This is a genomic window from Billgrantia tianxiuensis (genome assembly GCF_009834345.1).
GTDB classification, from domain to species: Bacteria; Pseudomonadota; Gammaproteobacteria; order Pseudomonadales; family Halomonadaceae; genus Halomonas; species Halomonas tianxiuensis.
Genome location: NZ_CP035042.1, coordinates 4612528 through 4725962, shown reverse-complemented (window position 1 = coordinate 4725962; position 113435 = coordinate 4612528). Strand labels below are relative to the sequence as shown.

Annotated in this window: 100 protein-coding genes, 7 tRNA genes, 3 rRNA genes and 8 pseudogenes (2 of these 118 only partly in view); 66 read left to right on the top strand and 52 right to left on the bottom strand. The window is 64.3% G+C overall.

The window, feature by feature from the left end; all coding sequences use genetic code 11:
- Together carB and greA are read left to right on the top strand one after the other, a co-directional pair.
- Positions 1-2013, top strand: the 3' portion of a protein-coding gene (gene carB, locus EKK97_RS22150; RefSeq protein ID WP_159555271.1) for a carbamoyl-phosphate synthase large subunit. Its footprint begins 1218 nt before the window's first position; only the last 2013 of its 3231 coding nucleotides appear in the window; its start codon lies off the left edge, out of view; the stop codon is at positions 2011-2013.
- Positions 2010-2486 carry a transcription elongation factor GreA gene (gene greA, locus EKK97_RS22145; RefSeq protein ID WP_159555269.1) on the top strand — a complete coding sequence of 159 codons (477 nt, stop codon included), beginning with the start codon at positions 2010-2012 and terminating at the stop codon, positions 2484-2486. The genes carB and greA overlap by 4 nt, the downstream gene beginning before the upstream one ends.
- A gap of 138 nt (positions 2487-2624) precedes the next feature.
- Here greA and yhbY read toward each other — a convergent pair whose 3' ends face one another.
- The gene (yhbY, locus tag EKK97_RS22140; protein WP_159555266.1) at positions 2625-2951 is read right to left on the bottom strand and encodes a ribosome assembly RNA-binding protein YhbY; all 327 of its coding nucleotides are present in this window, start codon (positions 2949-2951) and stop codon (positions 2625-2627) included.
- A gap of 165 nt (positions 2952-3116) precedes the next feature.
- On the opposite strand from yhbY, the gene rlmE reads away from it, so the two are divergent.
- The 15 genes and pseudogenes from rlmE (at position 3117) to pnp (ending at position 18634) form a co-directional block, all read left to right on the top strand.
- A complete protein-coding gene (rlmE, locus tag EKK97_RS22135) occupies positions 3117-3806 on the top strand; it encodes a 23S rRNA (uridine(2552)-2'-O)-methyltransferase RlmE (RefSeq protein WP_159555264.1) in 690 nt (229 codons plus the stop codon).
- A 227-nt stretch (positions 3807-4033) separates the two neighbouring features.
- On the top strand, positions 4034-6046 hold the full coding sequence (gene ftsH, locus EKK97_RS22130; protein WP_159555262.1) for an ATP-dependent zinc metalloprotease FtsH: 2013 nt from the start codon (positions 4034-4036) through the stop codon (positions 6044-6046).
- Between the two features lie 87 nt (positions 6047-6133).
- A complete protein-coding gene (gene folP / locus EKK97_RS22125) occupies positions 6134-7000 on the top strand; it encodes a dihydropteroate synthase (protein ID WP_159555260.1) in 867 nt (288 codons plus the stop codon).
- A complete protein-coding gene (gene glmM, locus EKK97_RS22120; protein ID WP_159555258.1) occupies positions 6993-8342 on the top strand; it encodes a phosphoglucosamine mutase in 1350 nt (449 codons plus the stop codon). The genes folP and glmM overlap by 8 nt, the downstream gene beginning before the upstream one ends.
- 72 nt (positions 8343-8414) lie before the next feature.
- Positions 8415-9164, top strand: a complete 750-nt coding sequence (tpiA, locus tag EKK97_RS22115) for a triose-phosphate isomerase (RefSeq protein WP_159555256.1) — start codon at positions 8415-8417, stop codon at positions 9162-9164.
- A 4-nt stretch (positions 9165-9168) separates the two neighbouring features.
- Complete coding sequence (secG, locus tag EKK97_RS22110) at positions 9169-9528, top strand: preprotein translocase subunit SecG (RefSeq protein ID WP_159555254.1); 360 nt, start codon at positions 9169-9171, stop codon at positions 9526-9528.
- 24 nt (positions 9529-9552) lie between these two features.
- Positions 9553-9639, top strand: a tRNA-Leu gene (locus EKK97_RS22105).
- A gap of 132 nt (positions 9640-9771) precedes the next feature.
- A tRNA-Met gene (locus EKK97_RS22100) sits at positions 9772-9848 on the top strand.
- Between the two features lie 212 nt (positions 9849-10060).
- Positions 10061-10522, top strand: a complete 462-nt coding sequence (rimP, locus tag EKK97_RS22095; protein ID WP_159555252.1) for a ribosome maturation factor RimP — start codon at positions 10061-10063, stop codon at positions 10520-10522.
- 53 nt (positions 10523-10575) lie between these two features.
- The gene (nusA, locus tag EKK97_RS22090) at positions 10576-12069 is read left to right on the top strand and encodes a transcription termination factor NusA (RefSeq protein WP_159555250.1); all 1494 of its coding nucleotides are present in this window, start codon (positions 10576-10578) and stop codon (positions 12067-12069) included.
- 27 nt (positions 12070-12096) lie between these two features.
- Positions 12097-14619 carry a translation initiation factor IF-2 gene (infB, locus tag EKK97_RS22085; protein ID WP_159555248.1) on the top strand — a complete coding sequence of 841 codons (2523 nt, stop codon included), beginning with the start codon at positions 12097-12099 and terminating at the stop codon, positions 14617-14619.
- 18 nt (positions 14620-14637) lie between these two features.
- Positions 14638-15036 (top strand): annotated as a pseudogene (gene rbfA, locus EKK97_RS22080) (30S ribosome-binding factor RbfA); the annotation flags it as partial.
- A gap of 10 nt (positions 15037-15046) precedes the next feature.
- Positions 15047-15964 (top strand): tRNA pseudouridine(55) synthase TruB, encoded by a 918-nt coding sequence (truB, locus tag EKK97_RS22075; protein ID WP_159555246.1) that lies wholly within the window; start codon positions 15047-15049, stop codon positions 15962-15964.
- Positions 15965-16066: 102 nt separating this feature from the next.
- On the top strand, positions 16067-16336 hold the full coding sequence (rpsO, locus tag EKK97_RS22070) for a 30S ribosomal protein S15 (RefSeq protein ID WP_086510454.1): 270 nt from the start codon (positions 16067-16069) through the stop codon (positions 16334-16336).
- Between the two features lie 165 nt (positions 16337-16501).
- On the top strand, positions 16502-18634 hold the full coding sequence (pnp, locus tag EKK97_RS22065; protein WP_159555244.1) for a polyribonucleotide nucleotidyltransferase: 2133 nt from the start codon (positions 16502-16504) through the stop codon (positions 18632-18634).
- Between the two features lie 195 nt (positions 18635-18829).
- Here pnp and EKK97_RS22060 read toward each other — a convergent pair whose 3' ends face one another.
- The 11 genes and pseudogenes from EKK97_RS22060 to dksA form a co-directional block, all read right to left on the bottom strand.
- A complete protein-coding gene (locus tag EKK97_RS22060) occupies positions 18830-20005 on the bottom strand; it encodes an acetyl-CoA C-acetyltransferase (protein WP_159555242.1) in 1176 nt (391 codons plus the stop codon).
- Positions 20006-20122: 117 nt separating this feature from the next.
- Positions 20123-20503, bottom strand: coding sequence for an aspartate 1-decarboxylase (gene panD / locus EKK97_RS22055; RefSeq protein WP_159555240.1), 381 nt, complete (start codon positions 20501-20503; stop codon positions 20123-20125).
- Between the two features lie 32 nt (positions 20504-20535).
- Positions 20536-21383 (bottom strand): annotated as a pseudogene (gene panC, locus EKK97_RS22050) (pantoate--beta-alanine ligase).
- A gap of 30 nt (positions 21384-21413) precedes the next feature.
- Complete coding sequence (gene panB, locus EKK97_RS22045) at positions 21414-22205, bottom strand: 3-methyl-2-oxobutanoate hydroxymethyltransferase (RefSeq protein ID WP_159555238.1); 792 nt, start codon at positions 22203-22205, stop codon at positions 21414-21416.
- 110 nt (positions 22206-22315) lie between these two features.
- Positions 22316-22819 carry a 2-amino-4-hydroxy-6-hydroxymethyldihydropteridine diphosphokinase gene (gene folK / locus EKK97_RS22040; RefSeq protein ID WP_159555236.1) on the bottom strand — a complete coding sequence of 168 codons (504 nt, stop codon included), beginning with the start codon at positions 22817-22819 and terminating at the stop codon, positions 22316-22318.
- A pseudogene (pcnB, locus tag EKK97_RS22035) lies at positions 22816-24212 on the bottom strand (polynucleotide adenylyltransferase PcnB). The gene folK and the pseudogene pcnB overlap by 4 nt, the downstream one beginning before the upstream one ends.
- 866 nt (positions 24213-25078) lie before the next feature.
- Positions 25079-26473, bottom strand: a complete 1395-nt coding sequence (locus tag EKK97_RS22030) for a sigma-54-dependent transcriptional regulator (RefSeq protein ID WP_159555234.1) — start codon at positions 26471-26473, stop codon at positions 25079-25081.
- Positions 26451-29408, bottom strand: coding sequence for an ATP-binding protein (locus EKK97_RS22025; protein WP_159555232.1), 2958 nt, complete (start codon positions 29406-29408; stop codon positions 26451-26453). Before EKK97_RS22025 ends, EKK97_RS22030 begins: the two co-directional genes overlap by 23 nt.
- The gene (locus tag EKK97_RS24075; protein WP_197448823.1) at positions 29398-29574 is read right to left on the bottom strand and encodes a hypothetical protein; all 177 of its coding nucleotides are present in this window, start codon (positions 29572-29574) and stop codon (positions 29398-29400) included. Before EKK97_RS24075 ends, EKK97_RS22025 begins: the two co-directional genes overlap by 11 nt.
- A 9-nt stretch (positions 29575-29583) precedes the next feature.
- Positions 29584-30462, bottom strand: a complete 879-nt coding sequence (gene gluQRS / locus EKK97_RS22020; protein WP_159555230.1) for a tRNA glutamyl-Q(34) synthetase GluQRS — start codon at positions 30460-30462, stop codon at positions 29584-29586.
- Between the two features lie 87 nt (positions 30463-30549).
- Positions 30550-30987: an RNA polymerase-binding protein DksA gene (gene dksA, locus EKK97_RS22015; protein WP_111415238.1), complete on the bottom strand. Its 438-nt coding sequence runs from the start codon at positions 30985-30987 to the stop codon at positions 30550-30552.
- A 227-nt stretch (positions 30988-31214) separates the two neighbouring features.
- Between dksA and EKK97_RS22010 the strand changes: the two genes are divergently transcribed.
- Positions 31215-32375 (top strand): aminotransferase class I/II-fold pyridoxal phosphate-dependent enzyme, encoded by a 1161-nt coding sequence (locus EKK97_RS22010; protein WP_159555228.1) that lies wholly within the window; start codon positions 31215-31217, stop codon positions 32373-32375.
- Positions 32376-32383: 8 nt separating this feature from the next.
- Positions 32384-33142, top strand: coding sequence for a DNA/RNA nuclease SfsA (sfsA, locus tag EKK97_RS22005; RefSeq protein ID WP_159555226.1), 759 nt, complete (start codon positions 32384-32386; stop codon positions 33140-33142).
- Here the strand turns inward: sfsA and EKK97_RS22000 are convergent.
- From EKK97_RS22000 to EKK97_RS21970, 7 genes are read right to left on the bottom strand one after another with little or no spacing between them, the layout of a single operon-like run.
- Positions 33101-33430: a Rieske (2Fe-2S) protein gene (locus EKK97_RS22000; protein ID WP_159555224.1), complete on the bottom strand. Its 330-nt coding sequence runs from the start codon at positions 33428-33430 to the stop codon at positions 33101-33103. The two genes, sfsA and EKK97_RS22000, sit on opposite strands and share 42 nt — an antisense overlap.
- Positions 33431-33432: 2 nt before the next feature.
- Positions 33433-33891, bottom strand: coding sequence for a DUF4426 domain-containing protein (locus EKK97_RS21995; protein WP_159555222.1), 459 nt, complete (start codon positions 33889-33891; stop codon positions 33433-33435).
- A 40-nt stretch (positions 33892-33931) separates the two neighbouring features.
- Complete coding sequence (metW, locus tag EKK97_RS21990; protein WP_159555905.1) at positions 33932-34534, bottom strand: methionine biosynthesis protein MetW; 603 nt, start codon at positions 34532-34534, stop codon at positions 33932-33934.
- A complete protein-coding gene (metX, locus tag EKK97_RS21985) occupies positions 34534-35691 on the bottom strand; it encodes a homoserine O-succinyltransferase MetX (RefSeq protein ID WP_159555220.1) in 1158 nt (385 codons plus the stop codon). The genes metW and metX overlap by 1 nt, the downstream gene beginning before the upstream one ends.
- 49 nt (positions 35692-35740) lie before the next feature.
- Complete coding sequence (locus EKK97_RS21980; RefSeq protein WP_159555218.1) at positions 35741-36331, bottom strand: YggT family protein; 591 nt, start codon at positions 36329-36331, stop codon at positions 35741-35743.
- A gap of 56 nt (positions 36332-36387) precedes the next feature.
- Positions 36388-37212: a pyrroline-5-carboxylate reductase gene (proC, locus tag EKK97_RS21975; protein WP_159555216.1), complete on the bottom strand. Its 825-nt coding sequence runs from the start codon at positions 37210-37212 to the stop codon at positions 36388-36390.
- 58 nt (positions 37213-37270) lie between these two features.
- Entirely contained in the window at positions 37271-37981 is a 711-nt protein-coding gene (locus tag EKK97_RS21970; RefSeq protein ID WP_159555904.1) for a YggS family pyridoxal phosphate-dependent enzyme, read from the bottom strand.
- A 77-nt stretch (positions 37982-38058) separates the two neighbouring features.
- Between EKK97_RS21970 and EKK97_RS21965 the strand changes: the two genes are divergently transcribed.
- A complete protein-coding gene (locus tag EKK97_RS21965) occupies positions 38059-39093 on the top strand; it encodes a type IV pilus twitching motility protein PilT (RefSeq protein ID WP_159555214.1) in 1035 nt (344 codons plus the stop codon).
- A 122-nt stretch (positions 39094-39215) separates the two neighbouring features.
- On the opposite strand, the gene EKK97_RS21960 is transcribed toward EKK97_RS21965, so the two are convergent.
- Positions 39216-40346, bottom strand: a complete 1131-nt coding sequence (locus tag EKK97_RS21960; RefSeq protein ID WP_159555212.1) for an anhydro-N-acetylmuramic acid kinase — start codon at positions 40344-40346, stop codon at positions 39216-39218.
- 115 nt (positions 40347-40461) lie between these two features.
- On the opposite strand from EKK97_RS21960, the gene tyrS reads away from it, so the two are divergent.
- The 6 genes from tyrS to rrf all read left to right on the top strand — a co-directional run bounded on the left by tyrS (position 40462) and on the right by rrf (position 47728).
- Entirely contained in the window at positions 40462-41661 is a 1200-nt protein-coding gene (gene tyrS, locus EKK97_RS21955) for a tyrosine--tRNA ligase (RefSeq protein WP_086510431.1), read from the top strand.
- Between the two features lie 764 nt (positions 41662-42425).
- A 16S ribosomal RNA gene (locus EKK97_RS21950) occupies positions 42426-43965 on the top strand.
- A 209-nt stretch (positions 43966-44174) separates the two neighbouring features.
- Positions 44175-44251 (top strand) — tRNA-Ile (locus EKK97_RS21945).
- Positions 44252-44366: 115 nt separating this feature from the next.
- Positions 44367-44442, top strand: a tRNA-Ala gene (locus EKK97_RS21940).
- Between the two features lie 201 nt (positions 44443-44643).
- Positions 44644-47531, top strand: a 23S ribosomal RNA gene (locus EKK97_RS21935).
- Positions 47532-47612: 81 nt separating this feature from the next.
- Positions 47613-47728: ribosomal RNA gene (gene rrf / locus EKK97_RS21930) — 5S ribosomal RNA — on the top strand.
- Together the 16S, 23S and 5S rRNA genes with 2 tRNA genes alongside form the textbook arrangement of a ribosomal RNA operon.
- A gap of 241 nt (positions 47729-47969) precedes the next feature.
- Here the strand turns inward: rrf and gloA2 are convergent.
- Together gloA2 and hisC are read right to left on the bottom strand one after the other, a co-directional pair.
- Positions 47970-48374, bottom strand: coding sequence for an SMU1112c/YaeR family gloxylase I-like metalloprotein (gene gloA2 / locus EKK97_RS21925; protein ID WP_159555210.1), 405 nt, complete (start codon positions 48372-48374; stop codon positions 47970-47972).
- A 52-nt stretch (positions 48375-48426) separates the two neighbouring features.
- Entirely contained in the window at positions 48427-49482 is a 1056-nt protein-coding gene (gene hisC / locus EKK97_RS21920; RefSeq protein WP_159555208.1) for a histidinol-phosphate transaminase, read from the bottom strand.
- 115 nt (positions 49483-49597) lie between these two features.
- On the opposite strand from hisC, the gene EKK97_RS21915 reads away from it, so the two are divergent.
- The 5 genes from EKK97_RS21915 to mnmH all read left to right on the top strand — a co-directional run bounded on the left by EKK97_RS21915 (position 49598) and on the right by mnmH (position 54738).
- Positions 49598-50494, top strand: coding sequence for an AEC family transporter (locus tag EKK97_RS21915; RefSeq protein ID WP_159555206.1), 897 nt, complete (start codon positions 49598-49600; stop codon positions 50492-50494).
- A 105-nt stretch (positions 50495-50599) separates the two neighbouring features.
- Complete coding sequence (locus EKK97_RS21910) at positions 50600-51049, top strand: copper resistance protein NlpE N-terminal domain-containing protein (RefSeq protein WP_159555204.1); 450 nt, start codon at positions 50600-50602, stop codon at positions 51047-51049.
- 102 nt (positions 51050-51151) lie between these two features.
- Positions 51152-52528 carry a DNA repair protein RadA gene (gene radA / locus EKK97_RS21905; RefSeq protein ID WP_159555202.1) on the top strand — a complete coding sequence of 459 codons (1377 nt, stop codon included), beginning with the start codon at positions 51152-51154 and terminating at the stop codon, positions 52526-52528.
- 54 nt (positions 52529-52582) lie between these two features.
- The gene (selD, locus tag EKK97_RS21900; protein ID WP_159555200.1) at positions 52583-53620 is read left to right on the top strand and encodes a selenide, water dikinase SelD; all 1038 of its coding nucleotides are present in this window, start codon (positions 52583-52585) and stop codon (positions 53618-53620) included.
- The gene (gene mnmH / locus EKK97_RS21895; protein ID WP_159555198.1) at positions 53617-54738 is read left to right on the top strand and encodes a tRNA 2-selenouridine(34) synthase MnmH; all 1122 of its coding nucleotides are present in this window, start codon (positions 53617-53619) and stop codon (positions 54736-54738) included. Before selD ends, mnmH begins: the two co-directional genes overlap by 4 nt.
- A gap of 7 nt (positions 54739-54745) precedes the next feature.
- Here mnmH and EKK97_RS21890 read toward each other — a convergent pair whose 3' ends face one another.
- Positions 54746-55441, bottom strand: a complete 696-nt coding sequence (locus EKK97_RS21890) for a type 1 glutamine amidotransferase (RefSeq protein ID WP_159555196.1) — start codon at positions 55439-55441, stop codon at positions 54746-54748.
- A gap of 51 nt (positions 55442-55492) precedes the next feature.
- Here EKK97_RS21890 and EKK97_RS21885 point away from each other — a divergent pair.
- Positions 55493-55785, top strand: a pseudogene (locus EKK97_RS21885) (MGMT family protein).
- Positions 55786-55838: 53 nt separating this feature from the next.
- A complete protein-coding gene (locus EKK97_RS21880; RefSeq protein ID WP_159555194.1) occupies positions 55839-56429 on the top strand; it encodes a YjaG family protein in 591 nt (196 codons plus the stop codon).
- Positions 56430-56462: 33 nt separating this feature from the next.
- On the opposite strand, the gene EKK97_RS21875 is transcribed toward EKK97_RS21880, so the two are convergent.
- Genes EKK97_RS21875 through hisB form a run of 5 tightly spaced genes read right to left on the bottom strand, consistent with a single transcriptional unit; the run spans position 56463 to position 59874 of the window.
- Entirely contained in the window at positions 56463-56990 is a 528-nt protein-coding gene (locus tag EKK97_RS21875) for a hypothetical protein (RefSeq protein ID WP_234287147.1), read from the bottom strand.
- A gap of 22 nt (positions 56991-57012) precedes the next feature.
- The gene (gene hisF, locus EKK97_RS21870; RefSeq protein WP_159555192.1) at positions 57013-57786 is read right to left on the bottom strand and encodes an imidazole glycerol phosphate synthase subunit HisF; all 774 of its coding nucleotides are present in this window, start codon (positions 57784-57786) and stop codon (positions 57013-57015) included.
- Between the two features lies 1 nt (position 57787).
- A complete protein-coding gene (gene hisA, locus EKK97_RS21865) occupies positions 57788-58552 on the bottom strand; it encodes a 1-(5-phosphoribosyl)-5-[(5-phosphoribosylamino)methylideneamino]imidazole-4-carboxamide isomerase (RefSeq protein ID WP_159555190.1) in 765 nt (254 codons plus the stop codon).
- A 56-nt stretch (positions 58553-58608) separates the two neighbouring features.
- A complete protein-coding gene (hisH, locus tag EKK97_RS21860; protein ID WP_159555188.1) occupies positions 58609-59250 on the bottom strand; it encodes an imidazole glycerol phosphate synthase subunit HisH in 642 nt (213 codons plus the stop codon).
- A 30-nt stretch (positions 59251-59280) separates the two neighbouring features.
- The gene (gene hisB, locus EKK97_RS21855; protein ID WP_159555902.1) at positions 59281-59874 is read right to left on the bottom strand and encodes an imidazoleglycerol-phosphate dehydratase HisB; all 594 of its coding nucleotides are present in this window, start codon (positions 59872-59874) and stop codon (positions 59281-59283) included.
- A 187-nt stretch (positions 59875-60061) separates the two neighbouring features.
- Here hisB and EKK97_RS21850 point away from each other — a divergent pair, with 187 nt between their 5' ends.
- The 7 genes from EKK97_RS21850 to EKK97_RS21820 all read left to right on the top strand — a co-directional run bounded on the left by EKK97_RS21850 (position 60062) and on the right by EKK97_RS21820 (position 64707).
- Entirely contained in the window at positions 60062-60514 is a 453-nt protein-coding gene (locus EKK97_RS21850; protein ID WP_159555186.1) for an acetyl-CoA sensor PanZ family protein, read from the top strand.
- Positions 60514-62862: an AsmA family protein gene (locus tag EKK97_RS21845; RefSeq protein WP_159555184.1), complete on the top strand. Its 2349-nt coding sequence runs from the start codon at positions 60514-60516 to the stop codon at positions 62860-62862. Before EKK97_RS21850 ends, EKK97_RS21845 begins: the two co-directional genes overlap by 1 nt.
- A 77-nt stretch (positions 62863-62939) precedes the next feature.
- Positions 62940-64031, top strand: a complete 1092-nt coding sequence (mutY, locus tag EKK97_RS21840) for an A/G-specific adenine glycosylase (RefSeq protein ID WP_159555182.1) — start codon at positions 62940-62942, stop codon at positions 64029-64031.
- Between the two features lie 30 nt (positions 64032-64061).
- Positions 64062-64334 carry an oxidative damage protection protein gene (locus EKK97_RS21835; RefSeq protein ID WP_159555180.1) on the top strand — a complete coding sequence of 91 codons (273 nt, stop codon included), beginning with the start codon at positions 64062-64064 and terminating at the stop codon, positions 64332-64334.
- Between the two features lie 92 nt (positions 64335-64426).
- Positions 64427-64502 (top strand) — tRNA-Phe (locus EKK97_RS21830).
- A gap of 6 nt (positions 64503-64508) precedes the next feature.
- Positions 64509-64583: transfer RNA gene (locus EKK97_RS21825), tRNA-Gln, on the top strand.
- A gap of 48 nt (positions 64584-64631) precedes the next feature.
- A tRNA-Thr gene (locus EKK97_RS21820) sits at positions 64632-64707 on the top strand.
- A gap of 168 nt (positions 64708-64875) precedes the next feature.
- Here the strand turns inward: EKK97_RS21820 and EKK97_RS21815 are convergent.
- Entirely contained in the window at positions 64876-65421 is a 546-nt protein-coding gene (locus tag EKK97_RS21815) for a YqhA family protein (protein ID WP_159555178.1), read from the bottom strand.
- A gap of 224 nt (positions 65422-65645) precedes the next feature.
- Between EKK97_RS21815 and thpD the strand changes: the two genes are divergently transcribed.
- Positions 65646-66638, top strand: a complete 993-nt coding sequence (gene thpD, locus EKK97_RS21810) for an ectoine hydroxylase (protein ID WP_159555176.1) — start codon at positions 65646-65648, stop codon at positions 66636-66638.
- A 110-nt stretch (positions 66639-66748) separates the two neighbouring features.
- Positions 66749-67414 carry a fumarylacetoacetate hydrolase family protein gene (locus tag EKK97_RS21805; protein WP_159555174.1) on the top strand — a complete coding sequence of 222 codons (666 nt, stop codon included), beginning with the start codon at positions 66749-66751 and terminating at the stop codon, positions 67412-67414.
- Between the two features lie 120 nt (positions 67415-67534).
- On the opposite strand, the gene speA is transcribed toward EKK97_RS21805, so the two are convergent.
- The 3 genes from speA to EKK97_RS21790 all read right to left on the bottom strand — a co-directional run bounded on the left by speA (position 67535) and on the right by EKK97_RS21790 (position 70821).
- Positions 67535-69445 (bottom strand): biosynthetic arginine decarboxylase, encoded by a 1911-nt coding sequence (gene speA, locus EKK97_RS21800; RefSeq protein WP_234287146.1) that lies wholly within the window; start codon positions 69443-69445, stop codon positions 67535-67537.
- A gap of 8 nt (positions 69446-69453) precedes the next feature.
- Positions 69454-70416, bottom strand: coding sequence for a homoserine kinase (locus EKK97_RS21795; protein WP_159555170.1), 963 nt, complete (start codon positions 70414-70416; stop codon positions 69454-69456).
- Between the two features lie 108 nt (positions 70417-70524).
- Positions 70525-70821: a DUF2782 domain-containing protein gene (locus EKK97_RS21790; RefSeq protein ID WP_159555168.1), complete on the bottom strand. Its 297-nt coding sequence runs from the start codon at positions 70819-70821 to the stop codon at positions 70525-70527.
- Between the two features lie 183 nt (positions 70822-71004).
- Between EKK97_RS21790 and polA the strand changes: the two genes are divergently transcribed.
- Positions 71005-73788, top strand: coding sequence for a DNA polymerase I (gene polA / locus EKK97_RS21785; RefSeq protein ID WP_159555166.1), 2784 nt, complete (start codon positions 71005-71007; stop codon positions 73786-73788).
- 209 nt (positions 73789-73997) lie between these two features.
- Here the strand turns inward: polA and EKK97_RS21780 are convergent, their stop codons facing one another.
- A complete protein-coding gene (locus tag EKK97_RS21780) occupies positions 73998-75026 on the bottom strand; it encodes a Fe(3+) ABC transporter substrate-binding protein (RefSeq protein ID WP_159555164.1) in 1029 nt (342 codons plus the stop codon).
- 276 nt (positions 75027-75302) lie between these two features.
- On the opposite strand from EKK97_RS21780, the gene EKK97_RS21775 reads away from it, so the two are divergent.
- Positions 75303-76400, top strand: coding sequence for an ABC transporter ATP-binding protein (locus tag EKK97_RS21775; RefSeq protein ID WP_340162906.1), 1098 nt, complete (start codon positions 75303-75305; stop codon positions 76398-76400).
- On the opposite strand, the pseudogene EKK97_RS21770 reads toward EKK97_RS21775, so the two are convergent.
- The 7 genes and pseudogenes from EKK97_RS21770 to EKK97_RS21740 all read right to left on the bottom strand — a co-directional run bounded on the left by EKK97_RS21770 (position 76386) and on the right by EKK97_RS21740 (position 84591).
- Positions 76386-78061 (bottom strand): annotated as a pseudogene (locus EKK97_RS21770) (ABC transporter permease). The gene EKK97_RS21775 and the pseudogene EKK97_RS21770 overlap by 15 nt on opposite strands.
- A 171-nt stretch (positions 78062-78232) precedes the next feature.
- Positions 78233-79565 (bottom strand): annotated as a pseudogene (locus EKK97_RS21765) (TRAP transporter large permease).
- A gap of 4 nt (positions 79566-79569) precedes the next feature.
- A pseudogene (locus EKK97_RS21760) lies at positions 79570-80061 on the bottom strand (TRAP transporter small permease subunit); the annotation flags it as partial.
- A gap of 67 nt (positions 80062-80128) precedes the next feature.
- Positions 80129-81232: a TRAP transporter substrate-binding protein DctP gene (gene dctP, locus EKK97_RS21755; RefSeq protein ID WP_159555160.1), complete on the bottom strand. Its 1104-nt coding sequence runs from the start codon at positions 81230-81232 to the stop codon at positions 80129-80131.
- Positions 81233-81599: 367 nt separating this feature from the next.
- Positions 81600-82970, bottom strand: coding sequence for a TRAP transporter large permease (locus EKK97_RS21750; RefSeq protein ID WP_159555158.1), 1371 nt, complete (start codon positions 82968-82970; stop codon positions 81600-81602).
- Positions 82971-83115: 145 nt separating this feature from the next.
- Positions 83116-83439 (bottom strand): annotated as a pseudogene (locus tag EKK97_RS25170) (TRAP transporter small permease subunit); the annotation flags it as partial.
- Positions 83440-83658: 219 nt separating this feature from the next.
- Positions 83659-84591, bottom strand: a complete 933-nt coding sequence (locus tag EKK97_RS21740) for a TRAP transporter substrate-binding protein (protein WP_236551319.1) — start codon at positions 84589-84591, stop codon at positions 83659-83661.
- Positions 84592-85073: 482 nt separating this feature from the next.
- Between EKK97_RS21740 and EKK97_RS21735 the strand changes: the two genes are divergently transcribed.
- Both EKK97_RS21735 and EKK97_RS21730 read left to right on the top strand, forming a co-directional pair.
- Positions 85074-87170, top strand: coding sequence for a tRNA(Met) cytidine acetyltransferase TmcA (locus tag EKK97_RS21735; protein ID WP_159555156.1), 2097 nt, complete (start codon positions 85074-85076; stop codon positions 87168-87170).
- A gap of 63 nt (positions 87171-87233) precedes the next feature.
- Entirely contained in the window at positions 87234-88712 is a 1479-nt protein-coding gene (locus tag EKK97_RS21730) for an aminoacyl-histidine dipeptidase (protein ID WP_159555154.1), read from the top strand.
- A gap of 51 nt (positions 88713-88763) precedes the next feature.
- On the opposite strand, the gene EKK97_RS21725 is transcribed toward EKK97_RS21730, so the two are convergent.
- From EKK97_RS21725 to EKK97_RS21715, 3 genes are all read right to left on the bottom strand, one after another.
- Positions 88764-89327: a type 1 glutamine amidotransferase domain-containing protein gene (locus EKK97_RS21725; protein ID WP_159555152.1), complete on the bottom strand. Its 564-nt coding sequence runs from the start codon at positions 89325-89327 to the stop codon at positions 88764-88766.
- Positions 89328-89457: 130 nt separating this feature from the next.
- Entirely contained in the window at positions 89458-89778 is a 321-nt protein-coding gene (locus EKK97_RS21720; RefSeq protein ID WP_159555150.1) for a hypothetical protein, read from the bottom strand.
- A gap of 169 nt (positions 89779-89947) precedes the next feature.
- Positions 89948-90421 (bottom strand): Dps family protein, encoded by a 474-nt coding sequence (locus EKK97_RS21715; protein ID WP_159555148.1) that lies wholly within the window; start codon positions 90419-90421, stop codon positions 89948-89950.
- A gap of 276 nt (positions 90422-90697) precedes the next feature.
- Between EKK97_RS21715 and EKK97_RS21710 the strand changes: the two genes are divergently transcribed.
- Genes EKK97_RS21710 through EKK97_RS21690 form a run of 5 tightly spaced genes read left to right on the top strand, consistent with a single transcriptional unit; the run spans position 90698 to position 93360 of the window.
- Positions 90698-91027: a hypothetical protein gene (locus EKK97_RS21710; RefSeq protein ID WP_159555146.1), complete on the top strand. Its 330-nt coding sequence runs from the start codon at positions 90698-90700 to the stop codon at positions 91025-91027.
- Positions 91024-91248, top strand: a complete 225-nt coding sequence (locus EKK97_RS21705) for a hypothetical protein (protein ID WP_159555144.1) — start codon at positions 91024-91026, stop codon at positions 91246-91248. The genes EKK97_RS21710 and EKK97_RS21705 overlap by 4 nt, the downstream gene beginning before the upstream one ends.
- Positions 91245-91607 (top strand): hypothetical protein, encoded by a 363-nt coding sequence (locus EKK97_RS21700; RefSeq protein ID WP_159555142.1) that lies wholly within the window; start codon positions 91245-91247, stop codon positions 91605-91607. Before EKK97_RS21705 ends, EKK97_RS21700 begins: the two co-directional genes overlap by 4 nt.
- A 35-nt stretch (positions 91608-91642) precedes the next feature.
- Positions 91643-92320, top strand: a complete 678-nt coding sequence (locus EKK97_RS21695; protein WP_159555140.1) for a DUF1007 family protein — start codon at positions 91643-91645, stop codon at positions 92318-92320.
- 11 nt (positions 92321-92331) lie between these two features.
- Positions 92332-93360 (top strand): nickel/cobalt transporter, encoded by a 1029-nt coding sequence (locus EKK97_RS21690; RefSeq protein ID WP_159555138.1) that lies wholly within the window; start codon positions 92332-92334, stop codon positions 93358-93360.
- 8 nt (positions 93361-93368) lie between these two features.
- On the opposite strand, the gene EKK97_RS21685 is transcribed toward EKK97_RS21690, so the two are convergent.
- On the bottom strand, positions 93369-93794 hold the full coding sequence (locus EKK97_RS21685; protein ID WP_159555136.1) for an HIT domain-containing protein: 426 nt from the start codon (positions 93792-93794) through the stop codon (positions 93369-93371).
- Positions 93795-93939: 145 nt separating this feature from the next.
- Between EKK97_RS21685 and EKK97_RS21680 the strand changes: the two genes are divergently transcribed.
- From EKK97_RS21680 to EKK97_RS21670, 3 genes are all read left to right on the top strand, one after another.
- Complete coding sequence (locus EKK97_RS21680) at positions 93940-94077, top strand: entericidin A/B family lipoprotein (RefSeq protein WP_159555134.1); 138 nt, start codon at positions 93940-93942, stop codon at positions 94075-94077.
- A 96-nt stretch (positions 94078-94173) separates the two neighbouring features.
- A complete protein-coding gene (locus EKK97_RS21675) occupies positions 94174-94305 on the top strand; it encodes an entericidin A/B family lipoprotein (protein WP_159555132.1) in 132 nt (43 codons plus the stop codon).
- Positions 94306-94496: 191 nt separating this feature from the next.
- Entirely contained in the window at positions 94497-94763 is a 267-nt protein-coding gene (locus EKK97_RS21670; RefSeq protein ID WP_159555130.1) for an I78 family peptidase inhibitor, read from the top strand.
- A gap of 50 nt (positions 94764-94813) precedes the next feature.
- Here EKK97_RS21670 and EKK97_RS21665 read toward each other — a convergent pair whose 3' ends face one another.
- The 7 genes from EKK97_RS21665 to EKK97_RS21635 form a co-directional block, all read right to left on the bottom strand.
- Positions 94814-95332: an acyl-CoA thioesterase gene (locus EKK97_RS21665; protein ID WP_159555128.1), complete on the bottom strand. Its 519-nt coding sequence runs from the start codon at positions 95330-95332 to the stop codon at positions 94814-94816.
- A gap of 28 nt (positions 95333-95360) precedes the next feature.
- Positions 95361-95744: a DUF1622 domain-containing protein gene (locus tag EKK97_RS21660; protein WP_159555126.1), complete on the bottom strand. Its 384-nt coding sequence runs from the start codon at positions 95742-95744 to the stop codon at positions 95361-95363.
- Between the two features lie 78 nt (positions 95745-95822).
- Positions 95823-97133 carry a short-chain fatty acid transporter gene (locus tag EKK97_RS21655; protein ID WP_159555124.1) on the bottom strand — a complete coding sequence of 437 codons (1311 nt, stop codon included), beginning with the start codon at positions 97131-97133 and terminating at the stop codon, positions 95823-95825.
- A gap of 90 nt (positions 97134-97223) precedes the next feature.
- Positions 97224-98609: an MATE family efflux transporter gene (locus EKK97_RS21650; RefSeq protein ID WP_234287138.1), complete on the bottom strand. Its 1386-nt coding sequence runs from the start codon at positions 98607-98609 to the stop codon at positions 97224-97226.
- Between the two features lie 155 nt (positions 98610-98764).
- Positions 98765-99013: a YfhL family 4Fe-4S dicluster ferredoxin gene (locus EKK97_RS21645; RefSeq protein WP_159555120.1), complete on the bottom strand. Its 249-nt coding sequence runs from the start codon at positions 99011-99013 to the stop codon at positions 98765-98767.
- A gap of 79 nt (positions 99014-99092) precedes the next feature.
- The gene (coaD, locus tag EKK97_RS21640) at positions 99093-99572 is read right to left on the bottom strand and encodes a pantetheine-phosphate adenylyltransferase (RefSeq protein ID WP_159555118.1); all 480 of its coding nucleotides are present in this window, start codon (positions 99570-99572) and stop codon (positions 99093-99095) included.
- An 84-nt stretch (positions 99573-99656) separates the two neighbouring features.
- Positions 99657-101534, bottom strand: coding sequence for a beta-ketoacyl synthase (locus EKK97_RS21635; RefSeq protein ID WP_159555901.1), 1878 nt, complete (start codon positions 101532-101534; stop codon positions 99657-99659).
- 319 nt (positions 101535-101853) lie between these two features.
- Between EKK97_RS21635 and trmB the strand changes: the two genes are divergently transcribed.
- From trmB to aroQ, 6 genes are all read left to right on the top strand, one after another.
- Complete coding sequence (gene trmB, locus EKK97_RS21630) at positions 101854-102567, top strand: tRNA (guanine(46)-N(7))-methyltransferase TrmB (RefSeq protein ID WP_159555116.1); 714 nt, start codon at positions 101854-101856, stop codon at positions 102565-102567.
- Complete coding sequence (locus EKK97_RS21625; protein ID WP_201297153.1) at positions 102564-102896, top strand: DMT family transporter; 333 nt, start codon at positions 102564-102566, stop codon at positions 102894-102896. The genes trmB and EKK97_RS21625 overlap by 4 nt, the downstream gene beginning before the upstream one ends.
- A gap of 136 nt (positions 102897-103032) precedes the next feature.
- Entirely contained in the window at positions 103033-104394 is a 1362-nt protein-coding gene (gene dacB, locus EKK97_RS21620) for a D-alanyl-D-alanine carboxypeptidase/D-alanyl-D-alanine endopeptidase (RefSeq protein ID WP_236551472.1), read from the top strand.
- 40 nt (positions 104395-104434) lie between these two features.
- The gene (locus EKK97_RS21615; protein ID WP_159555110.1) at positions 104435-104806 is read left to right on the top strand and encodes a diacylglycerol kinase; all 372 of its coding nucleotides are present in this window, start codon (positions 104435-104437) and stop codon (positions 104804-104806) included.
- Between the two features lie 74 nt (positions 104807-104880).
- Entirely contained in the window at positions 104881-107862 is a 2982-nt protein-coding gene (gene glnE, locus EKK97_RS21610; RefSeq protein WP_159555108.1) for a bifunctional [glutamate--ammonia ligase]-adenylyl-L-tyrosine phosphorylase/[glutamate--ammonia-ligase] adenylyltransferase, read from the top strand.
- Positions 107863-107944: 82 nt separating this feature from the next.
- Positions 107945-108388 carry a type II 3-dehydroquinate dehydratase gene (gene aroQ / locus EKK97_RS21605; RefSeq protein WP_159555106.1) on the top strand — a complete coding sequence of 148 codons (444 nt, stop codon included), beginning with the start codon at positions 107945-107947 and terminating at the stop codon, positions 108386-108388.
- A 47-nt stretch (positions 108389-108435) separates the two neighbouring features.
- On the opposite strand, the gene EKK97_RS21600 is transcribed toward aroQ, so the two are convergent.
- Positions 108436-108945 (bottom strand): DUF4142 domain-containing protein, encoded by a 510-nt coding sequence (locus tag EKK97_RS21600; RefSeq protein ID WP_159555104.1) that lies wholly within the window; start codon positions 108943-108945, stop codon positions 108436-108438.
- Positions 108946-109002: 57 nt separating this feature from the next.
- Here EKK97_RS21600 and napE point away from each other — a divergent pair, with 57 nt between their 5' ends.
- From napE to EKK97_RS21570, 6 genes are all read left to right on the top strand, one after another.
- Entirely contained in the window at positions 109003-109257 is a 255-nt protein-coding gene (gene napE, locus EKK97_RS21595) for a periplasmic nitrate reductase, NapE protein (protein WP_346731425.1), read from the top strand.
- Positions 109258-109374: 117 nt separating this feature from the next.
- Positions 109375-109878: a ferredoxin-type protein NapF gene (gene napF, locus EKK97_RS21590; protein WP_159555100.1), complete on the top strand. Its 504-nt coding sequence runs from the start codon at positions 109375-109377 to the stop codon at positions 109876-109878.
- Between the two features lie 18 nt (positions 109879-109896).
- Positions 109897-110187, top strand: coding sequence for a chaperone NapD (locus tag EKK97_RS21585; RefSeq protein ID WP_159555098.1), 291 nt, complete (start codon positions 109897-109899; stop codon positions 110185-110187).
- Positions 110168-112663 carry a nitrate reductase catalytic subunit NapA gene (gene napA, locus EKK97_RS21580; protein ID WP_159555096.1) on the top strand — a complete coding sequence of 832 codons (2496 nt, stop codon included), beginning with the start codon at positions 110168-110170 and terminating at the stop codon, positions 112661-112663. The genes EKK97_RS21585 and napA overlap by 20 nt, the downstream gene beginning before the upstream one ends.
- Positions 112664-112779: 116 nt before the next feature.
- Entirely contained in the window at positions 112780-113142 is a 363-nt protein-coding gene (locus EKK97_RS21575) for a nitrate reductase cytochrome c-type subunit (RefSeq protein WP_236551318.1), read from the top strand.
- Between the two features lie 9 nt (positions 113143-113151).
- Positions 113152-113435, top strand: partial view of a NapC/NirT family cytochrome c gene (locus EKK97_RS21570; protein ID WP_159555092.1) — the 5' end (the start) only. Its footprint extends 319 nt past the window's final position; the window shows 284 of its 603 coding nt (coding positions 1-284); it begins with the start codon at positions 113152-113154; its stop codon lies off the right edge, out of view.

Below are 113435 nucleotides of genomic sequence, written 5' to 3'. Positions count from 1 at the left end.
GACGGCCTCGACCCCAAGGTGAGCGAGTTCACCGAGGAGGCCATGCAGCACATCAAGGGTGAGCTGCAGGCCGCCGGCGCCGACCGCATCTTCTACGTCGCCGATGCCATGCGTGCCGGCATGAGCGTGGAGGATATCTTTGCCCTGACCAAGATCGATCCCTGGTTCCTCGTCCAGTTGGAGGACCTGGTACGCATCGAGCACGACGTGGCCAAGCGCTCGCTCTCCGAGCTCAGCGCCCAGGAGCTGTTTGGCCTCAAGCGCAAGGGCTTCTCCGACGCACGCCTGGCCAAGCTGCTCGGCGTATCCGAGAAGGAGTTCCGCAAGACCCGCCAGAAGGCCGGGATTCGTCCGGTCTACAAGCGCGTCGACACCTGTGCCGCCGAATTCGCCTCGGACACCGCCTACATGTACTCCACCTACGAGGAGGAGTGCGAGGCCGAGGTCAGCAGCCGTCAGAAGATCATGGTGCTGGGCGGCGGGCCCAACCGTATCGGCCAGGGCATCGAGTTCGACTACTGCTGCGTCCATGCCGCCTTCGCCATGCGCGACGACGGCTATGAGACCATCATGGTCAACTGCAACCCGGAAACCGTCTCTACCGACTACGACACCTCCGACCGTCTCTACTTCGAGCCGGTGACCCTGGAGGACGTGCTGGAGATCGCCGACAAGGAGCAGCCAGTCGGCGTGATCGTGCAGTTCGGCGGCCAGACCCCGCTGAAACTGGCCCGCGAGCTCGAGGCCGCCGGCGTGCCGATCATCGGCACCACCCCCGACGCCATCGACCGCGCCGAGGACCGCGAGCGCTTCCAGCAGATGATCGACAAGCTGGGCCTCAAGCAGCCGCCCAATGCCACCGCGCGCAGCTTCGACGAGGCCTTCGTCAAGGCCGAGGCGATCGGCTACCCGCTGGTGGTGCGCCCGAGCTACGTACTCGGCGGCCGCGCCATGGAGATCGTCTACTCGGCCGACGAGCTGGAGAACTACATGACCCACGCGGTCAAGGTCTCCAACGACTCGCCGGTACTGCTCGACCACTTTCTCAACGCCGCCATCGAGATCGACATCGACGCCGTTTCCGACGGCCACGAAGTGGTGATCGGCGGCATCATGCAGCACATCGAGCAGGCCGGCGTGCACTCCGGCGACTCCGCCTGCGCGCTGCCGCCCTACTCACTGCCCGCCGAGGTGCAGGACGAGATGCGCGATCAGGTCAAGCGCATGGCCATCGAGCTCGGCGTGGTGGGCCTGATGAACGTGCAGCTGGCGTGGCAGGACGGCGAGATCTACGTCATCGAGGTCAACCCGCGCGCCTCGCGCACCGCGCCCTTCGTCTCCAAGTGCATCGGCACCTCGCTGGCCCAGGTCGCCGCGCGCTGCATGGCCGGCAAGACCCTCGCCGAGCAGGGCTTCACTCGTGAGATCGTGCCGCACTTCTACAGCGTCAAGGAAGCGGTGTTCCCCTTCAACAAGTTCCCCGGCGTCGACCCGATCCTGTCGCCGGAGATGAAGTCCACCGGTGAGGTGATGGGCTCGGGCGATACCTTCGCCGAAGCCTTCTACAAGGCGCAGTTGGGCGCCGGCGAGGCAATTCCCAAGCTCGAAGGCGAGCGCAAGGCGTTCCTCTCGGTGCGCGAACCGGACAAGGCGGGAGTTATCGAGATCGCTCGTTCTCTGCTAGGATTGGGATTCACCCTTTGCGCGACCCGCGGCACCGCCGCCGCCCTCGAAGCCGCCGGCCTCGAGGTGGAGGTCGTCAACAAGGTTTACGAAGGTCGTCCGCATATCGTCGATCTGCTCAAGAACGACGACATCGCCTATATCGTCAATACCACCGAGGGTCGCCAGGCGATCAACGACTCCTCGGTGATCCGTCGTACCGCGCTGGCCCGCAAGGTACCCTATGCCACCACCCTGGCAGGGGCGAGTGCCGTTTGCATGGCGTTGGAGTATGGCAATGCGATCACGGTGCGGCGGCTACAGGAACTGCATGCAGGAGCAACGCAATGAACAAGGTCCCGATGACCGTTGCCGGCGAGGCACGCCTGCGCAAGGAGCTCGAGGAGCTCAAGGGCGAGGCGCGTCCCAAGGTGATCGCGGCAATCGCTGAAGCCCGTGAGCACGGCGATCTCAAGGAGAACGCCGAATACCACGCGGCTCGCGAGCAGCAAGGTTTCATCGAAGGGCGTATTCAGGAGATCGAGAGCAAGCTCTCCAATGCCCAGGTGATCGACGTGACCAAGCTGCCGCAGACCGGCAAGGTGATCTTCGGCGTCACTGTCGAGCTGATCAATCTCGGCAACGACGAGGAGGTGAGCTACCAGATCGTCGGCGAGGACGAAGCCGACATCAAGGCCGGCAAGATCTCGGTCACCTCACCCATCGCCCGCGCCCTGATCGGCAAGGAGGAGGGCGACGTGGTAGTGGTCAGCACGCCGGGTGGCGAGGTCGAATACGAGATATCCAGCGTCGAGCATCGCTGAGCTACGAGCTACGAGCTACGAGCTACGAGCTACGAGCTACGAGCTACGAGCCAGAAAAAGCCCGCGACAGTTTGTCGCGGGCTTTTGCGAAGTTGCTCGCGGCCCGGAGCCCGGGGCTCGCCGCTGGCGCGTCAGCGCCTAGTGGCGCCCGTGGTGATTCTCGAAGCGCTTGACGTTGGATAGCTTGGGGTTGGCCTGAGGGTTCCTGCGATAGAGCAGCGCCATCTTGCCGATGGTCTGCACGCGCTCGGCGCCACTGGCGGCCAGCAGCTCCTCGAGCATCGCGGCGCGATCGTCGCGCTCGGCCAAGGCCAGCTTCACCTTGATCAGTTCGTGATCGGCGAGCGCCCGCTCGAGTTCGGCCAGCACGCCCTCGGAGACGCCGTTCTCCGAAACCGTCACCACCGGGTTCAGGTGGTGGCCGATGCTGCGAAATGCTTTCTTTTGTGCCTGTGACAAGCTCATGGTATCTTGCGTCTTCCCGGTTGCGCGTAACCTGTCATGGTACGGTGAAATGCGCGCTGGCGAAAGCATGGCAGGCCTGGGTCAAGGCCTTGGCCAGCTCCGCGTCATACCGAACCCGGCCTGTGCTTCCAGCCGGCGGTTCGGAATCTTCAGTCAAGGTGATCTGTGGCTCGATCCACTTCCTCGTCCCACGGCGGTGCGTCCGATACGTCACGTCGGCAGCGCGGCGGCAAGCATGGCGCCAGCAAGAGTTCGGCCTCGTGGCTCAAGGAGCACTTCGATGATCGCTTCGTCCAGCAGAGCTGGCAGGATGGCTATCGCAGTCGCGCCAGCTACAAGCTGCTTGCGCTTGATGAAAAGGACCGGCTGTTCAAGCCCGGCATGAGCGTGATCGATCTGGGCGCGGCCCCCGGCGGCTGGAGTCAGGTGGCAGCCGACCGTGTAGGACCGGAAGGGCTGGTCATCGCCTCCGATATCCTCGAGATGGATGCCTTGGCCGGCGTCGAGTTCATCCAGGGCGATTTCACCGAAGAGGCCGTGCTAGAGGCGATTCTCGCTGCCCTCGATGGACGCCCGGTGGACCTTGTGATGTCCGACATGGCCCCCAACATGAGTGGTATGAGCGCCATCGACCAGCCCCAGGCGATGTATCTGGTGGAGCTGGCGCTGGACCTGGCGCGCCAGACGCTGCGACCCGGTGGACGCTTCCTGGCCAAGGTGTTCCAGGGCGAAGGTTTCGATGCCTACCTGAAGGAGCTGCGCAGCAGCTTCACCAAGGTGGTGACGCGCAAGCCGGAGGCCTCCCGCGCCCGTTCGCGAGAAGTCTACCTGCTGGCGGAAGGATTTCGCGGCTGAGCCGACAAGATGGCTCGACGCTTCCCGACCAGCCACGGCTGGTCCGATAGAGACAGACTAACGGCGCAATGGCCGGACAGCACGGCCCAACTGTGTCACAGTGTGGGTCAGGAAGGCTGGGCGGCCGGCGGAACATGCCAGGCCCGCCTGTGGTCAATACTGTGGTTCCTTGTGGTCTACAGTGCCAGGCGTTACGGCCGAGAGATGCTTGCAATGAGGGTGGTCCCTTGAACGATATGGCGAAGAACCTGATCCTGTGGTTGGTCATCGCGGCGGTGTTGCTGACGGTGTTCAACAACTTCTCTGTCGATGGCACGCCGCAGACGATGAACTATTCCCAGTTCGTCCAGCAGGTGCAGAACCAGCAGATCCGCAGTGTGACCATCGATGGTTACACGATCACCGGCGAGCGTGCCGATGGATCGCAGTTCCAGACCATCCGGCCGGCGGCGGAAGACCCCAAGTTGATGGACGACCTGCTCTCCAACAACGTCACCGTGATTGGCCGTGAGCCGCAGCAGCAGAGCCTATGGACCCGGCTGCTGATTGCCAGCTTCCCGATCCTGCTGATTCTCGCCATCTTCATGTTCTTCATGCGTCAGATGCAGGGGGGCGCCGGTGGCAAGGGCGGCCCCATGAGTTTCGGAAAGTCCAAGGCCAAGCTGCTCTCCCAGGACCAGATCAAGACCACCTTCGCCGACGTAGCCGGCTGCGACGAGGCCAAGGAGGAGGTCGAGGAGCTGGTCGACTTCCTGCGCGATCCCTCCAAGTTCCAGCGCCTGGGCGGCACCATCCCGCGCGGCGTGCTGATGGTAGGCCCGCCGGGCACCGGCAAGACGCTGCTGGCGAAATCCATCGCCGGCGAGGCCAAGGTGCCGTTCTTCTCGATCTCAGGCTCCGACTTCGTCGAGATGTTCGTCGGCGTGGGTGCCTCCCGCGTGCGCGACATGTTCGAGCAGGCCAAGAAACAGGCGCCCTGCATCATCTTCATCGACGAGATCGACGCCGTGGGCCGCTCGCGCGGCGCCGGCATGGGTGGCGGCAACGACGAGCGCGAGCAGACGCTGAACCAGCTGCTGGTGGAGATGGACGGCTTCGAGGCCAATGAAGGCATCATCGTCATTGCCGCCACCAACCGTCCCGACGTGCTCGACCCGGCGCTGCTGCGTCCGGGCCGCTTCGACCGCCAGGTGGTGGTGCCGCTGCCCGACATCCGCGGCCGCGAGCACATCCTCAACGTGCACCTGCGCAAGGTGCCGCTGGCCGACGACGTCAAGCCGTCGCTGATCGCCCGCGGTACGCCGGGTTTCTCCGGTGCCGACCTGGCCAACCTGGTCAACGAGGCTGCGCTGTTCGCCGCGCGGCGCAACAAGCGCCTGGTGGGCATGGAGGAGCTGGAGCTGGCCAAGGACAAGATCATGATGGGCGCCGAGCGCCGTTCCATGGTCATGACCGACAAGGAGAAGCTCAACACCGCCTATCACGAGTCGGGTCACGCCATCATCGGCCTGGTGATGCCGGAGCACGACCCGGTCTACAAGGTCACCATCATTCCGCGCGGCCGCGCCCTGGGCGTGACCATGTTCCTGCCCGAGCAGGATCGCTACAGTCTGTCGCGCCAGCAGATCATCAGTCAGATCTGCTCGCTGTTCGGCGGACGTATCGCCGAAGAGATGACGCTGGGGCCGAACGGGGTTACCACCGGTGCCTCCAACGACATCAAGCGTGCCACCGAGTTGGCTCACAACATGGTCGCCAAGTGGGGGCTCTCCGAGGAGATGGGGCCGATCATGTACGACGAGGACGAGTCGCACCAGTTCCTCGGCGGCCCGGGGCAGGGCGGCGGCAAGCTGAAGTCCGGCGAGACCACCACCCGGCTCGACAAGGAAGTGCGCAAGATCATCGATGAGTGCTATGCCAAGGCGAAGCAGATCCTCGAGGAGAATCGCGACAAGCTCGATGCCATGGCCGAGGCGCTGATGCAATACGAGACCATCGATGCCGACCAGCTCAAGGACATCATGGAGGGCCGCAAGCCACGCCCGCCCAAGGACTGGGAGGATGGCGATTCCGGCAGCGGTGCGCCGATCACCGGCGAGGCCGAGCCGAAGGCCGAGGAAGAGTCTGCGCCGCAGCCTACCGACGGCGGCGATAGTGGCGACGGCCACGGTGATGAAGACGAGGACGAGGAGCCTCGCCGTCGTCCCTCCGACCCGCTGGGCGGCCCCGCCGGGTCGTGATGACCGCAGCAAGCCATCAGGCGCCCCAACGGGGCGCCTTTGCCGTGAGACAAGCACGACCCAGGCCTGCGCCACAGGATTCATGACATGACAGATACACCCTCACCGACCTGGCTGCCGTGTGGGCGGCACCGCCTCGATCTCTCCTATCCCCGTGTCATGGGGATTCTCAATGTCACCCCCGATTCCTTCTCTGACGGTGGCCATCATATAGCCGTCGACGACGCCCTGCGCCACGCCGAACGCATGCTGGCGGAAGGGGCGGCGATCATCGACGTAGGCGGCGAATCGACCCGCCCCGGATCGCAGCCGGTCACCACCCAGCAGGAGCTGGACCGAGTGGCGCCGGTGGTCGAGCGCCTGGTATGCGAGCTTGACGCGCTGGTCTCGGTGGACACCAGCAACCCCGATGTGATGCGCCAGGCCGCGGCGCTAGGCGCCGGCATGATCAACGACGTGCGCGCCCTGCAGCGGGAAGGTGCTCTGGAGGCGGCGCTCGGTACGGGGTTGCCGGTGTGCCTGATGCACATGCAGGGCGAGCCGCAGGACATGCAGCAAGCGCCCCGCTATGATGAGCCCATCGAGGAAGCGGTGCATGGCTTTCTGGCCGCCCGTGTGGCGGCCTGCGAGGCGGCCGGCCTGCGCCGTGAACGCCTGCTGATCGATCCCGGTTTCGGCTTCGGCAAGACCGTCGAGCACAACCTGCGGCTGCTCAAGCGCATGGAACGGCTGGCAGAGCTCGAGCTGCCGCTGCTGGTGGGTCTGTCGCGCAAGAGCCTGATCGGCAAGGTGCTGGGCCGGCCGGTGGAGGAGCGCCTATCCGGTGGACTGGCGCTGGCGTCGCTGGCGGTCGAGCGTGGTGCCCGAATCCTTCGCGTTCATGATGTCGGCCCGGTCATGGATGCGGTGAACATGACCTGGGCCGTGCTAAGGGAAGGCTGCGAGCATGACTAGAAAATACTTCGGTACGGATGGCATACGCGGAACGGTCGGGGAGTACCCCATCACGCCGGACTTCATGCTCAAGCTGGGCTGGGCCATGGGCCGGGTTCTGGCCCGCGAGTCGGGGCGCGCCCGGGTGCTGATCGGCAAGGACACACGCATATCGGGCTACATGTTCGAGTCGGCCCTCGAGGCAGGGCTCTCCGCCGCCGGTGTCGATGTCGCGCTGCTCGGCCCGATGCCTACCCCGGCCATTGCCTATCTCACGCGGACCTTCCGCGCCGACGCTGGCATCGTCATCTCGGCTTCGCACAACCCCTTTGCCGACAATGGCATCAAGTTCTTCTCCACCGAGGGAACCAAGCTCGCGGATGCGCTCGAGGAGCGGATCGAGGCGATGCTCGACGAGCCGCTAACCACAGTGGCGGCGGGCAAGCTGGGCAAGGCGATGCGTATCGATGACGCCGCCGGCCGCTACATCGAGTTCTGCAAGTCGACGATCCCCAACCGGGTCAGCCTGCATGGGCTGCGCATGGTGCTGGATTGCGCCCACGGCGCTACCTACCACATCGCGCCCAGCGTCTTCCGCGAGCTGGGCGCCGAGGTCAGCCTGGTCGGGGCCAGCCCAGATGGCCTCAACATCAATCGTGAAGTGGGCTCGACTTCGCCAGCGACGCTGCGCGCCGCAGTGATCCAGCAAGGCGCCGACCTGGGTATCGCCTTCGACGGCGACGGCGACCGGGTGCTGATGGTGGATGCCGATGGCCGCGAGATCGACGGCGACGACATTCTCTACCTGATCGCCCGCGACCGGCATGAGCGCGGCCAACTGGTCGGCGGCGTGGTCGGCACCCTGATGACCAACTTCGGCCTGGCCATGGCGCTCGAGCAGATGGACATTCCCTTCGAGCGCGTCAAGGTGGGCGATCGCTACGTGGTCGAGCGCCTGTTGGAGAATGGCTGGCAGCTGGGTGGCGAGTCCTCCGGTCATATCGTCTGTGCCGACGTGCAGAGTACTGGCGACGGCATCGTCTCGGCGCTGCAGGTGCTGGCGATCATGGTCAACGAAGGCAAGCCGTTGCAGGCCCTGCTTGCAGGGCTGGAAAAGGTGCCCCAGGCACTGGTCAACGTGCGCCTGACACCGGGCAGCGACGCCAAGGCGCTGATGGAGAGCCCGGCGGTCAAGGACGCCGTGGCTGCCGTGGAAGCTGAGCTGGGCGACGAAGGGCGCGTGCTGCTGCGCCCCTCGGGCACCGAGCCGCTGATCCGGGTGATGGTCGAGGGGCGGGCGCACCTCGACGTCGAGGCCCTGGCCGGCCGTCTTGCCGCCCAGGTCGAGGGTGAGCTGGGTTGACATCCGCGACAGCGGTTGTCTTGACCTGGCGCCTCCTATACCATTTCGCTCCACTTTGACGGAGGACGCAGCATGCGAACGCCGCTGATCGCCGGGAACTGGAAAATGAACGGTTCGGCCGCGCTGGTCGAAGAGTTCGGGCATGCCTTTGCCGAGGCGAGGCTGCCGGCATCGCTGGACGTGGCCGTCCTGCCGCCCTTTCCTTATCTGGACGCTGCGCGGCGGGCCTTCGAGGGGACGCCGCTGCGCCTGGGCGCCCAGACCCTGAATCCGCTGCACTCCGGCGCGCATACCGGCGAAGTGAGCGGACGCATGCTCAGGGAGTTCGGCGTCGAGTATGCCTTGGCGGGCCACTCGGAGCGACGCCAGCTCTACCGGGAAGGAGACGAGGCCGTGCTCGACCGGCTGCTGGCCGCGCTGAACGTTGGCATCACGCCGATCCTTTGCGTGGGCGAGACCCTGGAAGAGCGCGATGCCGGCCAGACCATGGACGTGGTGCTGCGTCAGGTGGGTTACGTGATGGCGCGCCTGGAGCCCGACCAGCGCTCGCGTGTCGTCATCGCCTACGAGCCGGTGTGGGCCATCGGTACGGGGCGCACGGCCACGCCGCAGCAGGCCCAGGAGGTCATGGCCGGTATCCGGCAGTATCAGGCCGGCTTCGACCGTGAGCTTGCGGCAGGCCTACGCCTGCTGTACGGCGGCAGCATGAATGCCAGCAACGCGGCTGAGCTGTTGGCCCAGCCAGACATCGACGGCGGCCTGGTGGGCGGCGCTTCGCTCAAGGTCGACGATTTCCTAGCCATTTGTCAGTCAGCAGGTTGAATCCATGCAAGTTGCCATTCTCATGATTCATGTGGCGATCGCCATCGCCCTGGTCGTTCTTATCCTGCTGCAGCAGGGCAAGGGCGCCGAAGCCGGTGCCGCCTTCGGCGGCGGCGCCTCTCAGACCGTGTTCGGCTCGCGCGGCACCGGCGGTTTCCTGTCGCGTACCACGGCGGTGCTGGCGGCAGCCTTCTTTGCCACCTCGCTGACCCTGGCCTACTTTGCCAGCCAGGCGGGTCAGGCACCGGAGGCGGGCATTCCCGATGCGCGACTGATCGAGCAGCAGCGCGGTCTGCCGACCCTTGACGACGATGCCCGCGATGTGGATAATACCGCGCCAGTGCTGGAGGAAAGCGACGACTGAGTCGCGGTTCCGGCAATCAAGCAAGCCGAAGTGGTGGAATTGGTAGACACGCTATCTTGAGGGGGTAGTGACCTTACGGTCGTGCGGGTTCAAGTCCCGCCTTCGGCACCATCTGAAAGGCTGCGATCACATGCGATCGCGAGTCGTCAGAAGCAGGATTGGCACCAGGAAGATGGTAGGCAGGGCTTCGCGGTCGCCTTGACTCGAGCCGGCATCGCGCCTACAATCGCCGACCTGGAATGTTGCGGGGTGGAGCAGTCTGGTAGCTCGTCGGGCTCATAACCCGAAGGTCATCGGTTCAAATCCGGTCCCCGCTACCATTTTCCGGTCATGCTATCCGCAGGATGCATGGCGTCGGAAATGGTACTACAGGTTTCTTGTGAAAGGCCCCTTCCTGCGAAGGGGCTTTTTGTTAGCAGCATACTGTCGGCCCTTGGTCGGCAGCGCTGTCCGGGCAACGCCAATCAGCCACCTAGCTTTCCTGTTCACTCCCGGCCAGGTGCCTGATGCAACGGCTGTAGGAGCTTTCTCTGTGGCACTCAAGGACGCTGCGCTGCATGCGCTGATCGAACCGGTGGTCACCGCCATGGGATTCGAGCTCTGGGGGATCGACTATCGTCCCCAGGGCAAGCACTCCCGGTTGGTGATCTACATTGATCATGCCGACGGTGTGAGCGTGGATCACTGCGCCGACGTCAGTCGCCAGGTCAGTGCCGTGCTCGACGTGGAAGACCCCATTCCGGGTGAGTATCGCCTGGAGGTGTCGTCGCCGGGCATGGATCGTCCGCTCTTCACCCTCGATCAGTTCGCACGCTTCGCTGGACACCAGGTGGCCTTGAAGCTGCGTGTCCCGTTCGATGGGCGGCGCAAGTTCCAAGGGCTGCTGGCTGGCGTCGAAGAAGACGAAGTGCTGCTGCGGCTCGACGGTGAAGAGTACTGTTTTCCTATCGAAAGCATTGACCAGGCGCGGGTGGTACCCCAATTCGAAGACTGAAGTCGCCGGCCAAGGTTGGTGCACAAGAACAGGTTTTCTGGCGAGGCATAGGCATGAGTAAAGAAATTCTGACGGTCGTCGACGCGATCTCCAACGAGAAGGGCGTGCCCCGTAATGTCATCTTCGAAGCCGTCGAAGCTGCGCTGGCCAGCGCATCGCGCAAGCGCTTCGAGGGTCGCGAGGTCAGCGTGCGGGTGCATATCGACCGCACCACCGGCGACTACGAGACCTTCCGCCGCTGGGAGGTGGTGGAAGACGATGAGTTCGAGAATCCCGACGCCGAGATCAAGGAGTCCTTCGCCGCGCGCCGCGAGCCGCCGCTCAAGCTGGGCGACGTGGTCGAGGAGCAGATCGAGAACGCCGCCTTTGGCCGCATCGCTGCCCAGACCGCCAAGCAGGTCATCGTGCAGAAGGTGCGCGAGGCCGAGCGCGCCGAGGTAGTTCGCCAGTATGCCGAGCGCGAGGGCGAGCTGGTCGCCGGCATCGTCAAGAAGACCACTCGCGATGGTCTGATCATCGACCTGGGCGACAACGCCGAGGCGTTCCTGCCGCGCAGCGAGATGATTCCCGGCGAGCGCTACCGCATGAATGACCGCGTTCGCGCCCTGCTGGTCAAGGTCGACGCCGAGGCGCGCGGCGCCCAGCTGATTCTGTCGCGTACCTGCCCGGAACTGATCATCGAGCTGTTCAAGATCGAGGTGCCGGAGATCGCCGAGCAGCTCATCGAGATCAAGGGCGCGGCGCGCGACCCTGGCTCGCGAGCCAAGATCGCGGTCAAGACCAATGACCGGCGCATCGATCCGGTTGGCGCCTGCGTCGGCATGCGTGGTTCCCGCGTACAGGCGGTATCGAGCGAGCTGCAGAACGAGCGGGTCGACATCATCCTGTGGGACGACAATCCGGCCCAACTCGTCATCAACGCCATGGCGCCGGCCGACGTCGCTTCGATCCTGGTCGACGAGGATGCGCATGCCATGGACGTGGCCGTGGCCGAGGACAACCTGGCCCAGGCCATTGGCCGCAGCGGTCAGAACGTGCGTCTGGCTTCGGAACTCACCGGCTGGCGCATCAATGTCATGACCGAGGGCGAGGCGGAGGACAAGCGCGAGCAGGAGATCGATAGCCTGGTCGAGCACTTCATCCAGCACCTCGATATCGAAGATGACCTTGCTCGCCTGCTGGTGGAGGAGGGTTTCACCACGCTGGAGGAAATCGCCTACGTGCCCCTCGAGGAGATCCTCGAGATCGAGGAGCTCGATGAAGAACTGGTAGAAGAACTGCGTGCTCGTGCCAAGGATGAACTGCTGACGCTGGCCATCGCCTCCGAGGAGGAGCTGGATGGTGCGCAGCCGGCCGACGACCTGCTGCAAATGGACGGCATGGAGCGTCACCTGGCCTTCATCCTGGCGAGCCGGGGCATCGTCACCATGGAGGACCTCGCCGAGCAGTCCGTCGACGATTTGATGGACATCGAGGACATGGACGAGGAGCGCGCTGCAGCACTGATCATGACTGCCCGTGCGCCCTGGTTCGAGAACGAACAGTAAACGGGTCACGGGCTGAGGAGGGTCGAGATGTCGGAAATGACCGTTAAAGATTTTGCAGCGAAGGTGGGGCGCGATGTGCCCCGTCTGCTGGAACAGATGAAAGAAGCCGGGCTCGAGCACAAGTCCGAAAGCGATGCCGTGTCCGAGGAGGACAAGCGCAAGCTGCTCGACTACCTGACCAAGAGCCACGGCGGTGGCGGTGCCGGAGCGCGCAACCGCATCACGCTGACGCGCAAGACCAAGAGCCGGATCAAGACCGGTGAGCGTGGCAAGACCATCGAAGTGCAGGTGCGCAAGAAGCGTACCTACGTCAAGCGTGCCGAAGAGGAAGAGGCGCCCAAGCCGGAGCCGATGGAAGAGACTGGGCCGCGCCAGCTCGTCGGCGACATGGCTGAGGCCGAAGCTGCCCGCGAGGCACGCGAAGCGGAAGAGGCCAAGGCGCGTGCCGAGCAGGCCGAGCGCGAGGAGGCCGCCAAGGCCGAGGCGGCCAAGACTGCTGCCGAGCCTGAAATCCCCGTGCCCGAACTCGAGGAGGAGCCCGAGGAAGTCGCGGCCGAGCCGGAGCCGCCCGCGCCGCCCAAGGAGGGCCGTACCGATCGCCGTACTGCGCCGCCCAAGAAGGCCTCGGCCAAGAAGGGGCGTCATGACCGCGACGACGACGACCGTGACGATCGCGAGGAGCGTCGCCGTGGTGGCGGCGGCAAGAAGGTCAAGCGCGCCGAGCGCCGCGGCGGCCGCCGTGGCTCCAGCCAATCCGGTGGCGGCAAGCATGGCTTCCAGAAGCCGACCCAGCCGATCGTGCGCGAGGTTTCGATCCCCGAGTCGATCAGCGTCGCCGACCTGGCCGACAAGATGTCGATCAAGGCCAACGAAGTCATCAAGACCATGTTCACCATGGGTGCGGCGGTGACCATCAACCAGACCATCGATCAGGACACCGCTGCCATCGTGGTCGAAGAGATGGGCCACAAGCCCAAGCTGATCAAGGACGACGCGCTGGAAACCGAGATGCTCGAAGGCATCTCCTACGAGGGCGAGGAGATCACCCGTTCACCGGTGGTCACGGTGATGGGCCACGTCGACCACGGCAAAACCTCGCTGCTCGATTACATCCGTAAGGCCAAGGTAGCTACCGGCGAGGCTGGCGGCATCACCCAGCACATCGGCGCCTACCACGTCGAGGACGAGCACGGCGGCGTGACCTTCCTCGATACCCCGGGTCACGCGGCGTTTACCGCCATGCGTGCGCGCGGTGCCAAAGCGACCGACGTGGTCATCCTGGTGGTGGCGGCCGACGACGGCGTCATGCCCCAGACCATCGAGGCGATCGAACACTCCAAGGCGGCCGACGTGCCCATGGTGGTGGCGGTCAACAAGATCGACAAGCCGGCGGCCGATCCGGACCGGGTCAAGAACGAACTGTCCCAGCACGGCGTCATCTCCGAGGAGTGGGGCGGCGACACCCAGTTCGTGCATGTCTCGGCCAAGACCGGCGAAGGCATCGAGGATCTGCTGGAAGCGATCCAACTGGTCTCCGAGGTGCTCGAGCTCAAGGCCGTGCCGGAAGCGCCTGGCAAGGGCGTGGTGGTCGAATCGCGCCTCGACAGAGGCCGCGGCCCGGTGGCCACCGTGCTGGTCCAGAACGGTACCCTGAAGAAGGGCGATATCGTGCTGGCCGGCCTGCACTACGGCCGTGTGCGCGCACTGACAAACGAGCTCGGCCAGCAGGTCGACGAGGCGGGCCCCGCCATGCCGGTGGAGATTCAGGGTCTCGACGGCACGCCGGACGCCGGTGACGACTTCATGGTCGTGGCCGACGAGAAGAAGGCCCGTGAGGTCGCCAACTTCCGTCAGGGCAAATACCGCGAGGTGCGCCTGGCACGTCAGCAGAAGGCCAAGCTGGAGAACATGTTCAGCCAGATGGGCCAGGACGAGGTGGCCAAGGTCAACATCGTGCTCAAGGCCGACGTGCAGGGCTCACTGGAAGCGATCAAGGGCGCCCTCGAGGAGCTCTCCACCGACGAAGTGCAGGTGGCCGTGGTCTCCTCCGGCGTGGGTGGCATCACCGGAACCGACGCCAACCTGGCGCTGGCCTCGGAGGCCATTGTGGTCGGCTTCAACGTGCGTGCCGACGCCGCGGCCCGTGAGATCATCGAGCGCGAAGGCCTGGACCTGCGCTACTACAGCGTCATCTACCAGCTGATCGACGAGGTCAAGCAGGCCATGAGCGGCATGCTGGCACCGGAGTGGAAGGAAGAGATCGTCGGCGTGGCCGAGGTTCGCGACGTCTTCCGCGCACCGAAGATCGGCGCCGTGGCCGGCTGTATGGTGGTCGAGGGCACTGTCTTCCGTAACAAGAAGATCCGCGTGCTGCGCGACAACGTCGTCATCTACGAGGGCGAGCTCGAGTCGCTTCGCCGCTTCAAGGACGACGTGCAGGAAGTGCGCAGCGGCATGGAATGCGGTATCGGCGTCAAGAACTACAACGACGTTCAGGTCGGCGACAAGATCGAGGTCTTCGATCAGGTCAAGGTCGAGCGGACGCTGTAACCGCAGCGGGAGTGAAGCATGCGCGAATTCAAGCGTACCGACCGGGTCGGCGACCAACTGCAGAAGGAGCTGGCCGTGCTGATCCAGCGCGAGGTCAAGGACCCGCGCCTGGGCATGGTCACCGTCAGCGGGGTCACGGTGAGCCGTGATCTCGGCTACGCCGACGTTTATGTGACCCTGCTCGGCGAGGACAGCCCCGAGCGCATCAAGGAGAACCTCAAGGTGCTCCGGCAGGCGGGAGGTTTTCTGCGCAGCCAGATCGCCCGGCGCATCAAGCTGCGTCACGTGCCGGAACTGCGCTTCCACTATGACGAGAGCGTGGTGCGTGGCCAGCGGCTCTCCTCGCTGATCGACGAAGCGGTCGAGAGCGACCGTGCTCGCCACGCCGACGACGAGCACGAGTCGGGCGACGGGGAGAGCGCGACTGATGGCGCGCCGCCGCCGTGGCCTGCCGATCAATGGCGTGCTGCTGCTCGACAAGCCCAAGGGTGCGTCGAGCAACCATGCCCTGCAGCGGGTACGACGCCTGCTGCAGGCGCAGAAGGCGGGCCATACCGGCACGCTGGACCCGATGGCCACCGGGCTGTTGCCAGTGTGCCTAGGCGAGGCGACCAAGTTCTCGGCGCACCTGCTCGAGGCCGACAAGGTCTATCGTACCCGGGTGCAGCTCGGCGCGGTGACCGACACCGGCGACGCCGAGGGCGAGGTGGTCGAGCGCTGCGAGGTGCCGTCGCTGACGGTGGCGGGCATCGAACGCGTGCTTGAGCGCTTTCGCGGCGTGATCGAGCAGGTACCGCCGATGTACTCCGCGCTCAAGCACCAGGGACGCAAGCTTTACGAACTGGCCCGCGAGGGCAAGAGCGTCGAGCGTGCAGTGCGGCGCGTGACGGTGTATGATGCCCGGCTGCTCGCCTTCGAAGGCGACGCCTTCGAACTTGAGGTGCGAGTGAGCAAGGGCACCTACATCCGCACTCTGGCCGAGGACATCGGCCGGGCACTCGGCTGTGGGGCTCACATTACCGCTCTGCGGCGGCTCGCCACCGGCCCCTTCGACAGTGAAGGCATGCTGCCGCTGGAGGCACTGGAGGCGCTGTCGGGCCAGGATGAACGCGAGGCGGCGTTGCTGCCGGTCGACGTGCTGGTGGCGCATCTGCCCAAGCTTGAGGTCGACGAGCGCGCCAGGCAGCGGCTCATGCACGGCCAGGCGGCCAGCGTCGATGCTGCCGGCGAGAAGACCGGCAAGCTGACGAGGCTCTACTGCGACGAGACCTTTCTCGGGCTCGGCGTGGTGACGGGGCCACAGGAGGTGGCACCGAAACGGCTGCTCAATACGGCAGCCGAGTGAGGGGCGGCGCGAGCCTGTCCCCCAAGGAGAGACGCCCGAGACTGCAAATATGCGTGGTCTCACACATTCACGTTTCAGGCATATTGCTTACTGGAGATACAGATGGCACTTACCGCTGAACAGAAGGCCGAGATCGTCAAGGAATTCGGCCGTGGCGACAACGACACCGGTTCCCCCGAGGTTCAGGTGGCCCTGCTGAGCGCCAACATCGACGGCCTGCAGGACCACTTCAAGACCAACAAGCAGGATCACCACTCTCGTCGTGGCCTGATCCGCATGGTCAACCAGCGCCGCAAGCTGCTGGACTACCTGAAGCGCAAGGACCTGGCGCGCTATCAGGCGCTGATCCAGCGCCTCGGTCTCCGTCGTTAAACGACGCGAAGCTGGAAACGAAGCGGGCAGCCCCATGGGGCTGCCCGTTTTGCGTTTTCAGGGGCAAAAGCGGCGGTATAGGTGGCTCTCACGCGCGTCAACCCCTAAAATGGTCGCCGAGTCAAAACGACCCATACATGTAGAGAAAAGTTGAAGGAAGTCGCCGTGAATCCGGTCAAGAAAACGTTTCAATACGGTCGCAGCACCGTCACCCTGGAAACCGGGCGCATCGCCCGCCAAGCCACCGGTGCCGTCATGGTCACCATGGACGAAACCGTGGTGCTGTGCACCGTGGTGGCCCGCAAGGACACCAAGCCAGGGCAGGACTTCTTCCCGCTCTCCGTGCACTATCAGGAGAAGACCTACGCGGTCGGCAAGATTCCCGGTGGCTTCTTCAAGCGCGAGGGGCGTCCCACCGAGAAGGAGACCCTTACCTCGCGGCTGATCGACCGCCCGATCCGTCCGCTGTTCCCCAAGGGTTTCATGAACGAGGTGCAGGTCATCTGTACGGTGCTCTCCACCGATCGCAACCATGACCCGGATATTGCCGCCATGCTTGGCACCTCCGCGGCGCTGGCGATCTCCGGCGTGCCGTTCAACGGCCCCATCGGTGCCGCGCGCGTCGGTTTCAACGAGGAGAAGGGCTACTTCCTCAACCCCACCGTGGAAGAGCTCACCACCTCCGAGCTGGACATGGTCGTGGCCGGTACCGAGAAGGCCGTGCTGATGGTCGAGTCCGAGGCCCAGGAGCTGCTTGAGGACGAGATGCTGGGTGCCGTGCTCTACGGCCACCAGGAAATGCAGACGGCCATTCGTGCAATCAACGAGCTGGCCGCCGAGGCCGGCAAGCCCAAGTGGGACTGGCAGCCCGCGCCCGAGAACACCGCGCTCAAGCAGGCGCTGGCGACGGCCTTCGAAGCCAAGGTCGGCGAAGCCTATCGCGTCACCGACAAGATGGCGCGTCAGGATGCGCTCGCTGCGCTCAAGGAGCAGGCAGTGGAGCAGCTGGCCGGTGAGGAAGAGGGCCAGTTCGATGCCGAAGAGGTCAAGGGTGCCTTCGCCAGCCTCGAGAAGCGTGTGGTGCGTTCACGCGTGATCAAGGGCGAGCCGCGCATCGACGGCCGCGACCAGAAGACCGTGCGGCCGCTGGCCATCGAGGTGGGCAGCCTGCCCAAGACCCACGGTTCGGCGATCTTCACCCGTGGCGAGACCCAGGCGATCGTGATCGCCACCCTGGGCACCCTGCGCGATGCCCAGCTGATCGAATCGCTGGAAGGCGAACGCAAGGATCGTTTCCTGCTGCACTACAACTTCCCGCCCTACAGTGTGGGCGAGGCCGGCTTCATGGGCGGTCCCAAGCGTCGTGAGATCGGCCATGGCCGCCTGGCACGCCGTGGCGTGCAGGCGATGCTGCCGGAAGAGGCGGATTTCCCCTATACCATCCGCGTGGTCTCCGAGATCACCGAATCCAACGGTTCCAGCTCCATGGCTTCCGTCTGCGGTGCCTCGCTGGCACTGATGGATGCTGGCGTGCCGATGAAGGCACCGGTAGCGGGCATCGCCATGGGCCTGGTGAAGGACGACAACGGCTTTGCCGTGCTCACCGATATCCTCGGCGACGAGGACCATCTGGGCGACATGGACTTCAAGGTGGCGGGTAGCGCCGCCGGTGTCACTGCGCTGCAGATGGACATCAAGATCGAGGGCATCAACGAGGAGATCATGGAGATCGCCCTGCAGCAGGCTCACGAAGCCCGCCTGCACATCCTCGAGCAGATGAACACGGTGATCAGCCAGAGCCGCGCCGAGATCTCCGAGAACGCGCCTTCCATGGCCACCATCAAGATCGACCCGGAGAAGATTCGCGACGTCATCGGCAAGGGCGGTGCCACCATTCGCAAGATCTGCGAAGACACCGGCGCTTCCATTGACCTGGACGACGACGGTACCGTGCGCATCTACGCCGAGGACAAGGTGGCGGCGAAGAAGGCCATCGACACCGTACTCGCCATCACCGCCGAAGCCGAGATCGGCAAGCTCTACCGCGGCAAGGTGGTGCGTATCGCCGACTTCGGCGCCTTCGTCAACATCATGCCGGGGACCGACGGTCTGGTGCACATCTCGCAGATCGTGCCCGAGCGGGTCAACGACGTGCGCGATTTCCTCAACGAAGGTGACGAGGTGGTGGTCAAGGTGCTCGACATCGACAACCGCAACCGCGTGAAGCTCACCATCAAGGAGATCACGCCGGAAGAGAAGGCCGCCTTCGAAGCCGAGCAGGCCGAGACCGCGCTGTAAGCGTACTCGACGCCGTAACGCGAACCGCCCCCATGGCCACAGGCCATGGGGGCGGTTTTTTAGCATCGCGGCTGATCCGGCGACAGGCCTTTGCGGAGGCGCTGTAAACCCTTCCCTGGGCGCTACTTTTTCCTTCCCTGGCAAAAGACCTCCGCTACGTCCTGCCCCCGGCGCCGCTCGTGCCGCGGTACGTGCTTAGCGCTCGATGGCGAGGGCGACACCCTGCCCACCACCGATACACAGCGTGGCCAGGCCCTTCTTGGCGTCGCGGGCGATCATCTCGTGCAGCAGAGTGACCAGCACGCGGCACCCGGAGGCGCCGATGGGGTGGCCCAGCGCAATGGCGCCGCCGTTGACGTTGACCTTGGAAGTATCCCAGCCGAGTTCCTTGTTGACCGAGAGTGCCTGGGCGGCGAAGGCCTCGTTGGCCTCGACCAGGTCGAGATCTTCCAGGCTCCAGCCGGCCTTCTCCAGGCAGCGGCGGGTGGCTGGTGCCGGGCCGATGCCCATGATCGACGGGTCGACGCCGGCGTTCGAGTAGCCGGCGATGCGCGCCAGCGGCTCAAGGCCGAGTTCACGGGCCTTGTCGGCGGAGCAGATCATCACCACGGCGGCGCCGTCGTTGAGCGAGGAGGCGTTGCCGGCGGTGACGGTGCCGTCCTTCTTGAACGCGGGGCGCATGCTGGCGAGCTTGTCGGCGGTGACCTCGCGCGGGTTCTCGTCGGTATCGAAGACCACCGGGTCGCCCTTGCGCTGGGGGATCTCCACCGGCACGATCTGCCCCTTGAAGCGTCCTTCCCTGATGGCGGCGGCGGCCTTCTGCTGGGAGGCGGCGGCGAACTCGTCCATGGCTTCGCGGGTGATGCCGTACTTCTCGGCCAGGTTCTCCGCGGTGATGCCCATGTGGTAGTCGTTGAAGGCGTCCCACAGGCCGTCATGCACCATGGTGTCGATGGCCTTCCAGTCGCCCATGCGCTGGCCGTTGCGCGAGTTGGGCAGCACGTGGGGTGAGGCGGACATGTTCTCCTGGCCACCGGCGAGGATCAGTTCGGCGTCGCCGCAGCGGATCGCCTGGGTCGCCAGGTGCAGCGCCTTGAGGCCGGAGCCGCAGACCTTGTTGATGGTCATGGCGGGCACCGCGGCGGGCAGACCGGCCTTGATGGCGGCCTGGCGCGCCGGGTTCTGGCCTACGCCAGCGGTGAGCACTTGGCCGAGCAGCACTTCGTCGATCTGGTCGGCAGCCACGCCGGTCGAGGCCAGAATGTCCTTGATCACCAGGGCGCCGAGATCACTGGCGGGAATGCCGGCAAGCGATCCCCCAAAGGCGCCGATGGCGGTGCGGCGGGCGGCAACGATCACCACGTCTTTCATTGGAATTCTCCTGAGTCGTTCGCTGACGTTAGCGGGACCAGCATAGGCGACAATTGTGCACTGCGGCAATGCCTCCTGGCGATTGCAGAGAACGGTGCCACAAGCTGCCTCGGCCGATCAGGCGAACTGGACGGGAATGGCGTTGCTGGTATGGCTAACGGCGTTGCCTTCCTGCAGGTAGACCAGGCTTGGCTGGTGAGTTTCCAGTTCGGCCTCGCTGTAGTGAGCATAGCTGCAAATGATGACGCGGTCGCCGGGGCCGGCGAGGTGGGCGGCGGCTCCGTTGATCGAGATGACGCGCGAACCCTCCTCGGCGCGAATGGCATAGGTGGTGAAGCGCTGGCCATTCTCGACGTTGTAGATCTGGATCTGCTCGTTCTCGCGAATGCCGGACATGTCCAGCAGCTCGCCGTCGATGGCGCAGGAACCTTCGTAGTTGAGCACGGCGTGGGTGACGCGGGCCATGTGCAGCTTGGCCTTGAGCATGATGGTGTACATGCGGACGCTTTCCTCGGGCGTGGGAGGCCGCCTTAGCGCGGCAGGGTCAGGGTCAGGTTATCGATCAGGCGGGTCGTGCCCAGGCGGGCTGCGGCCAGCAGCACGGCTTCACGAGTCTCTGCGGTCACCGGTTCGAGACCGACGGCGCGAAGCTCCAGGTAATCGGGAACGAAGCCACATTCCTGCAATCGGTTCAGGCCCGTGGCCAAGGTGGCCTCGACGGGCTCACCGGCCTCGAGTTTCTCGCGCAGCATGGCAAGGGTGCGCTGAAGCTCGGGTGCCGTGGCGCGTTCAGCCTCGTCGAGATAACCGTTGCGCGAAGAGAGGGCTAGGCCATCGTCGGCGCGCACGATCGGCACGCCGACGATCTCGATGGGGAAGTGCAGGTCGGCGACCAGCTTCCTGATCACCGCCAGCTGCTGGTAGTCCTTCTCGCCGAAGCAGGCCACGTCGGGCTGCACCAGATTGAACAGGATGCTGACCACGGTGGCGACACCATCGAAATGGCCAGGCCGCGAGCCACCACACAACCCCTCGCTGACCACCGGTACGCGAACTTGGGCGAGGTCCTGCAGGCCGTTAGGGTAGAGTGTGGCGTCGCTGGGTGCGAACAGCAGGTCACAGCCGGCGCTTTCCAGCTTCGCCTGGTCGTCGAGCAGGGTGCGCGGATAGGCGTCGAGATCCTCCCTGCGCCAAACTGCAGTGGGTTGACGAAAACGGTGGCCACGACCACATCGGCATGGCGCCGGGCAGCTGCCACCAGCGCCAGATGACCCTCGTGCAGGTTGCCCATGGTTGGCACCAGCCCGATGCGCTGGCCGCGTTGGCGGAATTCGCCAAGCGCTTCGCGCAGCTCAGGAATGTCTTGCAGGGTACGCATCAGCGGGCTCCAGAAGGTAGCGAGCGAGAGCTAGAAGCAGTGCTCCTCGGCAGGAAAGCGTCGCGCCTTGACCTCTTCATGATAACGGCGGAATGCGCCGGCAATGTCGTCGGCTTCGGCCATGAAGTTCTTGACGAAGCGCGGCGTGCGGCCATGGGTGACGCCGAGCACGTCATGCATGACGAGAATCTGGCCGTCGGTGTCCGGGCCGGCGCCAATGCCGATCACCGGGACCTCGAGGGCTTCGGTGATGGCGCGGCCGAGGCTTGCCGGCACGCACTCGAGCAGGATGACCGAGGCGCCCGCCTCGACCAGGGTACGGGCGTCTTCCAAGATCTGGGCGGCACGTTCGGCGTCGCGGCCCTGCACCTTGTAGCCGCCAAGCTGGTAGACCGTCTGCGGCGTCAGTCCCAGGTGGGCGCACACCGGCACGCCGCGGCGGGTCAGCTCACGAATGCCCTCGGCCATCCATGCCTCGCCCTCGACCTTGACGATCTCGGCGCCGGCGCGCATCAGCACGGCGGCGTCTTGCAGCAGGCGTTCGGTGGTGGCATTGCTCATGAACGGCAGGTCGGCCATCAGCAGGCTGGGACCCTTGGCACGTGCCACACAGCGGGTGTGATAGGCGATCTCGTCGATGGTGACCGGCAGGGTGCTGGCATGCCCCTGCAGCACCATGCCGAGGGAATCGCCGACCAACAGTACCTCGATGCCGGCATCAGCGGCGGTACGCGCGAAAGAAGCGTCGTAAGCGGTCAGGCAGCTGAAGGTTTCACCTGCGCGCTTGTAGGCCTGCAGCGTGCTTAGCGTGACGGTTTTCATGGCGTGCTCTCGTTGTGTTTCAGGGCGCCTGAGCCGGGGCACGGCGTCCAGTGCTGCGCGTGATTGTTACCAGAATGCGGCAGTCGTGTCGACCGGTAACACCTTGCGCCTCAGTTGCTCCTGCAAGGTAACACTTTGACCTCGCCTGCTGCAGAGTGGGTTCCCGCCAGCTCGGCGATACGACGTCCATCCGGCAACCGCAGCTGCGGTGCCAGCTCGACGAGCGGCAGTAGAACGAAGTCACGTGCCGTCATTTCCGGATGCGGCACGCGCAGCCGCGGCAGCGACAGCGTGTCATCACCGTACAGTAGCAGGTCGAGGTCGAGGGTGCGGGGACCCCAGTGGCGCTGGCGAATTCGGCGATGACGTTGTTCCAGTGCCTGCAACTGATCAAGCAGGGCGAGAGCGGAGAGTCGCGTTCGCAGGTGGGCGACGGCGTTGATGAAATCCGGTTGGTCCTGGGGGCCAACTGGACGACTGACGTAGAGCCGTGATGCGGCAAGGCATCGGGTCAGTGGCAGTGTGCCGAGTTCGTCGAGTGCGCGGCGGACCTGGTCGACCGGGTCGTCGAGGTTACTGCCAAGCCCGACGTAAACATCGATGAACGGCGTCATGAGTTGCCGGGTGAGCTGCGCCGACGCCGTTTGCGTGGACGCCGACGGCGCGTCTTTCCGCCTGGATCGCCTTCGCCGCCGGCTTTCTCGAGCAGGCGCCGCTGTTCGTGCTCGTCGCCTTCCTGATAAGCGGTCCACCATTCGCCGAGGCCAGGCTCGATCTCACCCGCGGCCTCACGCAGGAGCAGGAAGTCATAGGCGGCTCGAAAGCGCGGATGCTCACGAGTTTGCGGTGCGCGCTTGCCGCGACGCTGGGGCAGGCGCTGCTGAAGGTCCCAGATGTCGCGCATCGGCATGCTGAAGCGTTTGGGAATCGAGATATGCTGCAACTGGCGCGACAAGACCTGCTGCGAGGCAAGCTGCAGCGCCGGGATGGGCGGCGTGCCTTCGGCTTCCAGAGCGGTCTGACGGCGCTGTACGGGCCCCCACAGCAGGGCGGCGAAGAGAAAGGCCGGGGTCACCGGGCGTTCTTCGTGGATACGCTTGTCAGTACTGGCCAGGGCCTGCTCGATGAGCGGGGCGGCCCAAGGCAGCTCGGCCATGATTTCCTCGGTTTCAGGAAACAGCATGGCGAACAGGCCGTAATGGCGCAGCAGACGGAAGGTTTCGACACCATGCCCGGCCATGAACAGCTTGAGCACCTCGTCGAACAGCCGCGCCGGAGGAATCTGCAGCAGCAGTGGCGCCAGCTCCTTGATCGGTGCTTCCGAGCCGGGCGCGATATGGAAGTCCAGCTTGGCGGCGAAGCGAACTGCACGCAGCATGCGCACCGGGTCTTCGCGATAGCGCACGGCCGGGTCGCCGATCAGGCGCAGGGTGCGCGTTTCGATGTCGCGCATGCCCTCGGCAAAGTCGTGGATCGAGAAGTCGGCGATGCTGTAGTAGATCGCGTTGACGGTGAAGTCGCGGCGAATGGCGTCTTCCTGAATATTGCCCCAGACGTTGTCGCGCAGCAGCAGGCCATGCTCCGATTGCTGCGCGATATGGTCGCCATGGTCGTCGCCGTGAGTGCCGCGAAAGGTGGTGACCTCGATCACCTCGCGACCGAAGCGAACGTGAACGATGCGAAAGCGTCGGCCAATGATGCGTGAATTGCGGAACAGCTCGCGCACCTGCTCCGGCGTTGCATCAGTAGCGACGTCGAAATCCTTGGGCATCTTGCCGAGCAGCGAGTCGCGAATGCAGCCACCGACCAGATAGGCTTCGAATCCGGCATTGTGCAGGCGATAGAGTACCTTCAGTGCCGGCTCGCTGAAATGCTGGCGCGAAACGGGATGCTGATCGCGGGGGATGATTCGAGGGCCAGACTGCCCCCGGAAGCATCCTGAGGGCCGAAGAGTGTCCTGAAATGTGCACCAGGGCTCTGTAGAAAGCGGGTAAATCCTTTGAACATGCGGCGATTTCGACTCGCAGTGTGCGAAAGTTGTAGAGTGTAGCCGACCACCGACACCTTGCAAAGCGCCGGGCGGATTCACCGCAAGCACATCGTTGGAGCGGGCATAGCAAAAGAGGAGGCCGTTAGGCCTCCTCTGACAAGCTAAACGGTGCTGCGTCCTTGCGGCTGCTTCTTCTTCGTGATGGCGCATCGCCTTGAATACGCACCACAGTCACCAAGAGTCACAGGTAAACAGTGTTGTTGTGATTGTTGACGTTCCTGGTTGCGACCGCCTCGTATTCAAAACAATAATCCAACCACGACGGCATGGATGATATGCCTGCCTTCGGCTTGTTGATGTTGTTGCCGAAGGTGCGCGCTTGCGGCCATTGTTTTTGTTGTGGGCCGGGGTTGGCGCGTCGCGTCCTGATGGATCCGGTGCTTCGCTCGGGTCTTGTTGTTGTTGGGCAAAGCGAAGAGCGGCTTCTCCGAGGCATGTTGTTGTTATTGCCCCTGGCCGCGTCTCTTTCAGCCTGCCGTTGTTTTTGTTGGCGCAGGCTCTGCCTCCCATGATGCCTTGTTGTTCTTGTTGGCTCGGGTGGCAGCCGGATGTTGTTTTTCTTGTCTTGTATGTTGCACGGCACATGCCAACGTCGTTTTTTGTGTATTAAGAACAGTGGGTTATGAGTTCGTCTCCGAGGTGGCCTGGCTCTGCATGGCAGATGTGTTACCCCTGTTGCGCCATGTCGGGGCAAATTCTGGGTGGGAAGGTAACACCTGGTGCATGGCGGTCCGGCCGGGCAAGAAAAAGCGCCTTCGGTGAACCAGTCGAAGGCGCTTGAACGTTAGTCGTAGAGAGAGCTGTAGAGAGCGTGCCCGATAGGTCAGGCGCTGCTGCGTCGCGCCTGCTTCTTGCGCGGAATGCCCAGTCGCTGGCGTCGTTCCCAGAGGCACTTACGGCTGATTCCCAGCTTCTGGGCGAGCTCGGTCTCGCTCATGTGGTCCTGGTGTTCCAGCACGAAATGCTGGAAATAATCCTCCAGCGAGAGGTCCTCCTCGGCATTCTCCTCGTCTTCCACCGCCGGATTGGCGGGCATCGGTCGTGGTTCGGTCGTTCCACGGGGCTGTGATGCCGGGCTGCCTGACAGCCCTAGGTCATCCGGGTGGATCAGGTGGCCTTCGGCGAGGATAACGCCACGTTCCAGGGCGTTCTCTAGCTCGCGCACATTGCCGGGCCAGGGGTAATCGCGAATTTCACGCCGCGCCGCGCGCGATAGGCGTAGCCCCTCGCGGTGGTGACGCTTGCAGGCCTTTTCCAACAGCACTTCGGCGATCCGCAGAACGTCGTCCTCGCGCTCGCGCAGCGGCGGCAGGTCGATCTGCATCACGTTGAGCCGGTAGTAGAGGTCGAGGCGGAACTCACCGGTCTTGGAGAGTGCTCGCAGGTCACGGTGCGTGGCGGCGATCAGGCGCACGTCGACATGGCGCGTTTCCACTGAGCCGATGCGGCGGATCTCGCCCTCCTGAAGTACCCGCAGCAGACGTGCCTGGGCATCCAGCGGCAGCTCGCCGATCTCATCGAGAAACAGGGTGCCGCCATCGGCGGCTTCGACCAGGCCGGTGCGGGCGGCGCTGGCGCCAGTGAAGGCGCCCTTCTCATGGCCGAACAGCTCCGATTCGATCAGCGTCTCGGGAATGGCCGCGCAGTTGACGCAGATGAGGGGCGCATGGGTGCGCTGGCTCTGCTGATGAATGGCGCGGGCCACTAGTTCCTTGCCGGTACCCGACTCACCCTGGATCAGTACGGTGACGTCGGCAGGCGCCGTCTTGCGAATGCGGGTGTAGACCGCCTGCATGGCCGCGCACTCACCGATCATCTGTTGGCGCGAGCCCCCGGCATCGGTGATATCAGGCGGTGCGGCGCGATGCGACGATTGCTGATGCAAGACGCGCGACACGGTTTCCAGCAGCTCGTCATGGTCGAAGGGCTTGGCCACGTAGTCGACGGCGCCCTGCTTCAGCGATTCGACCGCCGAGCGCATGCTGGCATAGCTGGTCATGATCAGCACCGGCACTGGTGCGGCCTGTTCGATCAGGTCGGTGCCGGGCTCGCCGGGCAGGCGCAGATCGCTGATTACCAGGTCGAAGCTGCGCGGCTCCAGCGCGAGCGCCTCATCCACACAGCCGGCCTCGCTGACCGCGTAGCCGTGGCGCTCCAGCAGCCGGCGTAGCGCAGTGCGGATGATAGCTTCGTCTTCAACGATCAGAATCCGGCTCATCGGTATGTTCACCATCCTCTCGTTCGGTGGGCAGCCATAGACAGATGCGAGTACCGCGCTGCTGTCCTGGGGGCGGTGATTCGATCTCGATCCTGCCATGATGCTCGGCCACGATGCTGTAGACCAGCGGCAGCCCAAGTCCGGTGCCCTCTCCCGGTGGCTTGGTGGTGGTAAAAGGCTCGAAGAGGTGCTCGCGAACCCGGTCGTCGAGGCCATGCCCTTCGTCAGTCACGGTGACCTTCAGCATGCTGCCTTCGGGCACGGCATCGATCACCACCAGCCCGCCCGGTTCGCTGGCATCGCGCGCGTTGGTCAGCAGATTGATCATGACCTGCTGCAAACGTTGAGCGTCGCCGAGAACCGTCAAGTCGGCGGAGCAGCGGTTGTGGTAATGGACATCCTCGCCCGAGCGTGCCAACTGGATCAAGTGCAGTGCCTCGTCGGCGATGGTGGCGATGGAGACCGGGGCCAGCGTGGTGCCCTTGACGTGGCGGCCGCCGTGAGCGAAGCCGACCAGCGAGCTGACAATGCGCGAGATACGGTCGGTGAGCTGCTGGATCTGGCGTGCCGTCTCCAGCACTTCGGGATCGTCGGTGTCGTAGCGCAGGTTCTGCGCCAGTGACGAGATGCCGGTCACCGGGTTGCCGATCTCATGGGCCACCCCGGCCGCCAGCTGACCGATCGATGCCAGTCGTGCGGCATGTACCAGCTCGTCCTCCAGCCACTTCATCTCGCTGTGATCCTCGATCAGGATCACGGTTCCGCCGCGCACGTCGTCGTCGGCCTGTAGCTCGGCGCGATGCAGCGTCAGGTAGCGCGTGCCACCCTTGAGTTCGACCGGCTGCTTGTAGAGCTGGTCGCTGGGTGCGGCCAAGGCGCGGCCCAATAGCTCGCTCCAGGGGCTCGGCAGGCCGTCGCGGCGTGCCCCTACCACGCTCGAGCCATCGATGCCGGAAAGATCGGCCAGGGCATCGTTCCACATTAGCAACTCGTCATCGACGCCGAAGGCGCATAGCCCTACCGGCAGTCGGGCGAGAATGCGACGGTGGTAGCGGCGCAGACCGTCGAGTTCACGAGCCAGGCCGGTCAGTCGTGAGCGATAGGCCTCGAGCCGGCTCTCGACGAAGTGGATGTCATCAGTGGGCTCCTGGCCGCTGCGGCGGTAGGGCAGGTAGCGATCGACGATGTCCTGCGCCACCGAGGGGCCCATCAGGCCGGAGAGGTTGGCCTGGATGCGATCGCGCAGCCGGCGCAGGGCATATGGGCGCCCATCGAGCGGCGACATGCCAAGGTCGGTGAGCGCACGCTCCACTTCGCGCTGGGCCACCTCCTCGCCCAGGGCCTGGGCCAGGGGTTGCTTGAACTCCTCGCCGGTGGTGGCGATCAACGGCAGCCGCTTGGGGCGGATCACGGCGTCCACCGAACAGGCCTCGGCGGCGGCGCGTTCACCTTCGGAAGTGCGCGTGGCGAGCGACACGATGATGAAGACGAGTACGTTGAGTGCCAGCGATACCAGGGTTACCACGTACCAGTCTGGCTCCCCGGCGAGCAGCTCCAGACCCGGTGGGATCAGGATCAGGGTGGGCAGGCCGGTGAGCAATGGCAGCCACAGTCCGACGAGCCAGATCAATACTCCCACCACCAGGCCCGACACCATGCCCTTGCGGTTGGCGCCCGGCCAGTAGAGCAGTGCCAGCAGCCCCGGCAGGCACTGGGCCATGCCGACGAAGGCTGCGAGGGCCAGGGTGGTCAGGTCGTGATGGACGCCGACCGTACGGTAGAACAGCCAGCCGCCCAGGATGACGATGGCCATCAGCGCCCGGCGCAGCCAGCGCAGCCAGCGGTAGAGGTTGGGTTGCGCTTCGGGCGGGTGGGCCACCAGAAGGACATGATTGAGAACCATGCCCGACAGCGCCATGGCGATGATCACCATGGTGCCGCTGGTGGCCGCCAGGCCGGCGAGGAAGGCCAGGGCCTGGATCCAGAACGACTCGGACAGACTGAAGGCGAGGTAGGCGGCGCCGATGGTGTCATGCGTACCCAGGCGCTGGCCGGCCCACAGGATAAGCGGCACGGGAATCGCCATCAGCAGCAGGAACAACGGCAGCGACCAGCTCGCCTGCAGCAAGGTATGGCGCGACAGGGTCTCGGCGAAGGTGATGTGGAAGATGTGCGGCATCAGCAGCGCGGCGGCGAAGAACAGCAGCAGCAGGGTGCGCCAGTGGGCGGCGTCGGGCTGCATCACGCTGGCCTGGTAGGCCTGTCCGGGGCCATCCAGCCAGCTTTGTAGATCGGCGGGGCCTGCGAAGACGACGAACAAGGCAAAGGCGCCCAGCGCCAGCATGGCGACGAGCTTGACCACCGACGTGAGCGCGATCACGGCGAGCAGGGTGTCGTGCCGGGCGGTGCCCTTGCCACGGCGAGTGCCGAAGGTCATCGCGAACAGCGCGATCAGTAGACACAGGGCCAGGGCGAACAGGGATGGTGAGGTGGTGCCGGTCATCAGGTAGGCGGCGTCGCCCAGAGTCTGGACCTGCAGCGCCAGTAGCGGCATCACGGCCAGCAGGCTGATCACGGTGATCAGAGTGCCGACCCAGCGCGAGCGAAAGCGGAAGGCGAACAGGTCGGCCAGCGAGGAGAGCTGGTGGGTGCGGGTCATGCGCTGGATCGGTACCAGCAGCACCGGGGCCAGCAGGAAGGCGCCGGCCACGCCCAGGTAGTAGGCCAGGTAGCCATAGCCCGAATCGGCCGCCAGTTCCAGACTGCCGTAGATCGCCCAGGCGCTGGCATAGACGCCGAGCGCCAGGGTGTAGACGGCCGGATGGCGTGTCACCCTGCGGCTGAGCCAACCTCGCTCCACCGCCAGTGCGCAGAGGAACATCAGCAACAGGTAGCCGGCGCCCAGGACGAAGACGCTGGTCAGGCTAGCGCTCATCGAGTTTTCTCTTCTGTTCGAGCCACAGCGTCAGGGCGATCAACACGCCCCAGATAGCGAAGGGGCGGTACCAGGCCACGCCGGGGCTAGACCAGCCGCTCATCAGCAGCGGCGAGAGCAGGTAGCCGCCGAAGACCAGGAACAGCATGATGCGATAGACGTACATGGGGGCTCCTCACTCCCTGCGATGGGCCTCGGGACGGATTCGGCACGGTTCCCAGTGGCCAATGGCCCAGGCAAGCTGCTCCTGCACCGGCGCTGTTCTCAGCTCGACGGGCGGCGCCTGGTCGAGAGAGACAAGGGCGCCATGCAGCAGCGGACGCACCAGAGCGTCCTCGAGCGGCAGCGCGGGGGCCAGGTTCTGCTTCGACAGCTTCTGGCCTTCGCGATTGACGATCAAGGGCAGATGGAGGTAACGCGGCTCGGGCAGGCCCAGCGCGTGCTGCAATTGGCGCTGCCAGGGTGTGTTGTCGAGCAGGTCATGGCCTCGCACCACATCGCTGATGCCTTGGTCGGCATCGTCCACCACCACGGCAAGTTGGTAGGCCCATAGCCCATCCTTGCGCCGGAGCACCACGTCGCCGAGGACGGCGGGATCGAAGCGCTGCTCGCCGAACAGCCGATCCTGCCAGACTACCGGACGCAGGCCGAGATCGCTGCGCAGTCGCCAGGCAGCCGGCTGGCCTGGCGCGCACGGACCTTTACGGCACCAGCCAGGATAGATCGAATGTTCACGCCACTGCTTGCGCGAGCAAGTGCAAGGGTAAGCCAAGCCCAGTGCCTCGAGCCGCTCGAGCGCGGCAGCGTAGGCCGGGGCGCGGTCGTGCTGCCAGAGCACCGGGCCGTCCCAGTGCAGGCCGAAGACCTCGAGCTGGCGCAGGATGGTATCGGCCGCTCCCGCCGGGCAGCGCGGTGGATCGATGTCCTCGATGCGCAGTAGCCACTCGCCGCCGGTGCGGCGGGCATCGAGAAAGCTGGCCAGGGCCGCGATCAGCGAACCGAAGTGCAAGGGGCCCGAAGGCGTGGGGGCAAAGCGGCCGCGGTAGCCGGTCATGATTGGCTCCTGGCAACGGTGTCCGACATGCAAACGGGCACCCAGCGGTGCCCGTTGCGAAACGGCATGACGCTCACCGAAGAGGCATCAGCCGCCGAGCTGTTTTTCCTTGAGCTCGGCCAGGGTCTTGCAATCGACGCACAGCGTGGCGGTAGGACGTGCCTCCAGGCGACGAATGCCGATCTCGACGCCACAGGCCTCGCAGAAGCCGTAGTCGTCTTCATCGATCTTCTCGAGCGTCTCGTTGATCTTCTTGAGCAGTTTGCGTTCGCGGTCGCGGGTACGCAGCTCTAGGCTGAAGCCCTCTTCCTGGGTGGCCCGGTCCGCGGGGTCGGCGTAGTTGTTCGCCTCTTCCTGCAGATGGCGCACCGTGCGATCCACTTCTTCCATGAGCTCCTGTTTCCAGCCCAGTAGGATCTGTCGGAAGTGCTCAAGCTGCTGCTCGTTCATGTACTCTTCACCCGGTGCCGCCTCGTACGGGGTGAATTTTTTGGGCGCTTCCGCTTTTTTGTCTGCTACTGGCATGGGACTGCCTCATTACTTGAGTGACTGCTGATCAATACCCGCCGCACGTCGTGCAAGGTATCTCACGCCAAAGGCATGCTTGTTTATCGGAATTCGACGAGTTTTGCAATACCCCACGAATGCAGGCGGGGCCTCCCAGCAGGCCGAATCGATGGTATGGTTTTTTGACCGCTGAAACGGTAGAAGTGCCCACCGGCGGTCGTTTAATCAGTATTCAGGAGACTTAGATGCCGTGGAATTCGCGCGTTGAACGCGTCGCGCCCTTTCGTGTGATGAGTCTGCTGGAGGCTGCCCAGGCACGCGAGGCGGCCGGGCACGATGTCATCCATCTCGAGGTGGGCGAGCCCGACTTCGCCACCCCCGAGCCGGTGGTGGCGGCTGGACGCGCGGCGTTGGCGGCCGGCCATACGCGCTACAGCCCGGCGGCGGGGCTGCCGGTGCTGCGCGAAGCGATCGCCGGGCACTATGCCGCGCGCTTCGGTGCAGAGGTCGATCCCGCCCGGATCCTGGTCACGCCGGGGGCTTCCGGGGCGCTGCTGCTGGCCAGCCAACTGCTGGTCGGTCGCAGTGATCGAGTGCTGATGGCCGATCCCAACTACCCCTGCAATCGCCACTTCATGGCCCTGGCCGGCGCCGAGGTGGACAACGTGCCCATCGGTCCGCACAGCGGCTGGCAGCTCGATGCCAGCCTCATCGCACGGCACTGGCAAGACGCGACCCGGCTGGTGATGCTCGCCACGCCGTCCAACCCTACCGGCCATATGCTCGATGCGGCACAGCTGAAGGCGGTGGCCGACACGGTGGCCGAGCGCGGCGGTTACCTGCTGGTGGATGAGATCTATCAGGGTCTCAGCTATGACCTCGAGCCGCTGACGGTGGCGTCGCTCACGCCGGATGCCTTCGTGGTCAACAGCTTTTCCAAGTACTTCGGCATGACCGGCTGGCGCCTAGGGTGGCTACTGGCACCGCAGGAGGCCGTGGAGCCGCTGACCCGGCTGGCACAGAACGTGTTCCTCGCCGCGCCTACTCCGGCCCAGCATGCGGCGCTGGCCGCCTTCACCCCCGAGTGCCGAGAGCTGCTCGAGGCGCGCCGCCACGAACTTGGCCGGCGCCGCGATGCGCTGCTGGCGGGTCTCGCCCGGCTTGGCCTGGCGCCATCGCTGCCGCCCCAGGGGGCCTTTTACCTGTGGCTCGACATCTCGCGCTACAGCCGCGACAGCCAGGTCTTCTGCCAGCGCCTGCTGGAGGAGGAGAATGTCGCCATCACGCCCGGGGTCGACTTCGCCGTGAACGGCGGCGAGCACCACGTGCGTATCGCCTTCACGACCGGTATCGCCCGCCTGGAGGAAGCGGTGAGCCGACTCGAGCGCTTCCTGGCGCGTATGTAGGAGTCGAGATGGAATATCCCCGCCTGGTTCCCGGCGTGTTGTTGCGTCGCTACAAGCGCTTTCTCGCCGACATACGCCTTGACGACGGCCGCGAAGTGGTAGCCCACTGCCCCAATACCGGCTCGATGCGGGCAGTCAACGTGCCGGGCTGTCGCGTGTGGCTGGCGCCCAGCGACAACCCGGCTCGCAAGCTGGCCTGGACCTGGGAGTTGATCGAGCTGACCCAGCCCGACGGTAGCGTGGCGCTAGCCTCGGTGCATACTGGGCGTACCAATCGCATCGTCGAGGAGGCGCTGAGCGCAGGGCGGGTACCGGCGCTGGCCGGCTATGCCACGCTCAGACGCGAGGCCAGGGTAGAGGGAGCGCGGCTCGACTTTCGCCTCGACGATGACGAGCGTGGCAGCGCTTACGTCGAGGTCAAGCAGGTGACACTCAAGGAGTTCGATGGCCACGGCTACTTCCCCGATGCGGTGAGCGAGCGAGGCCGCAAGCACCTGCTGGCGTTGGCGGCCCTGTCCGAACAGGGGCAGCGTGCGGTGCTGCTGTTCTGCGTGGCCCACACCGGTATTCGCGACGTGGCCCCTGCGGCACATCTCGACCCGGCCTATGCCGCCACGCTCCGGGCCGTGGTCGAACGGGGCGTGGAGGTGGTGGCGCACGGCTGCGAGGTCGGCTGGCAGAACGGCAGCCCGGTGGCGATCACGCTGGGGGCCCGGCTTCCGGTGTCACTCACCCGCCAGGTGAATGTTGCCCTCGGCATCGATTGAGATCGGCAGCGCTTCCAGGAAGCGCCCTTGGCAGGGGCCGAATACGCATTCGCCGGTTTCCGGCAGAAACAGCGCGCCGTGCATGCCGCACTGTATCAGCTCGCCGCCCGCCTCGAGAAAATCCCCCTCCGGAAGATTGAGCGGTACGCCCTGGTGAGGACAGCGGTTGACGAAAGCGCTGACCTGGTCGTGCACGCGCACCAGAAAGACGTGGCGGCCGTCGGGCAACGTCAGGCCGTATGAGGCAGAGGCCTCGAGCTGGCCCAGCCGAGCGATGATGTCAGCCATGCTCAGCGATCGATATGGAAGCGCTGGATGAAACCCACTTCGGCCGGCTCCTGGTTGCGGTCGTAGCGAACCTCGAGCGCGAAATGCATCGGCTCGTCGTCGCGGATGCGAAACACCGCAACCTGCGACTGTGTACTGCCTTCGCGCAGGGTGCGGAACTGCAGCGGCGTGCGCTCGCCCTGGAGTTCACCTACCGTGCCACTGACCGAAGCGTTGGTCGGGCGCAGTTCGCCATCGACATCCTCGAGCACGCTGACATTGAGCAGCGCCAGGGCGGGACTGCGCTGGATGCCATGGGCCTCGGTCACCGATTCGGGCAGGAAGCTAGTGCTCACGGCACTGTAGTGAATCTGGTAGTTGCCGATCCTCTCGAACTGCTGGGCCTGGCCCGAAAGCGGCAGCAGCCCCAGCAGCAGGACAACGGCCAGAGCACGATGGTACGACAACAGACATTTCAGCATGGCGCTCTCCTTGACTAGGCTGCCGGTCGACGGCTGGCGGTCATCGGCGATCCTGGCGCTCGACGCGGAATATCGCGATTTCACCGAACAGGTTGGGCCATAGCCGCGTGGCCCAGTGGCCTTCGCGGTCGCCGATACCCACGGCCCGGTCGGTGATGCGCAGCCCCTTCTCGCGGCACAGGTGCTCGAAGTCGTTGAAGGTCGACAGGTGGATGTTGGGCGTATCGTACCAGGCGTGCGGCAGCGACTTGGAGACCGGCATGTAGCCGCGAATGCCGAGGTGCACCCGATGACGCCAGTAGGCGAAGTTGGGGAAAGTGATGATGCACTCATCGGCTACCCGCAGCATTTCGTCGAGCATGCGATCAGGACGACGCAGCGCCTGCAGCGCCTGGGTCATGATCACCAGGTCGTATGTGTCGTCCTCGAAGTGGACCAGCCCCTCGTCGAGGTTCTGCTCGATCACGCTGACGCCTTTGGCGATGCAGGCCGTGATGCCCTCCGGATCGATCTCCAGGCCGTAGCCGGTGACGCCCTTGTCCCGCGCCAGGGCCTCGAGCAGAGTGCCGTCACCACAGGCCAGATCGAGGATGTGGGCACCCTCAGGCACCCAGCGATGAATCAGTTCCAGGTCGGCGCGCATCATGCTCGTTTCTCCAGGCCCAGTTCACGGGCGACGCGTGACATGAAGGCGGAGAAAACCGCCTGGTAGCGCGGCTCCGGCAGCAGGAAGGCGTCATGGCCGTGAGGCGAGTCGATGTTGACATAGCTCACCGGCTTGCCGGCTCGTGTCAACGCGTTGGCCAGCTCCCGCGAGCGTGATGGCGGGAAACGCCAATCGCTGGTGAAACTCACCACCAGAAACGTGCACCGGCTAGGAGCGACGGCATCGGCCAGCACGCCGCCATGCTCCGCGGCCGGATCGAAGTAATCCAGCGCCTTGGTCATCAGCAGGTAGGTGTTGGCATCGAACGCGGTAGAGAAGGTATCGCCCTGGTAGCGCAGATAGGATTCGACCTGGAACTCGACGTCATAGCCGAAATTCAGGTCCTCGCTGCGCAGGTCGCGGCCGAACTTGCTGCCCATGGCATCTTCCGAGAGGTAGGTGATATGACCTACCATGCGCGCCAGCTTGAGGCCGCGCTTCGGAGCGGTGCCGTGCTCGGTGTACCAGCCGTCGTGGAAATCCGGGTCGGAGCGGATCGCCTGGCGAGCCACTTCGTTGAAGGCGATGTTCTGCGCCGAGAGCTTGGGCGTGGCGGCGATGATGGCCGCGTTGGCGACCCGCTCGGGGTAGGTCAGGCTCCACTGCAGCGCCTGCATGCCACCGAGGCTGCCGCCGATTACGGCGGCGAAGCGCTCGATGCCCAGGCGATCGGCCAGGCGTGCCTGGCTGTGCACCCAATCGCTCACCGTGACCATGGGAAAGTCGGGGCCCCACAGGCGTCCCGTGGCAGCGTTCGTGCTGTTCGGGCCGGTACTGCCGTGGCAGCCGCCCAGGTTGTTCAGCGAGACCACGAAAAAGCGGTTGGTGTCGATCGACTTGCCCGGGCCGATGTGGGCATCCCACCAGCCGGGCTTGCGCTCGTCGGCGTCATGATAGCCGGCGGCATGGTGATGGCCCGATAGGGCGTGACAGATCAGCACCGCATTGGAGCGTTCGGCATTGAGCGTGCCGTAGGTCTCGTAGACCAGATCATAAGCCGGCAGCGTCCTGCCGCAGGCCAGGGCCAAGGGGTCGTCGAAGTGCGCCGTCTGCGGCGTCACCAGGCCGACCGAGTCATCGGGAAACTCGGGCATGTGTCGTTCTATGTCCAGTCGTTGAGGTCCGCCAGAGGCGGACGGCGCCTCACAGGCCCACCAGGGCGCCGGCGATACCGGCGGCACGGGTCAGTGCGCCGACCACGATACCATCGATGAGGCTGATGGCGATGAAGACCACGATGGGCGACAGGTCGATCATGCCCAGCGGCGGGATGACCCGGCGCACCGGTGCCATGATCGGTTCCACCAGTTGCATGATCAGCAGCGCCCCGGGGTGGCTGGCGTTAGGAGCCACCCAGCTCAGGATGATCATCACGATCAGCGCGAAGAAGTAGATCTTGAGAATGGCATTGGCGATGGCAGCCACGGCGCCGATTGCTACCTGGGTGACGGGAGGCATGCCAAAACCGGCGATTTGCAGGATTGCCACGATGCTGACCGCCTTGAGCACGAAGGCAGCCGCCAGAGTGGCTAGATCGAAGCGTCCCAGCACCGGCCCCAGAAAGCCCTGGAAGGGGCGAACCACAGGCTGGGTGATCTTGACCACCGACTGGCTGATGGGGTTGTAGTAATCGGCCCGCGATGCCTGCAGCAGGAAGCGCAGCATCATCAGGAACAGATAAATATTGATCAGGGTGTTGACCAGCAACAGGCCGGCATTTCCCAGTTGGCCCATGTGGGCTCCTCCCTACTCGTCGAGATGGCCACCCGAACGGCCGGGCGGCACGAAAGCTAACGCTGGCCGAGCTCTTCGGCCATTTCACGGGCGCGGGCGGCGCAGGCTTCCATGGCATCGGCGAGGATGCCGCGCAGGCCGGCCTGCTCGAGATGCTCGATGGCGCGCTCGGTGGTGCCGCCCGGGGACATTACGTTGCGCTTGAGCCGATCCGGGGTGAGGTCGCTCTGCTGGGCCATGCGAGCGGCTCCCAGGGCTGTCTGAATGGCCAGGCGCCGGGCGGTCTCGGCCGGCAGGCCAAGCTTCACGCCAGCCTCCTCCATGGCTTCGAACATCAGGAAGAAATAGGCCGGGGCGCTGCCGGATACCGCAGTCACGGCATCCAGCAGGTTTTCCTCTTCCACCCACTCGACAATCCCCACGGCCTCGAGCAGTTCGCTCGCCAGGGTGCGCTGCTCGGCACTGACTTCGGGAGTGGCGTAAAGACCGGCGGCGCCGGCGCCGACCAGCGACGGGGTATTGGGCATGCAGCGTACCAGCGGCAGGCCGCCGCCCAGCCAGGCTTGCAGCGATTCGGCAGTGAGGCCGGCGGCTACTGAGATGACCAAGGGGCGCTGACGTTGCAGGGTATCGCGTAGCCCCTCGCAGACATCACGCATTACCTGTGGCTTCACGGCCAGCACCACGACATCGGCGTCGCGCACCGCCGCGGCATTATCGGTATTGGTACGGATGCCGAAGCGCTCGTGCAGCGGTGCCAGGAAAGCATCGCTTGGGGAAGTGGCGGTAATGGCGGTGGCCGGGTGGCCATTGTCGATCATGCCGCCGATGATGGCGCTGGCCATGTTGCCGGCGCCAATGAAGGTGACTCTGCTGGCCATTGCGATCTGTCCTTCTTCTGTTATGAGCGTCCGGCTCGCACCGGTACGCATGCATCGTTTAACGACGCGATGTGTTGCGCGCGCCGAAGATGGCCGTACCCAGTCGTACCAGGGTGGCTCCTTCGAGTACGGCGGCTTCCAGGTCGTCGCTCATGCCCATCGACAGGGTATCCAGCGGTGCATCGGGAAAGCGCTCGCGCAGCGACTCCAGCGCTTGGCGCAGCCGCGCCAGGGGTTCACGCTGGCGAGCCGGGTCCGCGGCCGGTGCCGGGATGGCCATCAACCCACGCAGGCGCAGGCGCGGCATCGAGAGTACCGCTTCCGCCAGTTCCTCCAGCTCGTCGAAGGAGACTCCTGACTTGCTGGCCTCGTCGCTGACGTTGACCTGCAGACACACCTCGAGTGGTGCCAATGCCTCGGGGCGCTGATCGTTCAGCCGTCGCGCGACCTTCTCGCGGTCGACGCTGTGGACCCAGTCGAAGTGCTCGGCTACGGCGCGTGTCTTGTTGGCCTGCAGTGGGCCAATGAAGTGCCAGACGATCCCCTCCAGGTCGACGAGCTCGCGTTGTTTCTCCAGCGCTTCCTGTACGTAGTTCTCCCCGAACTCGCGTTGGCCAAGCTGCCAGGCCTCACGGATCATGTCGGCTGGCTTGGTCTTGCTGACCGCCAGTAGCCGTGCGGCATCGGCAGGACGACCGGCGGCTGCCAGGGCATCGGCCAGACGCCGGCGAGCGCTGACCAGCGAGTTGGAAAGCATGGGGTCCGTCATCTCAGCCACAGGAAGTCCGTCCTGTCCGCAAGTCTGTCATACTCACTGGAACCTTAACCGGGGAGCAGGGGAAACGCATGGATATTACCGAACTGCTGGCGTTTTCGGCAAAGCAGAACGCCTCCGATCTGCATCTGTCGGCTGGTTTGCCGCCAATGATTCGGGTCGATGGCGACATCCGCCGTCTCAACGTGCCGGCCCTGGAAGATCGTGAAGTCCGCGAGCTGATCTACGGCATCATGAGCGACCGCCAGCGCCGCGACTACGAGGAGTTCTTCGAGACCGATTTCTCCTTCGAGGTCCCCGGTGTGGCTCGCTTCCGCGTCAACGCCTTCAACCAGGCCCGCGGAGCCGGTGCGGTATTTCGCACCATCCCCAGTGAGGTGCTGACCATGGAGGACCTGGGTTTGGGCGAGGTTTTTCGCCGCCTGGCGCTGCTGCCGCGCGGCCTGGTACTTGTCACCGGCCCCACCGGCTCGGGCAAGAGTACCACTCTGGCCGCGATGATCGACTATATCAACGATCACCGTTACGACCATATCCTCACCATCGAGGACCCGGTGGAATTCGTTCATCGCAGCAAGTGCTGCCTGATCAATCAGCGCGAGGTGCATCGTGATACGCATGGCTTCGCCCAGGCGCTGCGCAGCGCACTGCGCGAAGACCCCGACGTGATCCTGGTGGGCGAGATGCGCGACCTCGAAACCATCCGGCTGGCGCTCACCGCCGCCGAGACCGGCCACCTGGTGTTCGGCACCCTGCATACCACCTCGGCGGCCAAGACCATCGACCGGATCATCGACGTCTTCCCGGGCGAGGAGAAGGCCATGGTGCGCTCGATGCTATCGGAGTCGCTGCAGGCGGTCATCTCCCAGACCCTGCTCAAGCGTCGTAGCGGTGGGCGAGTCGCGGCCCACGAGATCCTCATCGCCAATGCGGCGGTGCGTAACCTGATCCGTGAGGACAAGGTGGCGCAGATCTATTCCGCTATCCAGACCGGCGGCAGCCTGGGCATGCAAACTCTCGATGCCGCCCTGGCCAAGCTGGTCTCCGAGGACGTGGTCAGTCGCGATGAGGCGCAGGTTCAAGCCAGGAACGCGCTGGCCGTTTGAGCATCCGTTTTTTTCGCATGAGCCTCATGGCCAGGTCTGGCTCGAGCATTCCTCAACCTGCCCGCTATCGTCCCCCAGCAAGCTTTGTCGGCCATAATGGCGGTCGTTGCCTGGCCTCTGTCTCAGGGAGCGTAGACGCCGCCGAGCACGCGCGGGCCGGCGGCGCCGGTAACGCTGGGCAGATTGCCGGGCATGCCTTCCAGGCGACGCCAGGCGAGCCAGGCGAAGGCTCCTGCTTCCAGCCAGTCGGCTGGCCAGCCCCAATCGCTGCTGGGCACCAGAGCCGTCTCGGGCAGGCGCTGGGCCAGTCGGTAGAGCAGGTCGCGGTTATGCGCACCTCCCCCGCAGGGGATCAGTGCCGTGGCGACCGGCGCGCCGACCAGCTCACGTGCCATCTCGATTCCCAGAGCCACGCTGGTGGCGGTCAGCTCCGCCAGCGTGGCCTGAACGTCCTCGGCACGTTCCCGCCCCGTCAGGTGTTGACCCAGCCAGTCGAGATGGAATACCTCGCGTCCGGTGCTGCGCGGCGGGGGACGATGAAAGAAGGGCTCGGCGAGCAGGCGCTCCAGCAGCGTTTCGTCCACTCGGCCCGATGCCGCCCAGGCGCCGTCAGCATCGAAGCGGCCGCCGCGGTGCCGCGCGTACCAGGCATCCAGCAGGGCATTGGCCGGGCCGGTATCGAAGCCGATGACCTTGGCATTGCTCTCCCTCGGCGGCAGCAGTGTCAGATTGGCGAAGCCGCCCAAGTTGAGTACCAGTTGCCACTGCTCCGGTTGTCGGAACAGTGCCTCGTGGAAGGCCGGTGCCAGTGGCGCGGCCTGACCGCCGGCGGCGAGATCGCGGCGGCGAAAGTCGGCTACTACCTGGCAGCCGGTCAGCTCGGCCAGCAGGCTGGGGTTGTCGAGCTGTAGGGTATAGGCGGGGCCTTCAGCGTGTCCCCAGGGCGCGTGCTCAATGGTCTGGCCGTGGCTGCCGATGGCGGTAATCTGCTCGGTTGCGATGCCATTGCCTGCGAGCAGATGCCCGACCGCAGCAGCCTGGAGCCGGCAGAAGGCATCCTCGGCGCCGGCCAGCTCGGCGAAGGCGACTCGTTCGGCCTGGCAGAGTTCGAGCAACTGCTCACGCAGCGTTTCGGGCATCGGCTCGGCGTGGGTGGCAAGCAGGCGCGCGCTCCCCGTGGAGTCGATCTCGACCAGGGCGGCATCGATGCCGTCCAGGCTGGTGCCGGACATCAGGCCCACGAACAGTGCCATCTCTATTTTCTCCCTTAGGCTGGGGGGACCGCGAGGCATCAAGTCATGCTACCATCGTGCCCCATTCGATGGACCCTGCCCGCAAGGGCGATCAACGTATTTGGAGTGGGAGACGATGAGTGAGGTCGCAAGCGCGCTGGCGCTGCTGAAACGAGGCACCCAGGAGATCCTGCTGGAGGACGAGCTGATCAAGAAGCTCGAGTCCGGCCGCAAGCTGCGCATCAAGGCGGGCTTCGATCCCACCGCTCCCGACCTGCACCTCGGCCACAGCGTGCTGCTGACCAAGATGCGCCAGTTCCAGGATCTCGGCCACCAGATCATCTTCCTGATCGGCGACTTCACCGGTCGCATCGGCGATCCCACCGGCAAGAACGTCACCCGCAAGCCGCTCACCGAGGAAGAGGTCCGGGTCAATGCCCAGACCTACAAGGAGCAGGTGTTCAAGATCCTCGATCCTGAAAAGACCGAGGTGCGCTTCAACTCCGAATGGTTCAGCCAGCTCACCGCGGCCAAGATGATCGAGCTGGCCGCCCAGAGCACCGTGGCGCGCATGCTCGAGCGCGACGACTTCGACAAGCGCTACAAGTCGGGCCAGCCGATCTCTATCCACGAATTCCTCTACCCGCTGGTGCAGGGCTACGACTCCGTGGCGCTCGAGGCCGACGTCGAGATGGGTGGCACCGACCAGAAGTTCAACCTGCTGATGGGGCGCGAGATCCAGAAGCACTTCGGCATGGAGCCGCAGGTGGTCATCACCATGCCGCTGCTCGAGGGGCTCGACGGCGTGCAGAAGATGTCGAAGTCGCTGGGCAATTACGTCGGCGTCGACGAGGCGCCGGGTTCGATGTTCAACAAGCTCGTCTCCATGCCCGACAGCCTGATGTGGCGCTACTTCGAGCTGCTCTCGTTGAAATCGAATGAAGAGATCGAGGCGCTCAAGCGCGACGTCGAGGCCGGCGCCAACCCGCGCGACATCAAGATGATCCTCGCCCGCGAGCTGATCGGGCGCTACCACGGTGAAGAGGCCGCGGCCAATGCCCACAAGTCGGCCGGCAACCGCCTGGCCGAAGGCGAGCTGCCCGAAGACCTGCCCGAGGTGGAGGTCGACTTCGAGGGCAGCGCTCAGGCGCCCATCGCTGCGGTGCTCAACCGGGCGGGTCTGGCCAACAACAGCGCCCAGGCCAAGGACATGCTGGGCAACGGCCGGGTCAAGGTCGACGGCGAGGTCGTCGCCAAGGATGCCATGCTCGACACCGGCAAGAGCTACGTGATTCAAGCCGGCAAGAAGCGCTACGCCCGGGTCACGCTGCGCTGATCTATTCCACGGCCCCGAGGCCAACTGATTACAAGTCAGTTGCTTCTACCGACGCCCGCCCCGCGCGGGCGTTGTCGTCTTCGGCCCCGGCGCAAAACCATCCACAACCCCTCGTCTGCGAGTGCCTGTGGATAGCTCGCTCGCCCGCGTCTCGTCATCGCATCGTCACGCTCCTGAAATTTTTTACCGCCGCCCCTTGCGGGGCTCGGGGGAAAACCGTAAAGTACGCATCCGCTGCCGGCGACGGGCAACGTTGCAGGCGGTGGATAGGGTGGTAAGTGGTTGTCATGATTTGAATTTTTCGATTCGCTTCGCAAGATTCGCACTTGACGCCCACGGCGGATTCGGTAGAATGCGCCCCACTCGAAAGCAAGTCCGGCAACGGGCTTGCGGTCGCCGGCTCCGGCTGGTCTTCGCGGTCAGGGTCACCTCGGTGACGGCCTCGAAGAGAGTTGACAAACTCCGGCGCTTCAGTAGAATACGCCTTCCTCGCAGGGCGCTGGCGAGGCCCCTCGGTCACCGGATCGACGGCCGCGACAGCAAGCGAGACGCTCCACTCTTCATAGAGCCCGGAGCCGCTCTTTAACAATCGATCAGGTAATTCATGTGGGCGCTTGTCGATGAGGTGGTGAGAAGTCACACCATTTCAAGGCAAGCGACTCGTCGAGACCTTCGGGTCTTTTGAGAAGCTTTGACCTTGAGCCGAGTTTGGTTCGCTTTCGTCCGTTTCTTCGGGAAGGGGCGAGCAAGAACCGCACGATCTTAAACTGAAGAGTTTGATCATGGCTCAGATTGAACGCTGGCGGCAGGCCTAACACATGCAAGTCGAGCGGCAGCACGGGGAGCTTGCTCCCTGGTGGCGAGCGGCGGACGGGTGAGTAATGCATAGGAATCTGCCCGGTAGTGGGGGATAACCTGGGGAAACCCAGGCTAATACCGCATACGTCCTACGGGAGAAAGCAGGGGACCTTCGGGCCTTGCGCTATCGGATGAGCCTATGTCGGATTAGCTGGTTGGTGAGGTAATGGCTCACCAAGGCGACGATCCGTAGCTGGTCTGAGAGGATGATCAGCCACATCGGGACTGAGACACGGCCCGAACTCCTACGGGAGGCAGCAGTGGGGAATATTGGACAATGGGCGCAAGCCTGATCCAGCCATGCCGCGTGTGTGAAGAAGGCCCTCGGGTTGTAAAGCACTTTCAGTGGGGAAGAAAGCCTTCCGGTTAATACCCGGGAGGAGGGACATCACCCACAGAAGAAGCACCGGCTAACTCCGTGCCAGCAGCCGCGGTAATACGGAGGGTGCGAGCGTTAATCGGAATTACTGGGCGTAAAGCGCGCGTAGGCGGCTTGATAAGCCGGTTGTGAAAGCCCCGGGCTCAACCTGGGAACGGCATCCGGAACTGTCAGGCTAGAGTGCAGGAGAGGAAGGTAGAATTCCCGGTGTAGCGGTGAAATGCGTAGAGATCGGGAGGAATACCAGTGGCGAAGGCGGCCTTCTGGACTGACACTGACGCTGAGGTGCGAAAGCGTGGGTAGCAAACAGGATTAGATACCCTGGTAGTCCACGCCGTAAACGATGTCGACTAGCCGTTGGGTCCTTCGCGGACTTTGTGGCGCAGTTAACGCGATAAGTCGACCGCCTGGGGAGTACGGCCGCAAGGTTAAAACTCAAATGAATTGACGGGGGCCCGCACAAGCGGTGGAGCATGTGGTTTAATTCGATGCAACGCGAAGAACCTTACCTACCCTTGACATCCTGCGAACCCTTCGGAGACGAAGGGGTGCCTTCGGGAACGCAGAGACAGGTGCTGCATGGCTGTCGTCAGCTCGTGTTGTGAAATGTTGGGTTAAGTCCCGTAACGAGCGCAACCCTTGTCCCTATTTGCCAGCGATTCGGTCGGGAACTCTAGGGAGACTGCCGGTGACAAACCGGAGGAAGGTGGGGACGACGTCAAGTCATCATGGCCCTTACGGGTAGGGCTACACACGTGCTACAATGGTCAGTACAAAGGGTTGCGAACTTGCGAGAGTGAGCCAATCCCAGAAAGCTGATCTCAGTCCGGATCGGAGTCTGCAACTCGACTCCGTGAAGTCGGAATCGCTAGTAATCGTGAATCAGAATGTCACGGTGAATACGTTCCCGGGCCTTGTACACACCGCCCGTCACACCATGGGAGTGGACTGCACCAGAAGTGGTTAGCCTAACCTTCGGGAGGGCGATCACCACGGTGTGGTTCATGACTGGGGTGAAGTCGTAACAAGGTAGCCGTAGGGGAACCTGCGGCTGGATCACCTCCTTAAACGACGTATCACGCCTCGCGGCAAGTGCTCACAATGAATTACCTGATCGGCCAGAGCAAAGACTGTTTGGGTCGGCGAGCGATCGCCGATGCATCGGTAGCAAGCCGGGTCTGTAGCTCAGTTGGTTAGAGCGCACCCCCTGACCTTTGTGGAAAGGAGGGTGAGGTCGGCCAGCCGACGGCTAGCAAGCTTGCAACCGTACAGTGCCGGGTCTGTAGCTCAGTTGGTTAGAGCGCACCCCTGATAAGGGTGAGGTCGGCAGTTCAAATCTGCCCAGACCCACCAATTTTATCCAGTCCTGCGTTATTTCGTGACTCGCATAGCGGCTATGCGTCGCCACGAAATGCCTTGGTCTGAATAAAATAACCGAACCGACCCTAAGGGGAAGGCCGGAATCAGTGGGGCCATAGCTCAGCTGGGAGAGCGCCTGCCTTGCACGCAGGAGGTCAGCGGTTCGATCCCGCTTGGCTCCACCAAACTTCTCCCCTCAGTCTCATGTTTCGTGACCAGTGATAAGCGCAAGACGTGCTTATCACTGTTCTCTGAACAGTCTGCTCTTTAACAATGTGAATCATGCTGACAAGTTTTCTCCGCAAGGAGAAAACGCAAGAGATACGTCTCAAGCGTATCCGGCAATTGTCGTACGTGATCGCAGACCAGACCCCTTCGGGTTATATGGTCAAGCGATTAAGCGCATACGGTGGATGCCTTGGCAGCCAGAGGCGATGAAGGACGTGGTAGCCTGCGATAAGGCTCGGTGAGGTGGCAAACGACCTGTGACCCGGGCATTTCCGAATGGGGAAACCCACCCTGCACAAGCAGGGTATCCCACACTGAATCCATAGGTGTTGGGAGGCGAACCGGGGGAACTGAAACATCTAAGTACCCCGAGGAAAAGAAATCAACCGAGATTCCCCCAGTAGCGGCGAGCGAACGGGGAGTAGCCCTTAAGCATGTGACTGGTTAGGCGAACGAGCTGGGAAGCTCGACCATAGGGGGTGATAGTCCCGTAGCCGAAAACCTGAGCATGTGAAATCGAGTAGGTCGGGGCACGTGAAACCTTGACTGAACATGGGGGGACCATCCTCCAAGGCTAAATACTCCTGGCTGACCGATAGTGAACCAGTACCGTGAGGGAAAGGCGAAAAGAACCCCGGAGAGGGGAGTGAAATAGATCCTGAAACCGTATGCGTACAAGCAGTGGGAGCCCCTTCGTGGGGTGACCGCGTACCTTTTGTATAATGGGTCAGCGACTTATTTTCAGTGGCGAGCTTAACCGAATAGGGGAGGCGTAGGGAAACCGAGTCTTAACTGGGCGACCAGTCGCTGGGAATAGACCCGAAACCGGGCGATCTATCCATGAGCAGGTTGAAGGTTGAGTAACATCAACTGGAGGACCGAACCAGGACCTGTTGAAAAAGGTTTGGATGACTTGTGGATCGGAGTGAAAGGCTAATCAAGCTCGGAGATAGCTGGTTCTCCTCGAAAGCTATTTAGGTAGCGCCTCACGTATCACCGCCGGGGGTAGAGCACTGTTTCGGCTAGGGGGCCATCCCGGCTTACCAACCCGAGGCAAACTCCGAATACCGGTGAGTGCAGCGTGGGAGACACACGGCGGGTGCTAACGTCCGTCGTGAAAAGGGAAACAACCCAGACCGTCAGCTAAGGTCCCGAAATCCTGGTTAAGTGGGAAACGATGTGGGAAGGCTCAGACAGCTAGGAGGTTGGCTTAGAAGCAGCCATCCTTTAAAGAAAGCGTAATAGCTCACTAGTCGAGTCGGCCTGCGCGGAAGATGTAACGGGGCTAAACCAGGTACCGAAGCTACGGGTTCGTCGAATGACGAGCGGTAGAGGAGCGTCGTGTACGCCGATGAAGGTGGATTGAGAAGTCTGCTGGAGGTATCACGAGTGCGAATGCTGACATGAGTAACGACAAGGGGAGTGAAAAACTCCCCCGCCGGAAGACCAAGGGTTTCTGTTCGACGCTAATCGGAGCAGAGTGAGTCGGCCCCTAAGGCGAGGCCGAAAGGCGTAGTCGATGGGAAACGGGTCAATATTCCCGTACCTCACTGTATTGCGATGGGGGACGAAGAAGGCTAGGTGGGCCAGGCGTTGGTTGTCCTGGTGAAAGCCAGTAGGCTGGGATCTTAGGCAAATCCGGGATCCCAAGGCCGAGAGGCGAGACGAAGGCACTACGGTGCCGAAGTCATCGATGCCACGCTTCCAGGAAAAGCCTCTAAGCTTCAGATACAGTGGGACCGTACCCCAAACCGACACAGGTGGTCAGGTAGAGAATACCCAGGCGCTTGAGAGAACTCGGGTGAAGGAACTAGGCAAAATGGTGCCGTAACTTCGGGAGAAGGCACGCCGCGTTAGTGTGAAGGCCCTCGCGGCTGGAGCACGAGGCGGTCGAAGATACCAGGTGGCTGCAACTGTTTATTAAAAACACAGCACTCTGCAAACGCGCAAGCGGACGTATAGGGTGTGACGCCTGCCCGGTGCCGGAAGGTTAAGTGATGGTGTTAGCCCTCGGGCGAAGCTCTTGATCGAAGCCCCGGTAAACGGCGGCCGTAACTATAACGGTCCTAAGGTAGCGAAATTCCTTGTCGGGTAAGTTCCGACCTGCACGAATGGCGTAATGATGGCCACGCTGTCTCCACCCGAGACTCAGTGAAATTGAAATCGCAGTGAAGATGCTGTGTACCCGCGGCTAGACGGAAAGACCCCGTGAACCTTTACTATAGCTTCACACTGGACGCTGATGTTGCTTGTGTAGGATAGCTGGGAGGCTAGGAACCCCGGACGCCAGTTCGGGCGGAGCCAATCTTGAAATACCAGCCTGGCATCATTGGCGTTCTAACTCAGGTCCGTGATCCGGATCGAGGACAGTGTGTGGTGGGTAGTTTGACTGGGGCGGTCTCCTCCCAAAGCGTAACGGAGGAGCACGAAGGTACCCTCAGCACGGTCGGAAATCGTGCAGTGAGTGCAAGAGCATAAGGGTGCTTGACTGCGAGACAGACACGTCGAGCAGGTACGAAAGTAGGTTCTAGTGATCCGGTGGTTCTGTATGGAAGGGCCATCGCTCAACGGATAAAAGGTACTCCGGGGATAACAGGCTGATACCGCCCAAGAGTTCACATCGACGGCGGTGTTTGGCACCTCGATGTCGGCTCATCACATCCTGGGGCTGAAGTCGGTCCCAAGGGTATGGCTGTTCGCCATTTAAAGTGGTACGCGAGCTGGGTTTAGAACGTCGTGAGACAGTTCGGTCCCTATCTGCCGTGGGCGTTGGATGTTTGAGAAGAGCTGCTCCTAGTACGAGAGGACCGGAGTGGACGCACCTCTGGTGTTCCGGTTGTCACGCCAGTGGCATTGCCGGGTAGCTACGTGCGGACGGGATAACCGCTGAAGGCATCTAAGCGGGAAGCCCCCTTCAAGATGAGACATCCCCGAGGCCTCGAGCCTCCTGAAGGGCCCAGCGAGACCAGCTGGTTGATAGGCCGGGTGTGGAAGCGCTGCAAGGCGTTGAGCTAACCGGTACTAATGGCCCGTGAGGCTTGACCATATAACCCCAAGGGGTCTGCGCATCGCGCGCAATTGACGGATACGACGAGACGTAGCGTCGGCATGATTCCAACCGTTTTCGCCTGACGACCATAGCGAGTGGGAACCACCTGATCCCATGCCGAACTCAGCAGTGAAACCGCTCAGCGCCGATGGTAGTGTGGGGCCTCCCCATGCGAGAGTAGGTCATCGTCAGGCATCTTTTCAGAAACCCAGCTTCGCAAGAGGCTGGGTTTCGCCGTTTAGGGGCCTCCCATGGAGAGTCGCGGGGAGCCGCCCTGGACATCGTCAGGCATCTTTTCAGCAACCCCGGCCAACTGGTCGGGGTTTCGCCGTCTGAGGGGCCTCCCATGGAGAGTCGCGGAGAGCCGCCCTGGACATCGTCAGGCATCACTCCCCAAAAACCGAGTACGACAGTGCTCGGTTTTTTTCATGCCTGTCAGCTCACTTGGTAAAGCTCGATGGGGGTCCCATCGGGGTCACTCAAAAAGGTGAAGCGCGAGCCCGTCAGGGCATCGACTCGAATGGGCTCGGGGGTGACACCGCGCGCCTCGAGCACCTTCACGCAAGCGTCCAGATCGGTGGTGGCCAGGGCAAGGTGGCGCCAGCCACAGGCCTCGGGGTAGCTGAGGCGCTCCGGCGGCTCGGGAAACGAGAAGAGTTCCAACTGGATGCCGCCGGGCAGCCTCAGGTCCAGCTTGTGGCTGTCGCGCTCGGCGCGGTAGGTTTCATTGAGAATCTCGGCACCAAGCACTTCAAGGTAGAAGCGTTTGGCACGGCGATAATCAGCAGTGATCAGGGCGACATGGTGGATGCCCGACAGAGGAAGGGGCGAGGTGGGCATGGTGAGAGTCTCCGGAACGCTATGGGCGCTTGGTAGCGCCCATAGCGATGAGTCAACGGCAGAGCAGCTCGAAGACCTCGATCAGGCTATCCATTTCGTCGTCGGTGCCAATCGAAATGCGCAGGAAGCCACGCAGGGCGTCGGTGTTGAAGTGACGCACCAGGATGCCTCGCTCGCGAAGGCCGACGAAGAGCTGCGCCGCATCGTGCCGTGAGTGGCGCGCGAGAACGAAGTTGGCCTGAGAAGGCAGTACTTCGAAGCCGAGCTCGGCCAGACGGCGAACGGTACGTTCGCGAGTGGTGATGACTCGTTCGCGACAAGCGTCGAAGTGCTCACGGTCCTCCAGTGAGGCGATTCCGAGCGCACTGGCCAGACTGTCGATGGGGTAGGAGTTAAAGGAATCCTTGACCCGTTCGAGGCCTTCGATCAGCTCACGCGAACCGATGGCGTAGCCCAGACGCAGACCGGCCAGGCTGCGCGACTTCGAGAAGGTTCCCGTCACCAGCAGGTTGGGGTAACGCTCGATCAGCGGCACGGCACTTTCTCCGCCGAAATCGACATAGGCCTCATCGACCAGCACGACCTGGTCCGTCAGTCGCTCGAGCAGCGTAGCAATGGCCTCCCGTGGATGGCCATGTGCCGTGGGCGCGTTGGGATTGGCGAAAATGGCGCCGCCGCTCTCGGTGGTGAAGGCATCGAGATCGACCCGCCACTGCTGATCCAGCGGTAGAGCGCGACGCTCGATGCCATACAGCTTGCAGTAGACTGGGTAGAAGCTGTAGGTGATCTCGGGCATCTCGAGCGGACGGTCGTGGCAGAAGAAGGCCTGGAAGGCCAGGGCCAGCACCTCATCGGAACCGTTGCCCACGAAGACCTGCTCCGCTTCCACTCCGTACTCCCGGGCAAGTGCCTGGCGCAAAGCCAGGGATTGAGGATCGGGATAGAGACGCAAGTGGTCGACCGGGTACTCGCGCAGCACTGCCTCGACGCCGGGGGCCGGCGGGTAGGGGTTCTCATTGGTGTTGAGCTTGATCAGCTTCTCGCGTGGCTGTTCACCCGGGACATAAGGCGTCAGCTCGCGCACCGCCGGGCTCCAGAACTGGCTCATGGTGTTTCGTCACTCGTTGGAGGGAACTTTAGGCCATGTTGACCGCTGCGGCCTGACCGCGCAAGCCGGTAGCGTGCTAGCCTAGGCGCTTTCGCGTGGACGCTGGAACCCATACATGACTGCCCAGATCATTGCCACGCTGCTGCCGGTATTCCTGATCGCCGGTTGCGGCACCCTCTACGGCCGTTTTCGTACCCCGGACATACGCAGCCTGAACACTCTCAACATGGAGATCTTCGTGCCCATGCTGGTGTTCGCGGTGCTGGCGGACCGGCAAGCTCCGCTGGCAGAGTACGCGGGCCTGGCGCTGGGGGCGGCCGTCGTGGTGCTGGGCTCGGGTCTGGTGCTGTGGCCGCTGGTCAGGGTGCTCAAGCTCGAGCCCAAGACCTTCTTACCGCCGATGATGTTCAACAATTCCGGCAACATGGGCATCCCTCTACTGGTGCTCGCCTTCGGTGAGGCAGCGCTGCCTGCGGCGGTGGTGGTGTTCATCGTCGAGATGCTGCTGCACTTCTCGGTAGGTCTTTATATGCTCAGCCCGCGCACACCGCTGTGGCGCTTGTTGAGGATGCCGATCGTGCTGGCCAGCCTGGCGGGGCTGGGCGTCAACCTGGGCGGTGTGCCGTTGCCCGGGTGGCTGCTCGAGGCAATGCATATGTTGGGTGGGGTGTGCATCCCACTGATGCTGTTCGCTCTCGGGGTGCGCATGCTCGATATCGACTTCGGCGATTGGAGAACCGGACTGCTTGGCGCCCTGTTGTGTCCATTGTCGGGGCTCGTGCTGGCCGCTCCGATGATCCTGTGGCTGGAGCTGACGGGGCTGCAAGCCGCAACGCTGTGGGTGTTTGCCGCGCTGCCCCCGGCCGTGCTCAACTACCTGGTAGCCGAGCAGTATCGCCAGGAGCCCCATAAGGTCGCCTCTCTGGTGCTGATCGGCAATCTGGGAAGCCTGGTGGTGATGCCCCTCGTGCTGGCCCTGGTGTTCATGCATGTCTATTCGGGCAGTGTATGACCGGTATGCGCAGCGAGACTGTCTGCCAGCGCGTTAAGGGTTTATGCTGTGACCTACGCTAACATACGGTACATGGCGACAAACCCATAGGTTAGGAGTGAGCAAATGCAAGTGAGGACCCTGCTGGCTGGCTCGGCCATGCTGGCTTTCCTGGCCGGTTGTGCAGCCGGCCCGGCTGATGATCGTGCCGACATGGCCATGGACGATGCCGAAGTCGTTTATCAAGGTACCCTGCCTTGCCGCAACTGTGCGGGTATCGACCTTAACGTGGCGCTGCGTGGCGATGAACAGGGTGCACCCGAGGAGCGTACCTTCGATCTGCGTGCCAGCTACCGGGAGCATCCCCAAGATCCGCCAGATGAAGAGTATGCCGGAAACTGGGAAGTGCTCAGCGGTACGGCAGTCGATCCCGACGCCACGGTCTACGAGCTGACGCCGGATGGCGAAGGCCAGATCTACTACTTCCTGCGTGTGGACGAACAGACTCTCGAGCTGATCGATCCTCAGCGTCGGCGCTTCCAGAATAACGAAGCTTTGCAGCTGCAGCGTCAGTAAGTCCTGACGTCAGGCAGTATCGAAGGCGGCCTACTGGCCGCCTTCGCGCATCTGGCCGTCCTGTTAGAATGGCCCGCACACAGAAGCCGGAGAGAGGCCAGCATGGCCAAAGCGAAGAGTGCCTTCGTCTGTACCGAATGCGGGGCGGAGTATCGCAAGTGGCAGGGGCAGTGTTCGAGCTGCCTGGAGTGGAACACCTTGAGCGAAGTGAGGCTCGCTACCTCCCGCCCCGGAGCTGCTGCCTCGAGTGGTGCGGGGCGCTCCGGCTATGCCGGCACCCTGTCGAAGGAGGTCGTCGACCTGGGCAGCGTGGACCTCACCGAGGTGCCACGACTCTCATCGACCTTCGGTGAGTTCGACCGTGTACTGGGCGGCGGCCTGGTGCCGGGGTCGGCAGTGTTGCTTGGTGGGCACCCCGGGGCTGGTAAATCGACGCTGCTGTTGCAGACCGCCTGCAAACTGGCCCAGGCACGCAAAGTGCTCTACGTCACCGGTGAGGAATCGCTTTCGCAGGTGGCGATGCGCGCCCATCGGCTGCAGTTGCCCACCCAAGGGCTGAAAATGCTGGCTGAAACCAGCGTCGAGACGGTGCTGGCCGTGGCCGAGCGCGAGCGTCCCGAGATACTGATCATCGACTCGATCCAGACCATGCACCTGGAAGACATTGCCTCGGCGCCCGGCGGCGTGGCTCAGGTGCGCGAGTCTGCCGCGGTGCTGACGCGCTTCGCCAAGCAGTCCAATACCGTGTTGCTGCTGGTGGGGCACGTGACCAAGGATGGCACCCTGGCCGGACCCAAGGTGCTGGAGCACATGATCGATGCCTCGCTGCTGCTCGAAGGTGGTGCCGATTCGCGCTTTCGCACCCTGCGCGGGCAGAAGAACCGCTTCGGCGCGGTCAACGAGCTCGGCGTGTTCGCCATGCTCGAGCACGGGCTCAAGGAAGTAAAGAATCCCAGCGCCATCTTCCTCTCGCGCAGCGAGGAGCAGTCACCAGGCAGCCTGGTGATGGTGGTGTGGGAGGGCACGCGGCCGCTGCTGGTGGAAGTGCAGGCGCTGCTCGACGAGTCGGCACTGGGCAATCCGCGGCGGGTAGCGGTGGGTCTCGACCAGAACCGCCTGGCCATGCTGCTAGCGGTGCTGCATCGCCATGGCGGGTTGTTCACCGGCGACCAGGACGTCTTCCTCAACGTGGTCGGTGGGGTCAAGGTGCTCGAGACCAGCGCCGACCTGGCGGTGCTGCTGGCGGTTGTATCCAGCCTGCAGAACCGCCCTTTGCCACGCGAGCTGGTGGCTTTCGGTGAAGTGGGGCTTTCCGGCGAGATCCGTCCCGTGCCCAGCGGGCAGGAGCGCATCGTCGAAGCCGCCAAACACGGCTTCACCCGTGCCATCGTGCCGCGTGCCAATGCTCCGAAGCGCTCTCCCGACGGCATGGAGGTCGTCATCGTGGACAAGTTGACCGATGCCCTCGAGGCACTGTGAGGCAACGACGTCCCACTGCGATAGAATGGGGTGTGAACTGCCAAGGAGAACGAGATGAGCGCGATTCGCCTGACACAATACAGCCACGGCGCCGGCTGCGGCTGCAAGATAGCCCCTGACGTACTCGACGGCATCCTGGCCAAGGCCGGGCCCGGGGCAACCCATTCGCGTCTGATCGTAGGCAACGAGGGCCGCGAGGATGCGGCCGTGTACGACCTGGGCGATGGCCGCGGCATGATCGCCACCACCGACTTCTTCATGCCGATCGTCGACGATCCCTTCGATTTCGGCCGTATCGCGGCCACCAACGCCATCAGTGATGTCTATGCCATGGGCGGCAGGCCGGTACTGGCGCTGGGCATCCTCGGTTGGCCGCTGGACAAGCTGGGGCCGGAGATTGCCGGCGACGTGGTGGCCGGCGCCCAGGGTGTATGCCGCGAGCTGGGTCTGGCCCTGGCCGGTGGGCACTCCATCGACGCGCCCGAGCCGATCTTCGGCCTGGCGGTCAACGGCCTGGTCGACCTCGAGCATCTCAAGCTCAACAAGGGCGCCCAGGTGGGCGACCTGCTGTTCCTGACCAAGCCGCTGGGCGTGGGCTTCCTTACGACCGCCGAGAAGCAGGGCCTGCTGGAATCCGGGCACCAGACCCTGGCCCGGGAAACCATGCTGCAGTCCAACCAGATCGGCATGGCCCTGGCCAAGGTCAAGGGGGTACACGCCATGACCGACGTCACCGGCTTCGGCCTTGCCGGGCATCTCTCCGAAGTGTGCCAGGCCAGCGGCGTGGCGGCGCGCATCGATTTTCGGCGCCTGCCGCGACTGGCCGAGGCCGAGGCCTATCGTCGCCGAGGCGCGGTGCCCGGCGGCACTCATCGCAATCGCAACGCCCTGGGAGCGGCGCTGAAGGACATGGACGAGCCGCACTGGCAGTGGCTGTGCGATCCGCAGACCTCCGGTGGGCTGCTGCTTTCGGTGCACCCCTCGTGGGAGGACGACGTCGAGCGCATCGGCCGCGAGCACGGTATCGAGCTGGTGCCGTTCGGTGAAGTGGTCAAGGCCGATGGGCAGGCGCTGATCGAGGTACGCGGGTGAACCTGCCCTTGATCGAGCCCGATCTCTCCCTGTTGCGCCAGGGGCATGTACTGGTCGACGTGCGGGCTCCGGTGGAGTTCGCCCAGGGCAGCCTGCCTGGAGCAGTCAACCTGCCGCTGATGGACGACGAGGAGCGTCGTCTGGTGGGTATCGAGTACAAGCAGCGCGGCCAGCAAGCGGCAATCGAGCTGGGCCAACGGCTGGTCAGCGGCGGTATTCGAGAGGCACGCATCGGGGCTTGGCAGCGCCTGGTTGAGGCACATCCCGATGCGATCATCTATTGCTACCGTGGTGGGCTGCGCTCGCAGATCGCCCAGCAGTGGCTGGCCGAGAGCGGCGTGGAGAGGCCACGCATTCGCGGCGGCTGGAAAGCGATGCGCCAGGCGCTGTGCCAACGCATCGACGCGGCAGCCGAGCAGCCGCTGCTGGTAGTCGGTGGACTGACCGGTTGTGCCAAGACGGCGCTGGTGCAGGCGCTGCCCAACGGGCTCGACCTCGAAGGGTGCGCCCGGCACAAGGGATCGGCCTTCGGCAGGCATCCGCTGCCGGCGCCCAGCCAGATCGACTTCGAACATGCCATGGGAGTGAGCCTGCTGGCATTGCCCGGTCCGCTGGTGGTGGAGGACGAGTCGCGCCATATCGGTGCGGCCAACGTGCCGCTCACCTTCTGGCGGGCGATGGAGCGAGCCCCGCGGGTGCGGGTGGAGATGCCCCTCGATTGGCGTCTGGAGCAGATCCACAAGGATTATATCGACGATCTATGGGCGATCTATCGCCAGCAATTCGGCGAGTGGTTGGGCTGGACGCTGATGCGCAAGCAGCTCTCGAGTGCGCTGGCGAGGCTGAAGAAGCGCCTCGGACATGCGCGGCTGGCACGCCTCCAGCGGCTGCAGCAGCTTGCCTTCCGCGAGCATGAGCGCGGCAATCGCCAGGCCCACGAGGCCTGGCTGGCGCCGCTGCTCACCGAATACTATGACCCCATGTACCGCTACCAGTTGGAAAAGCGCGATCCCGGGCGCTTCCTGCACGTGGGGGACTGGGACAGCTGCCTGGAAGCGGCACGCTCGTGGACGCAAGAGGCCGCACGCCAGCCTAGCGGGCGGCCCCAGCCAGCCTGACGCAGAATCAAGCCGCTGCACTGCGTATCCATTGGCTAAGCAGGCGGTCGAGCAGAGGGGCCAGACGGTCGAAGCGCCGCCCATCGGCCAGGATGCTTTCGGCGGGTTGCGCGTGGGGGCTGGCCTCGCTGCCTTCCGGCTGCTCGTCGTTCGCCAGCAGTTCGCTGACGCTGGCGTGGGTCACTTCGAAATGGCACAGCAGCCCTAGGGCACGCCCCGCATCCCAAGCAAAACCCTGGACCGGGCTGCCCAGGCTGCCGCCGAGCGGCAGAGCATCGTCGGGCAGGGCGAAGACATCGCGATGCCACATGAAAGCGGTAAACCGCTCAGGCAGATCGAAAGGGCTCTCGGGAGCCAGGGTCACCTCATGCCAGCCGACCTCGGCGAAGGTGCCACGGCCCACTGTGGCACCGAGTTCGGCAGCGATCATCCTGGCGCCCATGCCGATACCGAGCAGCGGCTTGTTGCCGTCCAGCGCCTTGGCGATCAGCTTGCGCTCGCGCTTGAGCCAGGGATAGCGGGCATCGTCGAGGATATCCATTGGCCCGTCGAGCAGGATCAGTGCATCGCCATCGGCCAGGCTGGGCGGTGCTTCATCGGCGTAGAGGTGAAAGACGGTGTGACTGTGTCCCATGCTGGTCAGCCAGTCGGAGATCCGTCCCGGGCCGTGATGCGGGCTGTGTTGAAGCAGATGCAGATGCATGGAAACCTCGCCATTCAGGAGTGACACGCAATCAGGGGAGCGGCAGCGTACATGAAACCGGTACTACGCGAACAGATTCTGACCATTCTGGCCGCCATTCCGCCCGGGCGGGTAACCACTTACGGACGTATTGCCGCCATGACCGAGGGTGGCACGCCGCGCCTGGTAGCCCGGGCATTGCGCGAACTTCCCGAAGATCATGACCTGCCGTGGTTTCGGGTGATCACCGCGTCGCGTCGGCTGGCCGATCATCCCGGGGCCATCGAGCAGCGTCAACGGCTGGTCGCCGAGGGTGTATTGTTCGACGCGCGGGGGCGTGTGCCCCCGAAGCGCTGTGGCCATGACTGGGCGGTTTCTCTCATCCTTTCATCTGACCGTCAATTCACGAGGAGAATCCATGAGTCAGCCAAAAGGGGGCTTCCATGAGCGGCTCCAGGCTCTCCCATCGCGTCAGCAGCAGGCCTTCATGGCGGCGCTGTGCGAGCGAATGCTGCCCAACTATACCCTCTATGCGCAGATGACGGGGGAGGGCAACCCGGCAGGCCTGAGAGCGGTACTCGATCTGGTGTGGGAGCAGCTCGCCGTGCGCGAGGCACGCATCGACTTCGAGCGCCAGGCCGAAAAGCTGGCCGAGTTCGAGCCGCCTGCCGAGGACGACAGCTTCGGCATCCGGCGCGCCGTGGAAGTGGTGGTAGCGTTGACCTCGCTGCTCGACACACTGCGTGGCGAATCTGCCGATGCCGTACTCGAGGTGAGCCGCATCTCCAAGGGCGGTGTGCGCGCCTACATCGAGCTGACCGAGGGCGAGGAAGATGCCAGCAGACTGGCGAAGCTGGTACGTGAGCACCCACTCATGGCGGACGAGAACGATTTCCAGGATGCCGTGCTGGAAGCGGTGGAAGGCGAACTCGACCGCGAAGCGTTGAAGGCGCTGCGGCAACTGGGTCGCAACGGTGGCGTGAGCAACCTTGGCCTTACCCTGGACTAGGGGAGCGAGGCCGGCCGGGGGCGGTCTGGTGCACTAGAAGCGAACGCCGCCGATGACCATGGCACCGGCAGCACCGAACACGATCAGGTCGGTCTCGAAGCGTCCCCAGCGGATCCCTACGCTGGGCAGCGCCGCCGGGGCCGTGCCGTAGCGATTGAAGGGAATGTTGTCCTGGTATTCGCCACGGTAGCCGTGCAGTAGTCCGGCGCTCAGCTTGGCGCGCACGGTGAGATTGTCGGTTGGCTCCCAAAAGGGGAACTCGCGGCCGACATACAGGTAAAAGGCTTCCTGGTCGAAGGAGTTCAGGAAGCGGGCGCCGCCGGCCAACCAGCGCTGCGAGTTGTGCAGCTCGATGCCAATCAGCTCCTGCTGGTTGTTATGGTCGGGCTGCGGGTCGAAGTGACGCGTGTAGAGGCTGGTCTGCACCAGCACGTGCTCGATCTCGAGCACTGGCGGCCAGATGGGCTCCTGCTGGGCCTGGGAGGCCGGAGCAACCAGTAGGGCCAGAGCGAGTCCCAGCAGTTTGGCGCGCCACCCCTCACTCATCCATGAATGCCTCACTTCCTCGCTCCTGGGCGCCACGTCAAAGGCGCATCTCGATACCGCGTTCGGCCATGTAGCGTTTGGCCTCGGGGATGGTGTACTCGCCGAAATGGAAGATACTGGCGGCGAGTACCGCATCGGCACCGCCTTCCAGCACACCATCGACCAGGTGGTCGAGGTTGCCGACGCCGCCGGAAGCGATCACCGGGACCGTCACGGCATCGCTGATCGCCCGGGTCACGCCCAGGTCGAAGCCAGCCTTGGTTCCGTCACGGTCCATGCTGGTCAGCAGCAGCTCGCCGGCGCCGTATTCCACCATTTTCTTCGCCCATTCAACCGCGTCCAGGCCGGTGGGGCGCCGGCCGCCGTGGGTGAAGATCTCCCAGCGTGGCGATTCGCCCTCGGCGGAGACGCGCTTGGCGTCGATGGCCACGACGATGCACTGGCTGCCGAAGCGTTCGGCGGCCTCGCGCACGAAGTCGGGGTTGGTGACTGCGGCGGTATTGATCGAGACCTTGTCGGCGCCGGCGTTGAGCATGGTGCGGATGTCGTCGCAGGTGCGGATGCCACCGCCCACCGTCAGCGGGATGAACACCTCACCGGCGATACGCTCGACCATCTCCACCGTGGTGGCGCGATCCTCATGGCTTGCCGTGATGTCGAGGAAGGTGATTTCGTCGGCGCCCTGCAGGTTGTAGCGCTGGGCGATCTCTACCGGGTCGCCGGCGTCGCGGATGCCGATGAAGTTGACGCCCTTGACCACGCGGCCGGCGTCGACGTCGAGACAGGGAATGATGCGTTTGGCCAGGCCCATATCAGCCTCCCGCCCGGGTGTCGGTCGCGGTACCGGTGAGTTCGTCGCACAGCCGCTGCCCTTCGGCGACATCCAGCGAGCCTTCGTAGATGGCGCGGCCGGTGATGGCACCGAGAATCCCTGGCTCTTTCGCAGCGACCAGCGCGCGCAGGTCGTCGAGATTGGTCACCCCGCCGGAGGCGATGACCGGCAGGCCGCCCTCGCGGGCAAGCTGCGCCGTGGCCTCGACGTTGACGCCATTCATCATGCCGTCGCGGGCGATGTCGGTGTAGACGATGCTGGAGACGCCGTCATCGGCGAAGCGCTTGGCCAGGTCTACCGCTTTCACCTGGGAGACCTCGGCCCAGCCGTCGGTGGCGACGAAGCCGTCGCGGGCGTCCAGGCCGACGATCACGTGACCGGGGAAGGCACGGCACATCTCGCCGACGAAGTCCGGCTCCTTGACCGCCTTGGTGCCGATGATGACGTAGGAAACGCCGGCGGCAAGGTAGTGCTCGATGGTTTCGGCGCTGCGAATGCCGCCGCCGATCTGGATCGGGAGCGAAGGCCAGCGCCGTGCAATGGCGGTCACCGCCTCGCCGTTGACCGGCTTGCCCTCGAAGGCGCCGTTGAGATCGACCAGGTGCAGACGGCGAGCACCGGCTTCGACCCAGCGCGCTGCCATGGACACCGGATCGTCACCATAGGTAGTGGCGTCGTCCATGCGACCCTGCTTGAGGCGGACGCACTTGCCGTCCTTGAGATCAATGGCGGGTATTACCAGCATGTCGTGTCCTCTCGGGTAGCGCGGTACGCCGCGACCCCCTGTTGACCGGGCGCGGCTCAGGGCGCCCAGTTGACGAAATTTTCCAGCAGCTTGAGTCCGGCCCGGGAGCTCTTCTCCGGATGGAACTGCACCGCGAAGGTGGCGTCTCGGCCCACGGCAACATGGGCATCGATACGACCATAGCGGGTAGTGCCGAATACGCAGGCGTCGTTTTCCGCCGCCACGTAGTAGCTGTGCACGAAGTAGAAGTGCTCGTCCTGGTCGATGCCCTCCCACAATGGGTGCCCATGGTGCTGGTGCACTAGGTTCCAGCCCATGTGCGGTACCTTCAGGCGCTGGCCATGGTCATCGGTCATATCGGTGGGGAAGCGTTTCACTTCGCCGGCCAGAAAGCCCAGGCAGGGGATGCCGCCGCTCTCCTCGCTGTGATCGAGCAGCATCTGCTGGCCGACGCAGATCCCCAGCAGCGGCTTGCTCTGGCGGGCCAGCAGCTCCTGCACCAGTCCACGCAGCTCGGTTTTCTCGAGCTCGCCCATGCAGTCACGGATTGCCCCTTGGCCGGGCAGCACCAGGCGGGTCGCACCCTGGATACGGCGCGGATCGCGCGTGATGACGACGTGTTCATGGGTCACGTGCTCCAGCGCCTTGGCAACCGAATGTAGATTGCCCATCCCGTAGTCGATGACGGCAATGGTCATGAAGGCTCCTCTCGGGTTCGGTCGTCTGCGCTACAGGCAGCCCTTGGTGGATGGCATTTGTCCTGCCATCCGGGGATCGGGCTCGACGGCCATGCGCAACGCGCGGCCGAAGGCCTTGAAGATGGTTTCCGCCTGGTGATGGGCATTGAATCCCTTCAGGTTGTCGATATGCAGCGTGACCCGTGCATGGTTGACGAAGCCCTGAAAGAATTCCCAGAACAGCTGGGTGTCGAGGCGGCCGATGGTGGCTCGGGTGAACTCGACGTCCATGAACAGCCCCGGGCGCCCCGAGAAGTCTATCACAACCCGCGACAGCGCTTCGTCCAGCGGCACGTAGGCGTGGCCGTAGCGGTGAATGCCGCGCTTGTCGCCGATGGCCTGATCGAAGGCCTGGCCGAGGGTGATGCCGAGATCCTCGACGGTGTGATGGTCGTCGATGTGCAGGTCGCCCACTGCCTTGATGTCGAGGTCGATCAGGCCGTGGCGTGCCACCTGATCCAGCATGTGGTCGAGGAAGGGCACGCCGGTTTCGCAGTTCAGCCGCCCCTCGCCATCGAGGTTCACGCTAACCGTGATCTGGGTCTCCTTGGTGTCACGGGTTACCGTGGCGATTCGCTCGGACATGTCGGACTCTCTCTGGCGCTGGTGCGCGTCGCATGGTGTGGACCCGATGGAAGCCAGGGTGGTTTCCGGGCGGGCAAGCCCCAGTGCTCGTGTCATGGGCCATCCATTATAGAGAATCGCCCCCCCATCCGCTACAATGCGCCCAACGCAGCGGCGTGGCGAAGAGCCACCGCCCAGGGAGAGTTCCATGCCGGTAACGCTTCATTATGTCGACAAGAGCGCCTGGGAGTCGGATTCCCAAGTGCGACACGACCTGCAGCGGATCTATACCGACGCCCCGTTCGAACGGCTGGGCGTGCCGGTGGATACCTTCATTCGCAGGCATCTCGATGCCGGCCATTTCTTTGCCTGTGCGCGCTTCAACGATCGCCTGCTGGGAGCGGTGGCGGTAGACGCCGATGCCCAGGCCTGGTGGCTATCGGAGCTGTGTGTACGCAAGGCCACTCGACGACGGGGGGTGGGGTCGCGATTGCTGGCGCTGGTGAGCGATGCGGCCCGTACCGAAGGTCGTGAACTGCGCACCCATTCTTCACAGCTGCCGGTTGCTGACCAGGTACTGCTGACGCGCCTTGGATACCGTCTGGACAGTACCGGCGACTATTTCGAATTGGCACCACCGCTGCAAGGAGGCGGTAAATAATGAAGCGATTGTTTCAAACGCTGCTTGCCGCCATCGGGGTGTTGGGTGTCGCGGTAGTGGCGGCCGTGGTCTACGTCACGACCTTTCTCGACCCGGAGGATTTCAAGCCGCGTCTGGTCGAGGTGGTGCGCGAGCAGAGTGGGTTGGAGCTGAGCCTGGATGGGCCGCTCACCTGGTCGTTCTATCCGCGTCTGGGAGTCAGTGTCGAACAGGCCGAGGGGCGCCTGCCAGAGCAGAGCACCGATGAGCCGCCTTTCCTGGCATTCTCCCGGGCTGAGGTCAGCCTGGCCTTCGCTCCGCTGCTACGCGGCGAGATTGCCATCGAAGGCCTGACGCTCGACGGCATGCAACTGCGCCTGATCCGCGACGAAGAGGGGCGGGGCAACTGGGAGACCCTGATGCAGCGCCTAGACGAACGCCGTGAGGGCGCCGAATCGGCACTGGCGCCAGCCAGCGCCGGGCCTAGCCTGGAAGGCAGCAACCTGGCCGTGGCGCTCAACATTGCCAGCGTTCAGGTGCGCAATGGGGCGGCAAGATACCGCGACCTGGCGGCGGGTACGGAGTGGCTGCTCGAGGAGCTCAACCTCTCGGGAACGAACGTCAATCCCCAGCGCGCTTTTCCGTTCAGGTCCTCCTTCCGCTTGAAATCCTACCCCTCCCTCGACTGGCGTGAACTGGAGCGCGGTCCGACATTGGCAAGCGACATCTCCCTCGAGGGGCGGATGCGGCTGGCCCTGGCGGAGCGGCGTTACGTGCTGGAGGGGTTGAAGCTCACGACCGCAAGCGACTTGGCGAATATCGAAGGCAGGCAACAGCTCGACCTGAGTGGCCAGCAGTTGACGCTGGACCTCTCACAGCAGCGCCTGCAGCTTCAGGAGGGCAGGCTCGAGGCGGGGCTGCATCACCCCTCCCTTGGGGAGAGCCCCGTGCCTCTGGTGCTGGCCATGGCGCTGGATGCCGACCTCTCCGAAAATACGGCGCAGCTGCGCGACATGCAGCTGACCGGTCCCGATGACCTGCGCCTGAGCGGCCACCTCAACCTTGCCGGTCTCGATCGGTCGCCGACGTACAGCGGCCAGGTCAGCCTGGCGCCCTTCTCCCTTCGCCCATGGCTGTCGCGCCTGGGCAAGATGCCGAGCATGGCGGGGCCACAAGCGCTCTCCGATGTCGCTCTGACCAGCCCGGTCAGGGGCAATCTGGAGCGCATCGAACTGGCGGGCCTGACCATGGTCCTGGATGGCAGCACTTTCACCGGCAGGCTGAGCACCGCTTTCGACGGCAGTCTGCTCGACTTCGAGCTGCAGGGGGATCGCCTCGATCTGGATAGCTATCTACCGCCTGCCGAGCCTGTGGACCAGAGCGCGGTTCGACACGGCTTCCTGGGTATCGGTAAGGCACATGCTGACGATACGGCAGCCCTGGTGCCCGCTGAATGGCTGTCCCAGTTGACTCTTGCTGGAGTGCTCGAGCTGGCGCAGTTGCGTCTCTCGGGCCTCGACTTCACCGAGGTGGGATTGGCGCTGTCGGGCAGCAATGGGCAGCAGCGTCTCGAGCGCTTTGGCTCGGTCTTTTACGACGGTGAGCTGAGCGCCAGTGGAGCGTTGGACCTGACCCGGGAGCCCATTCGTTGGCAGCTGAACCCTCAGCTTTCCCGGGTGCGCCTGGAGCCGCTGCTCCAAGCGCTGGGCGACGACGACAGCCCGGCGCCGCTGCGCGGCCGCCTGACCCTCGCCGGAGAGCTCGAATCGCGCACCAACAGCTGGCCGACGCTCAAGCGCAACCTCAATGGGCGCATGCACGGGCACATCGACGAGGGCGCCGTACTCGACGTCAACGTATCGCAGGAGTTGTGCTCACTGGCGGCCCTGGCCGAAGGGCGAGAGACGAGCCGAGACTGGAGTTCCGACACACGCTTCGAGCGCGCCGAGGCGAGCCTGCGGATCACCGATGGCATCGCACGAAGCGAAGACATCCTGGTTACCATCCCTGGCATCGAACTGGGCGGTGTTGGTGAGTTGGACCTAGGCAGCGAGCGCTTCGATCTGCGCGCGGCTGCTCGCTTCGTCGACGGTGCGGATGCCGCCTGTCCGGTCAACCCGCGCCTGGAGCGAGTCCCACTGCCGGTGCGCTGCAGTGGAGAGCTGTCCGGCGACAGCGGCGAATGGTGTCGCTTTGACCGCGAAGCCTTCCAGGCAACCCTGGCCGAGCTGCTGCGAGACGAAGTCTCTCAACGTGCCGGCGACGAATTGGAGCGCCGGCTGGAGCGCCCACTCGAGCAGCTCGAGGAGCGCCTGGGTGAAGGTGCCAGTCGGGAACTTCGCGACGCAGTGCGTGGTCTGTTTAATTGAATACCCAGTAAGTCAGTCCCTGCGCCGACTCCCTCAGTCGGCGCTTTTTTTCGTCATGTATTCGTCGAGGTGGGTTCATGCACGACATGCCTGCGCCGGTTCTCGCGCCTGCAACGTTCCAGCATCGCCTGCTGGCCTGGTTCGATCATGCCGGGCGTCACGATTTGCCCTGGCAGCGCGAGCGTACACCCTATCGGGTCTGGGTCTCCGAGATCATGCTGCAGCAGACCCAAGTCACGACCGTGATCCCCTATTTCGAGCGTTTCATGACGCACTTTCCTACCCTTGCCGAACTGGCGGCGGCGTCCCAGGACGAGGTGTTGCACCTGTGGACAGGGCTTGGCTACTACGCTCGCGGGCGTAACCTGCACAAGGCGGCTCGACAGGTCATGGAAGAGCATGGCGGTGAATTGCCAGTGGAGAGCCTGGAAGCGCTTGCGGAGCTTCCCGGCATCGGCCGTTCCACCGCCGGGGCGATCATCGCCCAGAGCACTGGTCGACGAGCGGTGATACTCGACGGTAACGTCAAGCGCAGTCTGTCACGGTTGCATGCGGTGGAGGGCTGGCCGGGGCGGCCAGCGGTGGAACGTCGGCTGTGGGCCCTGGCCGAGCACTTCACACCCGAAGCACGGGTGGCCGATTATACCCAGGCGATGATGGACCTCGGAGCCACCTTGTGCCGGCGCGGTACGCCAGAGTGCGGGCGCTGTCCGTTTGTCGACGTCTGCGTGGCTCATGCCCGAGGCGAGCAGCGTCGTTTCCCCGAGTCGAAACCCAAGAAGGTGCTGCCGACCCGCGCCACCTTGATGCTGGTGCTTCAGGATGACGAAGGCCGGGTATTGCTCGAACAGCGACCGGCCAGCGGGCTGTGGGGCGGGCTGTGGGGGCTGCCCCAGTTCGACGATCTTGCCGCGCTGCGCGCCTGGCTCGATGTGCACGCCCCCGGTGCGGTACTCGATCCGGCCTGGCCGGCCTTCAGTCATACGTTCAGCCATTTTCGCCTGGAGATCACTCCGCAGCCGGCTCGGATCGCCGGGCTGGACTCTGTCGGCGAGTCGCGTTGCTGGTACGATCCAGGCAGTCCCGAACGTATTGGCCTGGCGGCCCCGGTGAAATCGTTGCTGGCGTCGCTCGTCCCGTTCACCCTGACGGCACCGACAGAGTCCTGAACGTTCGGCCACCAAGCAAAGGAGATCACCATGGGTCAGACCGTATTCTGCCGCAAGTATCAGCAGGAACTCGAGGCACTGCCGTTCCCACCGCTGCCGGGCAAGAAGGGGCAGGAGATCCAGGCCAGCGTGTCGAAACGTGCCTGGGAAGAGTGGCAGGCATTGCAGACCCGACTGATCAACGAGAAGCACCTCAATATGCTCGATCCCGAGGCGCGGGCCTACCTCAACGAGCAGATGGAGCGCTTCCTCGACAACCGTGAAACCGACCAGGCGGAAGGCTATGTACCGCCCGAGCGCTAGTCGCTCGGTACCGGCTCGGTCATGGCCATCTACATGAAACGAAAGGGTTGACGCTGCGGGTCTGATCTTGTTTAATACGCACCGTTGGCAGCGGCCAGATAGCTCAGTCGGTAGAGCAGGGGATTGAAAATCCCCGTGTCGGCGGTTCGATTCCGTCTCTGGCCACCACACTGCTGGGGTATCGCCAAGTGGTAAGGCACCGGTTTTTGGTATCGGCATTCCCAGGTTCGAATCCTGGTACCCCAGCCACGCCAACATCTATTCCCGATTCTGCAGCTCGCTTGGAATCGGTCCCGAGCCGGCATAGCTCAGTTGGTAGAGCAACTGACTTGTAATCAGTAGGTCCCGGGTTCGACTCCTGGTGCCGGCACCATCTTCGAAGCTGATGGCTCATACGGGATAGCAGCGAATTGTAGAATCAAAACCGCCCATCGAGGCGGTTTTTGCGTTATTGCCAGATTGTTCAGCCGTGCTTGCGCTTCGCCCTCTCTACGAGCCCCGTGCCGACATCGGCAAGGGGCGCGCAGCGTGTGAGGCCCGTTCAGTCGCGGTGGGCCAGGCTCATCAGATAGAGGGCTCCCGCCAGTGCCAGCACCGACAGCGCGAGATAGATGGCCTCCAGCGGGGTCTGGAAGCGTATGTCGACCACGGCACGGAAGAACTCGATGATGACCGCCAGGATGACGACTCGGGCAATCTTGTCCTTGAGCTGATCGAAGGACTTAATGTTGAACGGACTCCCGGCCGCGTGCTCTTCGGCTTGCTCGATGGGCGAGACGAACAGCCGATAGACGCCCAGGCCGAAAATCAGCAGCACGATGGCGACCAAGTAGATGTCCACGGCCATGACGATGCTCGGGACCGCCACCTCGTGTATATCCAGCGTCCCGTCGAAGAGATAGTACTCGGCCGTGGTCAAGATCAGCTTGAGAATGTCCATGGTGCCGATGAGGAAGAGTGCCAGGGCTCCTGCCAGGCTGGGAACGACTGCCAGCAATACCAAGAATCGGGAGTTCCACAGCCAACCCTCCAGACGCCGCTCCCAGCGGCCCTGACGCGGTGGGGGCGAATCCGGTAACTGCGGCATGGCGTTCTCCTGAATGACGAATTACGGATGCGATGCACTGGCTTGGCTACTTTAGCAGGGAGAACGAAACTCCCGCCATGGAGGCTGTGCGACTGCTGCTTGAAAGTGCAGCCCAACGCCACCACATCAAAGCTGCAAGGCCCCATTTGGGCCTCCCACCACGGCCGCACGCCGTTGAACGAGTTGGGACTGAAACTGATCACGGATACACAGGAGGTGATTGGATGACAGTACAGACTTCGTCCAACCGTAAGCTGAAGCAGGCAACCGACTATGCCGTTGCCGATACCATGAGCGCTCAGGTTCGCAGCGACGCGAACCGGTTGCATGATGCGTATCCTACCCGACTGACCAAGCCGCTCGACTCGCTGTGGATCGAGCGCCGCGAGGACGTCGTGCGCGGTAGTGCCGACGAGGGGCCGTTGAGTCAGGCGCAACTCGACGAGTTCGAGCGCAAGGGCTTCCTGTTCGAGCCCAACTTCATCAGCGGGGAGGAACTCGACGAACTGCGTCGGGAGCTTGCTGCCCTGCTCAGCCGCGATGACTTCCGCGGCCGCGATTTCAGTATCACCGAGCCCGACGGCCAGGAGATCCGCTCGCTGTTCGCGGTGCACTTCCTCTCCCGGCGCTTCGCCAGTCTGGCACGCGACGAGCGTCTCGTTGGTCGGGTGCGCCAGATCCTAGGCGGCGACGCCTACGTGCACCAGTCGCGCATCAACTACAAGCCGGGCTTCGAGGGCAAGGGCTTCAGCTGGCACTCCGACTTCGAGACCTGGCACGCCGAGGACGGTATGCCGGCGATGCATGCGGTGAGCGCTTCGATCGTGTTGACCGACAACCACGAGTTCAATGGCCCGCTGATGCTGATCCCCGGCTCGCACAAGTGCTTCGTGCCGTGCCTGGGCGAGACGCCGGACGATCACCATCGCCAGTCCCTGAAGCGTCAGGAGTTCGGCGTGCCGAGCCGCGAGGCGCTGCGTGAGTTGGTTGGTCGCCATGGCATCGAGGCGCCCAAGGGAGCGGCCGGTGGTCTTCTGCTATTTGACTGCAACACTCTGCATGGCTCGAATGCCAACATGTCGCCCGATCCGCGCAGCAACGTGTTCTTCGTCTACAATCGGCGCGACAATGCCTGTGTCGAGCCCTTCGCCGCCCGCCGCCGCCGCCCGAGCTTCCTCGCCCACGGGCCGGATGAGCAGTGGACGCCACAAGACTGACACCTATCGTTTCGATAGCGCCATCAGGGTGGAACGGAGCGCATGGTGCGGTAGACTGTGAGGCTTGTCGTTGAGAAGCGGCACGCATAACGAGAAGGAGAAGATCCGCCATGCGCTTTGTCCCCCGTTTCACCGATGGCCAGGAGTTTCCCCATTCGCTGGGCAAGATCGTTTGCATTGGCCGCAACTATGCCGATCACGCCAAGGAGCTGGACAACCCGATCCCCACCGAGCCGCTGCTGTTCATCAAGCCGGCAACCAGTGCGGTTCGTCTCGATGAGCCGCTCGAGCCTCCTTTCTCACGTGGCGAGGTGCACTACGAAGCGGAACTGGCGCTGCTGATCGGCGAACGATTGACCCACGCCACCTCCGATGAGGCCGAGCGTGCCATCGTCGGCATCGGCCTGGCGCTGGACCTCACCCTGCGCGACGTGCAGACCCGCTTGAAGGAGAAGGGGCACCCCTGGGAGATTGCCAAGTCGTTCGACGGCGCCTGTCCGCTGAGCGATTTCCTGCCGCTGAGTCGTGTGCCGAACTGGAATGCGCTGACCTTCGAGCTGGAGATCGACGGCGAGCTACGCCAGCACGGCGAAGGTTCCGACATGCTGTTCCCGGTGCCCACCCTGGTGGCCGAGATGAGCCGTCACTTCACCCTCGAGCCGGGTGATGTGGTCATTACCGGCACCCCCGAGGGGGTTGGCGAACTGCCGCGTGGCGCCAAGTTGCGCCTGACCCTCACGGGTGGTCTCGAGGTCACGGCGCAGGTGGTCGAGTAACGTCTTGCCCTGAGCGGTACGCAGTACCCAACGACGACGCCCCCGCGGCTTGGCCGCGGGGGCGTCGTGTCGTTTACGCTCGGTGTGTCGCTACTTGAGCCAGGCCTATTCGAGCCAAGTCTATTCAAGATAGGTGTAGCCCTGCAGGCCAGCGGAGAGATCGTCGAGGAAATGCTCCTGTTCTTCCGCCGACAGCCCACTGTCGGCCAGCTGGCCGGCGAGCCGGTCGCGCAGAACCTTGGCATCGAAGTTGACATAGGCGAGCACGTCGGAGACCCGGTCGCCGTGTTGGGCGTGGCTCAGCACCCAGTCGCCGTCCTCGTCCAAGGCGGCGTCGACGGAGTCGGTGTCGCCGAACAGATTGTGAAGATCGCCCAGGATCTCCTGATAGGCGCCGACCAGGAAGAAGCCCAGCAGGCGCTCCTCGTCATCACGCCATTCCGGCAGCGGCAAGGTGGTCTCCACGCCCTGGCCGTCGACATAACCGTCGATGCGGCCATCGCTGTCGCAGGTGATGTCCTGGATCACGCCGCGCCGGCTGGGCTCGCGGTTGAGCCCGGTGAGCGGAAGTACCGGGAAGATCTGGTCGATGCCCCACACGTCGGGCACCGACTGGAACAGCGAGAAGTTGACGAACAGCTTGTCGGCGAGCTTCTCGGCCAGCTCGTCGATGATCTCGCGATGGGCGCGGTTGCGGCTGTCGAGGCGCTCGCGCAGGCGCGCGCAGGCGGCGAAGTAAACGCCCTCCGCCTCGGCGCGCACGGTGATATCGGCCAGCCCCATGAGGAAGCGGTCGTGCATCTCGCTCATGGCCTGCAGCAGGTCGTGCCACGCCTCGACCAGCTCACGCGGCTCCACCGAGCCGTTGAGCAGGTCGTGGACCCGCCACAGCTCGTCGAGCTGGGGGTCGTCCTCGGCCAGGCGTTCGGGCGCCTCGTCGTTGACCCGCTCCTCGCCGATCACGTTGGCGATCAGCACCGCGTGATGCGCGGTGAGGGCGCGGCCCGATTCGCTGATCAGGTGCGGGTGGGGAATCTCCGCCTCGTTGCAGGCCTGGGCGAAGGCGCTGACCACGTTACGTGCATACTCGCGCATGGAGTAGTTGATCGAGCAGAAGCTGCGCGAGCGGGTGCCCTCGTAGTCGATACCCAGACCGCCGCCGACGTCGACGGTGTCGATCGGCGCGCCCAGTGCCAGCAGGCTCTGGTAGAAGCGCGCGCATTCGCGCAGGCCGACCTGTATGTCGCGGATATTGGCGATCTGCGAGCCCAGGTGGAAGTGCACCAGTTGCAGACTGCCCAGCGAGCCGGCTTCACGCAGACGCTCCACCACGGCCAGCATCTGGCTGGCGGTGAGGCCAAACTTGGATTTCTCGCCCCCGGTATCTTGCCACTTTCCCATGCCCACCGAAGCCAGGCGGGCGCGCAGGCCGATGCGCGGGGTGACGCCTAGGCCCTCGGCTTCCTCCAGAATCAGCGGCAGCTCGGAGAACTTCTCCACCACCAGATAGACCCGGTGGCCGAGCTTTTCGCCCATCAGCGCCAGGCGGATGTACTCGCGGTCCTTATAGCCGTTGCATACGATCAGCGAGGGGCCGTCGGCGGAGAGTGCCAGCACGGCGAGCAGCTCCGGCTTGCTGCCGGCCTCGAGGCCGACCCGGCCGTGACCGCGCTCGCGGGTAGCAAGGATCTCCTCGACCACACGGCGCTGCTGGTTGACCTTGATCGGGTACACGGCGGTATAGCCGCCAAGATACTCCTCTTCCTGCATGGCCAGGTCGAAGGCGTCGCACAGCTGTTCGACACGGTCATGCAGGATGTCGCTGAAACGCACCAGCACCGGCAGGCGCAGGCCGGCCTCGCGGAGCTGATCCACCAGTGGCGCCAGCGGCAGTGCCGGACCCTCGGCTTCGCTGCCGAGGGGACGTACCAGGGCGTGGCCATGATCGTCGACATCGAAATAGCCGCTGCCCCACTGATCGATGTTCCAAGTGCGGCGGGCCCGCTGGGCGGGTCCTGAGACAGCTCCCATGGATAGGCTCATGTATCGCTCGCTTCGGGCAGGGGCAGGGCGCCATGTTTCAGGCGTGCCGTGAGAATGGTATGGAACTGCGCTGGGTCATGTGGCGTCAGGTCGTGAGCCGGCGGGTCCACGTAGACCACCAGCAGCCGTGACAGCCAGTAACGCAGCGCGGTCATGCGCAGCATCGTCGGCCATACCTCGCGCTCCGCGGAGGTCAGCGGCCGACGTGCCTGATAGGCCTGGACAATGGCGTCGTGGCGTTCACGGTCCAGGCGCCCGTCGGGGCCGGAGGCCCAATCATTGATCACCACGGCCAGATCGAACAGCAGGTCGCCGGTGCAACCATTGTAGAAATCGATGATGCCACCCAGGCGGTCGCCCTCGAACAGGGTGTTGTCGCGGAACAGGTCGCCATGCAGGGCGCCGTGAGGCAGTGCCGGGGCGGCGCCGAACACGCCCTGGTAGATTTCCACCTCATCCTTCATCAGGGCTTGATCGTCGGGCGAGAGATAGCCCAGCACCCTGTGATGCATGGCCACCAGCCAGCTGAGATCGCGCGGGTTGGGGCGATGCCCGGGGAAGTGCTGTGAGACCACATGCATGCGTCCCAGCGCCTCGCCCAAGGCGCGGCACTGCGCCAGGTTGGGCGTCATGGGATGCCGGCCGGGCAGGCGCGGGAACAGCAGTGAAGGCTTGCCGGCCAGGCTGTGCAGGGCAATGCCTTCGCGGTCGTGCACTGGCCCTGGCACCGGCAGGCGATGTTCGTCCAGATAGTCGAGCAGGTCGACGAAGAACGGCAGTTCCTCGTGCTCGCCCTGCTCGAACAGCGTCAGTACCAGCTCCCGCCGATCGGTAGTGACGAAGAACGTCGTATTCTCGGTGCCTCCGGCAACCCCTTCCAGGGACACCAGATTGCCGACATCGAAACGCTTGAGAAACTCTGCGACCTGTGCGTCGCTCAACGGGGTGAATACGGCCATGTGTCTCTCGCCCAGGTTGCCAAGCCGCCTATTGTAGCGTCTTGGCACTTCGATGCACGCCTGCTGGACACGTTCCGCCATTCACGAAGCCGTAACCCGACCTGGCGGTTAGAAGCGGATCAGCACCCACTGGGGTACGGCGACCCGGTCGCCCTCCTGGCGCTCGAAATTGCCGTCGCCGTCGTGGTCGACGAGGAAGTAGCTGGGCCCGCGACGCGGACGAATCTCGATGGCATAGAGCTGACCGTTGACGCGGTACTCGCGAATGGTGCGATCCTCCTCCTGGCGGATGGTGATGTCGGGCTCGACATCGGCGGACGACTGGGCCAGGGCGGGTGCGGCCGACACCATGCCGAGCCCCAGGGAGAGCAGAGTGACAGCGAGGATGCGGCGTGAAACGTTCATGGTGGGCCTCCAGAGACCGCTTGCGACGAACGCTGCACCGAGCGATTGCCCCGGTGTGCGATTAACCTCAGTGTATGTCGTTGGACCGCGTGATCCCAACGATGGCGGCAAAAGCGGCGCGCAATGCGTATCATGGCTGATCAAGATCACATTTTCTTGCACAGACCCAACGGATGCCGATACATGGCCGCTACGCCCATCGTTCTCGTCGACGGTTCGTCCTATCTCTACCGCGCCTTTCACGCTCTGCCGCCGCTGACCACCTCTTCCGGTCAGCCTACCGGTGCCGTCAAGGGCGTGCTCAGCATGCTCAAACGGTTGATCAAGGACTACCCGGACAGTCCCATGGCGGTGGTCTTCGATGCCAAGGGCAAGACCTTCCGCGATGAGCTGTTCGAGCAGTACAAGGCTCAACGCCCGCCGATGCCCGACGACCTGCGCAGCCAGGTGGAGCCGCTCTATGCCTGTATCCGCGCCCTGGGCCTGCCGCTGCTGTGCGTCGAGGGCGTCGAGGCCGATGATGTCATCGGTACCTTGGCCAGGCATGCTACCGAGGCGGGACGCGACGCGGTGATCTCCACCGGTGACAAGGACATGGCGCAGTTGGTGAACTCGCACATCACCCTGGTCAATACCATGAAGGACGAGACTCTCGACGCGGAAGGGGTCAAGGCAAAGTTCGGCCTGCCGCCGGAGTTGATCATCGATTACCTGGCGCTGATGGGCGACAAGGTGGACAACATTCCTGGCGTGCCAGGGGTAGGCGAGAAGACCGCGCTGGGCCTGCTGCAAGGCATGGGAGGAGGACTCGACACCATCTATGCCGACCTCGACCGTGTCGCCACGCTCGACTTCCGCGGCGCCAAGTCGCTGCCGAAGAAGCTCGACGAGCACCGTGAGATGGCCTATCTCTCCTACCAACTGGCCACCATCAAGACCGACTGCGAGCTACCGGTGGGGCTCGACGACCTCGACATCGCCCATCCCGATCGCGAGGCGCTCAAGCGGCTCTACACCGAGCTCGAGTTCAAGGCCTGGCTCTCCGAGCTACTCTCCGGCAAGGACGAGGGCGTCGATGACGTTGAGCGTGGCGCCGGGGTCGCCGGCACTGCGGCGGCGGGCAACCTCGATCCGGAAGCCCCGACAGTTAGCGTGGCCGCCTGCAAGAATCATCTGATCCTGACCCAGGCCGAACTCGACGAGTGGTTGGCTCGGCTCGGCGCCTGCGAGGCCTTCTGCTTCGACCTCGAGACCAACAGTCTCAACTACATGGATGCCGAGATCGTCGGCGTGGGGCTGGCGCTCGAACCCGGCGAAGCCGCCTACGTACCGCTCGCTCACGACTACCTCGATGTGCCCGAGCAGCTCGACCGCGCCAGCGTCCTTGCCGCGCTCAAGCCGCTGCTGGAAGACCCTTGCCGCGGCAAGATCGGCCAGAATCTCAAGTACGATATCTCGGTGCTGGCCAATTACGACATCCAGGTGCGCGGGCCACTCACCGACACCATGCTCGAATCCTACGTGCTCAACTCCACCGCCACCCGTCACGACATGGATTCGCTGGCGCTGAAATACCTGGGGCAGAAGACGGTGAGCTTCGAGGAGATCGCCGGCAAGGGCGCCAAGCAGCTCACCTTCAACCAGATTGACTTCGAGCAGGCCGTACCCTACGCCTGCGAGGACGTCGACGTGACCCTGCGCCTGCACTGCGAACTGAGGCCACGCATCGAGGCAGAGGGGCGCTTGGCCGAAGTGCTCGATAGCATCGAGCGGCCGCTGATCCCGGTGCTGTCGCGTATCGAGCGCACCGGGGTGGCGATCGACGCCGTGCGCCTGCATGCCCAGAGCCAGGAGCTCGAAGCGCGCATCGCCGAGCTCGAAACCCGCGCCTTCGAGCTGGCCGGGCGCGAGTTCAACCTCGGCTCGCCCAAGCAGCTTGGCGAGATCCTGTTCGAGGAGCAGAAGATTCCGGTGATCAAGAAGACGCCCAAGGGAGCGCCTTCCACCGCCGAAGCCGTGCTCGAGGAGCTGGCGCTGGACTACCCGCTGCCCAAAGTGATCATGGAGCATCGCGGCCTGGCCAAGCTCAAGTCGACCTACACCGACAAGCTGCCGCGGCTGGTCAACAAGCGCACCGGGCGGCTGCACACCAGCTATCATCAGGCGGTTGCCGCCACCGGCCGGCTCTCCTCGAGCGACCCCAACCTGCAGAACATCCCCATCCGCACCGAGGAGGGGCGCAAGATTCGTCAGGCTTTCATCGCCCGTCCCGGCTATCGCATCGTCGCCGCTGACTACTCGCAGATCGAGCTGCGCATCATGGCGCATCTCTCCGCGGACGAAGGGCTGCTCTCGGCCTTTGCCGAGGGGCGCGACATCCATGCCGCTACCGCAGCCGAGGTCTTCGGCGTACCGCTGGAGAAGGTCTCGGGTGAGCAGCGGCGCAGCGCCAAGGCGATCAACTTCGGGCTGATCTATGGCATGAGCGCCTGGGGCCTGTCCAAGCAGCTACGCATCGAGCGCAGCCAGGCACAGACCTACATCGACCGCTACTTCGACCGCTACCCCGGCGTGGCCCGCTACATGGATCGCATCCGCGCCCAGGCCGCCGAGGATGGCTACGTCGAAACCGTGTATGGCCGCCGCCTCTACCTGCCCGAGATCCGCGCCCAGAATCATGCCCGGCGCCAGGCCGCTGAGCGTACTGCGATCAATGCGCCGATGCAGGGCACCGCAGCGGACATCATCAAGCGCGCCATGATCGCAGTCGACGCCTGGCTGCAGGAGAGCGCCTTCGACGCCTGCATGGTGATGCAGGTCCACGACGAGTTGGTGTTCGAGGTTGGCGAAGGGCAGGTGGACGAGTTCATCGACGAGGTGAAGGTGCGCATGCAGGCCGCCGCCGAACTCAGCGTACCGCTGATCGTCGAGGCGGAGAGTGGAGTCAATTGGGACGAAGCCCACTAGGGAAACACTGCACAAATGCCTGCGCGAGCGAATCGCTGCGTTGCGCGGTGCGCGGAATCCTCACATATACCCCATATGCTCCGGTTCCTGTGCTCCGTGCGCCTTGCGCTTCATCTCGCTCGTCGATTTGTTCAGCGTTCCCGAGGTACCCAATCAAAAACGCCACCGCAGATGCGGTGGCGTTTTCTGCTCGGGCTTGTGGCCGAGGCTTAGCGCCAGCCGACGCGATCGAAGATCCGAATCGCTTCCGGGTTGTTCTCACCCAGGATGCTGACGTTGATTTCGTCCTTCTTCAGCTCGCCCCAGGACTCCAGGGTATCGTCCATGTTCACGCCTTCCACCACCGGATACTCGTAGTTGCCGGCGGCAAAGATCTCCTGGGCTTCGTCGGAGGCCAGGAATTCGAGGAAGCGGATAGCGTTCTCGCGGTTCGGCGATGTCGCCACGACGCCAGCACCACCGACGTTGACGTGGATGCCACGATCGTCCTGATTGGGGAACAGGATACCGACCTTCTCGGCCACTTCACGATCGGCTGCGTCGTCGGAGTTGATCAGGCGCACGTAGTAGTAGTGGTTGGCGACGGCCAGGTCGCACTCGCCGGCAGCCACTGCCTTGATCTGGTCGGTGTCGCCACCCTCGGGCTGGCGTGCCAGGTTGTTGACGATGCCCTGGGCCCACTCCTCGGCTCCCTCGGCACCATGGTGATCGATCATCGAAGCCAGCAGTGACTGGTTGTAGATGTTGTTCGATGAGCGGATGCAGATCTCGCCCTCCCAGCGCGGATCGGTCAGATCCTCATAGGAGGTGATCTCGCTGGGGTCGACGTTCTCGGGGTTGTAGAAGATGGCCCGCACGCGCTGGCTGAAGCCGAACCACTTGCCCTCCGGGTGACGCATGGCGTCCGGCAGACGCTCCGCCAGGACGTCGGATTCGATGCCCTGGAAGATGCCGTCCTGCTCGGCGCGCCACAGGCGTCCGGCGTCGACGGTGATCATCACGTCGGCAGGGCTGGCCACGCCTTCGCGCTGGATGCGCTCGATCAACTGGTCGGAATCGCCCTCCAGCAGGTTGACCTTGATCCCGGTCTGCTCGGTGAATGCCTGGTAGAGCTGCTCGTCGACATCGTAATGACGCGCCGAGTAGAGGTTGACTTCGTTGGCGACTGCGGTAGTGGCAAAAGCCGAACCGGCCAGCATGGCGGCCAGCGGAGCGACGAGACGATTACGGTGCACCATGGTTTATCCTCGCGAGCGGGTGGGACGTGCAAATTTAATGATAATACGTTGCATTACGTTGAGCGCTATTGAAGCGTTTTACGGTGAAAGCGTCAAGCCTGCTCCTGACGCCCAACACACAGGGCGTGCCGCGGACCTGACTCGGAGCAAGAAAATGTGGAAATGATAGCGAATGCGAGGCAATTCCAAACGCATTTGCTGGACATTTCGGGTAGGATGATGCCTATGCCTTCCCCTGACCAAGTCGCCTGATTTATGACTAGCCAATCGAAGCCCATGGAAGTCGGACATGCTCCCTATCGTCAGGCCTCGGCGCTGACCATGGAGGGCGTGCATCACACTTTTGGTAGCCTTGCCGCCGTTCGCGGCGTCGACCTCGAGGTAGCGCCCGGCGAGGTCGTCTGCCTGCTTGGCCCCTCAGGCTGTGGCAAGACCACGCTGCTGCGCATCGCAGCCGGGCTCGAGGTGCTGCAGCAGGGGCGCGTGAGCCTCAATGGCGGCGAGATCGCTGTGCCCAAGGGGCGTCATGTGCCGCCGGAAAAGCGCAACGTCGGCCTGGCCTTTCAGGATTCCGCGCTGTTTCCTCACCTCACGGTGATCGAGAACGTCACCTTCGGGCTGAAGGGCGAGCCGACGCGACAGCGTCGCGAGCGCGCCCTGACCCTGCTTGATCAGTTGGGTATGGCGGTGTATGCCGAAAGCTACCCGCACATGCTGTCCGGTGGGCAGCAGCAACGCGTGGCACTGGCCCGTGCGCTGGCGCCGGCCCCCCAGCTGATGCTGCTCGACGAGCCTTTCTCCAGCCTCGATGCGCGTTTGCGTGACCGGATCCGCGACGACACCCTGCACGTGCTAAAGAAGGTCGGCGCCGCCACGCTGCTGGTGACCCACGATCCTGAAGAGGCCATGTTCATGGCCGACCGCATCGCCTTGATGCGTGAAGGGCGCATCGTCCAGATGGGAACGCCTAGGGAACTCTACTGCGCCCCTAGCGATCCTTTCGTCGTGGCCTTCTTCGGCGAGGTCAACGAGCTGCAGGGCGAAGTGCGGGGCGGCAGGGTGATGACCCCGGTGGGGCCGGTGGAGGCCAGTTGGCTGCCCGAGGGGAGCCAGGCGCAGGTGATGATCCGTCCCGAGGCGCTGCGTATCACCGAGCACTTCGATCCGGCACCTGAGCATCGCTACAGTCACGTGATCATGGCCAAGCTGCTGGGCCGCAGCAGTCTGCTGCACATCTGCGCTCACGGCGAAGACGGCAGCGAAGCCCACCTGCATGCTCGTGTGCCAGGCGTATTCCTGCCCGCCGAGGGGCAGCGGATCGACATCCACCTCGACCTGTCGCAGGTCTTCGTCTTTCCCTCAACGGCTCCCTGAGCCGGGACGCGAACGGCGCATGGCCATGCTCAGCAGGACCACCGGAATGATGCCGACGGCGACGATGGCAAGCGATGCCGTCGAAGCCTCGGCGAGCCTCTCGTCCGAGGCCAGGCTGTAGGCCCTGACCGCCAGCGTATCGAAATTGAAGGGGCGCAGGATGATGGTCGCCGGCAGTTCCTTCATCACATCGACGAACACCAAGATGCCGGCGGCGATCAGGCTGCCACGCATGATCGGCGTATGCACCCGCTTGAGGGTGCCGGCAGGGGTCTGGCCCAGGGTGCGCGAGGCCGCGTCCATGCTCGGCGTCACCTTGCCCAGGCTCGCTTCCACGGTATTGAAGGAGACCGCGAGGAAGCGCACCACGTAGGCGTAGACCAGGATGAAGGCCGTGCCGCTGAAAATGAGGCCGACGATCTTGCCGTAGTGGGCGTGAAGCCAGGTGTTGAGCGTATTGTCGAGCCAGGCGAAGGGGATCAGGATGCCCACCGCGACCACCGAGCCGGGAATGGCATAGCCCATCGAGGCGATCCGCGTGGCGATGCGCGTCAGCGGGCTGTCGTGCAGGCGCACGCCGTAGCTCAGGATCACGGCCAGGCCAACCGCAATCAGCGAAGCGATGACGGCCAGTACCAGGCTGTTCCAGGTGAAATCGAGAAAGCGAGTGCCAAACAGCGCATCGCCTCTGGTGATGGCCATCTGGCCCAGCAGTCCGCTGGGAATCAGGAAACCGATCAATACTGGCAGGCCGCAGGCAGCGAAGGCTGCTGCGGCGCGCCAGCCGTGCAACTGGAACTCGGGCAGCTGCTGATAGCGGTTGGTGGTATGGAAATACTTGCGCTTGCCGCGTGACCAACGCTCCAGCAGCACCAGCACGATGACGAAGAGCAGCAGGCAGGCGGCAAGCTGGGCGGCGGCCACCTGCTCGCCAGGCCGAACCAGGTGCGATAGATGCCGGTCGTGAAGGTGTCGACACCGAAGAACTGTACCGCACCGAACTCATTGAGCGTTTCCATCAGCACCAGCGAGACGCCGCCGACGATGGCCGGGCGGGCCAACGGTACGGCGACCGTGGCGAACAGGTTCCACGGGCCGCGCCCCAGCGTGCGGCCGACGTCGAGTACGCACACCGACTGCTCCAGAAAGGCGGCCCTGGCCAGCAGGTAGACATAGGGGTACAGCACCAGGGTGATCAGCGTGGCGGCACCGCCCAGCGAGCGAATGTTGGGAAAGTAGTAATCGCCGCGGCTCCAGTCGAAGATCTCGCGCAACCAGCTCTGTAAGGGCCCCGCATATTGCAGGAAGTCAGTATAGGCGTAGGCGATCACATAGGTCGGAACGGCTAGCGGCAGCAGCAGCGCCCATTCGAAGATGCGCCGCCCCGGAAAGCGGCACATCACCACCAACCAGGCGGTACCGGTACCGATCACCATGGTGCCTAGCCCCACCGTGACGGAGAGGTAAAACGTATTGCCCAGGTAGCGGCCCAGCACCGTACTGGCCAAGTGCTGCCAGACGCCTTGGGTCGGCATCAGAATGTGAGCGAGCACCACGATCACTGGCAGGGCAACGAAGAGCGCCACCGTCAGGATCAGCAGCGTCCAGGGACTCAAGCGGCGATGCACGGAGGAAAGGCCGGTGATAGCGGAACGAAACAAACGGGGACTCCTTCACTGGCCGATGTGACAGCGCAGTAAAATGCGAGGCGATGACGGGTGGAAATGATACCAGTTGGCGCGTGCCACTGCAGCCGGTGAGCGCTGACCGGCATCAAGAAATGCGCCCGTATCCTGGGGATACGAGCGCATGAAGCACCGAAGGAGCGGCGTCTAGTAGCCGAGCATGATCGACGGCAGGCCGGTGACCAGCACCGGGAAGAAGGCCATCAACAGGCAGGCCAGTACGATCAGCGCGCAGAACGGGATCACCGCCTTGTAAAGGTCGATGATCTCGACCCCTTGGGTGCCACGCCCTTCAGGTAGAACAGCGCATAACCGAACGGCGGCGTGAGGAAGGAGGTCTGCAGCACCACCGCCACCATCACCACGAACCACAGCACGTCCACGCCCATCTGATTGACGATCGGCAGCATGATCGGGAAGCTGAGCAGCACGATGCCGGTCCAGTCGAGGAACATCCCCAGCACGAAGACCAGGAACAGCATCAGAATCAGCGCTCCGGTGGTGCCGCCCGGCATGGCCATGACCAGTTCGCTGATCACCGTCATGCCTCCGCCGCGGGAGAACACCCCGGTGAAGGCGGTGGCACCGACCAGCACCAGCATCACCATGGTGGTGGTCTTGCTGGCATCGATCAGTGTCCTGAAGCAGGTGGTGAGCTTGCGGTCGCCGAAGATCAGGAACAGCAGGAAGGCGATGCCCACACCAATGGCCGAGGCTTCGGTGGCGGTGGCGATGCCGGTGAACAGCGCCCCCAGCACGCCGAGGATCAGTGCCATCGGCGGCAGTACGTACTTGGCCAGCATGATCAGCAGTTGACCGGTCGAGGTCTCGGCACGCTCCTCGGCGGGCACCGGCGGCCCATAACTCGGCTTGACCAGGCAGATCAGCAGCACGTAGAGGGCATACATGGCGCCCAGCAACAGCCCCGGCACCAGTGCGCCGGCGAACAGCGCCCCCACCGACACCGGCGAATAGCTGGCCATCAGGATCAGCATGATGCTGGGCGGAATCAGGATGCCCAGGCAGCCGCTGGCCATGATCACGCCGGTACTGAGTTCCTTGTTGTAGCCATACTTGAGCATCGGCGCGAGTGCGATCATGCCCATCACCGCGATGGAGGCGCCGACGATGCCGGTGGTGGCGGCGAGCAGCACCGAGACGATGACCACGGTCAGCGCCAGGCCGCCGCGCAGGTTGGCCAACAGCAGGCGCATCGCCTCGAACATCTTCTCGGTGACCCCGAGTCGTTGAGGAAGCGCGCCATCAGCACGAACAGTGGGATGGCCACCAGGACGTAGTTGTCCATGGCGTTGCCGTAGATGTTGTTGATGATGGTGCCGAGCACGCGGGGGCCGGGGCCGAGATAGGCGCCTATCACCGCCACGCCACCCAGTACGAAGGCCAGCGGATGGCCCATGAACAACCCGACCAGCAGGCCGCCGAACATCACCAGGGTCAGCATTTCCGGGCTCAGGTTCATGCGGCTTCCTCCGGAGCTGCCGAACGGCGCGAATGACGATGGCGATGGCCTGCAGCAGGATCAGCACCGCCGCCAGAACGATCACGCCCTTGATCGGGTAAACGGGTATCGAGACGATGCCGTAGGTGGTCTCGCCGCGGCTGTAGGAGCGCATGAAGAAGCTCCAGCCCAGCGTTACCAGCATCCAGATGAACGGCACGAAGAAGATCAGGTAGCCGAGCAGTTCGAGTACTGCCTGCTTCCTGCGCGACAGCAGGCGCTTGAGCACATCGACCTCGACGTGGGCATGATGGCGCAGCGCGTAGGCGGCCATCAGCATGAAATGAGCACCGAACAGCATCTTGGTGATGTCGAAGGCCCAATCACTGGGTCGCCCGGTGAACAGGCGCAGGGCGATATCGTAGAGCACCACCAGGGTGATGACGGCGATCAGCGGCGCAATGACCCGCCCGAACACCTCGTTGAGCGTGTCGATCGCCTTGGCAATCGCATTCATGGATCAAGTCTCCGAGGTCGGAACGAATGCCGCCCCGGCGCCAGTGGCCGGGGCGGGTAGGACAGCCTTACAGACAGGCTTCGATCTCTTCCAGAGACGGCAGGTTTTCGAAGCTGCGGCTCATGTTGTAGGGCACGGAGACATCGCGCCAGTTGGCGTAGTGCTGCAGGTAGCTGATCATGGAATGGTAGACCTTGGCGTGCATTGGATCTTCACAAGCGCCTTCCACGATCACTTCGTTGGTCACCTCCTGGATGCGCGCCATGTCCTCCTCGCCATAGGTGGAGATTTCCACGCCGGCTTCCTGGAACTTGACGGTGCCCTCGGTCGATTGGCGCTCGGACCAGGCGAGCGACCAGGCCAGGGTGGCGTCGGCGGCGATTCTCAGCTTCTCCTGGGTCTCCTCGGAGAGCGCGTCCCAGGCATCCTTGTTGATCATCACGCCGAACACGCTGGCAGATTGGTGCCAGCCGGGCGTTGCCCAGTATTCGACCACCTCGGCGAAGCCGGCATTGTAGTCCACCCCGGGGGTAGAGAACTCGGCGCCGTCGACGACGCCACGTTCGACGGCCTGGTAGATCTCGCCGCCGGAAAGGGTCACCTGCGAACCACCCAGGCGCTCCAGTACACGGCCCTGGTCACGCCCTGAAAGGCGCAGACGCTTGCCGTCCAGGTCGGCCAGGCTCTCGATGGGGGTGCGGCCCATGAAGCCGGACTCGTTGTTGGTAATGCCGTAGGGCAGGTAGACCATGTTGTACTGGCCGTAGACTTCCTGGTAAAGCTCGAAGCCCCCCCACTGCTGGATCCAGTTCAGGTAGTCGACGCCATTGAACAGGCTGGGCGTGGCAGCGAGGGGAGAGAACGCCGAACTGCGTCCTGCCCAGTAGCCCGGCCAGTCACCAGCGGCTTCGATGCTGCCGGTCTCGGTGGCGTCGAACACCTCGGTGCCGGGCATCAGCGTGCCGCCGGCGCGGAATTCGATCTGAAGTTCATCGCCAGCCAGCTTGTTGACCAGCTCCACCCAGTGGCGATCGATCTGGATCAGGTCCAGGTTGTCCGGCCAGGTCGTGGTCATGGTCCACCGCTCCTGGGCCTGGGCGGTGGTAGCGAAGGCCGCCAGAGCGATGCCGGCAGCCAGGCCGGAGAGTGCGAATTTCGTCTTCATCTTCATGTCGTGCTCCCTTATGGGTCTTGTAGTGTGCAGCAAAGAGAAGAGCCATGCCGAAGCGGCGCGTCCGGAAGCGCCACGGACTCCGGGATCGCCGGGTTGACCGATCGGCAAACATCGACAAGCTAGCATGCAGGCATGACCGGAATCGATAGTCTGCCTTGGCTAGGGTAGCGGCTCGCAGACGGCGGCGCTGGTTATCGGTTACGTTTAATTAAGAAAATGGACAAATAGATGTGCCTGTATTGCAAGGCAAAGTCGCGCCGGAACGGCACGATGGCAGGGGGAGTGTCGCGGTTGGTTGCTAGACCAAAGTCTATCCATATAGCGCTGCAATGAGGCGGCGCCCGGCCTGGGCGCCGCGCTGTCATCAGCCTCCGCTGTAGATCCGGGTGGGGAGCCATGTCGCCAGCGGCTCATAGAAGAACACCAGGCATAGCCCTAGCAGCTGCAGCGCCACGAAGGGGGCCACGCCCTTGTAGATGTCGAGCGTGCTGATGCCGGGTGGGCAAACGCCCTTGATGTAGAATAGGGCGAACCCCACCGGCGGCGTCAGGAACGAGGTCTGCAAGCAGATGGCGAAGAGGATGGCGAACCATACCGGGTCGACCCCCAGGCTGAAGACCACCGGGGCGACCAGCGGCAGGATGATCAACGTGATCTCGACCCAGTCGAGGAAGAAACCGAGCAGGAATACTGCCAGCATGATCGTTAGTACCACCCCGGCAGGACCGAAGGGCAGCCCGGTTATGGCATGGCGGATGACGTCGTCGCCGCCGAGTCCGCGCAGTACCACGGCGAAGATGGTGGCGCCGACGAAGATGCCGAAGATGAACGCCGTGGTGCGGGTGGTCTGATAAAGGGCCTTGGAGACGATATCGGCGTTGAGGCGGCGATTGCACAGCGCGAGTAGCGTTGCCCCCAGTGCGCCTACCGCTGAGGCTTCCGTAGTGGTGGCGATACCCATGAAGATGGAGCCGAGCACGGCCACGATCAGCGCCATGGGCGGCAGCACCGCCAGCATTACCCCCCACAGCGCCCGCAGTGTGAGCGGTTCGCGATTCTCCGGCGCGGGGGCCAAGTCCTTCTTCAGGTAGGCGGCGATCAGGATGTAGGCGACGTACATCACGCCTAGCATAATCCCGGGGATCAGGGCGCCCATGAACAGCCGGCCGACCGAGGCATCCGAAGTGCCCAGGCGATCCGCCATCAGTACCAGCATGATGCTCGGGGGCACCAAAATGCCCAGCGTGCCTACTGAACAAGCAGTGCCGACGGCAAGCGTCTTGTCGTACTTGGCCTGTAGCATGGGGCCGATCGACAGCATGCCGAGCAGCACCACCGAGGCGCCGACGATGCCGGTCGAGGCAGCCAGCAATACGCCGACGATGACCACGGTGACCGCATAGCCGCCACGCAGCCCGCCCAGTACGCGAACCAGAGAGTTCATCAATCGCTCGGCAATGCCGGAGCGGTCGAGCATGATCCCCATGAAGATGAACAGCGGCAGTGCGACCATCAGCTCGTTGGCGACGATGCCGTAGAGGCGTCTGTCGAGCACCCCGATGGTGCCGCCCCAGCTGAACCAGAGGTCGGCATTGAAGGTTTCGACCAGCACGTGGCCGATCACGGCAAAGAGGAAGCCGATGCCGGCCAGTGCCCAGGCCACGGGGAAGCCCAGCAGCAACAGTCCCATGAAGCCGGCGAACATGCCGATGACGAGAATTTCTTGCAGACCCATGTCGATCCTCGCTCAGCGTGTCAGCGATGGTCCACCGGGCGGCGCAGCGGCAGCCTACGGGGAAGTCGAAGAGATAGGTGCAGCAGCGCAGTGCCCGTGACGACAGGGCGAGGGCGATCAGCGCGATGCCCAGGGGGAGTGCGCTCTTGATGATGAAGCGATAGGGCAGGCCGCTCGGAGCCTGTGAGCGCTCGCCTCGCTCGAAGGAGCGGTAAGCGTATTCGGCAAGGCCATCGACCATGAAGTAGAGCACCGGCAGTACCAGCAGCACGATGCCCAGCAGCTCGACCCAGGTTTGGAAGCGCAGGGAGAAACGCTCGCGCAGCACATCGACGCGCACGTGATCGTCGGTGACCACGGCATAAGCGAGGGTGAGGATCATGGTGGCGCCGAAGAAGTGCCAGGAAAGCTCTTCCAGGGCGATGGAGCCGCGCCCAAGGATGAAGCGGCTGAAGACATTGGCAAGCACCACGGCGAGCGTGGCCAGCCACAGCCAGGAGAGCCCCTTGCCGAGTACCGCAATGGCGGAGTCCACGACATGGCTCACACGGTTCGTGGGCAGCTCCGGTGGGAGCGTATGGGATTGTCCGAGATTGGATCGGAGTGGGGCGTAGACATCGAGTGGCCTCTCGTTGCCGTAAACCGGCAGGGCCGCCGGAGGTTTGCCTCCGGCGGCCACCAGTGACGATCAGTTGGATTTGGGTGCGTAGTAGACGCGTGGCAGATAGCCCTTGGCATGCCAGTTGCCATGGACCTGCATCCACTCACGCTGGCTCTCCAGCACGCGGGCGAAGAGGTCGTTTTCTCCGGCCATTCCGTCCAGTACCCGCAGGGTGACGGCTTCCAGCTCGGCGAGGATCTCGGGCGACAGCGTCTGGGCGTTGACACCCTCGGCCTCGAACCCGGCCAGCGCTTGCGGGTTCTCCCACTCGCTCTCGGAGAAACCGAACAGCGTGGCGGAGCGGCAGCCGGTCTCGATCTGGGCGCGGCTCAGGTCGGAGAGTTCGTTCCAGGTCGCTTCGTTGACCAGCAAGTGCGAGGTCGTATAGGTCTGATGCCAACCGGGCATGACGTAGTTCTGGACGATCTCCTGCATGCCCAGGATGCGATCGACCGCGGGGGCGGAGAACTCGGTGGCGTCGATCGTGCCGCGCTCCATGGCCTGGTAGAGTTCGCCGCCGGGCAGCATGGTGACGGAGGCGCCGAGTTCTTCCATCACTCGCCCGCCGATACCGGCAAAGCGGATGCGCAGGCCATCGATCTGGTCGAGGGATTCGAGCGGTTCGGCGAACCAGCCGGCCGCTTCAGGGCCGATGACCCCGCACAGCAGTGCCTTCACGCCATAAGGCTCGTACACTTCCTGCAGCAGGGCGTCGCCATCGCCGAAATAGTGCCAGGCCATGAAGGCGGGGGGCTCCATGCCGAATGGCGGACCCGACAGCAGCGGCAGCACCGGAATGCTGCCCTGGTCGTAGCCGATCCAGGTATAGCCGGCTGGGTAGCGTCCTTCCGAGACCGCATCGAGAATCTCGAAGGGCGGAATCAGCTCGCCCGGCTCGTAGTATCGCAGGTTGATGTTACCGCCTGAGATGGCTTCCAGTGTTTCGGAGAGGTGCACCACCGGGTGCTCAGGCCAACCAGGTGAGACGGAAAGGCGATGGGAACTTGCCAGCGTACACGCTCCTGGGCGTTGGCGGTGCCTGCCAGAGCGGCACCGGCCAGAATGACGGCGGCTGTCGTACCGGCCACCTTGAGGCCAGATGAGGCTTGCATAGACGCGACTCCACTTGTTGTGACGGTGTTGTTCTAGGAAAGGCCTATTCCAAGCGCCGAATTAGCCACGCTTTTACGCGGAAGACAACAAGTGGAAAATTGGTAAGACCAAAATCCATGAGTAATGATGTGCAGCTAAGTAAAATTCAGCTGTGGCGTAACTGGTAGGACCAGTCGCCAATTGTCGTGAAAAGTCGTTAACTCTGCGAGATAAGAGGCTAATGTTTAGGCTGTTCACGCTTTTTCTAGGCCTGGGGTGTGCGACCAATTGTTAACGAGATGCTGGCAGCCAGGGGCATGGAAAGGGCATGGTAAGCGTAGGGGAGAGCGGTGAGGGACAAGGGGCAAAAAGCTATTTTAAATTGGTCTGACCAAATTGAGACGCTTGGCTGGCGCGGCTTGGTATGGCTGCCCTCGGCCGCCGGGACGGCACGCCGTGAAGCCGCTGCCCTGTGGCAAGCCCGGGCCTGGACGTCGCCCCGTTGGGTATCTCTCGCCGAACCCGAGGACATCGAGCCCCAGGCATGGCTGCCGCCGGACAAGGCCCGCACCCGCTTGGGCCTCGAGCACGACCTGATCGTCTTCGATGCCGTAACGGAAGGCGACTTCGATGCGGATGCCTTCGGCGCCTTGAGCGGCACCCTGCGCGCCGGTGGACTGCTGGTGCTGCTGACACCGCCAGGCGGCGCTACCTCCAGCCGTTACATGACCCGTCTGCTGGAACGACTGGTGCATGCGAGCGGTGTCGCGCGGTGGATGCCCGGCAGCCCCCCGCAGCTGCCCGAGCTGCCCGCCGATCCGCCGCGGCGTGAAGAAGAGAGTGGCGATTCCGACTGTCTGACTTCTGACCAGGCGGAGGCGGTCCGGCGCCTGGTCAGGCTGCGGCGAAGGCGTCCGCTGGTGCTCACCGCCGATCGTGGGCGGGGCAAGACGGCGGCGCTCGGTATCGCCTGTGCGCGCCTGCTGGGTTCGGCGAGGCACGAGATCTGGGTCACGGCACCGCGATCGGAAGCGGTCGAGGCCTTGTTTCAGCGTCTCGAGGTGCTGTGCCCACAAGGGCGGCGCCAGGGCAACCGATTCAGCGAGGCGCACGGCGGGCGCGTCGAGTTCGTCGCGCCCGACGAGCTGAGTGCCAGGGTCGAAAGCGGCGAGATGGGTGGTCAGGGCAGCTGGCTGCTGGTAGACGAGGCCGCTGCGATTCCCGCAGCCATGCTGGGGCAGTGGCTCGCGGCCTTTCCGCGCATTGCCTTCGCGACCACCGTGCATGGTTACGAGGGCTCCGGGCGCGGGTTCGCCCTGCGTTTTCGTGAGCGGCTCGAGCGGCAGGCCCCGGAGTGGCGTGAGTTTCATCTCTCGGCGCCGGTGCGCTGGACGGCAGGCGACCCGCTCGAGCGGCTTGTCAGCGACCTGCTGCTGCTCGATGCCGAGCCCCCGCCGGCGATGAGTGCCGCGGGGCTCGAGGTCACGCATTGGGAGCGTCAGGCGCTGGGCGCCGACGAGTCCGCCCTGCGTGGCATCTTCGGCCTGTTGGTACAGGCGCACTACCGCACCACGCCGGCCGACCTGCAGCGCCTGCTCGACGAACCGGCGCTGCGTATCGTGACCCTGGCGGCTGGCGGCCACACCCAGGCCGTGGCCGTATGCGCCGATGAGGGCGGCTTCGAACCCGAGCTGGCAGAGCGGGTGGCGCTTGGCGAGCGGCGTCTGCCTGGCCATTTGCTGGCACAGTCGCTGGCGGCCCATGCCGGCTCGCGGGCGGCACTGACGGCTCGCCTGCGCCGCGTGCAGCGCATTGCGGTACATCCGCAGCGGCGCCGCGAGGGGCTGGGCCGAAGGCTGCTGGAGCACGAGCGGAACGCCGCGCGCAATACCGGCATCGACCTGCTGGGGGCCAGCTTCGGTGCCGAGCCGGGATTGCTGGCCTTCTGGCAGGCGCTGGGCTTTCGCACGGTGCGGCTGGGGCTGTCACGGGAGACTTCCACCGGCGAGCATGCCGTGATGGTCGTCGCGCCTCTTGGTACCCATGGCGAGGCACTGGCCGAGGAACTGGCGGCGCACTTCCAGCGGCAGTTGCCCACCCTGCTGGCCTTCGAACTGGCGACGCTCGACCCCGAAGTGGCGCTGGCGCTGTTGGCCGAGGGGCCGAGCCCGCTGCTGGAGGCAGGCGAGTATCGTGATGCCGCCGACGTCGCCTTCGGCCGGCGCGAGCCAGCACTTGCGCGCCCCGCCCTGCAGGGGCTGGTGCGCCGCGCGGCGGTGGCGGGACGCCATGAATCCGAGCTTGCCTGGCTCGTCGCCTGGGCCTTTCAGGGGCGCGACACGGCCTGGCTGGCGGCCCGTGCCGGCGTCAGCGGGCGGCGTCAGGTCATGGAATGCCTGCGCGATGCCGTGGCGCGGCTGCTCGAGGGCGATTCGGCCTTGTCCTGAGCGGGCTTTTCCCGGCGCCCGCGGCCCGGTAAGGTAGCCCGGTTATCCCCATGCAGACAGATCATGAACGAACATCTCGAGCAACTCGCACCGCAGCCCCTGTGGCGTCACTTCCGCACCCTGTGCAACACGCCCAGGCCATCCGGACATGAGGCCGAGCTGGTGGCCATTCTCCAGCACTGGGCAGAGCGGCATGGATTTGCCCACGACCGCGACGACTATGGCAACCTGCGCATTCGCAAGCCGGCCTCGCCCGGCAAGGAGGGCGCCCCCGGCGTCATCCTGCAGGGGCATCTCGACATGGTGGCCCAGGCCAATGCCGATCACCCCCACGACTTCACTCGAGACCCGATCGAGACCTACGTCGAGGATGGCTGGCTGCGTGCCCGGCATACCACGCTGGGGGCCGACAATGGTCTCGGCGTGGCAGCGGCGCTGGCGATTCTCGAAGACGACGGGCTGGTTCACGGTCCGCTGGAGGCGTTGTTCACCCTCGAGGAGGAGAGCTCCATGGGCGGTGCCCTGCAGCTGGCGGAGAACTGGCTCGAGGGCGACGTGCTGCTCAACCTGGACTCGGAAGATCGCGGCGAGGTGTTCATCGGCTGTGCCGGCGGTGCCGACATCGTGGTGGAGGCCCAACTGCCCACGGCCGACGTGGGACCGGATGAGGTCGGCATGCAGTTGGCGCTGACCGGCCTGGTGGGAGGGCATTCCGGCATCGACATCCATCGTGGCCGCGGCAACGCCAACCGCCTGCTGGTGCGGGTGCTGAGGGCGCTGGAGTCCTATGATATCCGCCTGGTCGACTATCGTGGCGGTACCCTGCGCAACGCCATCCCGCGCGAGGCCTTCGCCACCCTGGTATTGCCGGTAGAGGAAGTTGCCGCCGCCAAGAGTCGCGTGGCGGCGCTGGAGCAGGTGCTGCGCGCCGAACTGGCTGGGGTCGACGAGGGGTTGGCGCTTGCCCTGGCACCGCTCGAGACGGCACCTGTCCAGGCACTCAATGCCCATGCCAGCCGCATGCTGCTGGCGGCGCTCAATGTGGCTCCCTATGGCGTGGAGCGCATGAGCAGCGAGGTGCCGGGCGTAGTGGAAACCTCGAACAACCTGGGTGTGGTCAGTCTCGCCGAGGGGCGCTTCCATCTCTGCGCCCTGGTGCGCTCGCTGCGGGACAGCGCGGTGGAGGACATGGCCGATCGCTTCCATGGCCTGTTCGATCTCATCGGTGCACGCACCCGGGTCGAGAACGCTTATCCGGGCTGGACACCCGCTCCGCACAGTGCCCTGCTGGCGCGCTTCCGCCGCCTGCATGGCCGGCACCTGGGCAGCGAACCGGCGGTAAAGGTCATCCACGCCGGGCTCGAGTGCGGCATTCTGGCCGGCAAGTATCCCGATCTGGAGATGATCTCGTTCGGGCCTTCGATTCGTGGCGCGCATTCGCCCGACGAACGGGTCGAGCTGAGTTCGGTGGAGGAGTTCTGGACGCTGCTGCGGGCGCTGATCGCAGATCTGGCCGGAGATACGGCGGCGGCCGGCGCCTAGCGCCGGCACGTGAAGTGCCGCTCGCCTGGGCGAGCGGCGGTAGCACGCGGCTCAGGCGTGCTGGCGGCTGTGCTTGCCCTCGGCGATCTCCTCGATCAGCTTGCTGCAGAAGGCCTCGAGGTCGTCGGGCTTGCGGCTGGTGACCAGTCCGCTGTCGACCACGACCTCCTGGTCGACCCACTCGGCTCCGGCGTTGCGCAGGTCCTGCTCCACTGAAGGATAGGAGGTCATGCGGCGGCCCTTGGCCACGCCGGCATTGATCAGCACCCAGGGGCCATGGCAGATCGCCGCGACCGGCTTTTGCGCCTCGAAGAAGCGCCGAGTAAATTCGAGCGCCTGGCGGTTCTGGCGCAATGCATCGGGATTGAACAGACCGCCGGGCAGTTCCAGCGCATCGTAGTCGTCGGCGTTGGCCTGCTCGAGGCGGCGGTCGACGTCATAGGAAGGGCCCCAGTCGGTTTTCGCCCAGGCACGGATGCTGTCCTTGTCCGGTGCGACTACGTGGACCGTGGCCCCCTCGCGCTCTAGAGCCGCCTTGGGTTCGCTGAGCTCCGATTCCTCGAACCCGTCGGTGGCCAGGATGGCGACGGTCTTGCCTTTCAGCTTCTCGCTCATTCGCTACCTCCTTGCTCCTTGTGCGAGGACATGGGAATCACTCCCCCTTATCACCTTAAGACGGCAAGGGCCGAAGACAAGGGCAGTGGGGTATCGGACCGTGACTCGATGTAGAGGTATGTGAGAGTCGTCAGTGGTTGACCTGGATGCGAACCACGGGATAGCCCCCTACGGTCACCAGTGGGACATCGGTGTGGCCTCGGTAGTAGTGGTCATATCGAGGAGGGCCGTAATAGTGATGCTCCACGACGCGACGGGCGGGGCGCGAGTGATGGTGGGCGCGATAATGGCGACGATGCTTCGGCGGTTTGCTGCGATTGTCGCGCGCATAGTAGTGGTGATGATGAATCTGGGTGCCATGTGCGGCATGTCTGCCATGGTCGGCACTTGCCGACATGGAGAAGGGCAGCGACAAGGCGACTACCAGGGCGGTAAAGAGTAAGCGTTTCATGGGGGTCTCCTCGAGTGCCTACGACACGTTCCGGTCACCCCTTCTTTTCCCTCATTCCATTATAGTGGTGAAAAGCGGGCATAGTGAACACTGTTCGACTATGCCGCTGTGTTCCGGGTCGCCGTGCGCTCCCCCTCATTCTTCTCTGTGTTGCCGGCCGGCAGGCCTCTTAGCCCAGGTAGGCGTTGAGCATCCAGACCGTCTTCTCCTGCTCGCGGATATAGTCGCTGGCCTGGGAGGCGGTACCTTCGTCGTCGGCGTCCGAGGCCGCTGCCAGCAGATCGCGCTGCAGCTCGATCAGGGTCTGATATCCCTTGAGTATGCCGCGTACGCAGGCTTCGCCGTCATGTACGTCCTTGTCCTCGCCGATTTGCGCCATGGCAACGTAGTCGCTGTAGGCGTGCACCGGCTTGTGCCCCAGGGTCAGAATGCGCTCGGCCACTTCGTCGACCTTGGTCAACAGATCGGTATAGAACTCCTCGAACTTGGCGTGCAGTTCGAAGAACTGAGGACCTTTCACGTTCCAGTGGTAACCGCGAACGTTCATGTAGAAGACCTGGTAGTTGGCCAGCAGAACGTTGAGCTTTTCGGCAAGCTGGCTGGCGCTGTTCTGATGCAGGCCGATGGCGTTGGTATCGCTCATGCGCGTACTCCTTTTCGCGTGCGTGTCGGTTGCGGTTAGTCTATGGCCTCGTCGGTCATTGCTTAAGCAATATCTGGCCATGGTTGCGATAGGCTGTGTGCATGATGACCTGGCCGTGGCCTCTGCTGTCAAGGCGGGTAGGCGTTCGTGCCGCGGCGCCGGGGCTCGCCCGGTCGGGAACCCGTAGGCCCTGCGAGACTCTCAAGAACGGCGGCAATGCCTTGCAAGGTGGGCTGGGCCGCGTAGACTGCGCCCAAGGACGAACAGGAGAATCCCATGCGCCTGTGGTGGATGATACCCGGCCTGGCCTTGCTGGCCGGTTGCCAGGCGACGCCGACGACACTGCCTTCCGCAGAGCCGCGCCCCGCCGCTGAGTGTCGCTGGGAGGCCGGCGACGTCGAGCCTCGCGAGTGGGTGCGACGTGCCCTCGATGCGCTGGAAGCGGAAGATTTCGTGGTTCGTGATACCGAGCTGGCGCTGGGCTGGTCAGCGCCGAGCGTACCCGGACGATACCGGGCTATGGCGACCGTTACGACAGCTGGGAGCGTACCGGCTTCTTTGGCGGTGTGGGTCTGGGCGGCGGCCGGCGCGTCTCCACCGGTGTGATGATCGGCTTCGGCGGTGCCGGTGGCAGTATCACGCAGGATGCCACTCAACTCGAACGTGTCTCGGTAGTCGCCGATCCGGGTTGGGTGCGCGTCAGTCGCGACATTCAGGTCATCGACTGGCGGGGCGAACTGCGCGAAACGCGCAGCGGTAGCGATGCCGCCTTCTGTGGTTCGCTGCGCCAGGCCATGCGGGTCGCCGCAACGAGGGAGACGCCATGATGCGTAGCTTGGTCATCATGTTGCTGCTCTTCACGTTGTCGGGCTGCGCCGCTCCTCAACAACAACCCGAGCCACGTGAACTGGCGCTGGCGGCAGCGCCCGAAACGACATTGCGCGAAGTCGTCGGTCTGCTGATGGAAGAGGGCTATGTGATCCGCCACGCCGATGCCGAGCTTGGGCGCGTCGAGGCGGTACTGGCACGCTGGCCGGGCTATCGGGTCCGGGCCTCGATCACTCCCGAGGGGCAGGGGGCCAGAGCCTCCCTGACGGCAACCCAGGGCAGCAGGCCGCTGCCGCCACATCTGCTCGATCCGCTGCTGGCCGAGCTACAGCGCCGGCTGGGGCTGGCGCCGCGTTGATTACGTCTGAGCCATCATGAGAGATCTGTAGCGATATGACTCGCTTGCTTTGCCTGTTCAGTGCCGGAGTGCGTCGCGCCCGGCTGCCGATTATGTGGGTTCTCGTCTTGTTGCCGGGGTGGGCATTGGCCCACCCGCACGGCTGGATCGACATCCGTATGCGCCTGATCGTCGACGAGCAGGGGCGGCTCGAAGCGCTGCACCAAGCCTGGCGCATGGACCCCTTCTACAGTCTGGTGCTGCTCGAGGAGCTGAGCCGCGGCGAAGGCGGACTGGAGGCGGGACTCGATCGCCTGGGAGGCGAGATCCGCGGCAATCTTGCACCATTCGATTTCTTTACCGAGGCGCGTCTGGGCGACGACAAGCTGAGCTTCGGCGAAGTGAACGAGTACACCGTGATGGAGCGTGGCGGCCGGGTGGAGTTCGTCTTTCTTCTGCCGCTGGACGAGGCCCAGCCGCTGAATGAGGAGACGCTGCAGTACCAGGTGTTCGACCCCACCTACTATCTGGAAGTGGTGCACGAAGCGGAGGGCGATACACCGCAGGAAGACGCCTTGACGATAAGCGGTGCGGTGCAATGCAGCACCCGCATCATGCCTGCCGACCCCGATCCCGAACTGGTGATGCAGGCGGCCATGCTCGATGTGGACGACGAGGCCGAGCCTGGGCTGGGACGACATTTTGCCGAGACCGGAGTGGTGAAATGCGAGTGAAAGCAAGAGCGATGACAAGAACCCCTGCCAGGGCATGGCTGGTCGGGCTCTGTCTGCTGGCGGCTGCCGCCTTGGCGCTGCTGTTCCTCAGCCAGGGCGGGCTGCAGTCATTGAGCCTGCAATTGGTCGCGTGGCAGCGTGATTTCCACCGGGCCCTGACCATGGCCATCACTCAGTTCTCCGGCGCACCCACGACGGCTGCCTGGGCGACACTGCTGGGCGTCAGCTTCGGCTACGGGGTTTTTCATGCCGCCGGTCCAGGGCATGGCAAGGCAGTGCTGACCACTTATTTGCTCTCCCAGGGCGGTGCGGTGCGCCGGGCACTATTGCTCTCCGTGGCCGCCTCGCTGCTGCAGGGGCTGGTGGCCATCGGCCTGGTGGTGGTGCTGGTGCATGGCCTGGGCTGGGTGACCCGCCAGGCAATGGGCAGCGTCGCCTGGGTCGAACAGGCCAGCTTCCTGATGGTGACCATCCTGGGGGCCTGGCTCGCCCTGCGGGCGATTCGTCAGCTACGCCGTTCGCCCGTGAGTCGGGCGGCTCAGCACGATCATGCCCGTGGGCACTCGCATGGCCACGATCATCATTGCTGTGGCGGCCACCACCACGTCGAGCCGAATCAGGCCACCGATTGGCGCACTGCGCTGGCTACGGTGGTCACCATCGGGATTCGTCCCTGCAGCGGCGGCGTGCTGCTGCTGGGCGCGGCTACCCTGCTGGGCCAGTTCGCGGTTGGGGTGGCGGCGGTGATGGTGATGGCATTGGGTACGGCGCTGACCGTTTCGGGCTTGGCGCTGGCGAGCGTCTTTGCGCGCGGCTGGGCCGAGCGACAGCTGATGAAGCAGAACAGCATGCAGCGGGCCGGTCGTCTGCTGAGCTGGGCTGCGCTGGGTGGCGGGCTCGCCATCATGGCACTGGGCATCTCGCTCTCCGTCACCGGCGTGACGCAACCCACCTCGGCACCGCTGCTGGGAGAGCCGCCGGCACGCAGCGCGCCGGCTGAGCGCGCGTCACCCCCTGGTGGTCATCCTTTCGGCGGTTGAACCAACCCTCATGGCTGCAGATTGAGCCCGTCGAGCCGCGCCAGCAAGTGATCGCGCATGCCGGCCAGCTCATTCAGGTCATAGGGCCTGGCCTGGCCGTGGCCCCATACCGGCCCCGGCCAGGCGTCATCGTCGCGTACCCGGGCAACGACGTGAACGTGCAGCTGGGCCACCACGTTGCCCAGGTTGGCCACGTTGATCTTGTCGGCCTGGGTCAGAGCCTTGAGCATGCGTCCCACCTCGCTGGCTTCGTGCCATAGCTGCCGCCGGTCGGCCTCGTCGAGGTCGAAGACCTCGCTCACATCGGGGCGACGCGGGATCAGGAGCAGCCAGGGGAAGCGCGCGTCATCCATCAGCCGCAGTTGGCACAGCGGCAGTTCCGCGACCGGGTAGCTATCTTGGGCCAGGCGGGCATCCAAGCGTACTGACGACATGCTCCCTCTCCTATCGATGACAACGCAATCATCATGACATAACCCGGCACAACGTGCCCGTTGGGAGGCAAGCGAAGCGCCTCGACAGCGGCTACAGTGAGGCTAGAGTGAGAGAGAAGTCCAGTTGGAAAGGAGGTAGGCGAACATGAAACGGCCATTGTTGTTGGTGCTGGCGGTCCTGATGGGACTATCGCTGCTTGCCGGGTGCAATACCATGCGCGGCATGGGCGAGGATATCGAACAGGGCGGTGAGGCGATCCAGCGGCAGTCGTCATCGTATTAGCGGTTATGCAAAGCGGCGGAGGGCTGTTACGCTTAAGTGGCCATTGCTTCACGGAAAGGAATGGATTTCCCAATATCGTTTCAAGGAGATACGACCATGAAGAAAGCAATTGCCCTGAGTTTTGCTCTGCTGATGACCGCCGGCGCCCTGGCGGGTTGCAACACCATGGAAGGTGCCGGCGAGGACGTCGAGCGCGGCGGACAGCACGTGCAGGACGCCGCCAGCTAATTCGTGTGGTCCGGCCTGGCAGCATGCGGGTGACCTGGCAGTCTCCCCGTGTGCTGCCTGATATTCCTCTTCCTATTTCATCCCGTTCATCTCATTCCGTTTCCATTGCAGCGAGACTTTGACGCATGGTAAGCCCGTTCAGGTGGTGCCTGGTTTCCGTTGGCCTGACGCTATTTGCAGGTTGTACGCCCATGTCGAATTCCAATTCCTCCCATGAGCCCGCCCCGAAACCGCCCCAGGTCAGCGAACAGGAGGATGCCTGTGGGGCGCAGCGCGTCCAGGACCGAATCGGCCGGCACTATGACGAAGCGCTGGGCGAATCGATTCGCCGTGAAAGCGGTGCCGCCACGCTGCGTGTCATTCGCCCTGGGCACGCCTACACCATGGAGTACCGCGGCGACCGCATCAACGTTCATGTCGACGATAACGACACCATTACCCAGATCGGCTGCGGCTGATCGCCCTCGCCACTCCTCGCGTCACGCCAGGCGAGTCGCGACTCCTTCGCTTAACGTCCGCCGTGCTCTTCCTGGGCGCGGCGCTCGGCCTCCTCGGCCTCTTTGCGTAGCTTCTTGCGCAACGCCGCCTTTTCGAAGCGCAGTTTCTGCAGCGGTGTCTCCAGTTTGAGCGGCGGCACCGGCGCCGGTTGGCCATTGGCGTCTACGGCGACCATGGTCAGGTAGCAGCTATTGGTATGGCGAATCACCTTGTCGCGGATGTTCTCGGCCACCACCTTGATGCCGATCTCCATCGAGGAGCGCCCCACGTGGTTGACGCTGGCGAGGAAGGTGACCAACTCGCCGACGTGAATCGGCTGTTTGAACAGCACCTGATCGACCGACAGGGTCACCACGTAGTGGCCCGAGTAGCGGCTGGCACAGGCGTAGGCCACTTCATCGAGTTTCTTGAGAATGGCACCGCCATGTACCTTGCCGCTGAAGTTGGCCATGTCGGGCGTCATCAGCACGGTCATGCTCAGTTCGTGCTGGCCGGGAAAGTCATGGGGCAGGCTGCCGGAATCGGCCATGGGCGAATACCTTTTCAATCGTACTGGTTCAATCGTTTGTGTCGCGCCGGCCATTGCTCGACGCGTTCTTGTAACGGCTGTCCTGCCATGGCCAGTGTCCCTCCACCTCGACGTGCAGGGTAAAGGCCAGGAAGGCGCGGATCAGCACGATCACCCCCAGAGTGGCGACCTGCTGGCCAGTATTGACGATGATGACCGTCTTGATGATGTCGCCGGCGATCAGGAAGTCCAGCCCCAGTATGAGCGAGCGGGCGATGCCGTGACGATAGTGCATGAAGGCACGCTGCTCGTGGAACATGCGATGGTGCAGGAAGCGCCAGGAGGTAATGGCGAAGCCGCCGACGATGATAGCGACGCCCAGTACTTCGATGATCAGGGCAATGGTGTCGATTCCGTCCAGGAACAGCGGCATGACGACCCTCGCGGTTGAGATGACGATGGCCCCGGCAAGTGCCGGGGCCGGGAGGATTGATTCCCATCAGGTTAGTCGTCAGAACCAGGTCAGGCCTATTGAGATGATCACACCGGTGATGACCAGTTGGATCAGGCAGTAGCCCATGATGTCCTTGGCTTTCAGTCCGGCGATGGCCAGCACCGGCAGGGCCCAGAACGGCTGAAGCAGGTTGGTCCAGGCATCGCCCCAGGCGACGGCCATGGCCACGCGCGAGACGTCCACGCCGAGTGCCTCGGCCGCCGGCAGCATGACCGGGGCTTGAACGGCCCACTGGCCGCCACCGGAGGGCACGAACAAGTTGACGATGCCGGCGCTGATGAACGACCAGAACGGCAGGGAGGCTTCGGTGGCGAAGGAGATCAGTGCTTCCGACATCGTCTCTGCCAGGCCCGACTGCACCATGATCGCCATGATGCCGGCATAGAAGGGGAACTGGATGACGATCCCGGCGCCGCCCTTGATCGCCTCGTTGAGGCTCTCCAGCAGGCTGCGCGGAGTGCGATGAAGCACGATGGCCAGAAACAGGAACATGAAGTTGACGATGTTGAGGTTCAGGCCGCCGCCGCGCAGGGCGAAGTGATCGAGCAGGAAGATCACCCCTGGGATGCCGACCAGCCAGGCGAGGGTGACGCTGTTCTCCAGTCGCTCGGCCGGGCGCGTGATACGCACCCGTGAGGCAGGACTCTCGTCAAGAAGTTTGGGGTCGATGTAGACGCTCTCCTTGTCGTCGGGGAGCATGGCGCGGTTGACCAGCGGGATGGCAATGAACAGACACACCACGATCGCCAGGTTGAAGAAGGCGAAGATGGTCGAGCCCGTACCGATCACGCCGATTTGTTCTGCGGTGAAATGGCCCTCGGTGGCAATGGTCAGCGGGATGGAGCCGGCCAGACCGCCATGCCAGACCACGAAGCCGGAGTAGGCGCTGGCCACCAGCAGGCGGTAATCGACTCGCACCATGCGCGCCAGTTCCTTGGCGAACAGCGCACCGACCACCAGGCCGAAGCCCCAGTTGATCCAGCTGGCCACCAGCGAGACGAACGTGACCAGCAGGATGGCGTGACCGGCGTGCCTGGCTAACCCGGCCAACCGCTGCAGCAGGCGCTTGACCGGCGGCGAGCTGGCCAGCATGAAACCGGTCACCAGGATCAACAACATCTGCATGGAGAAGGTGAGCAGGTTCCAGAAGCCGTCGCCCCAGTAGCGCATCACGGCCAGCGGCGTCTGGCGCTCCACGCCGATGGCGGCTGCGGCGGCAATGAGCGTTAGCAGCAGCACGAAGATGAAGGGATCCGGCAGATAGCGTTCGACCAGCTTGACGGCGGGTCTTGAAAGCGTTTTTAGCATGGCGGCGTCGCTTCTTCTGGTTGTCTTGAGTGCGTCTGAGAAAAATAGCGCAATCTCATCGGCTTGCCCTAATGAAAAGGGTGTTGCGGCTCAGACGGGACGGTCGGGAATCCGCTGTGCCGTGTCGTCGTTCGCTTGGTGGCACCAGCGGCTGCGTCGATGATGCCAATAGTAGCTGGCCAGTACCAGTGAGCGTGCCGCGGTGAAGATGAGAAACGACAGCCACAGCGCATGATTCACGTAATCGGGGGCGGCGGCCTGCTGGGTCAGCCACCATGCCGGCAGGTAGATGGCCAGCGCAAGAAAGATGCTATTGCGCATCTCGCGAATCGCCGTGGCACCGATGAAGACCCCATCGAGCAAGTAGCTCCATACGGCGATCAGCGGCATGGCCACCATCCAGGGCAGGTACTCGCCGGCCGTCGCGCGCACCTCGGGAAGGCCGGTCAGCAGGGCGATGAGCTGATGGCCGCCCAGAGCGAAGGCGAGCGCCGCGGCGGTGGCGGTGATCAGCGAGAACTCGGTGGCGGCGCGTACGGCCGTGCCGAATTCATCCCAGCGTCGACGCCCCACGGCGCGTCCGGTGGTGGCTTCGGCAGCGTGGGCGAAGCCATCCAGGGCGTAGCTGGTGAGCATGATGAACTGCATTAGCACGGCATTGGCGGCCAGTACGGTATCGCCCTGCGCCGCTCCGCGCGAGGTGAAGAAGGCCATGGCGAACAGCAGCCCCAGGGTGCGCAGGAAAAGGTTGGCGTTGACCTGGAACAGCTCACCGTAGGCAGCGACACGGAATAGCCGCTCGCGCAGGAATCGCCCTTGCAGAAGCTGCAGTTGCCGCAGTACCAGCCAGGCGCCGAAGGCCAGCGCCGTGTAGTCGGCGATCACCGTGGCCCAGGCCACGCCGTCGCTGGTCATGCCGAGCCCGACCACGAACAGCAGGTCCAGCGCGATGTTGACGCTGTTGGTCAGCACCAGGATGGCCAGCGTCACGCGTGAGTTCTGCTGGCCCAGGAACCAGCCGAGGATGGCGTAGTTGGCCAGCACCGCCGGGGCCGAGAGAATGCGAATCTGGGCGTACTCGGCGGCCAGCCGGGTGGCGACCTCGCTGCCGTCGAGCAGCCATAGCCCCAAGGCGATCAGCGGCTGGGAGAACAGGATCAGCAGGGCGCCGATGCCCATCGCCAACAGCAGCGCCTGACCCAGCAGGTTGCGCACCTCGCTGTCGTTCTCGCGCCCCACTGCCTGGGAGGTCAGCCCGGTCGTGCCCATGCGCAGGAAGCCGAAGCCCCAATAGAGAAAGCTGAACAGGGTGGCGCCCAGTGTCACCCCGGCCAGGTAGCGCGAATCCGGCAGGTGGCCGACCACTGCGGTATCCACCAGCCCCAATAAGGGCACGGTGATATTGGAGAGAATGATCGGCCAGGCCAGCGTCCAGATACGGCGTCGGGCGGAAGCCTCGCTGTTCAGAGTCGCCACGGCGTGCCCCGATGGTGAAAAGACCGAGCAGCATGGCGGCTGAAACGACATAACGCAACCGCAGTGCGTCGTGACGGGGTGTCAGGCGTTGGCCATGGGGGGCGGGTAGGGATCGAGCACACGCTGAAGGGAAACGAGACCGGGCTGGCGTACGCTCAGGCCGCGGTAATCAGGTGGTACTTGGCCATCAGTTCGTCACGGGTCTCGCGGCGTTCGGGGTCGAGGGGAATGCAGTCGACCGGGCACACCTGCTGGCACTGCGGCTCGTCGTAGTGGCCGACGCACTCGGTGCAACGGCTGGGATCGATGACGTAGATCTCCTCGCCCGCCGAGATGGCGTCGTTGGGGCACTCGGGCTCGCAGACGTCGCAGTTGATGCATTCGTCGGTGATCATTAGGGCCATGGGGCTACCTCGCGATCGGGCAGGCCGCGTCCGGCCGTGCCCCTGGATAAAGCGGCTCGGGAATTGCCGAGTAATACGGTCAGGTATTGTAATGCTTGCGCAGCGTTTCGGCGACCCTGGGATGCACCAAGCGGGAAATGTCGCCGCCCAGCTTGGCGATCTCGCGCACGATGGTGGAGGAGATGTAGGAGTTCTCCACCGCCGGCGTGAGGAACACGCTCTCGAGTTCGGGGGCCTGGGCGCGGTACATGTTGGCCAGCTGCAGTTCGTACTCGAAGTCTGATACCGCGCGCAGTCCGCGCAGGATGATGCGGGCCTGCTGCTCGGCCATCATGTCGGTGAGCAGGCCGGAGAAACCGATCACCTCGACGTTGTCGAGCCCCGCTGAGACCTCCCGGGCCAGGGAGATGCGAGTGTCGAGATCCAGCGCTGGATTCTTGCCGGGACTGGCCGAGATGGCGACCACGACCTTGTCGAACAGCAGGGAAGCGCGCTCGATCAGGTCGTAGTGGCCGTGGGTGATAGGGTCGAAGGTGCCGGGGTAGACCGCGATTTTCATGGCGCTTCGCTCAGTTGACTCGTTCGAGGGGCTCAGGGTAACCGGGCGTGGCCGAGCCGACAACGCCGAACCGGTCGGGGCGAATCAGTCTTCCAGCTTGCCGAAGGGGTTGTCGACCACGAGAGATACCGGGCGGGCGTAGCCGGGGATGCTGATGGCAGTGGCGTTGACCTCGAGCTCCGGTCCTTCCAGCACGCCCTCGCCGAAGCGGTAACGTACCTCGTAGTGGCCTTGGTCCGCCGCGGCGAGATAGGCCTGGCTGGCACGGCGAGTGGCTTCGCGCCGTTGACGCCAGGCATCGAGGGCGGCTTCGCCATGACGCTTGACCAACAGGCGTTCGGTCACGGCGGGCGACAGCACCACGCCGGTGGCATTGTTGCCACCGAAGCCCTTGGCGTTAATGAAGGCGGCATCGGCCACGAACGGTTGCGGCTCGCGAGAGAACTTCAGCCGCTCGGCATGGACGTCGTCGGCCACCGCATCGAGAGTGGGAATGCCCGGTAGCAGGCCATGGGCGAAACTGCCCAGGGCGCTGGTCAGCTGGTCGCCGGCGGCGCTGCCCTGGGAGTGGCCGACGAAGGCCTTCACCGCTACCACCGGCCAGTGCTCGATGGCATGGGCCTGGGCAACCAGATCGAAGACATGGGATTCGGTCACGCGGTTCTTGGGGGTGCTGGTGCCGTGGGCGTGGAGGAAAGTGCGTTCCCGCAACGCCGTCTCGCCGAGCATGTCGCGTACCAGTGCGGCCGCCTTGCCCAGGGTGATGTAGTTGCCGATGCCGGGCGCTGAGATGGAGCGCTTCCAGCCGTCGGCGTTGACGAACACGCCCGGCACGCTGCCCAGTATCTCGGCGCCGAGTTCCAGCGCCAGGGTATCGTCGAGCAGCAGGACGAACTGGCTGGCCTCGGCAATGGTGAAGCCACAATTGCGCGCGAAGGGGCGGCAGGCGCGCTGATAGTCGGCGTCGGTGAGCAGCTCCAGGGCATCCAGCGCCTTGAGGCTTTCGTCATCGGCCAGCGCGCCCATGGCGCGAAAGCCCTCGATGATCTCCGGCGTCACCGGCGCGTCGGAGGTACCGACCATCACGGCACGCCGCTGTCCGCTGCGGATGTCCTCGACCCCCAGGCGCAGGTTGTAGAGAAAGCTGGCGCAGGCGCCCAGCGCTGCACCGGTACCGCCGACGCTGCCCAGCACGTAGGCATTGAGGAAATCAGCGGGCATCTGCCCGTAGCCCAGCGGCATCTGCTTCGAGGTGGCGCGATTGCCCGACACGAAGCTCTTGAGCAGCCCGCCCCAGCCCTCGTCGTCGAGCTGGCCGATGGAGTTGCCGGCATACACGGCGATCTCGTCGGGGTCCAGGCGGTCGCGCAGGATTTCCCAGTCCAGGCCGCTGCTGGCCAGGCAGTCGCTGGCGGCGAAGATCGACATCGACAGGCCGCGGGGATGGTGCACGCTGCGGTAGTAGCGGCTGGGATCGAAGCCGCTCGGCAACTGGCCGGCGGCACGCACCTGGGCTGGCCGGGTCTCCGGCAGCAGCACGTCGAGCTCGCCGGGAGGTACCGTGACCTCCAGGGTGTAGCGGTCCACCTCGCGCACCTGCCATGTCGGCGACAGCCGCTCGGGCAACTGGCGGCGGCGAATACGAAACGTCAGCTCCGACCCCAGCTCCAGACCGGCGCGGCGATTGGCCGGCAGCCCGTCGTCGTTGAAACGGGGATCCTCGATGCGCCGGATCAGGGTATGGTCGAGCACCTGGTCGCGGCAATTCTCGGCCAGCCGGCTGGCGCCGATGGGATTCCCGGCGGCATCGTACCAGGCACCTTCCCGACAGCTGCCCAAGCCCATCAGAGCGGCCAGGCCGAGCAGCAGCGCTTGCTGCTCGGCTTCGGGAAGGGCGTCGATCACGGTGCGACGAAATGCTTGGTGGCCTGAGGTACGACCGGCGGCGTTGACGCCGCCCATGCCGACGATCACCGGTAAGTGTGACAAGCCGCTGTCCTCGTTATGCTGTTCGTGCGAGTCGGTAATGTAGATATAAGGGAGACGATCATATCACTCGCCTCGGGACGCCGTCATGGGCGTGCGCCGCAACTTCTGGCTGGCAAGCATAAAACATACGTTTGAAACTGGGTGCCGGAAGCGCTATGCTAGCGCTGCTGTTTGAGTCATACGAGTGGGTATGTGGGCGCTTCCTTTCATAGGGGGCGCCTTTTTTTCGCTCCTCACCTGCCGCGCCATGGCTGCTAGAATGGCCAGTTCGTCAGCAGCCGAACCGATTGCCATGCAAGCCACTTCCCGCACTATCGCGACCAACCAGCTCGGCCCGCACCGGGACGTCGCGCGCCGCGTCGAGCGCGCCTTGCGGTATCCTCTGCGCAAGCCCGTGGCCGAGCATACCCGCGAGGCGTTCGCACAGGCTCAGGACTGGTACGAGAGCCGCAGCGGCAGAGGGCAAAGCCCTTTGATCCTCGATGCCGGCTGCGGTGTAGGGCTCTCCACTCGCCAGCTGGCGGCGCGTTACGAGGATCATTTGGTCATCGGCGTGGATCGCAGTGCCGATCGGCTCTCGCGCGATCACGGCGCGCTGGCCGAAAATGCCTTGTTGGTGCGTGCCGATCTGGTCGATTTCTGGCGCCTGGCGCTGGCCGCCGGCTGGCAGCCAGCGCGGCATTACCTGCTCTATCCCAACCCCTACCCCAAGTCGGCGCATCTCAAGCAGCGCTGGCACGGTCACCCGGTGCTGCCGGTCATCCTGGCGCTGGGTGGGCGGCTGGAGCTGCGCTCGAACTGGCGGCTCTACGTGGAGGAGTTCGCCCAGGCGCTGGAGCAGGTCACCGGCACGGTTGCCCTGGTCGAGCCCTGGGAGCCGGCCGGCCACTTCCTGACGCCGTTTGAACGGAAGTACCATGCCAGCGGTCAATCGCTCTGGCGTTTGCAGGCGGACCTACCGCATGCCCCGGAGCTCGTCCCTGGCCCCCTGACGGAGGAGCGCTGATGGCATTCGTCTACTTGGCACTGGCGATCGTGGCGGAAGTGGTGGCAACCAGTGCGTTAAAAGCCACCGACGGTTTTACCCGCCCCGGTCCCAGCCTGGTGGTGGTTGCAGGTTATGTGATTGCCTTCTACATGCTGTCGCTGGTGCTGCGCACCATTCCGGTGGGCATCGCCTATGCGATCTGGGCCGGGCTGGGTATCGTACTGGTGGCCCTGGTCGGCGTACTGGCATACGGGCAGCGTCCCGACCCGCCGGCGGTGCTGGGTATCGGCCTGATCGTGACCGGGGTGGTGGTGATCCAGCTTTTTTCGCGCGTCTCCGCCCATTGAACTGGCGCTTCCGGCGCCGATGGAACTGATTGAAATGATGTCAAGCGTGACTGCCAGGCTGCGCTGCCTGGCTCTCTTCTGCGGCTTGCTGCTGCCCCTCGCCGCTTCGGGAGCTGGCTTCCCCGAGCTGGAGAAAATGACCGAGCGAGGCTTTCGTATCAGCGCCGAGGCCCGGCTGCTGGGCGACGGCGGGCGTTCCGGCGAGGCGCTGGGCGCCATCGAGCCGGAACTCCAGCTGTCGCCGGCCTCGGTGTCCAAGGCCTACCTGGCTGCGGCGGCACTCGACCGCTGGGGCCCTCAGCATCGCTTCACCACGAAGCTGGTCAGCGCCGCCGAACTCGATGGCAACGGCGTGCTGCGTGGTGACCTGATACTCGACGGCGGCGGCGACCCGGCGCTGGCCAGCGAGGATCTATGGCGATTGGCGCAGCGGCTGCACCAGGCCGGCGTGCGCGAGATAGAGGGGCGGCTGGTGGTCAGCCAGTGGCGCTTCGGCCCGGTGGAATGTATCACCACCGACCGCTGCGAAGCCCAGTCGCGCACCGCTAACAGCTACAGCGCGCTGCTGTCGTCGGCTGGTGTCAACCACGGCAACTGGTGTGTCAACGTAGCACCGGGCGCGGCCATCGGCGAGCCGGCGCGAATCACCAGCTGCGACAGCCAGTCGCTGATCCTGGGCATCGACAACCAGGTCGAAACGCGCGCGGCCGGGAGCGGCACCGAGTTCAGCGCCGAGCGCGTCACCCGTGAAGAGGGCGACGTGATGCTGCTGCGCGGTCACATCGCGCGCGACGCCGCGCCGCGTGATGTCTATCGTGCCAGCGGCGATCCCGCCCGCCAGACCGCGCGTACCCTGCTGGCGATGCTCGAGCAGGCCGGCATCGCGGTGGGACAGGGCTATGCCACCAGCATCGAGGCGCCGCCTGCCTCCGCCCGCAACCTGGCGCAAGTGGAAGGCAAGCCGCTGCAGGAGCTGTTGTTGCAGGTCATGAACTACTCCAACAACTTCATGGCCGATGTGCTGGCGCTCAACCTGGTCGATACGCCCAGGGCGAGCCTGCTGCAGGCAGGCGAAGCGATCCAGGACTACGTGGCCGGCTTGCCCGATCATGGTCCGGTGGTCATGCTCAGCGGCAGCGGGCTGACCACCGAGAACCGCACCTCGGCCCGCGGTGCCAATGTATTGCTGGAAAGCATGTTCCACCGCTCGTCGCTGTTTCCCAGCTTCGTCGCCAGCTTCCAGTCGCCGTCCAACGGGGTCGCCCGTTTCATCCGCCGCGGCTCGCCGCTGTTCCAGGATCACATCATGCTCAAGACCGGCACGCTCAACCAGCCTTACGCCGTGCGCGCCGTCAGCGGCTACTTCCGTACCCGCTCCGGGCGCTGGGGTGTGTTCACGGTACTGGTCAACGGCACCGCATCCACGCCTTGGCTCAACTGGGCTCAGGTGCTGGATCCGCTCGCCCAGGATCTCGAGCGCATGATCGAGGCGCATTGAAGTCACCCACTCCGCCAGGCAAGTCAAGGATAGCGATACGATGAAACCCGCACGTACCGGATGGCGCCATCTCATCGATGCCACGGGATATTCGCTCAGGGGACTCAAATTCGCCTTTCGCCACGAGACGGCATTCCGCCAGGAGCTGGCCCTCTGCGTACCGCTGCTGCCGCTGGCCTGGTGGATCGGCTCGGGGCCGGTGGAGTGGATCCTGCTACTGGGCAGTTGCCTGCTGGTCCTGACCGTGGAGCTGATCAACAGCGCCATCGAGAGCGTGGTGGATCGCATCGGCACCGAGCACCACGAGCTGTCGGGGCGGGCCAAGGACATCGGTTCGGCGGCGGTGATGCTGGCCCTGGTCGCGGCCGGCCTGACCTGGGGCCTGCTGGCCTGGCAAAAATTCTTCGGCTGACCGCGTCAAGCGGGGTGCCGCGGCGTTGACCCTTCGTTATGCTGGGGGCAACCCAGCTGCGACAAGGCGTTGCCATGCCTCTACCCGATGACTTCCTGCCCGCCGACGAGCTCCCCCATGCGCTGTTGCCTGCCTTGGAGAGAGTGTGGCAGCGCTTGAACGAGAGTCTGGCGCGGGCCGACAACGTGGCCGAAATGACCGGTCAGGAGCTGCCCTCGGAGAACTGGCTGGGCCTCGCCCCGCAGCGCCGCAGCCAGTTGGCCCGTGTCATGGCCATCTCCGACTTCGCCGGCGATACGCTGGTGCGCTACCCCGACTGGCTGCAGCATCTCGATGCCAGTGGTGAGCTGGATGTCGTTCCCTCAGCCGATACCCTGGCTGCCTGGCTGGCCGAACGGCTGGAGAGCGTCGAGGACGAGGCGGGCCTGCATGCCGCCCTGCGGCGCTTCCGTCGGGCGCGCATGCTGGGCATCGTGTGGCGCGACCTGACCCGCCCGCCCGGCATCGACATGTGGGCCACGGCGGCGGCGGTGTCGCGGCTGGCCGAGGCTTGTCTCGAGGGGGCGCTGGGCTGGCTCGAGCGCCATTTCGAGCCACGTTGGGGGCGTCCGGCGCCGCGCGCCGATGGCAGCGAACAGCGCCTGGTGGTGCTGGGAATGGGCAAGCTCGGCGCCGGCGAACTCAATCTCTCCTCGGACATCGACCTGATCTTCGCCTACCCCGAGAAGGGCGACACCGAGGGCGGACGCACGTCGCTCGAGCATCAGGAGTATTTCACCAAGCTGGGACAGAAGCTGATCGCCGCGCTGGATGCGGTGACCGCCGACGGCTTCGCCTTTCGCGTCGACATGCGCCTGCGTCCGCTGGGTGACGGCGGGCCGCTGGTGGGTAGCTTCAGCTCACTGGCCGCTTACTATCAGGACCAGGGACGGGAGTGGGAGCGCTACGCCATGCTCAAGGCTCGCCCGGTGGCTGGCGACCTCGGGGCCGGAGTCGAGCTGCTCGGCCACCTGCGGCCCTTCGTCTATCGCAAGTACCTCGATTTCGGCGCCATCGAGTCGTTGCGCGAGATGAAGGCGCTGATCAACCGTGAAGTGAAGCGCCGTGGCATGCAGGCCAACATCAAGCTCGGCCCGGGGGGCATCCGCGAGGTGGAGTTCGTGGTGCAGGCCTTCCAGCTGATCCGTGGCGGGCGCGACACCGAGCTGCAGGTCGCTTCGCTGCGCACCGCCCTGTCACGCTTGCCGGCGCTTGGTCTGCTGCCGCAAGAGGTAGTCGACGAACTCGAGCCCGATTACGTCTTCCTGCGTGACCTGGAGCATGCGCTGCAGGCACTGGAAGACCGCCAGACCCAGAGCCTGCCCGACGAAGATCTCGACCGGGAGCGTGTTGCCCTGGCACTGAACATGGAGGACTGGCCGGCGGTCATGGCCAGGCTCGAGGAGGTGCGCGTGCGGGTGCGTCAGCACTTCGATGCGGTGATCGCCGATCCCGAGGAAGAACTCGAGGAGGCTGGCGAAGGCCGGGCCGAAGACAGCCTGTCGCTCAATGACTGGCGCTCCTTGTGGTGCGGCGAACTCGAATCGGCAGAGGCGCAGGACATGCTGTCCGAGGCGGGATTCGTCCAAGCCGAGACGGCGCTGCGCCGGCTGACGACCCTGCGCCAGTCGCGCCAGGTACAGTCGATGCAGCGCATCGGCTTCGACCGCCTGGAGGCGCTGATGCCGCTGCTGCTCGATGCCGTGGCGGCAAGCGATACCCCTGACACCGCACTCGAGCGCGTGCTGCCGCTGATCGAAGCGGTGCTGCGGCGTACCGCCTACCTGGCACTGCTGCGCGAGAATCCCGAAGCGCTGAGCCACCTGATGGGGCTGTGCGGTTCCAGCCCCTGGATCGCCGAGCAATTGGCACGCTACCCCATCCTGCTCGACGAGCTGCTGACGCCGGACACGCTCTACACACCCGCCGACAAGTCGCGCCTGGCCGACGAGCTGCGCCAGGCGCTGGGGCGCATTCCCGAGGACGATGAGGAAGCCCATCTCGAAGCGCTGCGGGTGTTCAAGCACGCCCATGTGCTGCGCGTCGCGGCGTCCGACATCGCTGGCACCCGGCATCTGATGAAGGTCAGCGACTATCTCACCTACATCGCCGAGGTGCTGCTCGAGGCGGTGCTGGCCATGGCCTGGCGTCACTTGGTGCGCAAGCATGGCTACCCGCTGCGTCGCGATGGCTCGCGCGCCGGGGCCGAGCCTGAGTTCCTGATCGTCGGCTACGGCAAGCTGGGTGGCATCGAACTGGGCTACGGCTCCGATCTCGACCTGGTATTCATTCACGATGCCGATTCCCAGGGCGAAACCGACGGGGCGCGGCCCATCGACACGCCGGTCTTCTTCACCCGCCTGGGCCAGCGCATCATTCACCTGCTGACGGCAGTGACCCCGGCCGGCACGCTCTACGAAGTGGACATGCGCCTGCGCCCCTCGGGCAATGCCGGCCTGCTGGTCTCTACCCTCGACGCCTTCGCCGACTATCAGCGCCGCGAGGCCTGGACCTGGGAGCACCAGGCACTGGTGCGTGCCCGGGTGGTGGCGGGCCATGCCCGCCTGGCGCAGGGCTTCGAGGCCGTGAGGCGCGAGATCCTCGGGGGCGAGCGTGAGCGCGAGGCACTGCGCGAGGAGGTAGTGAAGATGCGCCGCAAGATGCGCGAGCATCTTGGCGGCAAGGCCGGGGAGGGGGAGTTCGATCTCAAGCATGACCCCGGCGGCATGGTCGACATCGAGTTCCTGTGCCAGTTCGCGGTGCTTTCCATGGGGCACGAAACCCCCGAACTGCTCCAGTGGAGCGACAACATGCGGATTCTCGAGACCCTCGAAAGTACCGGCCGTCTGCCTGCCGAGGAGTGCCAGCGCTTGCGCGAAGCCTACCTGGCCCTGCGCAGCGCCGCCCATCGCGCCTCGCTGACCCGCGATGCCGCCCGCGGCCGCGATGCTGAATTCCACAGCCATCGCCAGGCGGTCATCGAGGCCTGGCAGCGCCTGCTGGAGCCGCCGGCATGAATCCCTGGCCCCGGCGGCAACCCCCGCCTAAGTTCACGAGCACCCGCTTCAGTTCACGAGTCAGTTCACGAGAGAAAAAGCGATGAACAAGGTACTGATCCTGCACGGCCCCAACCTCAACCTGCTGGGTACCCGCCAGCCGGAGATCTACGGCAGCGAGACCCTTAACGACATCAACAACGCGCTGTACGAGAAAGCCGCCGTCAACGGCTGGGATATCAAGGCGCTGCAGAGCAATCATGAGGGCGCGCTGATCGATGCCATCCATGCCGCGCGCGAAGACGGCACCGCGGCGATCGTCATCAATCCCGCCGCCTACACCCACACCTCGGTGGCGATCCTCGACGCGCTCAACGCCTTCGAAGGCAAGGTGATCGAGGTGCACCTCTCCAACGTGCACAAGCGCGAGAGCTTCCGCCACCACTCCTACGTTTCGCTGCGTGCCGACGGCGTTATCGCCGGGCTCGGCAGCCAGGGCTACCTGGCCGCGCTGGACGCCGTGATCCGCGCCGCCGAACGCGCCTGAACCATCCGCCCGCCGCCGAGGCGGGCAACACGCCACGGGTTTTCCCGCTAGCGAAGTGAGTCGACCAGCTCGCCATTGACCAGAAGCGTCTCGTGGGTGACGAACAGATGGTTGTGGAATTCATCCAGCTGTTCGTCGCCCTGCGGTCGGTTGCGTTCCAGATACTCGATCGCCGCCGTGTGCAGCTCTACCTGATAGGCCAGGAAGGCCGCGTCGAACGCTTCGCCCTCCAGCTCAGCCAAGGCGTCGAAGGCGTCGCGATCATGAACGGCGCCTGTCGGCTCGCCTGGGGGGGCGTCGCGGCCATCGTCCGCCTCCACCAGCCACTCTTCGAGAATCCCGTGGTCCCGCTCCAGGGTGCTGGCCAACTGGGCCACCTCGTCGCGCCCGGCGCGCTCCCTGGCCAGCTCGGCCAGCTCGGCCTGATGCGTGTGCAGGCCGTAGAGGGCGCTTCGCACCTCGTCGGCATCGAACTCCGCCCAGGCGGCGCCACTGACGAGGCATCCGGCGATGCCGATCGTGATCAGGATACCGCGAGTCTGAATGGTCCCTCTCATTGGTTTCCTCCTCATTGAGCGCGGCTACCAAATGAAACATGTCGTTAATTTGCATGAATGACCATTGCTTCCTACGGTAGTACAAGACGCCACGCTTCGGTGCTGCCTATGGATCATTCAATCGAAAAAACTCGTCGACCTCAAAAACCGAATACACCGGAAGAGACCCGGGAGAAACGGCGTGAGCTGGCCGTATTTCTTTTTTTGGCGGGCGTATTGTTTCCCATCCTGGCCGTGATCGTGGTGGCAGGCTACGGGTTTCTGGTGTGGATGTTACAGCTATTTACGGGCCCTCCCGGGCCGCCGGGATAGCGGAAAAAGGGAACCAGCCAGCTCAAGCGCTTACCGGTCCTGATGCATCAGGAAATAGCGAATTGACCGTGATTAACTCGAAGCCCAATACGAACAACAGGCAAACTGGGGAAGAACATGTCGGCTGTAGATGCTTCGCGTCGTGCGCTGTTGAAGGGGCGCGTGCGGCATGAACCGGCGATACGCCCGCCTTGGGCCGTACCGGAGCCATCGTTCATTGAACACTGCACACGCTGCGGCGAGTGTCTCAAGGCGTGCGAGACACAGATCATCCGCCAGGGCGATGGCGGCTATCCCGAGGTCGATTTTTCTCGCGGGGAATGCACCTTCTGCCGGGCCTGTGCCGAGGCTTGCCCCGAGCCGGCTTTTTCGAGAAATGAGCACTCCCCACCCTGGAATCTTTCGGCTCGTATCGTAGATGGATGCCTGGGCGAGCAGGGCGTCTATTGCAAGAGCTGCGGTGAAGTGTGTGAAGTCGGCGCCATTCGCTTCTCCTTCAATGCCTTCCGCGTTCCCGAGCCCGATGTTGATAGCGAAGCCTGCAACGGTTGTGGCGCCTGTGTCGCCCTATGTCCCGTGCAAGTGGTTGAGGTGATGCCTGCCATCGAGGCGACGAGTTGAATGACAAAGGATTAAGACATGGATGACAAGGTGCATATTTCCAGCCTGGTGGTCCAGGCACAGCCGCAACATGTCGACTCCCTCAAGAAGCAGTGTTCCGCCCATGATGGCGTCGAGGTTCCTGTCATCGATCCGCTGGGAAAACTGGTGGTGCTGCTCGAGTTGCCTTCGCAGCGTCATATCGTCGAGTTCATCGACTGGCTGCAGGAGCGGGCGGGTGTGCTGTCGGTAAGCATGGTTTACCACCATATGGAATCTACCCAGGAGCTGGAGCGGGAGGTGCAGGGACATGAAGCTGACTCGGCGTGACTTCATCAGGAATTCGGCGGTGGCGACGGCCACCACGGCGGCGGGCATGACGACGGCCACGCAGGCGCAGAATATCGTCACCGATGCCCAGCATACCCAGTTGAAGTGGGCCAAGGCGCCGTGCCGCTTCTGCGGCGTGGGCTGCGGCGTCAACGTGGCGGTACGCGACAACCGGGTGGTGGCCACTCACGGCGACATGCAGTCGCCCGTCAATCGCGGCATCAACTGCATCAAGGGTTACTTCCTCTCCAAGATCATGTACGGCGAGGATCGTCTCACCCAGCCGCTGCTGCGCAAGCGTAACGGCGAGTACCACAAGGAGGGGGAGTTCACCCCGGTGAGCTGGGACGAGGCCTTCGACGTGATGGCCGAAAAGTACAAGGCCGCGCTGCGCGACAAGGGGCCCAGCGCCATCGGCATGTTCGGTTCGGGCCAGTGGACGATCTGGGAGGGCTACACGGCCAACAAGTTGATGAAGGCCGGCTTTCGCTCCAACCATCTCGATCCCAACGCGCGCCACTGCATGGCCTCGGCGGTATTCGGCTTCATGCGCACCTTTGGTATCGACGAGCCGATGGGCTGCTACGAGGACATCGAGGCGGCGGATGCCTTCGTGCTGTGGGGTGCCAACATGGCCGAGATGCACCCCATCCTGTGGACGCGCATCACCGACCGCCGGCTGTCTAATCCCCACGTGCGCGTCTCGGTGCTCTCCACCTTCGAGCACCGCTCCTTCGAGCTGGCCGACCAGCCAATCATCTTCACCCCTCAGGCAGACCTCGCCATCCTCAATTACGTGGCGCGCTACATCATCGAAAACGACCGGGTGAACTGGGACTTCGTCAACGAGAACGTGCGCTTCATGGAAGGCAACGTCGACATCGGCTACGGCCTGCGCCCCGAGCACCGTCTGGAACTGGCCGCCGCGAACGCCGCTGACACCGGCGGCGCGCGCGACATCGACTTCGAGCGCTACCGGGAATTCCTGCAGCAGTACGACGCCGAGACCGTCACCCGGCTCTCCGGCGTGCCGAAGCGCCAGCTCGACGCCCTGGCCGAACTCTATGCCGATCCCGACACCAAGGTCATGTCGTTCTGGACCATGGGCTTCAACCAGCACACCCGCGGTGTCTGGGCGAACAACATGATCTACAACATCCACCTGCTGACCGGAAAGATCGCCACCCCGGGGAACAGCCCCTTCTCGCTCACCGGGCAGCCCTCGGCCTGTGGCACCGCGCGCGAAGTTGGCACCTTCGCCCATCGTCTGCCGGCCGACATGGTCGTTACCAACGACTACCACCGGCGCTTCGCCGAGGAGATATGGAAGGTGCCGGAAGGCACCATCCAGGCGCAGCCGGGCGCCCATGCGGTGTTGCAGAACCGCATGCTCAAGGATGGCGAGATCAACGTCTACTGGGTTCAGTGCAACAACAACGTGCAGGCGGCGGCCAACCTGGTCGAGGAGACCTATCCCGGTTACCGCAATCCCGATAATTTCATCATCGTCTCCGATGCCTATCCCACGGTGACGGCCGAGCTGGCTGACCTGATCCTGCCGGCGGCGATGTGGGTCGAAAAGGAGGGCGCCTACGGCAATGCCGAGCGGAGAACCCAGTTCTGGCAGCAGATGGTTACCGCTCCCGGCGAGGCGCGCTCCGACCTGTGGCAGATGATGGAGTTCTCCAAGCGCTTCGACATCGAGGAGGTATGGCCTGAGGAACTGCTCGACGCCAACCCGGAGTACCGTGGCAAGACGCTTTTCGAGGTGCTGTTTCGCAATGGCCAGGTGGATGCCTTCGGCCTCGACGAGCTCAATCCCGATTTCGACAATGACGAGTCCCATCACTTCGGCTTCTACGTACAGAAGGGGCTGTTCGAGGAGTACGCCCGCTTCACCCGCGGCAAGGCGCATGACCTGGCGCCCTTCGAGGTCTATCACCGGGAGCGCGGTCTGCGCTGGCCGGTGGTGGATGGCCAGGAGACGCCGTGGCGCTACAACGCCCAGTACGACCCTTACGTGGAGGAGGGGCGCGACATTCACTTCTACGGTCAGGCCGACGGTCGGGCCATCGTCTATGCCGTGCCCTACGAACCGCCCGCCGAGGCGCCCGATGAGGAGTACCCGCTGTGGCTGGTGACCGGGCGCGTGCTCGAACACTGGCACTCCGGCTCGATGACGCGGCGGGTGCCCGAGCTGCACCGCGCCTTCCCCCAGGCGGTGGTCTACATGCACCCGGAGGACGCGCGCGAGCTTGGCGTCCGACGCGGCAGCGAGGTACGCATCGCCAGCCCGCGTGGCGACATGCACTCGCGGGTCGAGACGCGCGGTCGCAACCGCATGCCGCGCGGGGTGGTGTTCGTGCCCTGGTTTGACGCCAGCCAACTGATCAACAAGGTCACGCTGGATGCCACCGACCCCATCTCCAAGCAGACGGACTTCAAGAAGTGCGCCTGCCGGATCGAGGCCGTCTAGGGAGGTTCGCTCATGCGACTGGTCACCATACTGTCATGCCTTGCCGCCTTCATGCTGCCCACCCTGCAGGGGCTGGCAGCCGAGGGCGAACTCGATCCGCTGCGTGCCAATGCCCCTTGCTCGAGGAGCGGGAGCCTGAGCCCCTCTACGGGGTCGAGGATCGCAGCCTGCGCCCGGTGCGCGAATACCCGATGCAGCCGCCTACCATTCCCCACCGCATCGACAACTACCAAGTGGATCTAAACGCCAACCGCTGCATGGCGTGCCATGCCCGCACCCGTGTCGGCGAGACCCAGGCCATCATGGTCAGCGTCACCCACTACATGGATCGTGAGGGCAACTTCCTCGGCGATTTGTCGCCGCGCCGCTACTTCTGCACCCAGTGCCACGTACCGCAGACCGACGCGCCCTCGCGGGTTGGCAACACCTTCGTCGACATGAGCGACCTCATCCGCGGTTCACGCCAAAGAAGCGAATAAGGAGTCGCTATGTTCAAGCGAATCGGTAGCTTCCTCCGGTCCTTCTGGCGGGTCTTTCGCTCGCCCAGCGGCTATTTCAGTCTCGGCTTTCTTACCGTGGGCGGGTTTATCGGGGGCGTGCTGTTCTGGGGCGGCTTCAACACGGCGATGGAAGCCACCAACACCGAACGTTTCTGCATCAGCTGCCACGAGATGGAATCCAACGTCTACCAAGAGATCCTGCCCACCATCCATTACACCAACCGCTCAGGCGTGCGGGCGGTGTGCTCCGACTGCCACGTGCCGCACAACTG

Bases quoted from the DNA above. Each gene is read 5' to 3' on its own strand.
- nusA (WP_159555250.1), top strand. From the start codon at position 10,576: ATGAGTAAAGAAATTCTGACGGTCGTCGACGCGATCTCCAACGAGAAG.
- truB (WP_159555246.1), top strand. From the start codon at position 15,047: ATGGCGCGCCGCCGCCGTGGCCTGCCGATCAATGGCGTGCTGCTGCTC.
- EKK97_RS21970 (WP_159555904.1), bottom strand. From the start codon at position 37,981: ATGACGGACCCCATGCTTTCCAACTCGCTGGTCAGCGCTCGCCGGCGT.
- EKK97_RS22025 (WP_159555232.1), bottom strand. From the start codon at position 29,408: ATGAGCGCTAGCCTGACCAGCGTCTTCGTCCTGGGCGCCGGCTACCTG.
- EKK97_RS21815 (WP_159555178.1), bottom strand. From the start codon at position 65,421: ATGCCGCAGTTACCGGATTCGCCCCCACCGCGTCAGGGCCGCTGGGAG.
- EKK97_RS21965 (WP_159555214.1), top strand. From the start codon at position 38,059: ATGGATATTACCGAACTGCTGGCGTTTTCGGCAAAGCAGAACGCCTCC.
- dctP (WP_159555160.1), bottom strand. From the start codon at position 81,232: ATGAAGATGAAGACGAAATTCGCACTCTCCGGCCTGGCTGCCGGCATC.
- tpiA (WP_159555256.1), top strand. From the start codon at position 8,415: ATGCGAACGCCGCTGATCGCCGGGAACTGGAAAATGAACGGTTCGGCC.
- tyrS (WP_086510431.1), top strand. From the start codon at position 40,462: ATGAGTGAGGTCGCAAGCGCGCTGGCGCTGCTGAAACGAGGCACCCAG.
- glmM (WP_159555258.1), top strand. From the start codon at position 6,993: ATGACTAGAAAATACTTCGGTACGGATGGCATACGCGGAACGGTCGGG.
- napF (WP_159555100.1), top strand. From the start codon at position 109,375: ATGTCGGCTGTAGATGCTTCGCGTCGTGCGCTGTTGAAGGGGCGCGTG.
- hisB (WP_159555902.1), bottom strand. From the start codon at position 59,874: ATGTCCGAGCGAATCGCCACGGTAACCCGTGACACCAAGGAGACCCAG.
- EKK97_RS22010 (WP_159555228.1), top strand. From the start codon at position 31,215: ATGCCGTGGAATTCGCGCGTTGAACGCGTCGCGCCCTTTCGTGTGATG.
- aroQ (WP_159555106.1), top strand. From the start codon at position 107,945: ATGAACAAGGTACTGATCCTGCACGGCCCCAACCTCAACCTGCTGGGT.
- EKK97_RS21685 (WP_159555136.1), bottom strand. From the start codon at position 93,794: ATGTCGTCAGTACGCTTGGATGCCCGCCTGGCCCAAGATAGCTACCCG.
- napA (WP_159555096.1), top strand. From the start codon at position 110,168: ATGAAGCTGACTCGGCGTGACTTCATCAGGAATTCGGCGGTGGCGACG.
- speA (WP_234287146.1), bottom strand. From the start codon at position 69,445: ATGGGAGCTGTCTCAGGACCCGCCCAGCGGGCCCGCCGCACTTGGAAC.
- trmB (WP_159555116.1), top strand. From the start codon at position 101,854: ATGCAAGCCACTTCCCGCACTATCGCGACCAACCAGCTCGGCCCGCAC.
- rpsO (WP_086510454.1), top strand. From the start codon at position 16,067: ATGGCACTTACCGCTGAACAGAAGGCCGAGATCGTCAAGGAATTCGGC.
- EKK97_RS21995 (WP_159555222.1), bottom strand. From the start codon at position 33,891: ATGCTGAAATGTCTGTTGTCGTACCATCGTGCTCTGGCCGTTGTCCTG.
- EKK97_RS21780 (WP_159555164.1), bottom strand. From the start codon at position 75,026: ATGGTGCACCGTAATCGTCTCGTCGCTCCGCTGGCCGCCATGCTGGCC.
- EKK97_RS24075 (WP_197448823.1), bottom strand. From the start codon at position 29,574: ATGTACGTCTATCGCATCATGCTGTTCCTGGTCTTCGGCGGCTACCTG.
- EKK97_RS21680 (WP_159555134.1), top strand. From the start codon at position 93,940: ATGAAACGGCCATTGTTGTTGGTGCTGGCGGTCCTGATGGGACTATCG.
- EKK97_RS21890 (WP_159555196.1), bottom strand. From the start codon at position 55,441: ATGCATCTGCATCTGCTTCAACACAGCCCGCATCACGGCCCGGGACGG.
- metW (WP_159555905.1), bottom strand. From the start codon at position 34,534: ATGCGCGCCGACCTGGAACTGATTCATCGCTGGGTGCCTGAGGGTGCC.
- EKK97_RS21675 (WP_159555132.1), top strand. From the start codon at position 94,174: ATGAAGAAAGCAATTGCCCTGAGTTTTGCTCTGCTGATGACCGCCGGC.
- EKK97_RS21750 (WP_159555158.1), bottom strand. From the start codon at position 82,970: ATGGGTCTGCAAGAAATTCTCGTCATCGGCATGTTCGCCGGCTTCATG.
- EKK97_RS22030 (WP_159555234.1), bottom strand. From the start codon at position 26,473: ATGAGCCGGATTCTGATCGTTGAAGACGAAGCTATCATCCGCACTGCG.
- EKK97_RS21645 (WP_159555120.1), bottom strand. From the start codon at position 99,013: ATGGCCCTAATGATCACCGACGAATGCATCAACTGCGACGTCTGCGAG.
- EKK97_RS21690 (WP_159555138.1), top strand. From the start codon at position 92,332: ATGACAAGAACCCCTGCCAGGGCATGGCTGGTCGGGCTCTGTCTGCTG.
- EKK97_RS21600 (WP_159555104.1), bottom strand. From the start codon at position 108,945: ATGAGAGGGACCATTCAGACTCGCGGTATCCTGATCACGATCGGCATC.
- EKK97_RS21710 (WP_159555146.1), top strand. From the start codon at position 90,698: ATGCGCCTGTGGTGGATGATACCCGGCCTGGCCTTGCTGGCCGGTTGC.
- glnE (WP_159555108.1), top strand. From the start codon at position 104,881: ATGCCTCTACCCGATGACTTCCTGCCCGCCGACGAGCTCCCCCATGCG.
- napE (WP_346731425.1), top strand. From the start codon at position 109,003: ATGACCATTGCTTCCTACGGTAGTACAAGACGCCACGCTTCGGTGCTG.
- EKK97_RS21700 (WP_159555142.1), top strand. From the start codon at position 91,245: ATGATGCGTAGCTTGGTCATCATGTTGCTGCTCTTCACGTTGTCGGGC.
- hisC (WP_159555208.1), bottom strand. From the start codon at position 49,482: ATGAGCCAGTTCTGGAGCCCGGCGGTGCGCGAGCTGACGCCTTATGTC.
- EKK97_RS21980 (WP_159555218.1), bottom strand. From the start codon at position 36,331: ATGGGCCAACTGGGAAATGCCGGCCTGTTGCTGGTCAACACCCTGATC.
- EKK97_RS21915 (WP_159555206.1), top strand. From the start codon at position 49,598: ATGACTGCCCAGATCATTGCCACGCTGCTGCCGGTATTCCTGATCGCC.
- secG (WP_159555254.1), top strand. From the start codon at position 9,169: ATGCAAGTTGCCATTCTCATGATTCATGTGGCGATCGCCATCGCCCTG.
- thpD (WP_159555176.1), top strand. From the start codon at position 65,646: ATGACAGTACAGACTTCGTCCAACCGTAAGCTGAAGCAGGCAACCGAC.
- dacB (WP_236551472.1), top strand. From the start codon at position 103,033: ATGACCGAGCGAGGCTTTCGTATCAGCGCCGAGGCCCGGCTGCTGGGC.
- EKK97_RS22000 (WP_159555224.1), bottom strand. From the start codon at position 33,430: ATGGCTGACATCATCGCTCGGCTGGGCCAGCTCGAGGCCTCTGCCTCA.
- greA (WP_159555269.1), top strand. From the start codon at position 2,010: ATGAACAAGGTCCCGATGACCGTTGCCGGCGAGGCACGCCTGCGCAAG.
- folP (WP_159555260.1), top strand. From the start codon at position 6,134: ATGACAGATACACCCTCACCGACCTGGCTGCCGTGTGGGCGGCACCGC.
- selD (WP_159555200.1), top strand. From the start codon at position 52,583: ATGAGCGCGATTCGCCTGACACAATACAGCCACGGCGCCGGCTGCGGC.
- EKK97_RS21910 (WP_159555204.1), top strand. From the start codon at position 50,600: ATGCAAGTGAGGACCCTGCTGGCTGGCTCGGCCATGCTGGCTTTCCTG.
- gluQRS (WP_159555230.1), bottom strand. From the start codon at position 30,462: ATGACCGGCTACCGCGGCCGCTTTGCCCCCACGCCTTCGGGCCCCTTG.
- EKK97_RS21725 (WP_159555152.1), bottom strand. From the start codon at position 89,327: ATGAGCGAGAAGCTGAAAGGCAAGACCGTCGCCATCCTGGCCACCGAC.
- EKK97_RS21715 (WP_159555148.1), bottom strand. From the start codon at position 90,421: ATGAGCGATACCAACGCCATCGGCCTGCATCAGAACAGCGCCAGCCAG.
- hisA (WP_159555190.1), bottom strand. From the start codon at position 58,552: ATGCTGGTAATACCCGCCATTGATCTCAAGGACGGCAAGTGCGTCCGC.
- dksA (WP_111415238.1), bottom strand. From the start codon at position 30,987: ATGCCAGTAGCAGACAAAAAAGCGGAAGCGCCCAAAAAATTCACCCCG.
- EKK97_RS21880 (WP_159555194.1), top strand. From the start codon at position 55,839: ATGAGTCAGCCAAAAGGGGGCTTCCATGAGCGGCTCCAGGCTCTCCCA.
- EKK97_RS21720 (WP_159555150.1), bottom strand. From the start codon at position 89,778: ATGAAACGCTTACTCTTTACCGCCCTGGTAGTCGCCTTGTCGCTGCCC.
- EKK97_RS21960 (WP_159555212.1), bottom strand. From the start codon at position 40,346: ATGGCACTGTTCGTGGGCCTGATGTCCGGCACCAGCCTGGACGGCATC.
- EKK97_RS21585 (WP_159555098.1), top strand. From the start codon at position 109,897: ATGGATGACAAGGTGCATATTTCCAGCCTGGTGGTCCAGGCACAGCCG.
- EKK97_RS21835 (WP_159555180.1), top strand. From the start codon at position 64,062: ATGGGTCAGACCGTATTCTGCCGCAAGTATCAGCAGGAACTCGAGGCA.
- EKK97_RS21695 (WP_159555140.1), top strand. From the start codon at position 91,643: ATGACTCGCTTGCTTTGCCTGTTCAGTGCCGGAGTGCGTCGCGCCCGG.
- EKK97_RS21795 (WP_159555170.1), bottom strand. From the start codon at position 70,416: ATGGCCGTATTCACCCCGTTGAGCGACGCACAGGTCGCAGAGTTTCTC.
- sfsA (WP_159555226.1), top strand. From the start codon at position 32,384: ATGGAATATCCCCGCCTGGTTCCCGGCGTGTTGTTGCGTCGCTACAAG.
- hisF (WP_159555192.1), bottom strand. From the start codon at position 57,786: ATGGGCCTGGCCAAACGCATCATTCCCTGTCTCGACGTCGACGCCGGC.
- EKK97_RS21665 (WP_159555128.1), bottom strand. From the start codon at position 95,332: ATGGCCGATTCCGGCAGCCTGCCCCATGACTTTCCCGGCCAGCACGAA.
- proC (WP_159555216.1), bottom strand. From the start codon at position 37,212: ATGGCCAGCAGAGTCACCTTCATTGGCGCCGGCAACATGGCCAGCGCC.
- EKK97_RS21660 (WP_159555126.1), bottom strand. From the start codon at position 95,744: ATGCCGCTGTTCCTGGACGGAATCGACACCATTGCCCTGATCATCGAA.
- gloA2 (WP_159555210.1), bottom strand. From the start codon at position 48,374: ATGCCCACCTCGCCCCTTCCTCTGTCGGGCATCCACCATGTCGCCCTG.
- EKK97_RS21670 (WP_159555130.1), top strand. From the start codon at position 94,497: ATGTCGAATTCCAATTCCTCCCATGAGCCCGCCCCGAAACCGCCCCAG.
- EKK97_RS21635 (WP_159555901.1), bottom strand. From the start codon at position 101,534: ATGGGCGGCGTCAACGCCGCCGGTCGTACCTCAGGCCACCAAGCATTT.
- coaD (WP_159555118.1), bottom strand. From the start codon at position 99,572: ATGAAAATCGCGGTCTACCCCGGCACCTTCGACCCTATCACCCACGGC.
- panB (WP_159555238.1), bottom strand. From the start codon at position 22,205: ATGAAAACCGTCACGCTAAGCACGCTGCAGGCCTACAAGCGCGCAGGT.
- polA (WP_159555166.1), top strand. From the start codon at position 71,005: ATGGCCGCTACGCCCATCGTTCTCGTCGACGGTTCGTCCTATCTCTAC.
- folK (WP_159555236.1), bottom strand. From the start codon at position 22,819: ATGACGCCGTTCATCGATGTTTACGTCGGGCTTGGCAGTAACCTCGAC.
- EKK97_RS21850 (WP_159555186.1), top strand. From the start codon at position 60,062: ATGCCGGTAACGCTTCATTATGTCGACAAGAGCGCCTGGGAGTCGGAT.
- panD (WP_159555240.1), bottom strand. From the start codon at position 20,503: ATGTACACCATCATGCTCAAGGCCAAGCTGCACATGGCCCGCGTCACC.
- EKK97_RS21790 (WP_159555168.1), bottom strand. From the start codon at position 70,821: ATGAACGTTTCACGCCGCATCCTCGCTGTCACTCTGCTCTCCCTGGGG.
- EKK97_RS22060 (WP_159555242.1), bottom strand. From the start codon at position 20,005: ATGAAAGACGTGGTGATCGTTGCCGCCCGCCGCACCGCCATCGGCGCC.
- infB (WP_159555248.1), top strand. From the start codon at position 12,097: ATGTCGGAAATGACCGTTAAAGATTTTGCAGCGAAGGTGGGGCGCGAT.
- hisH (WP_159555188.1), bottom strand. From the start codon at position 59,250: ATGACCATTGCCGTCATCGACTACGGGATGGGCAATCTACATTCGGTT.
- EKK97_RS21615 (WP_159555110.1), top strand. From the start codon at position 104,435: ATGAAACCCGCACGTACCGGATGGCGCCATCTCATCGATGCCACGGGA.
- EKK97_RS21655 (WP_159555124.1), bottom strand. From the start codon at position 97,133: ATGCTAAAAACGCTTTCAAGACCCGCCGTCAAGCTGGTCGAACGCTAT.
- yhbY (WP_159555266.1), bottom strand. From the start codon at position 2,951: ATGAGCTTGTCACAGGCACAAAAGAAAGCATTTCGCAGCATCGGCCAC.
- mutY (WP_159555182.1), top strand. From the start codon at position 62,940: ATGCACGACATGCCTGCGCCGGTTCTCGCGCCTGCAACGTTCCAGCAT.
- radA (WP_159555202.1), top strand. From the start codon at position 51,152: ATGGCCAAAGCGAAGAGTGCCTTCGTCTGTACCGAATGCGGGGCGGAG.
- EKK97_RS21845 (WP_159555184.1), top strand. From the start codon at position 60,514: ATGAAGCGATTGTTTCAAACGCTGCTTGCCGCCATCGGGGTGTTGGGT.
- EKK97_RS21805 (WP_159555174.1), top strand. From the start codon at position 66,749: ATGCGCTTTGTCCCCCGTTTCACCGATGGCCAGGAGTTTCCCCATTCG.
- EKK97_RS21775 (WP_340162906.1), top strand. From the start codon at position 75,303: ATGGAAGTCGGACATGCTCCCTATCGTCAGGCCTCGGCGCTGACCATG.
- EKK97_RS21730 (WP_159555154.1), top strand. From the start codon at position 87,234: ATGAACGAACATCTCGAGCAACTCGCACCGCAGCCCCTGTGGCGTCAC.
- metX (WP_159555220.1), bottom strand. From the start codon at position 35,691: ATGCCCGAGTTTCCCGATGACTCGGTCGGCCTGGTGACGCCGCAGACG.